This is a genomic window from Flavobacterium cupreum (assembly GCF_003996965.1).
GTDB classification, from domain to species: domain Bacteria; phylum Bacteroidota; class Bacteroidia; order Flavobacteriales; family Flavobacteriaceae; genus Flavobacterium; species Flavobacterium cupreum.
In genome coordinates this window covers 57,672-139,547 of the sequence record NZ_QWDM01000016.1, presented here as the reverse complement: position 1 = coordinate 139,547, position 81,876 = coordinate 57,672, and the positions used below count along the sequence as shown (strand labels likewise).

Annotated in this window: 63 protein-coding genes and 1 tRNA gene (1 of these 64 cut by a window edge); 33 read left to right on the top strand and 31 right to left on the bottom strand. The window is 34.9% G+C overall.

What is annotated here, in order from left to right:
• Positions 1 to 52 precede the first annotated feature (52 nt).
• From D0817_RS26540 to D0817_RS20630, 4 genes are read left to right on the top strand one after another with little or no spacing between them, the layout of a single operon-like run.
• Positions 53 to 337, top strand: a complete 285-nt coding sequence (locus D0817_RS26540) for a TnsA endonuclease C-terminal domain-containing protein (protein ID WP_127340251.1) — start codon at positions 53 to 55, stop codon at positions 335 to 337.
• Positions 325 to 2,172: a TnsB C-terminal domain-containing protein gene (locus D0817_RS20640; RefSeq protein WP_127340250.1), complete on the top strand. Its 1,848-nt coding sequence runs from the start codon at positions 325 to 327 to the stop codon at positions 2,170 to 2,172. The genes D0817_RS26540 and D0817_RS20640 overlap by 13 nt, the downstream gene beginning before the upstream one ends.
• The gene (locus D0817_RS20635) at positions 2,165 to 3,043 is read left to right on the top strand and encodes a TniB family NTP-binding protein (protein ID WP_127340249.1); all 879 of its coding nucleotides are present in this window, start codon (positions 2,165 to 2,167) and stop codon (positions 3,041 to 3,043) included. Before D0817_RS20640 ends, D0817_RS20635 begins: the two co-directional genes overlap by 8 nt.
• Positions 3,040 to 4,005: a TniQ family protein gene (locus D0817_RS20630; protein ID WP_127340248.1), complete on the top strand. Its 966-nt coding sequence runs from the start codon at positions 3,040 to 3,042 to the stop codon at positions 4,003 to 4,005. Before D0817_RS20635 ends, D0817_RS20630 begins: the two co-directional genes overlap by 4 nt.
• On the opposite strand, the gene D0817_RS20625 is transcribed toward D0817_RS20630, so the two are convergent.
• Positions 4,002 to 5,663: a hypothetical protein gene (locus D0817_RS20625; RefSeq protein WP_127340247.1), complete on the bottom strand. Its 1,662-nt coding sequence runs from the start codon at positions 5,661 to 5,663 to the stop codon at positions 4,002 to 4,004. The genes D0817_RS20630 and D0817_RS20625 overlap by 4 nt on opposite strands.
• A gap of 551 nt (positions 5,664 to 6,214) precedes the next feature.
• On the opposite strand from D0817_RS20625, the gene D0817_RS20620 reads away from it, so the two are divergent.
• The 4 genes from D0817_RS20620 to D0817_RS20605 all read left to right on the top strand — a co-directional run bounded on the left by D0817_RS20620 (position 6,215) and on the right by D0817_RS20605 (position 8,353).
• Positions 6,215 to 6,556 carry a helix-turn-helix domain-containing protein gene (locus D0817_RS20620; RefSeq protein WP_127340246.1) on the top strand — a complete coding sequence of 114 codons (342 nt, stop codon included), beginning with the start codon at positions 6,215 to 6,217 and terminating at the stop codon, positions 6,554 to 6,556.
• Positions 6,540 to 7,289, top strand: coding sequence for an ImmA/IrrE family metallo-endopeptidase (locus D0817_RS20615; protein ID WP_127340245.1), 750 nt, complete (start codon positions 6,540 to 6,542; stop codon positions 7,287 to 7,289). The genes D0817_RS20620 and D0817_RS20615 overlap by 17 nt, the downstream gene beginning before the upstream one ends.
• Entirely contained in the window at positions 7,273 to 7,809 is a 537-nt protein-coding gene (locus D0817_RS20610) for a PIN domain-containing protein (protein ID WP_127340244.1), read from the top strand. Before D0817_RS20615 ends, D0817_RS20610 begins: the two co-directional genes overlap by 17 nt.
• A 325-nt stretch (positions 7,810 to 8,134) precedes the next feature.
• The gene (locus tag D0817_RS20605) at positions 8,135 to 8,353 is read left to right on the top strand and encodes a hypothetical protein (protein ID WP_127340243.1); all 219 of its coding nucleotides are present in this window, start codon (positions 8,135 to 8,137) and stop codon (positions 8,351 to 8,353) included.
• 1,282 nt (positions 8,354 to 9,635) lie between these two features.
• Here D0817_RS20605 and D0817_RS20595 read toward each other — a convergent pair.
• From D0817_RS20595 to D0817_RS20575, 5 genes are all read right to left on the bottom strand, one after another.
• Complete coding sequence (locus D0817_RS20595) at positions 9,636 to 9,980, bottom strand: hypothetical protein (RefSeq protein ID WP_127340242.1); 345 nt, start codon at positions 9,978 to 9,980, stop codon at positions 9,636 to 9,638.
• Positions 9,981 to 10,407: 427 nt separating this feature from the next.
• Positions 10,408 to 11,499: a reverse transcriptase family protein gene (locus D0817_RS20590; RefSeq protein ID WP_127340241.1), complete on the bottom strand. Its 1,092-nt coding sequence runs from the start codon at positions 11,497 to 11,499 to the stop codon at positions 10,408 to 10,410.
• 95 nt (positions 11,500 to 11,594) lie between these two features.
• Entirely contained in the window at positions 11,595 to 12,323 is a 729-nt protein-coding gene (locus tag D0817_RS20585) for a DUF3800 domain-containing protein (protein WP_127340240.1), read from the bottom strand.
• 13 nt (positions 12,324 to 12,336) lie between these two features.
• Positions 12,337 to 13,002, bottom strand: a complete 666-nt coding sequence (locus D0817_RS20580) for a recombinase family protein (protein ID WP_127340239.1) — start codon at positions 13,000 to 13,002, stop codon at positions 12,337 to 12,339.
• A 14-nt stretch (positions 13,003 to 13,016) separates the two neighbouring features.
• The gene (locus D0817_RS20575; protein WP_127340238.1) at positions 13,017 to 13,277 is read right to left on the bottom strand and encodes a histidine kinase; all 261 of its coding nucleotides are present in this window, start codon (positions 13,275 to 13,277) and stop codon (positions 13,017 to 13,019) included.
• Positions 13,278 to 13,935: 658 nt separating this feature from the next.
• Between D0817_RS20575 and D0817_RS26625 the strand changes: the two genes are divergently transcribed.
• The gene (locus D0817_RS26625; protein ID WP_438590678.1) at positions 13,936 to 14,097 is read left to right on the top strand and encodes a hypothetical protein; all 162 of its coding nucleotides are present in this window, start codon (positions 13,936 to 13,938) and stop codon (positions 14,095 to 14,097) included.
• Between the two features lie 81 nt (positions 14,098 to 14,178).
• Here D0817_RS26625 and D0817_RS20565 read toward each other — a convergent pair whose 3' ends face one another.
• Together D0817_RS20565 and D0817_RS20560 are read right to left on the bottom strand one after the other, a co-directional pair.
• Positions 14,179 to 14,463 (bottom strand): HigA family addiction module antitoxin, encoded by a 285-nt coding sequence (locus D0817_RS20565; RefSeq protein ID WP_262708234.1) that lies wholly within the window; start codon positions 14,461 to 14,463, stop codon positions 14,179 to 14,181.
• Positions 14,464 to 15,017: 554 nt separating this feature from the next.
• Positions 15,018 to 15,992, bottom strand: a complete 975-nt coding sequence (locus D0817_RS20560) for a Gfo/Idh/MocA family protein (RefSeq protein WP_127340236.1) — start codon at positions 15,990 to 15,992, stop codon at positions 15,018 to 15,020.
• Positions 15,993 to 16,482: 490 nt separating this feature from the next.
• Here D0817_RS20560 and D0817_RS20555 point away from each other — a divergent pair, with 490 nt between their 5' ends.
• The 3 genes from D0817_RS20555 (at position 16,483) to D0817_RS20545 (ending at position 22,123) form a co-directional block, all read left to right on the top strand.
• Positions 16,483 to 19,116 (top strand): amidohydrolase family protein, encoded by a 2,634-nt coding sequence (locus D0817_RS20555; RefSeq protein ID WP_238160918.1) that lies wholly within the window; start codon positions 16,483 to 16,485, stop codon positions 19,114 to 19,116.
• 43 nt (positions 19,117 to 19,159) lie between these two features.
• Positions 19,160 to 20,467, top strand: a complete 1,308-nt coding sequence (locus tag D0817_RS20550; protein WP_127340234.1) for an amidohydrolase family protein — start codon at positions 19,160 to 19,162, stop codon at positions 20,465 to 20,467.
• A 339-nt stretch (positions 20,468 to 20,806) separates the two neighbouring features.
• A complete protein-coding gene (locus D0817_RS20545) occupies positions 20,807 to 22,123 on the top strand; it encodes an ammonium transporter (RefSeq protein ID WP_127340233.1) in 1,317 nt (438 codons plus the stop codon).
• A 269-nt stretch (positions 22,124 to 22,392) separates the two neighbouring features.
• On the opposite strand, the gene D0817_RS20535 is transcribed toward D0817_RS20545, so the two are convergent.
• The 3 genes from D0817_RS20535 to D0817_RS20525 all read right to left on the bottom strand — a co-directional run bounded on the left by D0817_RS20535 (position 22,393) and on the right by D0817_RS20525 (position 27,297).
• Positions 22,393 to 24,486: a protein-disulfide reductase DsbD family protein gene (locus D0817_RS20535; protein WP_127340232.1), complete on the bottom strand. Its 2,094-nt coding sequence runs from the start codon at positions 24,484 to 24,486 to the stop codon at positions 22,393 to 22,395.
• On the bottom strand, positions 24,486 to 25,796 hold the full coding sequence (gene tilS, locus D0817_RS20530) for a tRNA lysidine(34) synthetase TilS (RefSeq protein WP_127340231.1): 1,311 nt from the start codon (positions 25,794 to 25,796) through the stop codon (positions 24,486 to 24,488). The genes D0817_RS20535 and tilS overlap by 1 nt, the downstream gene beginning before the upstream one ends.
• Before the next feature lie 214 nt (positions 25,797 to 26,010).
• Positions 26,011 to 27,297 (bottom strand): anthranilate synthase component I family protein, encoded by a 1,287-nt coding sequence (locus tag D0817_RS20525; RefSeq protein WP_127340230.1) that lies wholly within the window; start codon positions 27,295 to 27,297, stop codon positions 26,011 to 26,013.
• Positions 27,298 to 27,502: 205 nt separating this feature from the next.
• Here D0817_RS20525 and D0817_RS20520 point away from each other — a divergent pair, with 205 nt between their 5' ends.
• Together D0817_RS20520 and D0817_RS20515 are read left to right on the top strand one after the other, a co-directional pair.
• Complete coding sequence (locus D0817_RS20520; protein ID WP_127340229.1) at positions 27,503 to 28,411, top strand: DUF4349 domain-containing protein; 909 nt, start codon at positions 27,503 to 27,505, stop codon at positions 28,409 to 28,411.
• A 207-nt stretch (positions 28,412 to 28,618) separates the two neighbouring features.
• The gene (locus tag D0817_RS20515; protein ID WP_127340228.1) at positions 28,619 to 28,996 is read left to right on the top strand and encodes a DoxX family membrane protein; all 378 of its coding nucleotides are present in this window, start codon (positions 28,619 to 28,621) and stop codon (positions 28,994 to 28,996) included.
• Between the two features lie 54 nt (positions 28,997 to 29,050).
• Here the strand turns inward: D0817_RS20515 and D0817_RS20510 are convergent, their stop codons facing one another.
• From D0817_RS20510 to D0817_RS20500, 3 genes are all read right to left on the bottom strand, one after another.
• Positions 29,051 to 29,593: a lipocalin family protein gene (locus tag D0817_RS20510; RefSeq protein ID WP_127340227.1), complete on the bottom strand. Its 543-nt coding sequence runs from the start codon at positions 29,591 to 29,593 to the stop codon at positions 29,051 to 29,053.
• 166 nt (positions 29,594 to 29,759) lie between these two features.
• Positions 29,760 to 31,163: a dihydrolipoyl dehydrogenase gene (lpdA, locus tag D0817_RS20505; protein WP_127340226.1), complete on the bottom strand. Its 1,404-nt coding sequence runs from the start codon at positions 31,161 to 31,163 to the stop codon at positions 29,760 to 29,762.
• 1,182 nt (positions 31,164 to 32,345) lie between these two features.
• The gene (locus D0817_RS20500; protein ID WP_127340225.1) at positions 32,346 to 32,801 is read right to left on the bottom strand and encodes an Lrp/AsnC family transcriptional regulator; all 456 of its coding nucleotides are present in this window, start codon (positions 32,799 to 32,801) and stop codon (positions 32,346 to 32,348) included.
• A 393-nt stretch (positions 32,802 to 33,194) separates the two neighbouring features.
• Here D0817_RS20500 and D0817_RS20495 point away from each other — a divergent pair, with 393 nt between their 5' ends.
• Positions 33,195 to 34,397: an aminotransferase class I/II-fold pyridoxal phosphate-dependent enzyme gene (locus tag D0817_RS20495; protein WP_127340224.1), complete on the top strand. Its 1,203-nt coding sequence runs from the start codon at positions 33,195 to 33,197 to the stop codon at positions 34,395 to 34,397.
• Between the two features lie 147 nt (positions 34,398 to 34,544).
• Here the strand turns inward: D0817_RS20495 and D0817_RS20490 are convergent, their stop codons facing one another.
• The 14 genes from D0817_RS20490 to D0817_RS20425 all read right to left on the bottom strand — a co-directional run bounded on the left by D0817_RS20490 (position 34,545) and on the right by D0817_RS20425 (position 55,603).
• Positions 34,545 to 35,639, bottom strand: coding sequence for a DUF695 domain-containing protein (locus D0817_RS20490; protein ID WP_127340223.1), 1,095 nt, complete (start codon positions 35,637 to 35,639; stop codon positions 34,545 to 34,547).
• Between the two features lie 134 nt (positions 35,640 to 35,773).
• On the bottom strand, positions 35,774 to 37,717 hold the full coding sequence (locus D0817_RS20485) for an amino acid permease (RefSeq protein ID WP_127340222.1): 1,944 nt from the start codon (positions 37,715 to 37,717) through the stop codon (positions 35,774 to 35,776).
• 419 nt (positions 37,718 to 38,136) lie between these two features.
• Complete coding sequence (locus tag D0817_RS20480) at positions 38,137 to 41,043, bottom strand: FAD-binding and (Fe-S)-binding domain-containing protein (RefSeq protein WP_127340221.1); 2,907 nt, start codon at positions 41,041 to 41,043, stop codon at positions 38,137 to 38,139.
• 290 nt (positions 41,044 to 41,333) lie between these two features.
• Positions 41,334 to 41,687 (bottom strand): immunity protein Imm33 domain-containing protein, encoded by a 354-nt coding sequence (locus tag D0817_RS20475; RefSeq protein ID WP_127340220.1) that lies wholly within the window; start codon positions 41,685 to 41,687, stop codon positions 41,334 to 41,336.
• A 791-nt stretch (positions 41,688 to 42,478) separates the two neighbouring features.
• The gene (locus D0817_RS20470) at positions 42,479 to 42,907 is read right to left on the bottom strand and encodes a hypothetical protein (RefSeq protein ID WP_127340219.1); all 429 of its coding nucleotides are present in this window, start codon (positions 42,905 to 42,907) and stop codon (positions 42,479 to 42,481) included.
• A 156-nt stretch (positions 42,908 to 43,063) separates the two neighbouring features.
• Positions 43,064 to 43,492: a hypothetical protein gene (locus tag D0817_RS20465; protein ID WP_127340218.1), complete on the bottom strand. Its 429-nt coding sequence runs from the start codon at positions 43,490 to 43,492 to the stop codon at positions 43,064 to 43,066.
• A gap of 5 nt (positions 43,493 to 43,497) precedes the next feature.
• Positions 43,498 to 50,172 carry an RHS repeat-associated core domain-containing protein gene (locus tag D0817_RS20460; RefSeq protein ID WP_161568451.1) on the bottom strand — a complete coding sequence of 2,225 codons (6,675 nt, stop codon included), beginning with the start codon at positions 50,170 to 50,172 and terminating at the stop codon, positions 43,498 to 43,500.
• Positions 50,173 to 50,176: 4 nt separating this feature from the next.
• Positions 50,177 to 50,632 (bottom strand): T9SS type A sorting domain-containing protein, encoded by a 456-nt coding sequence (locus tag D0817_RS20455; RefSeq protein ID WP_127340216.1) that lies wholly within the window; start codon positions 50,630 to 50,632, stop codon positions 50,177 to 50,179.
• A gap of 515 nt (positions 50,633 to 51,147) precedes the next feature.
• Positions 51,148 to 51,426 (bottom strand): hypothetical protein, encoded by a 279-nt coding sequence (locus D0817_RS20450; protein ID WP_127340215.1) that lies wholly within the window; start codon positions 51,424 to 51,426, stop codon positions 51,148 to 51,150.
• Positions 51,427 to 51,827: 401 nt separating this feature from the next.
• Entirely contained in the window at positions 51,828 to 52,202 is a 375-nt protein-coding gene (locus tag D0817_RS20445; RefSeq protein ID WP_127340214.1) for a hypothetical protein, read from the bottom strand.
• A gap of 280 nt (positions 52,203 to 52,482) precedes the next feature.
• Positions 52,483 to 53,496 carry a hypothetical protein gene (locus D0817_RS20440; protein ID WP_127340213.1) on the bottom strand — a complete coding sequence of 338 codons (1,014 nt, stop codon included), beginning with the start codon at positions 53,494 to 53,496 and terminating at the stop codon, positions 52,483 to 52,485.
• 44 nt (positions 53,497 to 53,540) lie between these two features.
• Positions 53,541 to 54,032 carry a hypothetical protein gene (locus D0817_RS20435; RefSeq protein WP_127340212.1) on the bottom strand — a complete coding sequence of 164 codons (492 nt, stop codon included), beginning with the start codon at positions 54,030 to 54,032 and terminating at the stop codon, positions 53,541 to 53,543.
• Positions 54,029 to 54,940, bottom strand: a complete 912-nt coding sequence (locus D0817_RS20430; RefSeq protein WP_127340211.1) for a hypothetical protein — start codon at positions 54,938 to 54,940, stop codon at positions 54,029 to 54,031. Before D0817_RS20430 ends, D0817_RS20435 begins: the two co-directional genes overlap by 4 nt.
• Before the next feature lie 294 nt (positions 54,941 to 55,234).
• Positions 55,235 to 55,603 carry a hypothetical protein gene (locus D0817_RS20425; protein ID WP_127340210.1) on the bottom strand — a complete coding sequence of 123 codons (369 nt, stop codon included), beginning with the start codon at positions 55,601 to 55,603 and terminating at the stop codon, positions 55,235 to 55,237.
• 273 nt (positions 55,604 to 55,876) lie between these two features.
• Between D0817_RS20425 and D0817_RS20420 the strand changes: the two genes are divergently transcribed.
• The 18 genes from D0817_RS20420 (at position 55,877) to D0817_RS20335 (ending at position 73,680) form a co-directional block, all read left to right on the top strand.
• Positions 55,877 to 57,085, top strand: a complete 1,209-nt coding sequence (locus tag D0817_RS20420; RefSeq protein ID WP_127340209.1) for an anhydro-N-acetylmuramic acid kinase — start codon at positions 55,877 to 55,879, stop codon at positions 57,083 to 57,085.
• 272 nt (positions 57,086 to 57,357) lie between these two features.
• Positions 57,358 to 58,929 (top strand): glycoside hydrolase family 10-like protein, encoded by a 1,572-nt coding sequence (locus D0817_RS20415; RefSeq protein ID WP_127340208.1) that lies wholly within the window; start codon positions 57,358 to 57,360, stop codon positions 58,927 to 58,929.
• Positions 58,916 to 60,238, top strand: a complete 1,323-nt coding sequence (locus D0817_RS20410; RefSeq protein ID WP_127340207.1) for an MFS transporter — start codon at positions 58,916 to 58,918, stop codon at positions 60,236 to 60,238. The genes D0817_RS20415 and D0817_RS20410 overlap by 14 nt, the downstream gene beginning before the upstream one ends.
• A 22-nt stretch (positions 60,239 to 60,260) precedes the next feature.
• The gene (locus D0817_RS20405) at positions 60,261 to 60,611 is read left to right on the top strand and encodes a hypothetical protein (protein ID WP_127340206.1); all 351 of its coding nucleotides are present in this window, start codon (positions 60,261 to 60,263) and stop codon (positions 60,609 to 60,611) included.
• Positions 60,580 to 61,083: a GNAT family N-acetyltransferase gene (locus D0817_RS20400; RefSeq protein ID WP_438590677.1), complete on the top strand. Its 504-nt coding sequence runs from the start codon at positions 60,580 to 60,582 to the stop codon at positions 61,081 to 61,083. Before D0817_RS20405 ends, D0817_RS20400 begins: the two co-directional genes overlap by 32 nt.
• Positions 61,084 to 61,085: 2 nt before the next feature.
• Entirely contained in the window at positions 61,086 to 62,699 is a 1,614-nt protein-coding gene (locus tag D0817_RS20395; protein WP_127340204.1) for a glycoside hydrolase family 3 protein, read from the top strand.
• Between the two features lie 134 nt (positions 62,700 to 62,833).
• Positions 62,834 to 63,472 carry a peroxiredoxin gene (locus D0817_RS20390; RefSeq protein WP_127340203.1) on the top strand — a complete coding sequence of 213 codons (639 nt, stop codon included), beginning with the start codon at positions 62,834 to 62,836 and terminating at the stop codon, positions 63,470 to 63,472.
• 158 nt (positions 63,473 to 63,630) lie between these two features.
• The gene (locus D0817_RS20385) at positions 63,631 to 63,939 is read left to right on the top strand and encodes a thioredoxin family protein (RefSeq protein WP_072964537.1); all 309 of its coding nucleotides are present in this window, start codon (positions 63,631 to 63,633) and stop codon (positions 63,937 to 63,939) included.
• A gap of 126 nt (positions 63,940 to 64,065) precedes the next feature.
• Positions 64,066 to 64,323 (top strand): DUF6952 family protein, encoded by a 258-nt coding sequence (locus tag D0817_RS20380; protein WP_017495510.1) that lies wholly within the window; start codon positions 64,066 to 64,068, stop codon positions 64,321 to 64,323.
• 582 nt (positions 64,324 to 64,905) lie between these two features.
• The gene (gene tpx, locus D0817_RS20375; protein ID WP_127340202.1) at positions 64,906 to 65,403 is read left to right on the top strand and encodes a thiol peroxidase; all 498 of its coding nucleotides are present in this window, start codon (positions 64,906 to 64,908) and stop codon (positions 65,401 to 65,403) included.
• Positions 65,404 to 65,414: 11 nt separating this feature from the next.
• The gene (locus D0817_RS20370; protein WP_127340201.1) at positions 65,415 to 65,789 is read left to right on the top strand and encodes a diacylglycerol kinase; all 375 of its coding nucleotides are present in this window, start codon (positions 65,415 to 65,417) and stop codon (positions 65,787 to 65,789) included.
• A gap of 18 nt (positions 65,790 to 65,807) precedes the next feature.
• On the top strand, positions 65,808 to 68,252 hold the full coding sequence (locus D0817_RS20365) for a DNA translocase FtsK (protein WP_127340200.1): 2,445 nt from the start codon (positions 65,808 to 65,810) through the stop codon (positions 68,250 to 68,252).
• A gap of 52 nt (positions 68,253 to 68,304) precedes the next feature.
• The gene (lolA1, locus tag D0817_RS20360) at positions 68,305 to 68,952 is read left to right on the top strand and encodes an outer membrane lipoprotein periplasmic chaperone LolA1 (protein WP_497756097.1); all 648 of its coding nucleotides are present in this window, start codon (positions 68,305 to 68,307) and stop codon (positions 68,950 to 68,952) included.
• Positions 68,953 to 68,960: 8 nt separating this feature from the next.
• Positions 68,961 to 70,418: an LptF/LptG family permease gene (locus tag D0817_RS20355; RefSeq protein ID WP_127340198.1), complete on the top strand. Its 1,458-nt coding sequence runs from the start codon at positions 68,961 to 68,963 to the stop codon at positions 70,416 to 70,418.
• A gap of 2 nt (positions 70,419 to 70,420) precedes the next feature.
• Positions 70,421 to 71,554 (top strand): 3,4-dihydroxy-2-butanone-4-phosphate synthase, encoded by a 1,134-nt coding sequence (gene ribB / locus D0817_RS20350; RefSeq protein ID WP_167470960.1) that lies wholly within the window; start codon positions 70,421 to 70,423, stop codon positions 71,552 to 71,554.
• Between the two features lie 3 nt (positions 71,555 to 71,557).
• Positions 71,558 to 71,947, top strand: a complete 390-nt coding sequence (locus tag D0817_RS20345) for an acyl-CoA thioesterase (RefSeq protein ID WP_127340196.1) — start codon at positions 71,558 to 71,560, stop codon at positions 71,945 to 71,947.
• Between the two features lie 160 nt (positions 71,948 to 72,107).
• Positions 72,108 to 72,195 (top strand) — tRNA-Ser (locus tag D0817_RS20340).
• Positions 72,196 to 72,456: 261 nt separating this feature from the next.
• Positions 72,457 to 73,680: a site-specific integrase gene (locus D0817_RS20335; protein WP_127340195.1), complete on the top strand. Its 1,224-nt coding sequence runs from the start codon at positions 72,457 to 72,459 to the stop codon at positions 73,678 to 73,680.
• A 167-nt stretch (positions 73,681 to 73,847) separates the two neighbouring features.
• Here the strand turns inward: D0817_RS20335 and D0817_RS20330 are convergent, their stop codons facing one another.
• From D0817_RS20330 to D0817_RS20320, 3 genes are all read right to left on the bottom strand, one after another.
• A complete protein-coding gene (locus D0817_RS20330; RefSeq protein WP_127340194.1) occupies positions 73,848 to 75,899 on the bottom strand; it encodes a DUF4365 domain-containing protein in 2,052 nt (683 codons plus the stop codon).
• A 79-nt stretch (positions 75,900 to 75,978) separates the two neighbouring features.
• Positions 75,979 to 81,108, bottom strand: a complete 5,130-nt coding sequence (locus D0817_RS20325; protein WP_127340193.1) for an ATP-binding protein — start codon at positions 81,106 to 81,108, stop codon at positions 75,979 to 75,981.
• Positions 81,105 to 81,876, bottom strand: partial view of a ComEC/Rec2 family competence protein gene (locus D0817_RS20320; protein ID WP_127340255.1) — the 3' portion only. The gene runs 272 nt beyond the window's last position; 772 of the gene's 1,044 nt are visible here — the last part of the coding sequence; its start codon lies off the right edge, out of view — the gene reads right to left on this strand; the stop codon is at positions 81,105 to 81,107. Before D0817_RS20320 ends, D0817_RS20325 begins: the two co-directional genes overlap by 4 nt.

The window sequence follows — 81,876 nt, the reverse complement described above, 5'->3', positions numbered from 1 at the left end:
AAAAATATAGTTTTTAATCAAAACGGAGGTGCTCACTTTGCACCGGAATTAGGTGGTCATTTTGAACTGGAATCAGGTGCTCACTTTAAAACGGAATGGGGTGATCAATATAACCGGAATTTGCAATAAAGTGGACGATCTGATAATATTCTCTTTACTAAATAAATTAAATTTTCTTAAGGAATGCAATATCAAACACTTAATTGATTCATTATCAGAAGATGAATATAAAAAAGCAGAACTGATTTACTGTGTTTGGTATTTAATTGCAAACAGATATATAAAGTGTGATTTAAATAAAGATCTAAACTTAAATACTGTGATATGGGCAACTTAAAACTTGACATAGGAGAAAAGGTAGAATACAATGGTAAAAATTGCATAATAGCTAAAACAGTAGATCTCAATGAGATATGCATTGAAGAAGTAGACAGAAATATATTCCGTACGGTAAATATTTCTGCTTTAAACCCTCCAACTGATTATGAACCTGAAAGGCAGCTGCAATCTCTAAATGATAAAGAATGGATTGTTGCAACCAAGAGATTCGAAATAATTAAATCAGTAATAAATACCAAGACAAATCGCCAGCTTATTGACAGTATAGCAAAAAAAAATAATGTAAGTCGAAGTTCTATATATAGATGGTTAAAAAAATATAACAGCTATCAAACCGTATCTTCTTTAGCCCCCACTAAGAAAAATCACAGTAAAAGTAGATTGAATCCGGAAGTTGATAAAATTATTTATGATTCTATTCAAAATGTATATCTTAATAAATCTAAACATTCAATAAATCAGCTATGTCGCGCTACAGAAGAAACTTGCAATAAAAATAATTTTATTTCACCACACAAAAGTACAATTATTAGGAGGTTAAAATCTTTATCGGAAGAGGAAGTTTTACGATCCAGATATGGAAAAAAGAAGGCAGATGAGAAGTTTTTACCAATTATTGGTCATTTCCCCGGTGCCAACTATCCCCTATCTATTGTCCAAGTAGATCACACAATTGTTGATGTAATTCTTGTTGATGAAATTAATCGTATGCCATCACAGAGACCTAATTTAACAATAGCTATTGATGTTTTTAGTAGAATGATCGTTGGATTTTATCTATCTTTTGATCCTCCAGGTGAATTAGGAACAGGGATTTGTATTGTAAATTCAATCATGAGAAAAGAGGACTGGTTAATGAAATTTGGTGTAGAAGGCACATGGCCTTGCTGGGGAATTATGAATACAATTCATGTTGATAATGCAAAAGAATTTAGAGGCAAAATGCTTAGAAAAGCCACTCAAAATTATGGAATGAAATTAGAGTTCAGACCAGTAAAAAATCCAAAATATGGAGGGCATGTTGAAAGGGTAATTGGCACAATTGCTAAAGAAGTCCATGATCTTCCAGGAACTACATTTTCTAATATTTTTGAAAGAGGAGACTATAATTCAATGAAAGAAGCTACTATGACTTTAAATGAATTTGAAAAGTGGCTTCTAGAATTTATCATTAATATTTATCATGTTCGAGAACATAAATCAATCGAAATGTCTCCTCTTCAAAAATATAAAGAGGGGATTATGGGATCCGATATAAACAAACCACTAACAGGTCTCCCCCCAGTAGTAATAAATGAAAAAAGGTTGCGATATGATTTCATGCCATATGTCGAAAGAACTATTCAAGAATATGGGGTGCTAATAAATAGAGTTCTATATTATAATAATGTATTAAAAAAATATATTCATGCACGAGCAGATACATCTAAAAATAAGAAAAAACAACTTTTTATTTTTAGAACTGATCCACGTGATATTAGTAAAATTTATTTTTATGATCCAGTAATTGAAGATTATTTTGAAATACCTTATCGAGATTCTTCGTACCCACCAATTTCAAAATGGGAATTTAACAAAGTAGTTAGATATCTAAAAAAAATTCAAGAAAAAAATATTGATTCAAACAAGATTTTTAGTACTTATCAAAAAATGAAAGACATTGAGAATCAATCAAAAAAAAGTACCAAAAAAAGAAGACTAGAGATAATCCGTAATAATAGCGTTAGCAATATAAAATCAAAATCAACAGAATCAAGTTGCATTATAGAAGATATAAGTGAGGATACATTTAATCCTAATGCGGAACCTTTTAAAAATATAGATTATGAGTGACTTTGCCGAAAAATTAAGTGTACTCTCGGATCAAGAAAGGATTGCCTCTTCATCAAAGTTTAGGTGGATTGGATATACACAATCGGATGAGATATTAAAAAAAATGGAATTTTTAAAAAATTACCCTACGTCGCTTAGAATGCCAAACATTTTGCTAGTTAGTGATTCAAATAATGGTAAAACTCGCATTTTAGATAGATTTGAAAAATTGAATAAATCTTATATAAACGATATAAATGGAGAATTACATATCCCAACATTATACGTAGAAGCTCCAGTAGAACCAGATGAAAGGCGATTGTATAACTTAATTCTAGAAGCTCTATTTGCTCCAATAAATGCTTCAGAAAGAATAGAAATTAGACAGTCACGTGTTATTCACTTATTAAAAAAGACAAATGTAAAGCTGTTAATGATTGATGAGATCCATCATGTATTAGCAGGAACAATGAACAAACAAAGAACTTTTTTAAATATAATAAAATCTTTATCAAATAATACAAAAATTTCAATTGTATGTGCAGGCACAAAGGCAGCATTTAACGCCATAAACACTGACACACAATTAATTAATAGATTTGAACCTTATATATTAGATAATTGGGTGTATAATAACGAATATTCGAAACTTCTTAAAAGCTTCGAGCAAATTTTACCACTTAAAAAGAAATCTGATCTCACAGAAAGTAATATATCCAAACAAATACTTTTTAAAAGTGAGGGTTTAATAGGTGAAATTTCGAAAATTTTAGAATTATCTTCAATATTAGCAATTAATTCTGGACATGAAAAAATTGATTTGGAAATATTAAATGGAATTAGATTTACAGTTCCTTCTAAGAGAAATAGAGAAGATTCTATTTTACGATGAACTTAGATAAACAAATTTGGCCGGGTTATATTCCTCCTGAGAATGATGAATTATTTTCTAGTTGGTTTATCCGATTATGCAATGAGCATAAAATAAAATCTCACAGCTTTTCGAAAATTTATTTTAATAACGCCCCCATATGGAATAGAGATGTGGATTTATACTGTCCAGAACTTATAAAAGAAAAGATTAAAGCTTATACATTTCTATCTAATACTCAAATTGAAAGTTTATTTTTAGATTCCTATCAAGACTTATTATTTAATGAAAACAAAGACAAGCTTTTTACAGTTAATTCTCTTGGAATTTTGCATCGCAAGCGAAAATTAAATGGATTACGATATTGCCCAGGTTGTATTGATGGCGAAAAAATTTATTTTAGAAAAAATTGGAGACTATCAACTTCTTTAGTTTGCAATACATGCAATCTAATGCTTTTAGATAATTGCCCCACTTGTAAAAGTCCTATTTGTTTTCATAGACTAGAGACCGGTTATAAAAGCTCTTTATTAGAATATCCACTGAATATTTGTTGGGTATGCAAAAACAATCTATATATTGATCCTTCAAAAGTTCCTGCTACCGATTTACTCAAACAATATCAAACATATATAGATAATACTCTAATTAATGGTTATAATGATAAAACTCAATATTCTTTTCAATATTTTTACATACTGATTTCATTACAAAAAAAAATAATTTCAAAAAGCAGTGGCTGGTCCAGAATAAAAAATGCCTCTAGAATTGAATACGAATCTATTCTTTGTCAGGTAGACTTTAACAGTAAAGATTTATCCTTACTAAGAAATTCACTCCTTGTATCTTATTTAATTTTACAAAAGTCTCCTAAAAATTTTAAAACTTTTTGCTCTAATTATAACTTAAGATATTCTGATTTTACTAAAGACTTACATAAGGTCCCATTTTGGTTTATTAATTTTTTTAGGGATTCTTTCTAAGCTGCTTTTTTTCGAAATTTCTCAAGTAATTGTTTTATATCTGCAACTTTTTTATTCACCTTATTATCATTACAATAAATATCTCTGGCATCATAACTTAAATAGTCTAAAACATCTATACCGAAATTTTCGATAAAAAAAGATTTATTCTCTTTTAGTGCATACCAAAGAAAAAAATTAGGAAGACGAAAATATTCATATATAACCTTATGAAGAAATATTTTTAAAGTCAAGGGAGTAATTTTTGAATTCTGTTTTTCACTTGATATTAATCCAAGATAATCTCTTAAAAAATCTATTAAGTAAAAATAATTATTTTGATAACTAATTTCAACAATCAAGACATTAAATTTTAAATCATTAACAACAATAATAGTTTCCTTTCTATTAAAAAAAAGTTGATCAATTGCAATAAAATTGACATATTGGGATTTTAGATTTTTGATTAATTCTTCACAAATTAAAAATAGATAATCAGATTTAAAAACATTTGATTTATTGCTGTTTGAGTATAATTTTTGGTGAATGGTTTTTAATTCATCATCACTCATTTGCGTTATAATACTAAGATCAAAAAAAAGAGGGATTTTTTTTAAGAAATAATCTATCGGGAAATAGGTTCCATTATAGTTAGCATCTTCTCGCATATTACTATAACCTTCATGTAATTTACGGTTTCGCCTTTTTTGTACTTCACATACACATTTTATTTTATCTTCTAAATATTGAATTTCAGAAAATCTAGGAACTAGTATCACTTTATCGACGGTAAACAAATTTTCTTTTAAAATTATATTTTCTACTGCATATGTAAAAAAGTAATTCTGATTTTTATGATTAATTATTTTTCCTTTTAATTTGAAATTAGCACCATTAGAAAATGGAATTATTGTACTCAAATAAATACTATCATTTATTTTTCTTAATCTGTTTTGAATTAAATTCATGGTCAAACGATTACCAATTAAATTTATTGATTTTAGTCCTAATGAATTTTTAAGGAAAAAAAATTGAGAGATAGATTTAATTTCACTATTTAATACTTTAGAATTATCATATTCGAAATAACCAGTTTTAGTATTGCCTCTTTCAACTTCACGAAACGAAAACACACTCACCCATTCATTTGATATAATATATTCTGTAAGATTCACCGACTTAAAATAGAGGTAGCTACACATTGCTAGCACCGGGATTATTATTTTAGTAGTAGAACCACTAACATCAATATTTGTTGTAAAATATTCTAATTCATTAGTTAACTTATAAGAAGGGAATGGGTAAACTAAATTTTCGTTTAGGCACTGAATTTTTCCTTTTATAAGTCGTAAATCATAATCTTGATTTATTTCAATAATATCGCAATCATAATTAATCCCTTCTGGAAAATATAATAATCTTCCATATTCATCAAAAATACAACCAATTGAAAAATAACTAGTAAAACTAAATTTCAACTGTACAGTCACTTGGCATTTTTTTTGAAATTCATTAAACTTATCATCTGGTGTATCTTTATTTATAAAATAAAAATCAGCATACTTTATATCGTCTACAATATATACTCCACCAATCCAATTCAGAAACCAATACGAATTCTTTTTAAAGTTTTCTTTTAATTGAAATATATTTGGAATTTCATCATCATTAATTTCCATAAACTTTTTAATTTAAGTAAATAATATAACAATTATACTTATAAACCATTACAATAAAGAAAATTCAGTAAATTATCTTATTTTTTATAATATTTAGATAAAGAATTTACTCGAACCTAATGAGTACTTATTACTTATTTTGTATTTTAATATTAAGAATTTAAAAAAGAATTTAATAAAAACACAAGAATGAATAGTCCTTTAAAGAAATAAATAAGGAAAAGTGATTGGACAATTGTATTTATTAAAACATTGTTTTTGAGTCATTTATTTTTTAAACTATGCCCTAAATTAAGGCAAATGATAAAATTAATCTTATAGCTAGTTAAAATCCAATTCGATTCAGAGCAAATTGACCAGCTAATTCAGGTCCAACTATTTTCTATTTTTAATTGATAGTAACTAATACGAAATCGTAGTTTAATTACAATCGATTTTTTATTTTTTCTGTACAATATATTGTAATTTATAAAAATTGAGTACATTTGTAACAAATCAATAACCTACCTAAATAACAAAAGTTACATAACCTTTTTAAAAAAAATGTACTAATGGAAACAAATACTGGATTAATAATAAAAGGATTAAGAGATAAATATGGATACACACAAGATAAAGTAGCGGAATTTCTAGATATAAAAAGAGAAATGGTTAGTTTTTATGAAAATGATGAAAGAGAAGTTCCTTTAGAAATATTAGAAAAACTATCAGATTTATTTGGTGTCGATCTTGATGTTTTTTTTGTAGATAATGTAGATGAAGCACTTGCTGAAGTTGTTTTTGCATTTAGAAAAAATGATTTAGAAAACAATGATATGGATGCTATGGCAGATTTTGGAAGAATTGTAAAAAACTATTTAAAGATTAATAATTTGCATGGTAACGGTAAATGATAAAATACTTGAGGCAAGAGCCAATAAATTCAGACGTATATGTGGAATCGGAAACGAGAATGCAATAGACTTTGAAAAACTACTACGGTCTTTGGACGTATTAACATACTTCCGACCGTTAGATGGTGAATTTTCAGGTATGGCATTAAAAACAAAGAATAGTAAGTTCATGTTAATTAACACCAAAAATTCACTTGGCAGACAACATTTTACTATTGGTCACGAATTGTATCACCTTTGTATTCAAGAAGGCTTCAGCTTCCAAATGTGCAATGCTGGTAAATTTGACAAAAAAAACCGTGAGGAATATAACGCTGATATATTCAGTTCTTATTTTTTAATGCCCGAAGCAGGCATTATTAAGCAAATACCTGAGGAAGAATTAGCTTGGGGAGGAGAAATTTCACTAGCAACAATAATTAGGTTAGAGCAATATTTTGGAGTATCAAGAACAGCAATGCTTATTCGTCTTGACAAGATAGGTCTTTTACGCGGTGATTATCAGCAATATAAGATTGACATTAAAAAGAGTGCTATTGAACATGGATATTCAACTATACTCTATGACATTCCAGAAGACACAAAACCATATGTAATTGGAAATTATGGTAGCAAAGCAAAAGAATTATTTGACAGAGATAAAATTTCTGAAAGTCATTATCACTCATTGATGTTTGATATTGGAATAGATGTAGATGCTCCAAATATCGACGACGATGGCAAAGAAATCTAATGAAACAAAGATATTGTTGGATTGTGATGTCATTATCCATTTCATCAAAGCAGGCAAACAACTGCTACTCCCGAAAATATTTCCGGAGCAGTTTGTTATACTCGACAAAGTTAAAGCAGAATTAGACAAACACAAGAGCAGCAGAACATCGATTGATAATTTTTTAACATGGTCTAAGATTCCGATTATTCAAATGCCCCGAAGTGTGGAAATTATAAGAGAATATAGTTTTCTGAAAAAGAGTTTAGGTGACGGCGAGGCTGCTTGTTTGGCAGTAGCAAGGCATACTAATGATTATATTGCCAGCAGTAATCTAAAAGATATAAAGCATTACTGTGATTTACATGGCATTATTTACATGACAACAATGGATATTCTATTAAAAGCCTATACTTCCGGCGTTATGGATGAAGTAGAATGTGATGGCTTTATAAAGGAAGTAAAAGATAAAAAAAGCAAACTTATTTACGACATTGATAGCATTACAGATTATGAAAAACTTAAAATGACAGCAAAATAAAAAATTTAGCTCATAAAAAAAGAGGCCTTGCAAGCCCCTATTTTTGAAAAGCAAATTACGTTTTTAGGATAAAATACGAAATTGCATTCTCGCTTTGGTCGGCACAAATGTAACAAAGGATTTGAAATAACACTCAACAAATCCAATATTTTTCCTCAATATACTCCTAAAGACAATATTATTAATTAAATCTATTATCGCAATTAAATATTGAGAATGAAATTTTATATGCAAATTTCACATTCAAAGAAACTAGAAACCAATTGTCCAGAGGGTTCTCTACGTGCATATATGGGACATAGTATACAGTTTAAATTCAAGATAAATGTTTGATTTAGGAAAACAACAAATAAACGTTTCCTGCGATTGTGGAAGACGACATAGTGTTACTTTACAAGATGTAACCAATAGAAAAAATATTAGATGTGGGTGTGGAACTACAATACAATTAACTGATAATGCAGATTCTGTTAGAAAAAGCGTTTCTAGTGTTAATAAAAGTATGAATGACCTAGAAAAGATGTTTAAGCGATTAGGTAAATAAAAAAACGAAGCTAATGGAATTAGACTTCGGATTAGTTAAAAAATTGTTCAAGCAAAATTTATTCTGCAAGTGTAATAGATTTTTATTGCATTAATCAATAGAAGTCAGGGTCACAATCCAAAAACTGAACAGTGGGTAAAAATAAATAATACCACAGGAAGATTTATGGATTTAAAGCAAGATGACAATTCCTTTAAAGGAGTTACCAAAAGTATTCCGAAAATTTTCGGAGCAGAGTCAACCAGTTCTCAAAGACTGGTTGATTTTTTCTGTTAATTTATTTTTTGAAAAAAACATTATATATTTACAAAACGTAACAACTAATAATATCTAAATCTTTCATAAATATACCTCTAAGTGTTTTTACGCGTTTTTGAATTTTATACTCTTAAGTAAAATATTCTAAATTTTATAATATATTATTTTGACAAATTAATTAAACACTAATCTTATAATACAGCTTTACACTGATTTTCAAACATTTGCGAAGCAAAAATATGTTAACTATTTTTGTAATAGAAATTTAAAAGATAAATTTTAATTAAAATTATTTAGAATCGTTCTAAATAACAAATATTTTTATATCTTTACTCTTATATGAACAAAGGGAAGATTGTTTCAAATTATATTAAAAATAATTAAGCAATTTTGTAGTCCCAAATATATAGTTTAAATTTGTTACTGATTAGATAGGGTCATAAAAAAACGAAGCCTTGGAACTTCGTTTCTTTAAAGACTGATTTATTAACCCGTCTAAATTTATAGAATTATGGAGAACATATCCTACGTTATTTTGATTATTGGAGTAGTTGGTAAAGCTCTACGTGAACTACGAAAGTATCACGAAAATAAAACCAAGTAATAATTTTTAATTTACTAACCACTAGATACTTTGACAGGTGCTGGTGGTTTTTTTGTTTGTAACAAAAATTTATAATGCAAATGTAAGTAAGATATGTTACGTACGCAAGCTAAATATGTAAATTTAATGTGTAAAATTAACGAAAACAAACAAAAACGAACATTTGATTTTTTTATTTCCCTCTTAAAAACCATTTTTGAACGAAAACATACATATCAATTCATAATTACTTTCATTTTAAAATTTGTAAGAATTTGAATTTCAATATAAAGGTTATAATGATAGAAAAAATTGGCATTAGCTCCTATGATAAGTCATTACCATCGCTAATATTTTTTCAATATAGCTTTTAAGGTTGTTTTTTGTTTATTTTTTCCTGGCCAATGCTTGAGCATTATCATTACTATTTACTCTAAGAGATTAATCTTTATTTTTTTCTTTCCAAAGATTTAAAAGCTCATGTTTCATTGCTTGAACATTATCTTTTAAAATTAACCAATTTGTTCGATATTGTTTATTTTCTTTTTTTAGATCATGTTTTAAATGTCCTGAAAGATCAACTTGAAGAAGTTTAATTTTTCTTTCAAGTGAATAAAGTTCTTCTGCCGTATCCGGTTCCAATTGTTCCCATTGTTTGATTAGTTCTAATAATTTTGATGCGTAACCTTCCAAAATATAATATGATGGTGTTATTTTCATACTTTCTTTATAATCATCATCTAAATGCAAATTGAATTCTGAAACTAAATCGAAACGTTTATTCATTATATTAATTTTAGTTCAACATTCTTTTAACTTGCAAAAAAGAGGAAATAGTTACACCTATTTATATTAGTTTGGCTGTACTTTTTTTATGCTATTCGTTATTAATCTAATATAAGCTTAATTTTTTTCTAGATCAAAATTAAACTATGCTTCATTGTTGATATAAAAACTATAGTTTACAAAACGATTAACAAAGCTAAAGGCTAGATCAAAAATACCTATCCTAAATTTGACCAATAAAGTTTATGATAACACACTGAATAAGAGATCCATCATATCACAAAATATATAACTCCAAATAGTTATAAAATTTCTTCTTGATAAGCAAAAAAACTAATGCTACAGTTTAATTTATAGCATTAACAATTAAAATTATGATTCAAGCACTTCATGTTACCATAATTTAAATTCATGTAGTCGGGTGCTGCTACTTCGATTTAAATCTACGTATTTGAGGATCTCTTTTTAACAGCTTGATTACTTCAGCATATTCAATACTTTGAATTTCATTAAAAATATCAAAATATTTTTCTGCTAATAAAGGTTCGATTGAATGTATGTACGATATCCAGCCTTTTAATTTATTTTCGATTTCTCTAACATATTGTTTTGTTATGGATAAATCAGTTTCTTTATCTAGACCTTTTATTTTACAAATATGAGAATGATAACCGTATTTTCTTATGTAATAAAGTTGCTGACGGATTCGCTTCTTTATGGCTTTTGGAATTCTGGGGTAAGCAGAATCAGAAATTGACAACCCTGTTACATACTGATTCTGTCCTCTTAGAAACCTTTTCGTTTTAATGGCATTTAGTTCAAAATTAAAAGATTTTAGAATCAACTCAATTTCTTCAACAGGAGGCATATCAAAATTAGATGAAATACTTAGGTCGTCAGCATATCTACTATAAGTGGCACCATACACCCAACATAAATTTTGAATTTCTTCATCCATTTTGGTACATACAATATTCGCAATAATTGGACTTGTTGGAAAACCCTGGACAAGCTTATCTTCTAAAGTACAAATAACTGAAAGGTCAGATGCTATACTCTTATTAAATCCAAGCGAGATAAATGCTGCACTCACAGATTTTTTATCAATAGATTCAAAGAAGTTCTTAATATCAAGACTTAATAAATGTTTTTTTTCAAGATGAACTAAAGCATTCGATCTAATGTTTTTTCCTGGTATAAAACCATGAACACAAGTGTGTGGAGTATAAATGTTGGTGAGATTAAACTTAAGAGTTTTATGGATGTCTTTTACAAATTGCTTATGTGCCTTATAAACAACCCTATAACCTAGTTTCTTGTTTTTTTTTGGAATGTAAAACTTTCTGAAAACAGTTACATTCTCACGGATAATAATTTCTGGAGGGTTAACTAATAAAGATTCACTTTTAAAGTCGAAGATAAGACGTTGTCCATGCGCCAATTTAGACAATTGATCGGGTGTGGTTCTTAAATAAGAACTTAACATTTCAAAATTTTCTATTGCTGAAGGACTGTACATGATATAAAGAGTTGCTCTGTTAAGTAAGGTATAGCTTGTAATCTAATTTTAGTCGAATACGACTCGTATTCAAATATTTACTAATTTCGAGCAACTCAATATTTTTTAATGTCAATCCTATTATTTTTGTCATAAAATAAATCTCTATCCATTTTATAGATTAGTGCTATTTTCGGCTCTATTATAATGAAATTTTCCTGCATCCTTGGTTCAGTTCTCCCATTCTCATAAAATTGAGCAAATATAAAATTAATATAATCAATGACCGATAAGTTAACATCTGATTTATCATGCACTTCAACGCTATATGAAACATCTATGTCAAATCTATTGTTAATATTGTTGATAGTTTCGCCGATTACACTTTTTACATTTTCAAGCCAGTTATTACGTTTGCTGCCGAATTGTTCGAAGATTATTACATTATGCTCATTTCTTGTCTTAGTTAATCTGTCGGACATTAATTTACTAATACAAATATTGTATATCTCCTCCGAGGTAAATTCCGGCTTTAATTTTTCTTGAAAAAAAACAGAGTCTTTTTTTAAAAGCAGAATATAGCTCCTCACATTTAGCATCGAAATCAGATTGAAAAACCTGGCTCTAATATCAAAATGATTTTCACAGGCATGAAACCCGTTTTTTAAAAATTTATCTCTTTGAAAGGCAAAATATGGTGCATTTAGAATTTCTTTTTTTAACTCTTCTATTGAAAGACGAAGCTCTTCAGGAGAATCTGTTTTATAGCATCCCAATATAAAATATTTTGAGTTACTTTCAATTCCTCCTGATTCATCGATATAATAATAAACAGTATCTTTCATTAACACATTAAATTCACAATATTTTTTTCTTTTTGCCGATTTCTTCTATTTGATCTAACAAATTTACTTGATTTTTTAAGGCCGGATCAGCCGTCTTTTTCTCTGATTCAAGCACTCTGTAAAAAGCATCTACTCTATAAAATGTGGTTTTACTAATTCCTGCATTTTCACAGGCAGTATCAATCGGAATATTTTTGTTTTTATAAAAATGTAATGCAGTTTCATATTTAATTTTTTTCGCTGGTTTAATCCCTTTTGGCCTGCCAAGTGTTTGGTTTCGTCTCCGGGCATTTGCTAACCCTTCTTTCGTTCGATCACTGATCAGATCTCGTTCAAACTCAGCAAAAATAGCAAACATGTTTAATATAAATCTACCATTGGCGGAACTAGTATCAAAGTGAGACTGGCTAATGCTACTAAAAAAAACACCATTATTATTGAAAAATTCAACAAGTTTGATCATTTCTTTAAAGGATCTAAAGATACGGTCAATTTTATACACAATAACTATATCATCTTTACGAAGCATGCCTAGCATTTCTTGAAGCCCTGGCCTTTTATCATTCACACCCGTAGCTTGATCTTGAAAGATCCTTTCACAACCTGCTTGTTCAAGTAAATGAATCTGAGAAGAAATATTTTGATCTCCTGTAGAAACCCTAGCGTAGCCTATTTTCATTTACTTACTTCTTATTATTTGTGTTGGTCCGCAATTTCTTGCAGCACATTTGTAATAGTTGTATCTAACTGATTGTTTTTAAATCCCAGCGCTATACTAATGCCTTCAAGTGCGGATGGATATTTGTCTTCAAAACTTACTGCTAGTCCATTTTCCAAAATCTGATTTCGTTCAATTTGAACTGCTAGTGATAAAATCTCAAATTCTGATAACTTTGGATACTCTTTTTTTAAATTTTTCGCTATTTCATAATAGCTTTCGATTCTATTTTTCATGTTGTTTTTTAAAAGTTGAGTGTTCTTTTAAAGGATCGTTTTAAAGAACAAATCAAATGTATGAACTTATCTTAAACGCAAATGCTTTTTTTAGTTCTTTTTACCGTTCTTTATAATAGTTTCACATTTATACCATTTATAAAACTATTTTATATAAAGTATATGTTCTATTTGTAGCGTTGCGCTGAATTACGCCATTTACGATTTTTAATTCTGTTGATTTTACTATTTGTCTATCACTATTATAGTATTGAAACAATCTAAAATTATTGTGGTAAATCGCTTGTATATTTCCCTCGCCATACTCAATATGTTCGAAGTGTTCCTGAATAGTCCTTTCGTCTTTCATTACATTTAATAAAGTGATTCTTAAACAAACATAAAAAATAATTATTTAAGTTAAGAAACCGACAATTCAAATGATATACTAAAATTATAAAATTTCACGGTTTCTTAGTAGGAAATTATCATTTACTATCGTTAATGTTATTATTTATAACATACTTGATCTTTAAAAATATTACATACTGTGCTAATTCTGTCTTGTAAACAAAATTTAAAATTCCATGTACCTCAATTGCCACTCATTTCATTCACTTCGATACGGTACAATTGCAATGAAATTATTGATCAAGCTTTTGAGTATGGCATTAAATCAATGGCATTAACTGATATTAACACAGTAACCGGTATCTATGATTTTATAAAAGGGTGTATTGCATTTGGAATCAAACCATTAGTTGGAATAGAGTTTCGTTGCAATCTGGAAATACAGATTATTTCGAAAAATAATCCTTCAATTATTACAGACTTAATATAAAATATAGATAAATGTTTTCTGTACAAAGATATTTTTTACTTCAAACTTATAATAAATTTAAAATAATTTTTATTCCCCGTATTAAAGTGAATCATAGTGTTTTATTTTCGGTGGATTTTTATTAAAATCTTTTTCTGCCTCTAAAAGATCATAATTGCTTTGAAGATTTAAAAAATGTCTTGCCGTTCCTCCAAAAACTTTTTCTAACCGTAATGCCATATTTGGTGAAATAGAAGAATGTCCATTTAAAATATTTGACATTTTTGCACGTGTTGTGCCTAATAATTCCGCAACTTTAATAATAGTTAACTTTTTACTATCTACTAGTTCCATTTTTAAAATTTCCCCAGGATGCACGTTTCTCATTTTCCTTTCCATAAATCAACTAGATTAAATCTAAATTCAATATTTTCTTTGTTATAAACTTACAAAAAAAATAAAGTCTATTTAGCTGAAGCCTACAATTAATCACTTTATAAACTCTGAATTATTTTATATTACAAATAAACTATTGGACAATAAATTTATTGTCAGTTTTAGATATCAATTACTTTCCTATTTCTACTTCTCATTGTATTATGATCAATAAGATAATTAACCAAAAGGGAATAAAAATATGCTTTTACAAGTAGCTTAAATGAAGTATAATACTTTAGAATAGCCAGTATTTGGCGTATTTTTGTATAGACAGAAACTAAGTATATTTTCAAATTGAATGAAATATTCTCAAGTTAAATGGTATATTCTCAAGTTGAGTGATATTTGACATCAATATTTACCTCAATGGTAATCGTTGTCGCTTCTACTCCAAAAACAGCGCTTCCGTAAACTTTAATCAACATAGTATTCTTTATTAAATATTTTTAAAACTAATTAAAAATATTTAATTTATAGCTTTTTTAATACAAAATATTAATTATTTAAAAACTTAACCCAATCTGATTTTTCACTTCTTCCACCATTGTACTCAAATCCAGACTGTTCTGATGCGACCACAACTTACTTTCGATTTGATGGTTTTTAATACAAATATGACATTCGATAGCTTCATGTGCATAGCCTTTTCCTAAATTGGGCAAACTGAAATTTTCTTCTTTTCCGTTTTTAAAAACAGCATAACCATCCGCCATAAACCACGGGGTATTAAGTTCTATTCGGCCCTGATTTCCGCTGATAGTAGCTTTCACATCAGCATCATAAAGTATAGAAGCCTGCAAAACGGACTGCGCATTTTCGTATTGCAAAAGCATAGCGGTCTGCAGATCAATTCCGTTTTTATGAAGAAGAGATTTGGCTGTAATTTCTTTGGGAACCCCTAACAGAACATACGACAGAAACAGCGGGTAAACGCCAATATCAAATAAGGCCCCTCCGCCAAGATTCTTATCAAAAAGCCTTCCTCCTGCTGCTTCATCGGCATAAAAAGCAAAATCGGCCTGTATGCTTTTGAGGTCGCCAATTACGCCCTGATTTACCTTTTCCAAGACTTCCTGAACAGATGGAATAAAACGGGTCCAGAAGGCTTCCATAAAAAACCTGTTGTGCTTCTTCGAAGCTTCAGTCATACGAACGGCATCCTGATACGAGAGGGCCATTGGCTTTTCACACAAAACGTGTTTACCGCTTTCTAACGCTTTTATAGTTAATTCCGCATGGGAATCATGTGGCGTGGCGATGTAAACAATCTCCACCTGATCGTCTGCAAAAAGCGCTTCATACGAATCATAGGCCTTTGTACAGTTGTATTTTTCGGCAAATTCAGTTTCTTTAGCCATATTTCGGGAAGCCACTGCTGTCAACTCGGCATCGTCCAGCAATAGCAAATCAGTCGCAAACTGACTGGCAATATTTCCGAGTCCAATAATTCCCCATTTTATTCTGTTCTTATTTGTCATAAAATTCTTTAAAGCCCTAAATCAAAGGATTACCTAATTATGTGTAAAATAAAGATAAAACATTTTAAAAAAACAAAAGCTGTATAACATATATTTCATATTTTTAGCACCAAATCATCAAATAACCTATGAAAAAAGCCTTACTCTTACTCTTTTTCTCTGTTTTTTTAACAAAAATACAGGCACAAAATTATTCCCCGTTAATGAGAGCGTACAGAACAAAACTAAAAATTACACTGTTTTTACGAACGCTACCATCTATGTTTCGCCAACCCAAAAAATCGAAAAGGGAACTTTACTGATTCAGGACGGTAAAGTAGTAGCGGTCGGAAATACCGTTTCGATCCCAAAAAACAGTATAACCATAGATCTCGAAGGAAAAACAATTTACCCTTCTTTTATTGATATTTATACCAGTTTCGGAATTGAAAAACCCAAAAGAAACCTAAATCCTGACGGCGATCGTAATCCTTTGTACGATACCAAAAGAGTGGGTTACTATTGGAATGAAAGTATTCGTCCTGAATTAAACGGGTATGAAACTTTTAAATATGACAGCGCAAAAGCCGAAGAATTATTAAAAGCCGGTTTTGGAGTTGTCGGTACTCATATTCCTGATGGAGTGGCGCAGGGAACCGGGGTATTAGTCGCCCTGAATAATACAGAAAACAGCAAACAAATTATAGCAGACAAAATTACCAATCATTTCGCTTTTACCAGAAGTTCCGTAACCAATCAGGCGTATCCGAGTTCCTTAATGGGGATGATGGCCCTGCTGCGTCAGATGTATCTGGATCTGGACTGGTATAAAAAAGGAAATTCCGAAACCAGGGATTTATCGCTGGAAGCGCTGGCAGCCAACGAAAAACTGGTTCAGATATTTGCTGCCGAGGATAAACTGAACAGCCTAAGGGCTGCTAAAATTGCCAAAGAATTTGGTTTAAACTATGTTTTAAAAGGCAGTGGAAATGAATTCGAAAGAATCGAAGAAATCAAAAATACGAAAGCCCAATTCATTATTCCGATTAGTTTTCCTGAAGCATATGATGTTTCCAATCCTTATTTATCCAATCAGATCGAACTGGCTGATATGCGTTTTTGGAATCAGGCGCCTGCTAACCTTAAAGTGCTCTCCGACAACGGAATTGTTTTTGCTTTAACGACCGATAAATTAAAGAAAACGGAAGACTTTAAAACTAATTTATTAAAAGCCATAAAATATGGTTTTGACAAAACGAAAGCTTTGGAATCGTTAACCACAATTCCGGCTGCGATTTTAGGAAAAAGCAATGAAATCGGAAGTTTAAAGACCGGCAGTTATGCCAATTTTGTAATCACATCCGGTGAAATTTTCGACGAAAAAACCGTTCTATACGAGAACTGGGTTCAGGGAACTAAATATGTAGTCAATGATATCACGGTGAAAGATATTCGCGGCAACTATGATCTGACCATCGGAAATGATAGTTATAAATGGAAAATTGACGGAACGCAAATAGCTCCGAAATCTGAAATAACCACTGTAGCCGCCGCAAAAGTAAACAGTACTTTTAACTTCTCTAAAAACTGGATTTCTCTGGTATTAAAACCGGGCGACACGATTAAATCTAATTTCACACGTTTAACCGGATTGGTAGAAAAACCGGAAATCCTATCCGGAAAAGCAGTGCTTTCAGACGGAAGCGAACTGATCTGGAATGCGAAAAGAACAAGTCTTTTTACGGAAGTAAAAGATACAATTAAAGCAGAAAAACCAAATCCAATCCTTCCGACTACGTACCCTAATGTCGCTTTCGGGGATTCGAAAAAACTAACGGCGCAAACCCTGCTTTTCAAAAATGCCACTGTCTGGACCAATGAAAAAGAAGGTATTTTAACGGAAACCGATGTTTTAATCAAAAATGGAAAAATTGCCGCAGTGGGCAAAAACCTTTCCGATCCTTCAGCTGTTGTAATTGATGCCAAAGGAAAACATATTACAAGCGGTATCATTGACGAGCACTCGCATATTGCCATTTCCAGAGGTGTAAACGAAAGTGGTCACAACTCTACAGCAGAAGTTACGATTCAGGATGTAGTTAATTCTGAAGACATTAACATTTACAGAGATCTGGCCGGAGGCGTAACCATTTCGCAATTGTTACACGGATCTGCGAATCCAATTGGCGGACGTTCGGCGATTGTAAAATGGAAATGGGGTGCTGCTCCTGAGGAGCTGTTATATAAAAACCAGCCTAAGTTTATCAAATTTGCTTTAGGGGAAAATGTAAAGCAAGCCAATTGGGGCATTCAGAATCCAACCCGTTTTCCACAAACAAGAATGGGAGTTGAACAGGTTTTTACAGATTATTTTCAACGTGCAAAAGAATATGACGAAAGCTGGAAAACGTTCAATTCGGGTTCCAAAAAAGGAAAAGCGCCAAGAGTAGATCTGGAACTGCAGACTTTAGCCGAAATCATCAATAAGGAAAGATTCATTACCTGTCATTCCTATATTGAATCCGAGATTTTGATGTTGATGAATGTTGCGGAAAAATTCAATTTCAGGGTAAACACGTTTACTCATATTCTGGAAGGATACAAAGTCGCTGATAAAATGAAAGAACATGGCGTTGGAGCGTCTACGTTTTCAGACTGGTGGGCTTATAAGTTTGAAGTGAATGATGCGATTCCGTTTAACGGACCGATCATGCACAATGCCGGGTTAGTGGTTGCTTACAATTCTGATGATGCTGAAATGTCCCGAAGATTAAATCAGGAAGCGGCAAAAGCGTTAAAATACGGAAATATCTCTGAGGAAGAAGCCTGGAAGTTTGTCACGCTCAATCCTGCCAAGCTTTTACATATTGACGATAAAACAGGAAGTCTTAAAACAGGCAAAGATGCTGATGTAGTCTTGTGGAGCGACAATCCTTTGTCTATTTATGCCAAAGCCGAAAAAACAATTATCGAAGGTGTTGTTTATTTTGATATTGAAAAAGATGCTGAAAAACAGCTGTCTATTGCCAAAGAAAGAAGTCTTCTGATTGGTCTGATGCTACAGGAAAAAAACAAAGGCGCTAGCACACAGAAACCTGCCAAAAAAGAAAAAAAGGAGTATCACTGCGATACTTTAGAACAATAATAAGGGCACCGTCAGCTAATTTGCAACGTTAAAAACAGATAAAATGAAAAACGAACACCTCTATATATTGCTGCTGTCTTTTTGCACATCGCTTACCGTAAATGCGCAACAAATACCGGCTCAGAAACAAACGAAATCAATTTTGATTTTAAATGCCACGGCACACTTAGGCAACGGAACCGTAATTGAAAACAGTGCCATTGGATTTAAAGACGGCAAAATCACTCTGGTTGCGGATGCCACTACGATCAGGCTTGCCGCAGATGCCTATGATACCACGATTGATGGTGCCGGCAAACATATCTATCCGGGATTTATCGCACCAAACTCTACACTTGGTTTAGTAGAAATTGACGCCGTAAAATCATCGGATGATCAGGAAGAGATTGGCAGTTTTAATCCGAATGTAAGAAGTATCATTGCTTATAATTCAGAATCAAAGGTCGTTGAAACCGTGCGCCCTAATGGAATTTTAATCGCGCAGATCGCCCCGCGTGGCGGCAGAATATCAGGTACTTCTTCTGTAGTGCAATTGGATGCCTGGAGCTGGAAAGATGCTGTCTTAAAAGAAAATGATGGCATTCATCTTAATTTCCCGTCTACTTTCAGAAGATCCGGATCGTGGTTTGAACCCGGAATTGTGGAACCCAATAAAGATTATCCGAAACAGGTGGAAGAGATAAATGCTTTTCTGGCCAATGCCAAAGCCTACAACCAAACTGCTGCAAAAGAAAAAAACATAATCCTGGATGCTACAAAATCCCTTTTTGACGGATCACAAACGCTTTATATCCATGCAGATGAAGAGAAACAAATTACAGACGGAATACAGTTGGCCATTAACAATCAGATTAAAAAGATTGTTATCATTGGCGGCTTTGAAGCCTATAAATCTGCCGACCTCCTGCAAAAATATAATGTTGGAGTATTGTTAAGACGCGTTCATGACATGCCGACAAGCGATGACCAGGATGTCAACCTGCCGTATAAAATGGCTAAAATGCTAACGGACAAAGGCATTCTTGTTGGTCTTGAAAATAGTGGAGACCATGAGCGTATGAGCACAAGAAATTTGCCATTCCTTGCCGGAACCTGTGCTGCTTTTGGTTTAGACAAAGAGAAAGCTTTACAGTTAATAACCTCAAATACGGCAAAATTACTGGGAATTGATTCGAGCTGCGGTACCCTGGAAACAGGCAAAGATGCTACCTTATTTATTTCTGAAGGAGATGCTTTAGATATGAGAACAAATAAACTGACGTCAGCCTTTATTCAGGGAAGAACGATTAATCTGGAAACTTTTCAAACCAAATTAAACGACAAATTTAAAGCAAAGTACAATCAGCAATAATTAAGTTGAATATATAAGTAAGGCGCCAATTGAGAAATCATTTGGCGCTTTTTTATTTGAAAAAAATCTACATTTTAAATGAGATCACTAAAGATACCGATGTTATTACTCTTAAATTAAGAATTATTATACCGACTTTATGTTAACACAGCATATAAAAACCCATTTTTGATGATTTGAAGATTACTAAATTGTAAATTTTATATCTATTTTAACAAATACACGCAAAACAATGGGGGTTAAAATGAAAAATTAACAAAAATTAAACATTAGACTCTATTTTTTATAGGGGTGTCGAATGATTTTATATTTTTATCAAAAATTTAAAACTAAATAACTATGCGAAAAATTATTTTAAGTGTGATTCTTATCACTATTTTGGTACTAACCTTTGTCTCGAACTTCATCTTAACAGATAACCCGATACCTGCAGAAGCTGTAAAGTTTGATACAGGAGATACAGCCTGGATGATCGTAGCAACTGCCTTTGTATTGCTTATGACTCCCGGACTTGGATTTTTCTACGGAGGTATGGTTGGTAAGAAAAACGTTATCAGTACCATGCTGCAAAGTTTTATGGCCATGGTAATTGTTACTATTTTATGGGTAGTAGTTGCTTTCGGATTGGCATTTGGACCTACGATTGGAGGAATTATTGGTGATCCTACTTCTAATTTATTCTTTCAGGGTGTTGGCACTAATACTGCATGGAGTCTTGCCCCTACAATTCCTTTCATGTTATTCGCATTATTTCAGGCTAAATTCGCCATCATTACACCTGCTTTAATTACTGGTGCTTTTGCAGAACGTGTTCGTTTCTGGGCGTATTTATTATTCATGGTTTTATTCATATTAATTATATATGCTCCATTAGCGCACATGACGTGGCATCCTGATGGAATTTTCTTTAAAATGGGAGTATTAGACTTCGCCGGAGGAACAGTAGTACACATGAGTGCTGGCTGGGCTGCATTGGCCGGAGCGATCTTCTTAGGAAAAAGAAAAATTCAAAAAGTTAATCCTGCAAGAATTACCTATGTATTATTAGGAACAGGTTTATTATGGTTCGGCTGGTTTGGTTTTAATGCGGGTTCTGCATTAGGTTCAAACGGATTGGCGGTACAAGCCTTAGGAACTACCACTGTTGCTGCTGCGGCTGCTGCAATGGCATGGGTTTTCCTTGACAAAATAATCGGTCACAAATTATCAGCGCTTGGAGCTTGTATCGGGGCTGTTGTAGGTCTTGTTGCTATTACACCTGCCGCCGGTTTCGTAAGTATTCCTCACGCTATTTTCATCGGAGCTTTTGCTGCTATCGTAAGTAACCTTGTAGTAAGCAAATTCCCTAAAGGAAAAATTGATGATGCCCTGGATGTTTTTGCCTGTCACGGTGTTGGCGGAATGGTAGGAATGTTATTAACAGGTGTTTTTGCTTCAAAAGCGGTCAACCCTGTAGTGGGTGACAACCAAGGTTTGATTTTCGGAACTCCAACTTTGTTTATCAACCAATTAATTGCTTTGGTAGCCGTTTCTATCTTCGCTTTCGTAGGTTCTTACATCTTATTCTTTGTAGTAAATAAAATCACTCCTCTAAGAGTTACTGAAGAAAAAGAAGAACTAGGTTTAGATATCTCTCAACACGGAGAATACCTGTAAGAAATCTAATTTTCAAACATAACAAAAACAAAAAACAAAACAGCCCTCTGATTAAAACCAGAGGGCTGTTTATTTGAATTAAATTCAACCTATATAAAGGAACTCGTTATCCAAAAATATATTCTCTATATTCTTTACTCTATTCTCTTTACTCTTTACTTTATACTCTATTCTCTATTCTCTTTATTCTATTCTCTTTATTCTATTCTCTTTACTCTATTCTCTTTACTCTATTCTCTTTACTCTATTCTCTTTACTCTATCCTCTCTTTACTCTTTAAAATTCCCAATCCCCTCTTTCAGCCATTGCAAATATTCGTCAACGCCAACATAACTGATCGTAGGTTTCGAAGTATTTAAATTTTTCCCTTCCAGATCCGTTATCACATATAAAGGCTGTGTATTCGTTTTATATTTTGAGATCATAAAATCGGTCCATTTATCGCCAACCGTAATAATTTCATCCCCTGAAGCGGTTTTAGTTTGTTCATTTTTTGGCAATTCTCTTTTATCATCAACGTAAAGGGAAATCAATACGACATCATTTTTTAAGATCGCTAAAATTCTTTCGTCCGACCAGACATTATTTTCCATTTTACGACAGTTCACACACGCATAACCTGTAAAATCCAGCATAATCGGTTTGTTTATGGATTTTGCAAAGGCCAATCCGTCTTCGTAATCATGAAAAACCATTATGCCATGCGGCCCTAATTCCGCTCCTTCCGGCAAACCTTTTTCTGAACCTGCAGTTGACACCCCTGAACCTCCTACGCCAAACGGACTTTCGCTATATTGCGGCGGCGGTGGGAAAGCACTAATTAATTTCAATGGAGCTCCCCATAGTCCGGGAATTAAATAAACAGTAAAAACCAGCGTTAGCAATCCAAGATACAATCTTCCCACAGAAATATGCTGCAGCGGACTATCGTGTGGCAAGGTGATTTTTCCGAATAAATACAAGGTCAGGGCTGCAAATATTGCAATCCAGATTGCTATAAAAACTTCTCTTTCGAGAAAATGCAATTGCAAAACCAAATCAGCATTGGACAAAAATTTGAAAGCCAAAGCCAATTCTAAAAATCCTAAAACCACTTTTACGGTATTCAGCCAGCCACCTGATTTTGGCAAAGAATTCAGCCAGCCCGGGAACATCGCAAACAACATAAAAGGCAATGCCAAAGCCAATGAAAAGCCTAACATTCCGATTACCGGGGCAATTCCGCCGTTTGAAGCTGCTTCAACCAGTAAAGTTCCGACAATTGGACCTGTACAGGAAAAGGAGACAATCGCCAACGCTAAAGCCATAAATAATATTCCTATTATTCCGCCTCTGTCTGCCTGCTGATCTACTTTGTTTCCCCATGAATTTGGAAGCATAATTTCAAAAGCTCCCAAAAACGAAGTAGCAAAAATAATTAATATCACAAAGAATATCAGATTAAACCAGACGTCTGTAGACAACGCATTTAAGGCGTCAGCTCCAAATATTTTAGTTACGATCAGGCCTAATATTACATAAATAGCAATAATTGAAAAACCGTAAATAATGGCATTTCTAATTCCCTTTGCCCTGCTTTTGCTTTGCTTGGTAAAGAAACTTACTGTCATCGGGATCATCGGAAATACACAAGGTGTCAACAATGCTGCAAAACCGGATAAAAAGGCAATAAAAAAGATCGACCATAAGCTTCTTTGCGGAGCCTTAACCGGAACCTCTTCTTTATCGGGAGTTTGTGCAACCGCCGCTTTTGCTTTTTCAGATGCAGGAGCAACTGCTTTATCTATAGTATCCACAACCAAACCCGGTCGTATTGTCTCATCCAGTTTGGCTTCTGAAACTGTAGCTACGGCTTCCATTTTGAAAGTGGACGGAATTACAATGGAGAATTTTTTATTGGAATTGATACAAACTTCTTTACAAACCTGAAAGTCAAAATCTACATCAACTGTTTTCAGGTTCGGATTTGTAATTATAATTTCCTGTTCGATATGCGCTTTCCCTTCAAAAAAAGTTTCATTAACACCAAAAACATCATTAAAGGCCGTTTTAGTTTTTCCTTCTTTGGCTTTGCCCACTAAATTATAATTCCCTTTTTGGTTTTTAAACACAATTTCCAAAGGCAGCGGACCTCCGTCCGGTGTAAATTGGGAATACATATGCCATTCTTTTTCTATCGTTCCATCAAAAATCAGAACAGCATTGCTTCCTGATTTCTTTTCGATTTTGGCAGTCCACTTTACCGGTTCAAGAATTTGGGCATTACCTTTTGCAAAAGCAAAAATGAAAAACAACAAAAATACAACGGTTTTGTTCCAACCATTTTTTGATGTAATCGTTTGACGGGATTGATTAAAGTTCATTATTGTAATTCTATTTTAAGTATTCTGTTTGTAGTTTTTTCTATTTTAAAACGTTCATCCTGGCGAATTCCTATAACCCAGACAATCTGGTTATCAGAACACAGAATCCATGTTTTTTCCTTTTCTATCAGGGATAATTTTTCATCTTTAAAAAGTTTGCTGACTTTTTTAGACTTCCCCTGCATGCCAAAAGGATGAAAGGCATCCCCTTCATTCCATTTACGTAAAACCAAAGGAAACCGGATTTTTTCTGCGTCCACAAAGATAGCCTTATTTGAATCTATTGTAATGTCATCTACCTGACAAAGCTTCAATTTTAAGGGAAAATTAACTTCTGAATCCTTTTCAGTAATTTGATATTCTTCACTTTCATTAGCGCCTGAAAACGGGCTTAAAATCAATGTCTCTCTGTTTTTTAACAACCTGAATTCTTCAGCAAATATCTGCTTTCCGGACTGCCCTTCCACCAAATCATAAATATCATTCCAAGCCAGAAATCCAAATTCATTCAGCCACTGATACAGGTATGATTTATAATTCGGCAGCTTTTTAAGCTGATTCAGGTCAAAATGAATATCCTCACCTTCTTCTTTCGCGACCTGCTGATAGATCATAATCGATGCGTCTTCGACCATTTCCTGTGATTCCTGCAAAAATGATTGTGTTTTTTGAAAGGCGTTCAGAAAATTAGGATTGATCTCTTTTAAAACCGGAATCAAATCATGGCGGATTTTATTTCGAAGGTACTTATTGGAGGCATTACTGCTGTCTTCCCTCCATTCTATATTATTTTCCTCTGCATATTGCAGAATTTCGTCTCTGGAAAAAGGCAACAGCGGACGAATAATTTTATCATTCTGTTCCGGAATTCCCGTTAATCCGTCAAGTCCTGTGCCTCGCGTTAAATTTATGATGAAAGTTTCGAGATTATCATCGGCATGATGTGCTGTAAGAATGTAATCGAACTTTTCGGTTTCCAGAAGTTCATAAAACCAACTGTAGCGCAATTCACGGGCGGCAACCTGAGTCGAAAGTTTATAATCTTTCGCAAAAGCTTCCGTGTCAAACTGGGTTATAAAAACCTTAATGTTATTTTCATCGCAATACTGTTGCACAAAGTCCCGGTCATCAAAACTTTCTAATCCGCGAAGTTGAAAATTGCAATGCAAAACAGCTATTTCATAGGGCAATTGCTGTACTAAATGCAACAAAACCATACTGTCCAAGCCTCCGCTTACAGCCAGAAATAGTTTTTTTTCTACCAAAAAAGGAAATCCTGAAACGAGATGATTTTGAAATTTTGAAAACATTCGATAAATGTAAAAAATTAAATTTGATCTATTTTTAAATGAAATGTTAAGCGTTGTATTTTTTTTTTGCCACGAGTTGCACGAATTAGCGCTAATTATTTATTCACGCAGATTCTGCAGATTGGGCAGATTTTTTTAAATCATTTTAATCCTGTAATCCGTGGCAAAAAAAAAAATTCGTGCCAATTCGTGAAATTCGTGGCTAACTTAAAAACTACTGCAAAACCTCATGCATTGCCTTAGCTTTCAGCAGACATTCTTCGTATTCTTTTTCGGGAACAGACTGGGATGTAATAGCACTTCCTACCGAAAAAGAAACATATTGATTTTCCTGGTTGTATAAAATACTCCTGATCACCACATTAAAATCAAAATTGCCGTCCGGTGTAAAATAGCCGACAGCACCACTATATAAGCCCCGCTTGGTTTCTTCGAGGTTCTCAATGATTTTCATTACCGAAATTTTCGGTGCTCCTGTCATGCTTCCCATCGGAAAAGTTGTTTTTAAAACATCAACAGGAGCATATTGCGGATCTAATTTTGATGTTACGGTCGAAATCATCTGATGTACCTGCAAAAACGAATAGATTTTGCAGAGTTCCTTCACTTCAACAGAACCTTTTTGGGCGGTATGCGATAAATCATTTCGGACCAAATCGGTAATCATGATGTTTTCGGCGCGTTCTTTGGCATCGTTTTCCAGATCCTGTTTCGATTTTTCATCGGCAGCGGGATCAGAAAAACGTCTTGATGTTCCTTTGATTGGTTGGGAAATTAAAGTGTCGCCCGATTTTTTTATGTAACGTTCCGGTGATGCCGAAAGTAAAAACTGCGTGTTGTTTTTAAAGAAAACCGAAAATGGCGCCTGCGAAATAGCATTCAGTTTTCGAAATTTCTCCAGCGGATTTATAATCGCATCTTCAGCGAAAAATTCCATACAAAAATTGGCTTCATACATATCACCAACGTGAATGTGCTCCAGCATCTTTGTGATTTTTTCGATATAAAATTCTTTTGAAATCCTTTGCTGTATCAGGATTTTATGCAACGTTTCAAAAGCATCAACGCTGCTTTCATTAATTTCTTCAAAATCCTCTTCTACCTCATCATCGCAAACAAACAAATATTGCATTTCGAGCTGGTCTCCTTTCAATACAAATATTTTTTTAGGCTGAAAGAAAAATAAATCCGGAAAATTCAACCCGTCAAAATTAGCGGATTTTAAATGCTCAACATTGTTTTTCAAATCATAGGCCAGATAACCAAAAAGCCAGTCTTTTGTATTGGACTGGTATTGTTTTAAATCGTCGAAAGCGTTATGATAATCGGTTTTTAAAGAAGTAAAGGCATCCACGGCAAGCAGACAATCGAAACTTGAATATTCTTGCGGATAGGAATTGCTATCCAAAAAGACAATCTCCCGAAATTGTTGCGACCAGATTAAAAGCTGTTGTTTAAACTGCTCCGGATCTGCAATATGTTTATGGATGGTAACTCTCAAATGTGGTATATTTTTAAGCCCCAAAATTACGATAAAAAAAATCCTTCAATAAAATAATCCTTAAAAATTATTGGCACGCTTTTTAGTACACGAGATTAACAACCTTATAAACTTTTTTCGCCATTTGATACATAATTATGCTACAATAAAAAAAGTATTTACAACGTGTAAATCACTTCCTTATTAATCAACCCTTTAACCTTTTATGAAAACAATTACAAAATTAAGCCTGGCCTCATTGGTCCTAATCGCATTACTATTTTCCTGCAAAAAAGCAGATGATTCTACCGGTGAACAGACTGCAGATTATGCTGCCGGGACAGCAGACAGTACAGCAGTTTCATCGTCTGCAGCAGTTGAAAATGTTGAAAATAAAGACAGCAAACAAAAATTCATCCGAACCGCCGATCTGAAATTTAAAGTCCGAAATGTTGCAAAATCAACATATGCGATTGAAAATGCTGTTCAGAAATTTGGCGGCTATGTGACTTATACCAACCTGCAAAGTACGATTCAGGAGCAAATTAAAACCAAAATCAGTCAGGACAGCACTTTGGAAACTACAAAATATACCGTAGAAAATAATGTGACCATCCGCGTTCCCAATACGCAACTGGACACCGTAATCAAGACCATCGCCAGACAAATTGATTTTCTGGACTTCAGGGTAATTAAAGCCGATGATGTTTCCCTCAAACTTTTATCTAATCAGCTTACCCAGAAAAGAAGTGCTGCTACCGAAAAAAGAGTTGCAAAAGCCATTGATACCAAAGGCAAAAAAATAAATGATATTATGGAAGCTGAAAATGCGCTTGCCAGTCAAAAAGAAGCACAAGATAATGCCGTAATTGATCATTTATCAATGCAGGATCAGGTTAACTTTAGTACGATCACCCTTCAGTTGTATCAGAAGGAAACTATTAAACAGGAAATACTAGCAAGCGAAAAAGACAGTAGCGAATACAAACCTAACTTAGGGATCCAAATTATCGATTCTTTAAAAAGCGGCTGGTATATTCTGGAAGCCATTTTTGTATTTCTTCTTAATCTGTGGCCCTTTATTTTAATAGGTACTGGTGGTTTTTTCTTATACAGAAAATATAGAAAGCAATAATAAATGTGTCAGTAAAGCATCAATTTAATAAGAAAAAATTCATTATATTTGATATAAGCTTAGATTAATCCCAAAATAGGATTGTATTGATTATTGAATTCTTAATAAATGAATTAAAAAATAATTTTTCTTTCATTTCCGAATTCACCTTGTAATGTTTATCAGCAAATAATTTATATATTTTTAACCTATTTAAATCCTAGTATTATGAAAATTGCTACCATTATTGTCCGAGTTTTGATTGGCCTCTTATTACTTTTTGCTTCTATTAGTTACTTTTTCAACTTAATGCCCGCAGAGCCAATGACTAATGATAATTTCAAAGCTTTCAATGTTGGCCTGGTTGCCTCAACTTACTTAATGCCTTTAGCTAAATCAATTGAATTAATATGTGGATTAGCTTTTGTATCAGGCCGCTACGTAACATTAGCCAACATTCTGATCTTACCGATCACCATCAACATCCTGTTTATCAATTATTTTATGTCACCGGAACATTTGCCTATTGCAGGATTACTGCTTCTGGCTAATATCTTCCTGATTTACAGATATTGGCATAATTATAAAAGTGTTTTTACTGTATAAATCTTTCAGCTAAAAAATAAAAACCCGGCAGATGTAAAATCTGCCGGGTTTCTTTTATTTACTTTTATCGTGTTTTACCCAAATAAGATTTGAAGTTTGATAACCGATTTCAGCTGCTTTTTTAAGATACTCTGCTTTAACATTTTCGGGAACTGTCGTTTCCCTTGAAAGGATCCACAGGTATTTCAGACTTTCTCCTGCAACAAGTGCATACTTATAATCCTTATCAACTGCAATGACGTTATAACCTGAATAAAAAGGACCAAAAAATGAGACCTTAAGCATACCAACGTTGTCCTTTTTGACAAACCTGGCTTTCCCGATACTTTGTTCCCACTTGTCTTTTTTGACATCATAGCCCCTGTTATCTACTTTTATAGTTCCATTATCATTCAAAGAGTATTCGGCTGTAACATTGTTCAGGCCTTTCTCATATTTAAAATCTAATCTGGCAATTTCATACCATTTGCCAAGATATTTTGTTTTGTCAAAATTAGTGACGGCCACTGCTTTGTCCGGAATAGTAGAACCGCAGGAATAAAGTAAGAAAGCAATTCCCGCTCCTAACAAAACGGGAGCTATATATTTATTTTTCATAGTGTTCTCTTTATATCTTGTATAAAATTAACACCATAATCCATAAATCATTTTATAGAATTATTTTTGATTTTTACATATTATAAAGTTACGAATCAATACGTTACGAAACAAAAAAAACCGCCAGAATGTAAATCCTGACGGTCAGCTAAATTATATGCATCAATTATACGTGCAATGCTCTGTTATCTGTAGCGGCTAATGCTGCTTCTTTTACTGCTTCAGCAAAAGTTGGATGTGCATGACTCATTCTTGAAATGTCTTCTGCAGAGGCTTTAAATTCCATTGCAGTAACTGCTTCTGCGATTAAATCTGCTGTACGCGCTCCGATCATGTGAACTCCTAAAACCTCATCAGTTTTAGCATCAGCAATAATTTTCACGAATCCGTCTAAATCTCCACTTGCTCTTGCACGTCCCAAAGCTTTAAAAGGAAAACTTCCCACTTTATATTCTGTTCCTGAAGCCTTTACCTGCTCTTCTGTTTGTCCAACAGCAGCCACTTCCGGCCAGGTGTAAACAACACCTGGGATTAAGTTATAATCGATATGCGGTTTCTGTCCTGCTAATATCTCAGCAACCATAGTTCCTTCTTCTTCCGCTTTGTGGGCTAACATGGCTCCACGAACAACGTCTCCAATAGCGTAAATATTTGGAACGTTAGTTTGTAAATGATCGTTTACTTCTACTTGTCCTCTGTCTGAAATTTTTACTCCGGCTTTGTCAGCGTTTAATCCGTCTGTGTATGGACGACGACCCACAGAAACTAAAGAATAATCTCCTTCAAGTGTAATGGTTTCTCCTTTTGCATTTTCAGCCTGAACTACAACCGCATCGCCGTTTCTTTCTACTGATTTTACTTTGTGGGAAACGTAGAATTTCATTCCTTGTTTCTTCAGTACTTTAGTCAGTTCTTTAGACAAAGAAGCATCCATTCCAGGAATGATTCGGTCCATAAATTCTACTACGGAAACCTGTGCTCCTAAACGTAGGTAAACCTGCCCTAATTCAATACCGATAACACCTCCGCCAATAATTACTAAATGTTTCGGAACTTCTTTTAAAGCCAACGCCTCTGTCGAAGTAATGATTCTTTCTTTATCGATTTTAATGAATGGCAAAGAAGATGGTTTCGAACCTGTTGCAATAACTGTATATTTTGCTTCAATAGTTTCTGAAGTTCCGTCGGCTTTAGCCACTGCAATGTGAGTTGCGTCTACGAATGAACCTAAACCATTAAAAACAGTAATTTTATTTTTATCCATCAGGTAGTTGATTCCACCTACGGTTTGATCGACAACTGCTTGTTTGCGGGCAATCATTTTCTCCAAATTGATTTTTACATCTCCGGAAACTTCGATACCATGATCCGCGAAATGTGCAATTTCTGCATAATGGTGAGAAGAAGACAATAATGCTTTTGATGGAATACAGCCTACATTAAGGCAGGTTCCTCCTAAAGAAGTGTACTTTTCTACTATTGCTGTTTTGAAACCTAATTGTGCGCAACGAATTGCTGATACATATCCGCCCGGGCCTGAACCTATAATGACTACGTCAAATGAACTCATAGTTTGTCTGTTTTATTTTTAGCGATACAAAATTAAGGAATAAAGTTTTGTTTAAAGTTTAAATTTGAATGTTTTTTGCGTGAATTTTGAGTTGTAGGTTTTACCGCAAAGAGCGTTAAGAAGTTTACGCAAGGTTCGGTAAGTTTTTCTTTTTTAATCTCGCAGATTTAGCAGATTTAGCAGATTTTTTTATTTGTAAAGTATAGTTTAAGTGTCTTCTTTTACATCTTACGATTGATAAAAAACCTTTGAGCCCTTACCCTCTCTCTACCTTTGTACCTAAAAATTCAATATCTCAGTTTTTTCAAGTAAAGACGCAAAGTTTATAACCTGAAACTAAAAAAACTTAGGGTTTCAGCTTCTCAGAACCCCAATTTGCTTTTATATTGAAATTTTGATTGCAAAAAAACACGAAGACGTAAAGTTTTTTGAACCGCTAAGATTCAATAGCGTCCAGCTTTAGCTGGATGGGAATATTGTCCATTTAAAAGGGCTTTTGCCGAATCTACATCATTTGGCTAAAGCCTTTTTCTGCCTACATATTGTACCTCCGGCTAAAGCTGGAGGCTATTCAAAAAACTTTACCTATTTGAAACTAAAAACCTTTGCACCTTTTTATCTCTGCACCTTTTTATCTCTGCACCTAAAAACTCAGCATTTCAGTCTTTTCACGCAAAGTCGCAAAAACGCAAAGTTTATATACCTGAAACTAAAAAAACTTAGGGCCTCAGTTTCTCAGAAACTCAGTTTGCTTTTGGATTGAAGTTTTGCTTGAAAAACGCAAAGGCGTAAAGTTTTTCGAAAAGTTAAGATTCAATAGCGTCCAGCTTTAGCTGGATGGGGAATATTGTCCATTTAAAAGGGCTTTTGCCGAATCTACATCATTTGGCTAAAGCCTTTTTTGCCTACATATTGTACCTCCAGCTAAAGCTGAAGGCTATTCAAAAAACTTTACCTCTTTGAAACTAAAAAAAAACCTTGAACTTTTGCCCTCTCTCTACCTTTGCACCTAAAAACTCAGTATTCTGTCTTTTCAAGCAAAGTCGAAAAGACGTAAAGTTCTAAACCTGAAAATAAAAAAACTTAGCATCTTAGCAACTCAGAACCTCTGCACCTTAAAAAAACCTTTGAACCTTTGCACCTCTGTAACTCTGCACCTAAAAACTTAGCACCTTAAAAACCTTAAAAAATAACCGTTGAATTCTTCACTTCACTAATCATGAACATACTTTGCGTGCTGCCGATGTGTTGCAGACTTGTCAGTTTCGTTACGAGGAATTCGCGGTAGGCCTCCATGTCTTTTACCAGCACTTTAAGAATATAGTCGTAGTCACCGCTTACATGGTGACATTCCAACACTTCATTAAGCTGAATCACTTCGCTCTCGAATTTGGTCAGGAATTCTTTGGTATGCTGAATCAATTTGAGATGACAGAAAACCACAAAGCCTCTGTCAATTTTGGTTTTATCGACTAATGCCACGTAGTTTTTGATTATTCCTTCACGCTCCAATTTTTTGATTCGTTCGTAAACCGCCGTTACCGAAAGATTAAGTTTTAGGGACAATTCCTTGGTTGTCTTTTTGCTGTCGGTTTGTAGTAAAACCAATAGTTTTTTATCGGTGGCGTCTAAAGTCATTTTTGTTGGTTTTAGGAGATGAAAGAAAATCTAGTAATTTGGACTTCACTAATCAAATTTAGATAAATAATCATTACTAAGAGACATTTATAGTTTTAAAATCTAATTACAACTCACATGATTGATTAATATTCTGATAAACTGTTATTTTGAACAGGATTTATTTTGAAAACGAGTTTCATAGCCCAGATTGAAGTGGAAAGCCCGGAATAAAAAAGGCAAAAGTTTCTTGTTGTAAAAAAGCGACCAACGGAAGCTCTTTTTACAACATTCGAAACTTGCCTTTTTCATGAGGACTTGAAACGGAAAGCTGGAAATAGCTCCCTATTCTTCGACTAAGCTCAGGATGACAATGCAATTCAACAACAAACAACAAACCATAAACAAAAACTAATGAAAGACTTTAACCCAGCCGACAAAATTCAGGATTTACAATATTTTGGTGAATTTGGCGGTGTGAATCCGTCGATTTCAGATTCATCGACTTATACTTTTCTTTCGGCAAAAACCATGTTTGACACTTTTGAGGGCAATATGGAAGGCTGTTACCTGTATTCACGCCATTCCTCGCCCAGTAACTTATACCTGGACCAGGCTTTGGCTGCTATGGAAGGTACAGAGACTGCGAATGTTTCGGCTTCGGGAATGGGTGCCATTACCCCTACTCTCCTGCAATTGTGCGGTGCAGGCGATCATATTGTTTCGAGCAGGACTATTTATGGGGGAACGTATGCTTTCCTTAAAAATTTCACACCTCGTTTTGGTATCGAAACCAGTTTTGTAGACATTACCAAATTAGATGTTGTAGAAGCCGCTATTACGCCAAATACAAAAGCGCTGTATTGCGAAACCGTAAGTAACCCTTTATTGGAAGTGGCGGATATTGCCGGCTTAGCTAAAATTGCAAAAAAATACAACCTCAAATTAGTGGTAGACAATACGTTTTCGCCTTTATCGGTTTCTCCGGCAAAACTGGGCGCTGATATCGTGATTCACAGTCTGACCAAATATATAAACGGGAGCAGCGATACGGTGGGCGGTGTGACCTGTGCTTCTAAGGAGTTTATCAATTCCTTAAAAAATGTAAACAGCGGTGCAAGCATGCTCTTAGGCCCTACTATGGACAGTCTGCGTTCTGCGAGTGTGATGAAAAATCTTCGTACCCTTCATATCCGTGTGAAACAACACAGCCATAATGCGCATTTTCTGGCCGATCAATTTGAAGCTGACGGGTTAAAAACGATTTATCCGGGATTAAAAAGCCACCCGAGCCATGAATTGTACAAAACGATGATTAATCCGGAATATGGTTTTGGCGGTATGATGACGATTGATGTGGGCACTCTTGACAAAGCCAACGAATTGATGGAATTAATGCAGGCTCGAAATCTGGGCTACCTGGCAGTAAGTTTAGGTTTTTACAAAACGTTGTTTAGCGCACCGGGAACTTCAACGTCCAGTGAGATTCCGCTGGAAGAACAACAAGCAATGGGACTTACCGATGGTTTAATTCGTTTTTCTATTGGATTGGACAATGATATCCAGCGTACTTACGAGATGATGAAGGCTTGTATGGTAGAGCTTGGGATTTTGTAATTGGAATGATTATTCTTTTGCCACTAATTACACGAATTGCACGAATTAATCTGCATGCAAAAAATAGTTCGTGCAATTCGTATAATTATTGCCAAAAAAAACACTAAAAAGCCGTTCAGGAATAATTCCGGAACGGCTTTCTGTTATTTAGTTTTGCTCGTAATGCCTAAACGATTGCCAGTATTTATCTTTATAAATTTCATAGCTAATTTCAAAAGTGTGGTTGTACTTTTTGATGATCGCGTCTAAAACTTTTGGTGGTTTTCTAAACTCTTTACAGGCAAAGAAGATCTCTCTTTTTCCATTAGCTGTTTCTCTTCCAATATTTAAATAACCCTCTAAGTCTTTAAGATCAGCACTTATTTCATCTTCAATTTCATCCAATATTTTATAAGTTTCTTCATCAGGCATTCCGTTAGTATTACTTCCATCAAACGGAATAGTAATAATAACTACCCATGGATGTGATGCCTTTTTATCCCAGGTTAAAAGAGATGTATTCACAACAGCCAAGAGAACACCTTCTTCTTTTGTATTTCCCTCAAAGCCTGAATAATTATCATCTTCAGTATTGTGCCTGATTCCTTCATATTTCTCCACAAATTCTTTTTCTCTCCAGATTAAATAATCCTTTAATTTTTCTATTGGAATCAATTCTTCAGAAATTCCATCATTTCCGGACATTTTCATATTATCTATTAAGGTCACGGACTGCAATTCACCTAAATAATTATCCAGGAAAATATAAACTCCGTTAGTTATTAACTGCTTCTTATCTTCTGTAAAATGATCATAAACGATCGTCAGATCAATTTCATCCGGATAGTCTTTATTTATCGTAGGATAAAATTTTAAATTATCAGCATTGAGTTTGAAATTTTCAAACTCAATTACAACATTTTTAATATCTACCGGAGGCTTAAGAGCAGTAAATTTCCAACCTTCAATTCTTGGTGCAGCATTTACTAACTCTTCTATTATATAAATATTCTTAATCACTCCGTCGGGCGTTAAAACTAATTCAGCTATTTGATCGTCAATCATTCCTGCCAAAAAATAAATCTCAGGGTGAATTTCTGCCAATTTTGGCCCCAATTTATCAAAGAAACCCTTTGGGATGTTTTCTCCCCTTTGAACAACATTAAAAAACTCTTTTTCATTTTTCAGAAACCAATTCCAAAAATCGCTATACGACCCTACTGAAGGTTGTTTTTTGCCCAGTATATTATCAAAAAAACTCATGTATTAAAAAATTAAATTAAAATTCTATACGACAAAAATAAGAAAAAACCTTCAATTACTACATAGGTATTTTATAAAAAACAAAAAAGCCGTTCTGATCTCTCAAAACGGCTTTCCTGTATAACTTTTAACTTTTAACTCCCAGCTTCCTCCGTAAAATTCAGTTTACTGTTTTTTCTGCTGAAGCCAAAGTAAATACAAAGGCCGATTAGCAGCCATACTGTAAAATAAATCCAGTTCCAGACACTTAATTCCGCCATCATATACAAACAGCAGATTAAGCCCAAAAGCGGAATTAATGATAATTTTTGTCTGAAAGCCCAAACGGTTAATCCGGCCAGCACAAATAAGAAAATCCACATTGGAATTTTGTGTTTGAATAAGCTGAATCCGCTTTCGTATTTTAATGAATCATCGATTGGCAACCCCTTTACTACTTCAGCGTATTTCGCATCATCAGACTGATATTGCCCTAACAAATGCTCCAAATCTGATGTTTCGGCAGTTTTATTCTGAACATCAATACTTTTTAAATAACTGAAAACTTTTTCAGAATCGTTTTTATCGAGTGAAGTAATGATGTCTGCCGAACTGTTGATTTGAGTTTCGTTTGTAATAAAACTCATGGTCGCTTTTTTGTTGTATCCGAAAGCAAATACCAGTCCGATAATAAGTAAAACCGGCATGATGTATTGTGAATTGACATAAGGTGTCTTGAATTTCCCTCTTGGTATTTCCGGTTTATTCTGTAACACCAAAACCCCTGCACATACTAAAACGAAGGCAAACAAAGTTCCTATACTGCATAAATCGGTTACCATAGTAAGATTTAAAAACAAAGCCGGAACCGCAACCACAAAACCGGTTACGATAGTCGCATAAGACGGCGTTTTAAATTTCGGATGTACTTTAGAGAAACGTTTTGGCAATAATCCGTCGCGGCTCATACTCATCCAGATACGCGGTTGTCCCATCTGGAAAACCAGTAAAACACTTGCCATGGCAATTACAGCACTTACGGCAATAATTCCGGACATCCATTTCAGATCTAATTTTTCGAATACGAAGGCTAACGGGTCACCAACATTTAATTGGTTATAACTTACCATTCCGGTCAGCACCAAAGCAATGGCAATATATAAAATAGTACATATGATAATAGCCCACATCATTCCGCGTGGTAAATCACGCTGTGGATTTTTACATTCTTCTGCCGTAGTAGAAATGGCATCAAAACCGATATAAGCAAAAAATACGGCTGAAACTCCTTTCAATACACCACTTACCCCGTTTGGTGCAAACGGATCCCAATTGGCCGTATCTACATAAAATACACCCACTGCAATTACCAGCAGTACAATACAAAGTTTCACGACCACCATTACATTACTGGCGTTACGGGATTCTTTCATTCCGCGGTAAATCAATGCTGTAATTAAGATAATGATTAGTAAAGCCGGAAGATCGGCTACAAAGTGAAACCTGCCAAATAATACCGGTGAAGTCGTCCAGGCGGTGTAAGCCGATTGTAAAGCGGGTTCTAAATTTGCGAATGCTTTTCCGCTGTGCATTAAAGCCGTTGCGTTATCAAATCCGTTTGAGGCGGTTAAGTAATCCATCTGAACCCATTGCGGGAGCTGAATACCTCCGCTGGCGAGGAGTCCTGTAAAATAATCACTCCACGATATGGCAACGGTTATATTTCCGACCGAATATTCCATAATCAGCGCCCAGCCAATCACCCAGGCTATTATTTCTCCAAAAGCCACATACGAATAGGTATAAGCACTTCCTGAAACTGGCACCATCGATGCAAATTCTGCATAGGCAAATGCCGCAAAACTACAGGCAACGGCTGTAAAAAGGAACAAAAAGATTACTGCTGGTCCTCCGTCGGCACTGGCTTTACCGATTGTACTAAAGATTCCTGCCCCCACAATTGCAGCAATACCAAAAGCAGTTAAATCACGTGCTGTTAAGTGTTTTCCTAACGCATTATGACCGTCTGCCTCGTTTTTTGCAACTTGCTTCAGGATATCCTGTACGGTTTTTTTTCGAAATAAACTTGAAAATGCCATATATGGTTTTACGATTAAAAATTAATATAATTCTAACTTTATGCTTTTATTTTGCAAATAATGCAAATTTTATCCTGAAATCAAATATATAAAACGATTTTGTTTTAGCACGATTTTTTTCAACACAAATTGTTTTAATTTCCGGAACCTGTTTTTTTTATGGCACGCGGGTTTTACGGATTAAACAGGTTTACGCTGATTGTTTTTTTGCCACGGACTGCACGAATTTGCACAATTTTTTTTTTGCCACTGATTAAAAAGATTTACTTCCATTTTAATCTTTTTAATCCTGCAATCTGTGGCTGAACTTTTTTGCACATCCTGATAATTATCGGAATTAACCGCCCGCAGATTTTGCAGATTCCGCGGATAAAAATCTGTGTCAATCAATTTGATCCGTGTCATCCGTGGTTCGTGCGCTACTTTAGACAGCTTTTCAAAATACTTACCGGGTGCTGGGCTTCCCTGTTGGTGCCATCAAAAATCTGATGACGGCAGCTGGTTCCGGCCGCGGCGATTTTTACATTTTCGGCAGTCGCACGCACTTTAGGAAATAAAGTGTCCTCTCCCATTTGCATGCTGACCTGATAATGTTCTTTTTCATATCCAAAAGAACCCGCCATTCCGCAACATCCTGAATTATAAATCGTAACCAGATTGTTCTTCGGTAAATTCAGCATGGCAAAAGTCGCTTCTACAGAACTCAGTGATTTCTGATGACAGTGTCCGTGGATTTTAATTTCTCTCCTTTCCTCCGAAAATGACTCCGGTGTAATCTTACCGTCAAGAATTTCTCTTTTAAAGAATTCCTCTATGGTCAAAGCACTGTGAGACAACTTCTCTGCTGCTTCTTTATCATCTGCCAGGCGCAGGTATTCGTCCCTAAAAGTCAGAATTGCCGATGGTTCGATTCCGATCAAAGGTGCTTTTGCGGAAACCAAATCCTTAAAAATACCCACATTGGTATTGGCAATCTTTTTGGCTTCTTCCAGAAATCCTTTCGACAGATAGGTTCTGCCGCTTTCTTCGTGATCGACAACCAGAACTTCGTAGCCTAATTTTGTCAACAGTTCGAAAGCGTCGATACCGATATTGACGTCATAGTAATTGGTAAATTCATCATTAAACAAATACACCTGCCCGTTCGGGAAATCGTGATTTTGCTTTTTCTGATTGTTGTACCATTTTCTAAAAGTCTTTTTCGCCAGCAACGGAACCTGTCTTTCCGGCGCAATACCCATACTTTTCTTCACCAGCGACTGATTCGAAATAAAATTAGTGATCGATGGAAAAATGCTTCCCATTTTATTCAGTTTGGCATTGTGCGCAAAAATTTTGTTTCGGGTTGAAAATCCGTTTGCTTTTTGGTATTGGTATAAAAATTCGGCTTTTAAAGTGGCAACGTCTACATTACTCGGACATTCGCTGGCACAGGCTTTACAGCTTACACACAACTCAAAAACTTCGTAGAGTTCTTTCTGGTCAAATTTGTTTTCTTTTTCCGAATACGTCAGGTATTCACGCAATGCATTGGCTCTCGCACGCGTAGTTTCTTTTTCGTTTTTTGTGGCACGATAACTCGGACACATCGCTCCTCCTGCCGATGGCAATTTTCGGCAATCGCCCGAACCATTGCATTTTTCGGCCGCACGTAAAATCCCCAGACTGTCTGAAAAATCCTGAAAGGTTTTAATATCCGGCTCTGTCCTTCCTGATACCACACGATGGTTTTCGTCCATTTTTAAGGCGTTGACAATCTTTCCGATATTCAAAACCGAATTCGGGTCAAACGCTAATTTGATTCGTTTCAGCAGTTCATAATTCGTTTCGCCAATCATAAACGGAATAAATTCACCACGCACAATTCCGTCACCGTGTTCCCCACTTAGCGATCCCCTGTATTTTTTGACCAAAATCGCCACATCGGTCGCAATGGTTCTGAACAATTTTAAGTCCGAAGTTTTCTTCAGGTTCAAAACCGGACGCAGGTGCAATTCTCCTGCACCCGCATGCGCATAATAAATCGCTTCCTGACCGTGGCGCAGCATCATTGCCGAAAACTCCGCGATATATTCCGGCAGGTCGTTTACTTCAACTGCTGTGTCTTCAATAGAATCGGCTGCTTTATTATCGCCCACAATACTTCCCAAAAGCCCTAATCCGGCTTTTCTGAGTTCGTTTACTTTATCGATATCGGCTCCGTAAATTTTTACAAGTGCGTAACCAAAATTATTTTTTTCCAAATCGGCCGCCAGGGCATTCGCTTGATTTTCGGCATCTTCCGGATCGTTTGATGCTACTTCAAACATCATAATCGCTTTGGGTTCGCCCACCAAAAAGAACCTGTTTTTAATGTGTTCACGATTCGTTTTCGTACAATCCAAAATAGTATCGTCGATCATTTCGCAGGTATACAAATGGTGTTTCATAGCCACCACAACCGACTCCAGCGATTCGTGAATGCTGTGGTAATGGGCTACCACCATTATATTATGCACTGGTGGTAAATCGTCTACTTTAAGGGTTACTTCGGTTGTAAAGGCAAGTGTCCCTTCGCTGCCGCAAAGCAGTTTCCCCAGGTTTATGGTAGGTTCCGTTCCGCCAAACAAATCTGACTTCAGTAAAATATCAACGGCATAACCGGTATTTCTGCGGTGAATTTCCGGTTTCGGAAACTCCTTTACAATTTCGTCCTGCGTTGCTTTTACCGATAATTCGTCGTAAACGCTTTTGTATATTTTATTTTCTAAAGTATCGCCTTTGGTTTTTTCAATAAACTGAGCCGAAGTCAGTTCCTTAAAAACAACTTCAGAACCATCGCTCAGAATCGCTTTAATCTCTACAATTTTATCGCGCGTTACGCCGTATCGAATCGAAGTTGTTCCCGAAGAATTATTCCCGACCATTCCGCCAATCATGCAGCGGTTGGAAGTCGAAGTATTAGGACCGAAAAATACGCCATGCGGTTTCAGGAACAAATTCAGTTCGTCGCGAATCACACCGGGCTGAACCGTAACGGTTTTTTGAATGGGATCGAAATTCAGGATTTTGGTAAAGTTCTTCGAAACATCGACCACAATCCCGTCGCCCACCGTTTGTCCGGCCAGAGATGTTCCGGCTGTTCTGGGCGTAATCGAAACCTGGTGTCGTGCCGCAAAGCGAATCAGTTTTGTAATATCTTCATTGGTTTTAGGCAATGCAACCGCTTTGGGTTTGATCCGGTACACCGATGCATCGGTTGAATAAAGTGTTTTATGAAGATCATCGTATAAAAGTGTTCCTTCTAATGATGCTGATAATTGTTCTAACTCCTTAATTATTGACATTATAGCTGTTTTTTGGGCCTAAAAGTGTTTTACAAAAATAGTTATTTTTTAGGTTTATTTAATAGGTTCAGAGAGGCAAAGGAACAAAGGTTCAAAGGTTTTTCTTAGATTGTGTTTTTTTGTAATTTAACAAGTTGTCACCCTAATCGAAGCCGAAGGGTTGAAATTTGGAATTTATTTATTGGGATTTCATTTTTAATAAGGAGCTATTTCCTGCTGTCCTTCCAAATCTTTTGTGGCGAACCCCGCCACAAAAGGATTTTCCCTCCCATCAGGGCTAGGGCAGTTGGTTAATCACTTAAGATCGACAAATCTTCCCATATATCTACATAATTTCCGTCTTCTGCAATCAAAAATCTGGTTCCGGAAGGTAATCCTAAATAAGGAAGCACTATAGGAAAAAATTCTTCTAAATGTATTGCATGCATGGGTTTAAAAAAGTCATCGTCTTCAGAATATTCTCCGGCCCATATGTACCAACCTGTGGTACCTCCTTCTGCCCGATGCCTTAAAGCATGTATTGGCATTGTTTTACTTTTCTCTTTTATATCCAAAGAAATCACAACTTTTAAATACAAATCACAAGCTTCAAATTCAAATCCATATTTCTTACAAATTCTTTGTTGCTTTTTTATCAAATCCATTTCTATTTTTTTTTATAGTTAATTACAGTCATGCTTGGGTCAGCAAAGAAATTACATCAATATTCAACACTATAGTGTAAAACATAAACTTATCGCTGAACAAAAAATCAAGTCCTCAAAAAATGTCTCTTAAATTTTGTTTCTTTATTAAAATGCTGATCATTTGGAGGTAATGGGAGATATTAATCAGCGTGCGTTATACAATTTTAACGATACTTACTCCAATCTACTTGACCCATTAAGTAGAATGCATAAATCAAATTACTAATTATGAGCAAAATTATCCCAAATACGATCCAGCCTCCAATTATATTTTTTCTTTTAGAGTAATTGGCAAATTCGAAATTATATTTTTTCCAATTATGTTTATAGTCTAATGTGAAATAATTAAACGCAAAAATTATTATAGCAGGTACATAAATAATAGGCATTGAAAACGAAAGTTGAATACTTGTCTTTGTATAAATTCTATAATATGCTACGAATGAAAATAATCCCCATATTTGTAACGCGAGCATAACAAGACCGGCTTTAGATGATATAAGAGTTTCTCCTCCAAACGATTTTGAAGTATATTCTATAGAACGGTAAATCTTACAGAAAAAATAATAGTAACTTTTCTTTATAAATTTCATGATATTTTTAGTTTCATTGCACCCTGAAAGGCTTAGTAATTCCGATTTATAGCTTTGTTTTTCTCTATATAATCTTTCCTAATCGATTCCTAATCCCGCCCAGACTGCCGGATATCGTTTTGGATATCCGGCAGTCTGGGCGGGGTTTATACAATTTTAACGATATTGGCTCCAATCTACCTGACTCACTAAATAAAATGAAAAAATCAAATTAAATATTATGATTAAAATTATCCCAAATACGATCCAGCCTCCAATTCTATTTTTTCTCTTAGAATAATTGGCAAATTCACCATTATATTTTTTCCAATTATCTTTATAGTCTAATGTGAAATAATTAAACCCGACAATAATTAATAACGGTATATATATAATCGGCATTGAAAAGGTAATTTCCACAAACGTTTTTGAACAAATAGTATAATAATTACCAAATGAAAAAAATATCCATATTTCTAAAGCAATCATAACAACACCCGCCTTAAAAAATGTTAGGAACTTCCCTCCTGATAATTCTGAAGTAAATTCTATAGAACGGTAAATCCTGTAGAAAAAATAATAGTAACTTTTCTTTATAAATTTCATGATATTTTTAATTTCATTGCACCCGGAAAGGCTTAGTAATTCCGATTTATAGCTTTGTTTTTCTCTATATAATCTTTCCTAATCTATTCCTAATCCCACCCAGACTGCCGGATATCGTTTTGGATATCCGGGCGATCGGGTCTGGTTTATACAATTTTAACGATATTGGCTCCAATCTATCTGACTCATTAAATACAATGCATAAATCAAATTACTGATTATAAGCAAAATTATTCCAAACACGATCCAGCCTGCAATACGATTTTTTTTCTTAGAGTAATTGGCAAATTCAGTATTATATTGTTTCCATTTACCTTTGTAATCTAATGTAAAATAATTAAAAACAAAAAGTAGTATTAATGGTATATAGACAATAGGCATTGAAATCGAAAGCTGCATACTTGTTTTTGTATAAATTCTATAATATGCTACGAATGAAAATAATACCCACGCTTCTAAAGCGAGCATAACAAGACCGGCTTTAGATGATATAAGAGTTTCTCCTCCAAACGATTTTGAAGTATATTCTATAGAACGGTAAATTTTATAGAAAAAATAATAGTAACTTTTCTTAATGAATTTCATAATACTTAAAATTTCATGGCGCCCGGAAAGGCTTGGTAATTTGGGTTTATAGCTTTATTCTCCCGATATAATCTTTCCTGATCTATTGCTAATCCCCCCCAGCCTTTCGGATAAAAAGCGTCAATACCAAAATAAAGTGTAGAAGGAACAGTCATCAAAGCACTTCCATAAGTTCCCATAGCCCCCATAATTGTGTTTAACCCTGCTTTTGCCGGATGAACAGCATTAGGAGAATTGGGATCATCTAAATAATTCAGTATGCCAAAACCATCCATAGCAAGCCCAAAATAAAAAGAGCCTTTACCTATTATTCCTGCCCATTGTCCCACTTTAGATATTGGAATTGTTGCTTTTGTCATTGGAGAATCTCTAAACAAACTAAGGTTTCTCCCTGTTAATGGGTAATTTCCTAAAAGTCCTCTTCTAATACCATCTGCATACATACGTTCTGAGTTTAGTGTTCCTTTTATAGTTCCAATACCAGAAGCAGTCGCAAATCCCCAATTTACTTTACCAACTGGTCCGTACCAGTCTACTACATTTGAGTTATTATCACTTACTGGTGCTCCTACACTACTATTACTACCTACAAAAGAATGAATATCATTCCCCGACCCTACAGCACTAAATCCCAACACAGGAGGTTTATTATAATTATCCAGATAATTATTGGTCAAATTTGTCGCCACTGCTGAGGCTCCTGCTGATGCCCCTGCTGCGCCAATACTAATAAAAGCCGAAGAATTCCATTTGGCAGGGTTTAATTCGCCTCCGCTGGCATAGGCACCTATTATATATCCTGATAAAAGGTAACCCAAAAATACGTTTATAAATTCACCGCTTGGGTCTGTATATTTAAGAGGATTGTTTAAAACATATCCGTAACGATTGTAATTCTGCGTATTAAACGGATCCTGAATATTGTTGTCCGGCTGTAAAAAACAATGCAGATTAGGATCGTAAATACGACCGTTCATGTTGATGAGACCCACACTTTGTATATGCTCATGTCCGGTGTATCCCCTGTCTAAAATGGTTAGTCCCGATAGCGGCATACCGGCTCCGTTCTGTACCTTTTGTATACTACCCCATGCATCAAACAATCGCTTTTCAACCACTGATCCTGACTGATTGGTAATGGCCACTATCGAACCCTGATAATCCCGGTGTAAATATAAATAATTTTGATTGCTTCCGCCGTCGCTCCTGAATACTACAGGTGCTGTATACCCATCACCGCCGATATATGTGGTAAATTCAACTGCTCCTGTTGTTTTATTTTCCTTAATTTCCATGGTACCGTCAGCGGAATAGTGTTTTCGGTTAGGTCGCAAGAGTTTATCCTGCACTCCGCCGTAAAACATCGTACTTCGTTCATTATGATCATTGTAATTAAAACTTACTTTCTCAAGACCCGTTTCTTCTATTTGCTCGGGACTATTAAAAGCAGTATACGTAATGATCTGAGCTGGTTTGGCCTGATAATAAGGCAAGGCTTTTGCCGTAAGATCAACTGACGAGTGCTGATATACTTTTCCGCTGGTCGAATACGTGTAAACGCCCTGCTCATTTGACGTAATTCTGCCTTTGTCATCATATCCCTGGGCAATCGTGCTTTTTTGCAGCCCAATCACATTGTCAATCTGAATGACGTTGTAGGCAGGAGAACTCGTTTTCTCGATTAGTAACGTTAAATCACTGTATTTTGTAACGGTGTGATTTATAGTGATGGTTTTCGATGACGTTAGTGTCGCTTTAAAAATTTTAACTTTTTCCAGCGTTACCGGATCTTGTTCCTGGATATACGCAATAAAAAGGTCTGAACCCACAAATTTTCTTAAATCAAATGTCAGCGTTATTTGATCCCCTATAGCTTTACCTGTAAGTAATGTTTTTTTCACTGCAACACCACTATCCGAAATCTCCGCAACAAGACTGCCTCCGGACACACTTAATTTTCCTTTTTCGGTTTGATATCCTTCTGTACTGTGGGTACTAAAGGTACTGTTTAGAAACTGTCCGGTTGTGGTAGTAGCCGTAAGCCGGTCTAACGAATCATAGTTAAAGTCCTCAGCAAAATTAAAAAGACTGTTTTTTCTATTTTTCAAATTTCCGGTTTGAGGATCAAAAGAGGTTTCCAGTTTTAGTATACTTGTTGTTCCTAAACTAAAATCTTTACTGTTGATATAGCCGGCATCATTATATGAATTCGTTACTTTTATGCCATTGCCATAGGTACCGGAAAGCAGCGATCCGTTTGGACTGATATTGTCCGTTTGCCATAAGACGGTTGCATTATCCCTGATTTGGTAGGGGCTGCCGTTTTTATAGGTTTTTGTAATCGTTTTGCTACTTGTCTTACCGGTAGTTGTTGCCGCAGTATAGGTTTCCGTACTTACCCTTCCAAAAGCATCGTAGCCGAAAATTTTAGTGAAGGTGGCATAGGGAGTCGTTTCAATCACCTTGTGGACTCTTTGCCAATTGTCGTATACATACGAGTTACTTATAGTTGTACTTCCGTTTTTAAAGTCCGTAAAGGTACTGCCCGTTAATAGTTTTGTGGCCGGATTATAGACATACGTCGTTTTGGAATTCGTTTTTGGCCCTGTAATTGTTTTCTCTTCCGGCTTTCCGAAGGCATTTAATTTATAATTGGTAATTCCGTTGCTGTTTTCCTCTTTAATAAGTTCATCAAAGTCATTGTAAGTATATTTAATGATTCCTGCAGAAGGATCCACAAGTCGTGTTTTCCTGCCCCATTTATCCTGAAGTATGCTTGTTTTTATCCCGTCATAATCGGTTTCTTTCAGATTACCGTTTGCATAATAACTATAATTTATTGTACCGCCCGGAGTATCGGTTACCCCAACCACATTTCCGATGGCATCCTTAACTGTCGTTTTTGACTTTGTGCCATCATTTACCGTGGTACGCAAACCGGAATAAGTAATTTTGGTGGTTTTTCCGGTGAACGAAATGTTTTCGGTAACCCTGCCGTAACTATCATATTTCGTTTCGTTCCATTGGCGTGGAACGTTTCCGAAATACGGTTCGCTTACTTTATACTTTCGATCGTAAATGTCATACATAGCGTATACGAAAGAGAAATTCCCCGTGCTGTTTTTACTGCCTTCTCTTACTTTTCTGCCCCAACCGTCAAAGGTTTCCATTGTGGCACTGCCATCTTCTGCGGTTGCCGTAATGGTATTGCCCAGAAAATTTGAATAAGCATAGGTAATGGTTTTACCCAGATAGTTTGTTGCTTTTGTTTTTCGGAACCAGGCATCATACTCATATGTTGCCGTTTGTCCGTACGGATTGGTCTCTATGTGCAGCGTGCCATTTGGATAGTATATAAAAGTAGTTCGTAAAGACTCAATATCTGTTTTTGCTGTCAGAAACCTGCCCGAAGTGTCATAGGCCCAGCTTGCCGTCCTCGAATTTGGTCCCGCCGTAATTTTTTTCGAAATGATATTTCCAAATAAATCATAGCTGTTATCTTCTATGATGTAGCTGGTGGTGGCATCAGCCCTTTTCTTAACCTGAGAGAGTAATTGCTGCGGATTATAGCTATAAACTTCCTCACTAGTTGCCACATCGCCGTTGTAAAAAATTGTTTGCTTTTTACTTTTGGGCCTGCCCACAAGGTAAGGACCTGCAGCAGAATCCTGATACTCCACATCGGTTTCTGTTTTTTGTACTACAGCCAATGCTGCATCTTTTACTACACTTGTTATTTTAGTCGGATTATTCGTGGCATTATATGCTGTTGTGGTTTCCGTTCGGATCCCGGCCAGGCCATCAAAGTCAGCTGTTGCTATATTTACAAGTTTAAAAACTTTATTTGGCTGTAAGGCTTCTTCGGGTCTGTTATACCTAAGTTTCGATTGTGATATAAAAGATGCCGGCGTTTCAGCAGAAGGCAATACCATGCCTTCCACGCTGTAATTTTCAACATTTGCCCCTCTTAAAAGAAAATTATTTTTGGAAACAGTTGAAATTATTGCAGTGTCAAAATGATCATATCTATTGGTTCTCATGGTGGCCTGAAAACCTAAAAAACCCAAACCTTCCACATTTAACATGGCGCCATAATACCTAAATATCTTTTTTGACGGCCCGTTATTGGGATAATCAATTTGCGACACCACCTTAAATTCCGGGCTGTATTGAATACTCAGGTTCGGATAAAGCTGTGGGCTGCCCGCTTCATAAACACCATTTCCGTTTTTTAAGGCACTATAGGTCAGATTTTCCTTTACTCCATTGCCCAAAGTAATACTACTTAGTAAATGCTGATCGGAAACATAATTCGTACAGGAAAAAATCGAAATTCTGGCACTTCCCGTATTCTCAGCGGCGCCAATCAGAGCCAGTTCTGTATTTAAAATATTTTTTTTCTTTATCGTAGCCAATTGTACATAATTAAATGCATTATCATTCGATGGATCGGTATCATTCTTATAGGTTTGCAGCATCTTATCAAAACCAAAAGAATTCCAGGAAGCCGCGTTAACTCCGGGTCTGTAATAGGAGTCGATTTTAATTCCATAATCGTAATTGTACCTGTAGGTTTGTACATTACGCACATACCATTTACCTCCTGATTGATACATTTCCTGAACGGTATATTTTTCTTTATATTCCGTTCTTTTGGGTTCTAGCCGAACGATATCCGACCTGCCGTCGTTATTGGAATCCACAGACATGAAACTTACCGTATACGGATAGACCAGCGCAGGAAAAGATGCGGGCAAAAATTCTTCTGTAAAATATATTCCTGCTGTAGCAATTAGTACTTTCTTAAGCGCCACCAATAAAATATCACTTTTGCCATCCCCATTATAATCCCCGATTACAATAGGAAAACGTTGAACTCCCGTCCCTGCAATGGTCGTATTGATACCGGCTGTGTGTTGCTGAAAGAAAGTGCTGCCAAGATCTCCCGGCAAGTCCTGTTTCCAGCTAATGATTTCTGTTAATTTACCCGCTGTCAGCGTATAGCCTTTAATATCATTGTATGGAGAACCCCTGAAAAGAATCAGATCCATTTTTCCATCGCCATTAATATCCCCTTTTTGAAGTATGGAGGAACCGGTAATGACGGCCAATCCGTTTGAAACATTGGGAACCAGATTAAACGTTTTAACTCCGGTAGGCAGAGATCCAATGCTGGTTACAAAATTTGACGTGACCCTTCTGTCGAAATTAAAAAATTCAACCTGACTAACACCGTTCACTTCATGATGCACGCGAATCACGTCCGTTAAATTATCTCCATCAAAATCACCCGTAAATAACCCGCCGGTATTTTGATTCTCTCCTCTCAGGGCTACTGTTGTACCGGAATGAAATGTTCTTTCATAATCCAATACCACTTTTTTTGAATCAGGGTTATAATTAAAAATCTTATACCTGTAATCTGCTTCACTGTTACTTACATTAAGGGAATAAAACCTTTGATTTTTGGGGATTTTTAAGTCCTTGTCCAACACATTGATAATGCCGCCCGGAAACTCTCCCGCCGGAAGACCTAATGACAATAAACCGGTGCTCGAAACCTCCTGAACGGAGTAATCATCTGCGATTTCACCCACAGTAATGCCGTTTTTTCTAAGCAATAACTCATTTTCACCGTCGCCGTCAAAATCACCCGACAGGGTTTGTGCAATACCTTCTGTGGTAAATTTATTGACACTGGTATGGGTCAGTTCCATTGACGGTACATAAGCCGTTTGATTTTCGGCATAGGTGAAAACGGTTGGGTTGAGGCTTTTTGAATTATCTCCTGTTTTTTCCGTAAGGGCAGTTAATCTTTCATAGCCAAGCGAGGAATGATCGTAGCTCAGCGTATAATTGCGAAAACCAGCTCCTGAACTTTTCGTCGCGATACCAGTTAACAGCAAATCATCGCGTACCTGCTGTCCGGCAATTAACTGAATGTCCTGTTTGAATTTATTGGTATAGGTAAAAATTATTTCATTTGGAGCCGTGCCGTCATTTTTCGCACCATATTTAACAGAGGCCACATTCAGGGTATTGTTATTGTGCGGAAAATACGAATAACTGATCCTCAGCCCCTGGGCATTTTCCCAATAGGTAATTGCATAATGAATGGCACCGCGGGAATTAGAATTGTTTCCTCTTTCGTATCCATAATACGCTTTGGAACCGTCCGGGTACTCCGCCATAAAAAATTCCGGACCAATATCACGGTTAGTCGATATGGCGCCATAGGAGGTAACTTTTACATTAGAATAATTTTCGGTTTCATATACGGTGCCGTTTCGGCCGTAAAGTGATTGCTGTCCGTTTTTTACCAGTAAACGCTGACCGTCCAGGGCATAATTATCAGAACTAGAATAAGTAATGGTACCTGCATTGCCATTGTGAAATCGGGTTGACGGAATGCGGGTAATGGTTGAAATACCACCTATATTCCAGCCGTATCCTGCCGCTCCGTTTCCGGACTGGCTATTGTACACTAAATTTATTTGGGGTACCACTCCGTTAATTCCGGGTGGTACCTTAATCGGAATTTTGTAATTAGCCGCACCGCTGAGCGAAACAGACAATTCTCCTTCCGTCACACCCACTTCTGTTGAAGAACCGGTGGGCGTTGTCTGGGCATTGACGAATAAACCCAATAAAAAAAAAAGGACAAAGTAAAAACTTTTCATATCGTTATTGTTTGATAATTTTAATAGATTTTTGAGAACCATTGCTGTAGTAAAGCGCTACGATATAGATTCCTCCGGAGTAATTTTGAAAAGGGATGTTCAGCTCATGGACACCTGAGCCGACGGAATAGGTTCCCAAAACCTGACCTAAAAAAGAAAAAACCTGAACAGAGGTCACCTCATTATGGTCCTGCTGTTGCCATGTCAGGTACAATGTTTCTTTAACGGGATTCGGATAATAAGAAATAAGCTCTTCCGACGAAAGCGGTACTATCTTTTCCTCTACCAAAGCCCCGGCTTCTTTTGTCTGATCGCTTTTGCCCGTTGCTGAGGAACATTTTAAACACAAATACCTTTTTGTCTGATTGCCGGCAGCATCATATTCGAATACAATTTTAGGGGTTTGTGCATGAGAGAGTAAGCAAACGAGGAATGCCAAAAGCAGTAATTCTTTTTTCATATGTAAGATTTATTTTTAAAAAAAGTATTTAACTGTACGAAATAAGCTTAAAAATAAAAATGACGCAATACCCACTTGCCGTGATTTTTTCATGCTACCGGAAACTGGGTATTTTTGAACAAACAGGTTAGTAAAAGTTGATAGAAGTCAATAAAAGCAATGTTTTGCTTTTATTTTTTGAAGAGATTCCGGCTATGGGTGTCATTTCGACAGAGGAGAATCGAGCGATAGCGAACAGACGAAGGAAACGCATTCGGGTATTCGCCAACAGTGCGTGATCAGTATGCGTGTGAAATCAAAATAAAAATCCATTTTCACACAACTTCTGTGGGAAACTGAAAAATAAAACCAACTTTCACACAACTTCTGTGTGAAAACCAAAATAAAAATCCACTTTCACACACTTTCTGTGAGAAACTGAAAAATAAAACCAACTTTCCCACAGCAATAAAATGCAAGCCAAAAAAAAGCCCCGTACGTACGGGGCTTGTGTGGTATTTTTGAAAATTGGATTTCTACTCCTTTACTGCTACAGCCAGGAAGGCTTCCTGAATTTGCTCGTCTGTAAACGGAGACAACGTCTCTGCCAGATTTCTGCTGGTTCTGATACAGCTTAGCATTTTTTGTCGGAGCTCCTGATCATTGCCGAATTCGGTTTCGAGCATTAACTCGAAAATTTCCTGCAGGTACAAAGGCTGTTCTTTAAAATCTCCCTCAAACCAAAGGTCGGAAAGGAAATGGACTACGGACGGCACCACCTCCTGGTGTGATGCTTTTTGATTTTCTTTTTGCATAATAGAAAATATTAGATACACAAATACCTCACTTTAGGTGTGCAAAACATTCATAGGAATGATTTAGGACAGTTTCCCGTTCCTTCACCGTGGCGAGGTATTCGCTTATGTTAACTTTAAAAAAGTTCAGGATTTCTCCTATGATTGTTTTGCGAAGTAAAGATATACTTTTTTTAATTAAAAATAGGTATTTACTTACAAATAAATTATTCAATATTCAAGAAGAGGACAAAAGTATAAAAATGATAATAGAATGAGAAAATTATTAATGATTATTAGTACTTCCACATCATTGAGTAGGGAATTTTTCACGCCAGAATGCTGTGATTTCTGTTTATAATGATCAATTTCAAATCATTGAAATTAAAATTTATCTACAAAATACTGTATTTTTTTTACTTTTAAATTAAATCTTCCATTGAAATATTAGATAAATTTTCTTCAGATTTTAAAAGTAATTTATCAATATTGTCATCAATAAAAGTAAAATCTTTTTGATCAACTAATTTTTCTATCCATTTTGGTCTTGAAACTGAGAAACCATCGTTGTAAATAGCCATATTTATAAAATTCCAAATATTTGAATTAACACCATTTGATTCAAAATTCGGCTGAATTATAATAGCTTTCATTATTTCATTTTCAACCCAATCAATTCTTCGTTCTTCAAATGTTCTTAATGATTCTGGATAATTAGGTCTATCCTTAGTCAACCTTGCATTAAGTTTATTTGCTAAATCAACCAACTTTGAATCTATATTTTTGAATCTACTCATTTTTACGCGTTTTATATAAAGAGGTTTTATCGACTATTTTACTTGTGCTCTGCGAAGTCTTTAACTTCGTAGCGACAATTATAATCAACAAATATAAACGAAATGTCAATAATTGGAACGGGTACGAAGTCGGGAGACTTCTCACTGCACAGGTAAAATATATCTAATAAGAATTAACCGGAAAGAATTTTTCTTTAGAAAAATAAATATCCAAATTGTGCTGCCTTAAAAGAATTTTGTTGAGAGGAAGAATTGAAGACAACGACTTAGAAGAGCTGCTTTATTTCTTCATTAAAAGTTTCTCTACTAAACTTGCTATTAATTGATTATCATTTTTGTCTACCTTAAATTTTTCAATTTCAACCGTACTTTCATCTTTTTTTAAGATAAAATTCCTTTCAGTTTTTATAAGTTCTGATAAACAAAGTCTAATCATTTTAAGATCTTCTTGAAACAAAGCTGTTTTTAGCGTAATAAGCTTAAAATCTATGTTAGTTTTTTCATTATTAAAATATTTAATTTCGAGTAGATTTGATTTGTAAAGTTTTAAGAAGAAAAAAGCAAAAATTTCAATAAAAATTACTAACGATATTCGAGGAATATAGTGTGACAATAAATTTACAGTTTCTGTAAAATTAACTTCTGAAAAGAAAACTTCATATGTTAATGAAAAAATAGCAATTGTAGTAGATAACGAACCTATTACCAAGTTAATATTTGCGCTCTTTCTTAACCTAATTAGTTCATCATTTATACGATATGAAGTCTTTTCAAATTCATTAAACAAATTATCAAGTCTTGAACTTTTTACTGCATTTTCAGTAAAAGATTTTTCGATTTTATTTTGGATATAATCTTTATTAAAAATTTTATTTATAATATTATTTATCGAATTGTCAATACTCTTATCATCATCCAAAACTCCTGTCTTTTTTTTGAATTTCTGCAATTCTAACTTTAATTCTTCAAGCTGAATCAGTAAATAATTATTTATCTCTGAATAACTTCCTCTTGTAGATGTATAATCATTCTGAAGATAATTTAATAAAACAATAGCAATTCCTGTAATTATTGAAAAAAGTCCGAGAATAGTAGAATATATATTTTCAATATTAGTTAATAATCTAATGGATATATATGCTATTATCCCCAAAGTCATTAAAGTTAAGCCAACTATCTTTCTCCTCTGCTTAATTTTATAATTTCTATATATTATTTTTTCGTCAATATATCTTTGTTCATCAAGTTTAGATTGCCTAATCTCATCCATATAATCAAAATATTCATCTCTCATAAATTTAATTCTTATTTATATTGTTTTGCTTCTGACAAATTTAATTAGTCATTTATATGTATAATTCTAAATAACACTGCTAAACTCCTTATTACACTTAGAAACATCAGCAATGACATACTAACAATTGTTCTAAACAGAAAGTCATTCTTTAAATTTTCTTTACATATCCAAACAATATAAGCAACTATGAAAACAAAAACTAATTCTTTAATTGACCCAACAAACACCTTGACAATACTTTTATAATTCCCATTTGAAAAAAAAAGTTCTAAAGGATTTTTAGCTGCTTCTGGAGCTTTATTTGTAATATTTGATCTCATTGCAGCAATAATGGTTAATGCTGCTAAAATAAATCCAGCTAGAGAGATTGAAGCAGATATAATATCAGATATAATTGATATGTTATCCTCCTTTGAATTAATAATAAAACTAATCAGACTAAAATTACTATTACAAATCCAAACTATACAAACTAATAAAGCATCTAAAAAAAGAGCTCCATTCACATAATAATCTAAAAACTTATCTTTCATTTAAAATTTAATTTACCAAGTTCTAGCAACATCTTTTGAAACATATCTTCTGAAATTATTGTTTTTTGCTTTTTCTTTTTCTGAACTTTAATTGGACTATAAATTTTGTCTAAAAGCAAGTCAAAAGTTTCGAGAACATTATTCTTCTCCTTATCTTCCGCCCTTACTTTTAAATAATTAAATATATGTCGTTTTGAAGGTTCTTTTTGTAAATATGACATTATATTAAAAACTGATTGTTTAATTAAAGGAGTATCACTAAAAACTCTATAATCTATTTTCAAATCAATATTTGCATACTCATTTTCAAAATGATTAGTGGCTGCCGAAGCAGATTGAAAGATCTGTCCATCCATCTTTTTTAATTCCTCAATATTGTCTTTATGTACTTTCATGCTAAATTCAGATATACGATTTATCCTTTCTTTCAAAGCTTCTAAATCAGTATTAACAATAGCTGAAAAACCTACTTTATCTAAAATTCCTTGATTTACGCCTATTCTCTGTAAATAAGCTATTAAGTCAGCTATTTTTGAGCCATTATGATTATATTCTATAGCTAAAATAGTTTTTGATTTTCTAAAGTCAATTATAATATGTGTTGTTTCAACAATACCTTCAAATTCTTCGCTTTCAATTTCCTTAACAAGATCAGTGTTCATATTAATTATTTCAGGAAATAAATCTAATCTAATACATCTAACCTTTGCGTTAATGACTCCATTCTCATTGCTTATTCCTTGTATGAAAATATATTTATCTCCAAACCTTTGGTATCTTATTTTTGCTCTTGTTTTTGTTAATGTAGTAACAGAATCAAAAAAAGTATTTAAGTTATTTTTTTCTAAGAAAGAAAAACTCAATTCATAATAGTTAACATCTCTTTTAATATATGTAATATCACTCATAATTAGTTAAAATTTAATATTATATGTTTTTTTTGTAATAATCTAAAAATCAAATATCTATTTTAAGTTCTAAATTATTTTACGGAAAACCTTTTTTTTCAATAATTTAAATATTTTCATCAAAAGTATCCATTAACCATTCTAAACAACCAAGTACATATACCTGTTTATTCAACAGAAAAAATTGTTTATAGAGATATTAAAAAAAATCCAAAAATCTATGAAGATTTTCCAATCAGTATTATTTATAGGTCAAAAAAAAAAAATCTTTACGAACTTTATACCTTTGTGCACTTACATCGGAATTCTAGAATCAAACTCATCATCAGGACCAGCAGCCTCCAATGTAGATTTTTTAGAACTTCCCGAATTTAAAATATCATGAGTAGTTTTAGAATAGTTATCGGAGATTTTATCTAAAGATTTTAGAATTCTTCTCACGGCTAATAGTAAGATTACCGCACCAATAAAGATGGCCGATACACCAACATTCTCAGAAAAAAACTTTTGTCCGAATAATTCGAATTCGGTTTTGCCGGAGCTTTTTAAGGTTATCAGCCAGATGCCAAGTCCGGCAATGAGTAAGGCGAAAAAACAAACTATTATTCCGAAAATCAGGGTCGATTTGTGAAACGAATTATGCGCTTCTGTATTTATTTGCATAGCTTTAAGGTGTTTAAAATTAAATTAATAAACAATTTGTTAATCAGTATTTTACAACTTTTTATAGCGTGATCTTCAAAACGAGTAACAGCAGATTTCACGGTAAGCAAACCAACAGGGCAATAACACAAAATTATCAATAAAGGCATTCCAATACGCCCGTATTTATACCCTTTTTAGTAAAGGATAAAAACCTTTTTTTCTTAGCTTTATTTGCAAAACATTCCGATTTTAGCGTTATCAAATAAACTGCTTTTCTAAAACTTCATTTTAATGAATAAAAATATAAGTGCGCTGCACGAAATCGCCCAAAAAGAAACCCGAAAAATAATCGGTCTCATGTCCGGCACTTCACTCGACGGACTGGATATTGCGCTTTGCGAAATTTCCGGCGCGGGCGAAAACACAGCGGTAAAGATTCTCGAATTTGAAACGATCCCTTATACCGAAGACATTAAAACCGAAATCCGTAAAGTGTTTGCGAAGAAAACAGTCGATTTTCAGCACTTCGCTTTACTCAACGAATGGATCGGTCTTTTGCACGCCGGCATGGTCAACGATTGCCTCCAAAAATGGAATATCCCCGCCACCGAAGTCGACCTGATCGCTTCGCACGGGCAAACGGTTTTGCACGCCCCGAAGTTTTTGCATCAGCAGGAAAAATTCCCCAATGCAACTTTACAGATTGGCGATGGCGATCATATTGCGGTCAAAACGGGCATTATTACCCTGTCTGATTTCAGGCAAAAACATGTGGCTGCGGGTGGCGAAGGGGCACCTTTGGCGGTTTATGGCGATTATTTGTTGTTCAGCAAAAAAGGCGAAAACCGTATTATGCTCAACATGGGCGGCATTGCCAATTTCACGTATCTGCCCGCTTCCCTCGATGCCGAAGCGGTTTTTGTAACCGATACGGGCACCGCCAATACCTTGATTGATATTTACACCAAACATTATTTCCCCGAAAAAAGTTACGATAAAGATGCCGAAATTGCCTCGGGCGGAACTGTAAACGAAGAACTTTTAGCCGAATTGAAAAGCAATCCTTTCTTCCAAAAAAGCTTCCCGAAAACCATCGGTCAGGAGTTGTTTAATTTCGAATTTGTACAAAACGCGCTTACTAAAACCAATCTCACCGCTATTTCGGCACCGGATTTGCTGGCTACCTTAACACGCCTGAGTGCCGAAACGATTGCCGAAGCGATTCTGTTTGTCGTCGAAAACAGTCCGTATGCGCTGGAAGATTTCAAAATTTATATGTCGGGCGGCGGTATTCACAACCCGTTACTGGTGAAATGGCTGGCGGAATTATTGCCCAGCGAATTTCAAAAAAGCGATGATCTCGGTATCCTGAGCGACGCCAAGGAAGCGGTTTTGTTTGCCATTTTAGCCAATGAAACCGTGGCCGGAGGGGATTATAATTTCGGAAACAGCAAAGGGATTCCGTCGGTGACGATGGGTAAAATTTCGTTTCCTGATTAAAAACGAAAAGGTTTGCCACTAATTACACGAATTTGCACGAATTAAAATTGTGTATTAATTGGTGTGCAAAAAAGTTTAGCCACAGATTACAGGATTAAAAAGATTAAAAATCTGTGCGAATCATTTAATCTGTGGCAAAAAAATAATTCGCGGAAATTCGTGAAATTCGTTGCAACAAAAAACACAACTATACCGTTAAAATTATTATTTCTTAATTATTTACGATACTCATCTAAAAAAACTATTTTTGGTTTTTGTTAAAACAGATTACAATGCATAAAAAGACGCCACTACTATTCTCTATATTATTATTACTGTTTTTTGGAATGAATGTTCATTCGCAGGAAAAAGTAACACATCCTAAAACTGAATTTAGAGGGGTGTGGATCGCAACCGTAGTAAACATTGACTGGCCCAAAACAAGCACAGATAATGTCGAGAAAGAAAAAGCGGATTTTATCGATATTTTAGAGACTTACAAAAAACTACATTTCAATGCCGTAATTGTTCAGATCAGAAGTGTGGGTGATGCTTTTTACCCTTCAGAACTGGCACCGTGGTCGCGTTTCCTGACAGGAAAGGAAGGACAGACCCCTGCCCCGTCTTACGATGCGCTGGCATGGATGATTGATCAGGCGCATATGAGAGGTTTTGAATTTCATGCCTGGATGAACCCGTACCGTGCGACTTTCGATTTAAACAAAAACCTTTTGAGCCCGAATCACGACATCTTCAAACATCCGGAATGGATGATCGAATACGGCGGAAAATTATATTACGATCCTGCCTTGCCTGAAGTTCAGGAACATCTGACCAAAGTAGTCAAGGAAGTGGTGGACAAATACGATATCGATGCGATTCATTTTGATGATTACTTCTATCCGTACGCCGTACCCGGAAAAGTTTTTAATGATACGGCTTCTTTCAAAAAATACGGCTCAGGGTTAAGCCTTGCCGACTGGAGACGTGCGAATGTGAGCAATTTTGTGCACAGCATTTCGACTACCATTAAAGCGAGCAAACCGTGGGTACAATTCGGAATCAGTCCGTTTGGGGTTTGGCGCAACAAATCGGTGGATCCGAAAGGTTCCGACACGCAATCGACTGCCAACTACGACGATCTATATGCCGATCCTGTGTTATGGATGGACCAAAAATGGATCGATTATATTATGCCGCAATTGTATTGGAGCATGAATAATCCGAGGGCTTCTTATTCGAAACTCGTAAAATGGTGGGCCGAAAACTCTAACAATACCGCAGTTTATATTGGACACGCTTCGTACAAAATACGAGGTGACGGTGATAAAAGCTGGAATTTTTCGTCTGAAATCCCCACTCAGGTCGATTATGCGAGAAGTTTCAAGAAAGTAGGCGGAAGTGCTTATTTCAGTGCGAAATGGTTTATGAATAAAAATTTTGACATTGTTCGTCTGCTCGAAGAAAATCAATACAAATATCCGGCATTGCCACCGGCAGTTCCGAATTTAAAGCGCATTGTGATCGATATTCCGACCGTAACCGAATTTGCCAAAGACAGTTCCTTTTACATCTTTACGATCAAAGTACCGCTGAATACAAAAGTGCGTTATATGGTCGTGTACGGAGCCGATCATATTTCGAAAATCAATACCAACGATGCAACGCAAATAATTGACAAAATAAGAGTTAACGAAATGAATGACGCTATTACATTTTCGATCCTAACCCAAAAAATGAATGCTTATAAAGCTTGCGCTGTAACATTTATTGATTATTTTGCAAACGAAAGTACCCCAACTACGATCGACTTAAAAAAGACATTTAAAATATATTCACCTGCTCAGCCTAATGAAAACAGATAATAAACCCTGGTTTTGGATTCCGCTTTTAAATTTTGCATCCGGCTTGCCTTACGCCGTCATTATTTCCGTTTCTGTTATTATGTACAAAAACCTGGGAATTTCAAATGAAGATATCGGAGTTTATACCAGTTTATTATACCTTCCCTGGGTCATAAAACCTTTGTGGAGTCCCTTCATTGAATTGAACGGAACCAAAAGAAAATGGTTTCTTGCCATGCAATTCATTATTTCCCTTGCGTTTTTACTGGTAGGATTTAGTATTCCTTTAAATCATTTTTTTCTGCTGAGTTTAGCCATTTTTTGGGTCGCGGCCTTTGCTTCGGCTTCAAATGATGTGGCGAGTGACGGCTTTTATTTATTGGTTTTACCCAAAGAACAGCAATCTTTTTTTCTGGGAATCAGAAGTACTTTTTACCGAATGTCATTATTGGCCGGAAACGGATTGATTGTATTATTTGCAGGTTACCTGGAACATAAATACGGAGACAACACCAAAGCCTGGTCGTATACCATGATCGCTGTAGGTTTATTAATGGCTGTAATCACCGCTTATAATTTTATTTTCACTCCAAAAAGCGAAATAAATACAGTACAAACCGATAAAGAAGCACATGATAAAAGCTTCGGTTCTGTGTTTGCAAGCTTCTTTAAGAAAAAACAAATTGGACTTGTGCTGGCTTTTATTCTGGTCTTTAGACTGGGAGAATCACAATTACTAAAAATGTTAAGTCCCTTTCTGCTCGATAAAAAAGAATTTGGCGGTATGGCTCTGGATACCGAATCCGTTGGAATTATTTACGGAACTTTAGGAATTACAGCATTGACCATCGGCGGAATTTTTGGCGGAATTGCCATTTCTAAACATGGCCTTACCAAATGGATGCTCCCTATGTTTCTGGCGATGCACCTGCCTATTCTCGGATTTATCGCATTGGCTCATTTTCAACCCGAAGCACTTTTTCACCTTCATATAAACTTATACTTTTTCGAAATCAATTCGCCGCTTAATCTCTATACCTGCATTACGGTTATACTGGAGCAATTTGGATATGGCTTCGGATTTACCGGTTTTATGATGTATTTAATTTATGTTGCCGAAGGAGAATCCAAGACATCACATTACGCACTTGCAACCGGTTTTATGGCATTAGGAATGATGCTTCCGGGAATGATCAGCGGTTATATACAACAATATTTAGGCTATCAGAACTTTTTTATATGGGTTTTCATAGCCACTATTCCAGGTCTTATTTTATCACGTTTTTTAATTTTCCCGAAAGATTTTGGGAAAAAATCTGAAGAAGTTTAACCCCAAATCAAACATCTTACCTATGGAAATCAATGAGAATTTGCAGGCCGAACGAAATCTGAAAGGAGCTGAGTTCGAGAAAACAGGAAATCTTGAAAAAGCAGTTGAATTGTATGAAGAAAATGTCGCGGAAAGCTTTAAAGGAAACCATCCTTACGATAGATTGGCTACAATCTACAAAAACCAAAACGATATCGAAAACGAAATCCGGGTTTTAGAAAAAGCAATTATTGTTTTTGAAGAAATCACTCTTGAAGACCGACTCGAAGGATTGCCAAAACTCTTCCGTTTTAAAAACCGACTGGAAAAAGCGGTTCACACCCAAACCCAGCTTGCCAAACTTGCCAGACAAAAGAAAAGCAAACTCAAATAATAAAACTTTACAGCATTCGATCATGACCAGCCTGAAACGCACCAATTCTGATGATCCTGACTTTATAAATCTGGTCGCTTTATTAGACCAGTACTTAAAAATCAGGGATGGGGAAGAACATACCTTTTACAATCAGTTTAATAAAATTGACAAAATAAAACATGTTATTGTATGTTATGAAAATGACATCGCTGTAGGCTGTGGCGCTTTTAGGGAAAAACAAAGTGATACGGCTGAAATCAAACGCATGTATGTGCATCCGGAACATCGCAAAAAAGGAATTGCTTCTCAGGTTCTGGAAGCTTTGGAACTTTGGGCAGCCGAAATCAACTATACTTACACGGTTTTGGAAACCATAAAAAAACAGCCGGAAGCCATTGCACTATATCAGAAATCCGGTTATACCGTGATCCCGAATTATCCGCCTTATGAAAAAGTTGAAAACAGTGTTTGCATGAAAAAGAATTTATAATAATGAAAATGACAGCCGAAGCACTAAAACAAAAAGTAGGACAATTCTTTTTTCCCGCCGTTTTTATCAACGATACCGAAGAAAACATTCAGGAAACCGAACGCTTAATACAGGAACACCATATTGGCGGACTGACCTTTTTTCACAGCCGCGCGAGTGCCGCGACGAATTACGAAAGCAAGAAAAAAGTGGTTTTTAATGATGACAGCTACGAGAAAATCAAAGCCTTAATCATCCGTTATCAAAAATCTGCTGCTACCCCGCTTTTAATTAGCATTGATGCAGAATGGGGCCTCGCGATGCGTATCGAAAAAACACCGCAATACCCCTACGCCATCACCCTTGGTGCCTTACCTGAAAACAAATCGGATTTAGTGTATGAAGTTGGAAAACAAATTGGTTCCGACTTAAAAGCGGCCGGAATTCATTATAACCTGTCGCCTCTGGCAGATATCAACAACAATCCGAATAACCCCGTGATTGGCTATCGCTCTTTTGGTGAAAACAAAGAAAAAGTAGCCGATTTTGCCGTGGCGTATTTAAAAGGATTGTCTGATTCTGGAATTTTAGGCTGCCTGAAACACTTTCCCGGACACGGAAACACTAATGTAGATTCGCATTTGGGATTGCCGGTTTTAAACGAAAGTTTAGAAGAACTGTTAGACAACGAATTGTATCCTTTTATTAAAGGAATCGAAAATAAGGTCGACTCGATTATGATCGGGCATCTGGCTGTTCCGAGCTTAAATAACGGAAAAGATACTTCGGCAACGTTGTCAAAACCTATTATCGAAACCCTTTTACGCGAACAATTAGGCTACGACGGACTGGTTATTTCTGATGCACTCAACATGCACAGTGTTTCGAAATTGTATGCAACAAATGGCGAACTCGAATGGGAAGCCTTCAACGCCGGAAACGATGTCTTGTGTTTTGCCGAAAATGTTCCCGAAGGAATTGAAGCAATCCTGAAAAATGCTTCTCCCGAACGTATCGAAGCCAGTTACAACAGGATCATGAAATGCAAGGAAAAAGTGGGTATCCTGTCCGGTAAGGAATTTACATCAGGAGAACTGGATTTTAAAAAGACTGCTGCCTTAAACTTGGAAATTGCCCAAAATACACTTACTGAAATTATTGACAACTCCAATACAGCAGTAGCTTTCGAAGCACAGCAAAACAAGCAATTAGCCAAACTGAGTTTATACAAAGGTGTTGCCAATACATTCTTCAAAACCTTAAATTCTAAACTAAATTCTCCGGAAATTGCTTTTGAAAACTTAGAAGACTCCAGTATTCCGGACATTAAAAAAGCGCTGGAAAACTTCGAAACCATTATCATTTCGTTATTTGTTCCGAAGGCGAAACCCATGAACAATTTCGAAATACATACTGAAGTTTTGGATTTACTTTCACAGCTGCTGCAAACCAAAAAATGTATCGTTTATGTTTTCGGAAATCCGTACGTTTTACCTGTGATCCCGAATCTTAAAAAGGCTTCAGGACTCGTACAGGCCTATCAGGATTTTGAAGAATTTCAAAAAGTGGCAGGAATTCAATTTCTTAAAAATGGGAATTACAACGGAACTCTTCCTGTAAATATTGACATTCAGTAACTTACAAAAAACTCAATTCTAAGTATAACAAAAAGTTATTACTAAATAAATATTAATAATTACATCTTATTGTAAACAGCCTTACTTATATCCTACTTTTGCACCAAATAAATTTTTAACTTAAAACGAAAAATATGTCTTTAGTAGGAAAAAAATTCCCAAGTATTGCAGTAGATGCTATCTCAGAAATGGGTGACAACTTAAAAATCAATATTTTTGAAGAAGCAGTAAACAACAACAAAAAAGTACTTTTATTTTGGTACCCAAAAGATTTTACTTTTGTATGTCCAACTGAATTACACGCCTTCCAAGCTGCATTGCCAGAATTTGAAAAAAGAAATACGATCGTAATCGGAGCTTCATGTGATACTAACGAAGTGCATTTTGCATGGTTAAACACTCCAAAAAACAACGGTGGAATCGAAGGTGTTACTTACCCAATCCTTGCTGATACTAACCGTAACTTATCTAACATTTTAGGAATTTTAGATATCGAATCTACAGAATACAGCGAAGAAACTGATTCAGTAATTGTTGAAGGTTCAAACGTAACTTTCAGAGCTACTTACCTAATTGACGAAACTGGAAAAATCTTCCACGAAAGCGTTAACGATATGCCATTAGGACGTAACGTAAACGAATATTTACGTATGGTTGATGCGTATACGCACATCCAGGAAAAAGGAGAAGTTTGTCCTGCAAACTGGGAAGCCGGTAAAGAAGCGATGAGCGCAGACAGAATCAGTACTGCTGAGTATTTGAGCGCTAATTAAGAAAAATAAATTCCAAATTTTTAAAAATTCCAAATTCCAATTTTGGGATTTGGAATTCTTTCTCAAAATCAATAATATTTCAAAATTTAAATTTTTAAATTCTATATCGGAAGATTTGGAATTTGGAATTTAAAATATTGGAATTTAAATTAAAAGATATGTTAATCGACTTAAACGAAGATACGTTAGCAGATTTAGTTGCTAAAAACGAAAAAGTAGTAGTACAATATTCAGCTTCATGGTGTGGAAATTGCCGTATTATGAAACCAAAATTCAAAAAATTAGCGACAGAAAATGAAGCTATCACTTTTGTTTTGGTTGACGCTGAAAATGCTCCGGAATCCAGAAAATTAGCCAATGTAAGCAACCTGCCTACTTTTGCTACTTTCGTAAACGGAAAATTGGTTGGCGAAACGCAAACCAACAAACAAGAAGTTTTAATTGATTTAGTTAACGCAATTGCTTAATCTTAGATTGTTAGACTTGCTTAGATTTTCAGACTACTTAGATTCTCTGAATCTTAGTTTCAAAATCTAGTGAAGTCCAAAAATCTAAGCAAGTCTAAGAAGTCTAAAAATCTAAGAAATCTAATTATGAAATTACCCGTAATAAAGCAATTAACGCAGTTTATCGAAGAAAACGATCAGGATTATATCATCGAAACTATTGAAGTTTTGGAGGCTATGACTGAGATTCCTTCTCTAAAAGATGAAGAATTAGATGTGATCGGTGAATTAATTTCAAATATGTATGGTGCACTTGAAGTACATAAAATGGTCGTTCAGGGCACTGACAAAAAAGAAGCCTTAAATGCGTTTATGAAACGTGTTTTGGGTTCTATCGATAAATAATCGGCCGCTCTCCTGAGAAAAAACAAAAAACATGACTAAAGAAACGCTTTCATTCCAAGGGAGCGTTTTTTTTTTTGTTTTAGTCGCGGTCGCAGTCGCAGTTTTCAGTCTCTCCCGATAGCTATGGGGATCAGTCCCGGTCTCAGTTGCAGCAGTTTTCAGTCTCGATCTCACTTATCATGACAATCTTGTCCCCCTGGCGAAGTCGAAGGGCGCACAGTAGCTCTGCAAAGATTGAAGAATTATTGGAACGGAATTTCTTATGTTCCCTCGACTTCGCTCAGGAGGACAAAAAAAAAGCTATTTGCTTTCCTTTGACTTCGCTCAGGAAGGCACAACAGATGAAATCTAAAAACAGCAACCAAAGCCTACATCGCAAAGACCAATAAACCAGGCAAAGGAAACTGTCAATCCGCTTAATCCGTGTCATCCGCGTAGCATAAAACACCAAATTACTATAAGATTCTCCCATTTTGTATAAAGAAAAATGCAACTCTTAATCTATACTTAAACCCACAACAAATACTTTTAGATTAAAATATTAATCCTTACTTTTGAGCCTCATTAAATTAAACAAAAAACATGGCTTCAATAACATTAGGCGGAAATCCGGTTCACACATCAGGCGAGTTACCAGCAGTTGGATCACAATTAGCTGATTTCAAATTAGTACAAAATGATTTATCTGTGGCTTCACTAAGCAATTTCGCAGGTAAAAAATTAGTTTTAAATATTTTTCCAAGTGTAGATACGGGAACTTGTGCTGCTTCTGTTAGAAAATTCAACGAAAGTGCCGGTAACTTAGAAAACACAACTGTTTTGTGTATTTCAAGAGATTTGCCATTTGCCCAAAAACGTTTTTGCGGCGCTGAAGGATTAGAAAATGTAGTGAACCTATCTGACTTTCAGGAAGGAAGTTTCGGTAAGGCAAACGGATTGGAAATCGTTGACGGACCTCTTGCAGGATTACATTCAAGAGCCATCATTGTGGTTGATGCTAACGGAAAAATTACGCATACCGAACAAGTTGCTGAAATTGCAAACGAACCAAATTACGAAGCAGCTTTAGCAGCACTATAATTACCCATTAAATGGCATTTCAAAAAGATAATACTTTTGTAACAGGTCGGTTAAAAAGCATGACATATGCTTTTAATGGAGCTGTTAAACTTATAAAAACAGAGCATAGCATTATGGTTCAATTTTCATTGGGAATCATAATGACTATTGCCGGGTTTTACTTTCATATTTCACAAACCGAATGGCTTTGTCAAACATTGGCAATCGGTTTAGTTTTAAGCGTTGAAGGATTGAATACAGCGGTTGAAAAAATTGCTGATTTTATTCATCCTGATTACAGCAAACGAATCGGATTTATTAAAGATATTGCTGCAGGAGCGGTATTTTTTGCCGCTATGACCGCAATCGCAATAGGTTTGATCATTTATATTCCAAAATTTGTATAGGCAATACTAAACGCAAGAATGGCAAAAACAACCAAAAAAGAAACTTTAGACAAAAAAAATACGGCAAAGACCGGGACCTCAAGATCCTGGAGACCAAACAAACAACAACGCTTTGTTTTAGGCTGTCTTTTGGTATTATTTTCTATTGCACTATTAGTGGCATTCATTTCCTTTTATGTCAACGGACAAACTGACCAGAGTGCCGTCAGCCAACTGGGCGACCGCACGGAAGTAGTACAAAACTGGCTCGGAAAATTCGGGGCTTTTTTATCAGATCTGATCGTTTACAAAGGTTTTGGACTGGCCGCTTTTATATTTGTGCGGCTATTTTTCCTTACCGGAATGTTTTTGGCATTGGAACTATCCCTGAAAAAACTGAAAAACATTTGGTTCTGGGACCTGTTTGCCATCATTATTGTTTCTGTTTTATTTGGATTCTTTGCGACTTCTGCACCTGAACTGGGCGGAACAATTGGGTATGAACTGAATTTATTTTCACAGGACTATATCGGAAAAACCGGGACTTTATTAGCCTTGCTTTTCGGATTAATCGTGTACCTGATCTTCAAAATAAAATTATCTCCTGAAAAGATCCAGTCTTATTTTGATTCGACCAAAAACGACATCAAGTCTGAATTAAGCACTCTTAAAACACCGGCACAAACGGAAAGCGCTTATAACTTAGAAGAATTTGCTGTTGAAGAACCAGATGAAGAACCGGATAACATCCACTTAAAAACAGAGGATACACAATTCGAAATCAACAAAGAAGCATTAAAACCTACCATTTCAAATTCATCAGAAATTGATTTAAATCCGATTTTAAAACCACTTCAGATGAATATAAACCCGGTCACAACAACGCCGGTACATACCGAAGAATTTGTTGTTGAAAAACCGGAGGAAGAAGATATTATCGAAGAAAACCTGGCATCACGCCTCGTGGCAGATTTCGGTCTCTTTGACCCTACCCTGGATTTATCAAACTATAAATTCCCAACGATTGATTTATTAAAAGAATATTCAACAGGCGGAATTACAATCAATCAGGAAGAACTTGAAGAAAATAAAAACAAAATTGTAGATACCCTGCGCAACTACAAAATTGAAATTGCACAAATCAAAGCAACCGTTGGTCCATCGGTAACTTTATACGAAATCGTACCGGAAGCCGGAATCAGGATTTCAAAAATCAAAAGTTTAGAGGACGATATTGCGTTATCACTTTCTGCATTGGGAATCCGTATTATTGCGCCAATCCCAGGAAAAGGAACTATCGGTATTGAGGTTCCGAACAAAAACCCAACCATGGTTTCGATGAAAAGCGTCATTGGTTCAGCTAAATTTCAGGAAGCCGAAATGGAGTTGCCAATTGCTTTGGGAAAAACCATTTCTAACGAAACTTTTGTTGTCGATTTAGCCAAAATGCCTCACTTACTGATGGCCGGAGCTACAGGACAAGGAAAGTCTGTTGGACTGAACGCAGTACTGACTTCCCTTTTATATAAAAAACACCCTGCAGAAGTAAAATTCGTTTTGGTGGATCCGAAAAAAGTAGAACTTACCCTGTTCAACAAAATAGAAAGACATTATTTAGCGAAACTTCCCGATACCGAAGATGCTATTATTACCGACAATGCCAAAGTAGTCAATACACTGAATTCCCTTTGTGTTGAAATGGATAATCGTTATTCGCTACTAAAAGATGCAATGGTTCGTAATATCAAGGAATACAACGAAAAATTCAAATCCAGAAAATTAAATCCGGAGGCAGGACACCGTTTTTTACCTTACATTGTGTTGGTAGTCGATGAGTTTGCCGATTTGATTATGACTGCCGGAAAAGAAGTCGAAATTCCGATTGCCCGTCTGGCTCAGCTGGCGCGTGCTATTGGTATTCATTTAATTATTGCGACACAAAGACCATCTGTAAACGTTATTACAGGTTTAATCAAAGCCAACTTCCCGGCCAGGATTGCTTTTAGGGTAACTTCAAAAATTGACTCCAGAACGATCCTTGACACCCAGGGAGCCGATCAGTTGATTGGACGCGGGGATTTATTGTACACCAACGGAAATGATGTAGTCCGTGTGCAGTGTGCTTTTATCGATACGCCTGAGGTAGAAAAAATTACCGATTTTATCGGAGGACAGAAAGCATATGCCACCGCTTATTTGCTTCCGGAGTTCGTTGGAGAAGAAACTGGCATCAATCTTGATATGGATATTTCCGAAAGAGATACTTTATTTAGAGAAGCTGCCGAGATTATTGTCAACGCGCAACAAGGTTCAGCTTCATTATTACAAAGAAAATTAAAATTAGGGTACAACAGGGCAGGTCGTCTGATCGATCAGCTGGAGGCAGCCGGAATTGTCGGCCCCTTTGAAGGCAGTAAAGCCCGAAGTGTAAACATCTTAGATTTAAGTGCTCTTGATCAATTTTTTAATAATGAACAAAATTAACCCCATCATGAAAGCAAAAATTCAGGAAATCAACAACAATTCTATCACTAACATGACTAAAAAGTTTTTTCAAATAGCAGTTTTATTGCTTTTGAGCTTTACTTCTATTCAGGCTCAGGATAAAAAAGCCAAGGATTTATTGAATCAGGTAACGGCTAAAATAAAAAGTTACGACAACATTGCAATCGATTTTAAATATTCCCTGAACAATATCAAAGAGAACATTAATCAGGACAGTAAAGGAAATGTAATCATGAAAGGCAATCAGTATGTATTGAATTTCATGGGTGTTACTAAAATATTTGACGGACAAAAAACCTATACTATAGTCCCTGAAGACGAAGAGGTTACCATTTCGAAAGTAAACGAAAAAGATGATGCTGCCATTACGCCTTCAAAAATGCTTACTTTCTTTAATTCCGGCTACAAATACAATATGGATATTGTTCAGAATGTAAAAGGAAGAAAAATTCAGTATATTAAATTAGCTCCTACCAATACGAAAGATCAAAGAAAAGAGATCCTTTTAGGTATTGATGTACAAACAAAACACATCTACAATTTAATTGAAACCGGAAAAAATGGAACAAAAACCACTTTAACCGTTAATTCTTTTAAAACCAACCAGCCTTTATCAAAAAATCAATTTACATTTGTAGCGAGCAAATATCCAAAATACTACATCAATAAATTAGACTAATTACAAGGTTGAAAATTTTAGACAAATACTTACTAAAAACTTTTCTGATTACATTTACTACGGTATTTGTAATCCTTTTTTTTATATTCATTCTTCAGACCGTCTGGCTTTTTATCTCAGAACTTGCAGGTAAAGACCTTGATCTGATACTGGTTGTAAAATTCCTCCTATTCTCGATGCCCCGAATCATCCCTTTGGTTTTACCGCTTTCGGTGTTACTGGCCTCTATTATGACTTTTGGTAATCTTGCCGAAAATTACGAATTCGCCGCTATGAAATCGTCGGGAATATCACTGCAAAGGGCTATGCGGGTTTTAATCATTTTTATATGCGTCCTGAGTATCGTTGCCTTCTGGTTTGCCAATAATGTAATTCCTTACGCCGAATATAAGTTTGTTAATTTCCGAAAAAACATCGCCCAGGCTAAACCTGCCATGGCAATTGCCGAAGGTCAGTTTAACGATGTCGGGACTTATAATATCAAAGTAAATAAAAAGTCCGGTGAAAACGGTAATATCCTGACGGGAGTAACCATTCATGAAAAAGCAAATAGTTTCGGAGAGAACAAAACCGTAATCAAAGCAAAAAACGGAGAATTAATCAGTAATGAAAAGTCAAGTATTTTAAAACTGGTTCTCAATGACGGCTATTACTACCAGGATGTAACGCCAAAAAAATACGAAGACCGCGCTAAATTGCCTTTTATAAAAGGAAAGTTTAAAAAACAGATCATCAATATAGATTTATCCGAGTTAAACAAAACAGATGATGAAAGTCCGGAAAGTGTCGGCAGTACCAATGGTATGCTAAACGTTAACGAATTACGCTATACTTTAGATTCCCTGAATAAAAACCTGAATAATGAAATCATTTCTTTTTCGGAAAATATCAATCAACGGGTAGGAATTAAAACTGCTCCTAAAGTGATAAAGACCGAAAAGAAGAAAAAAGCGATTCCTGACAATATTTTATCTTTATATACCAACAAACAAAAGTCGGATATTATAAAAATGGCCAGCAGTACTATTACCAGTAATATCTACTCTATTGACACCACCCAGAAAGAATTAAAAGACAAACAGAGAGAAATTAATAAGCACCTTACTGCCTTATACGAGAAATTTGTTATTGCTTTTGCCTGTTTCCTGATGTTTTTTATTGGCGCTCCGCTTGGTGCGATTATACGAAAAGGCGGACTTGGTTTACCAATTGTATTTGCCGTATTGATTTTTATTACTTTTCACTTCATCAATACTTTTGGAAAAAGACTATCACAAGAAGGCGGAATGAGTCCTTTTATGGGATCGTGGATGTCTTCGTTTATCTTATTGCCATTGGCGGTATTACTTACGTATCGTGCGACAAACGATAACGGATTGATCAATTTTGATGCAATAACAACCCCAATATCCCAATTATTTCAAAAAATTTCCGAACGGTTCTTTCCTGTTCAAAACAAACAATAATTATGTCAACAACAAAAATACAATTGAATACCATTGAAGAAGCTATAGAAGATATTCGTCAAGGTAAAGTAATCATTGTAGTCGATGATGAAGATCGTGAAAATGAAGGTGATTTTTTGGCTGCAGCCGAAAAAGTAACCCCGGAAATGATCAATTTTATGGCAACACACGGGCGCGGATTAATTTGCACCCCACTTACCGAAAGCCGTTGTAAAGAACTTGATTTACGTGCCATGGTAAGCAATAATACAGACCATATGGAAACTGCTTTTACCGTTTCTGTAGATTTGAAAGGACAAGGCGTTACCACGGGAATCTCTGCTGCCGACAGATCCAAAACAGTTCAGGCTTTAGTTGATGCCAATACAAAACCACATGACTTAGCGCGTCCCGGACATATTTTTCCCCTGGTTGCAAAACAGGGTGGTGTTTTAAGAAGAACCGGACATACGGAAGCTGCAATTGACTTTGCAAGATTAGCCGGTTTTAAATCTGCCGGTGTGATCTGCGAAATCCTGAATGAGGACGGAACAATGGCCCGTTTGCCTCAGTTAATAGAAGTGGCTAAAAAATTCGATTTGAAATTAGTTTCAATTGAAGATTTAGTAGCATACAGAATGCAGCACGACAGCCTGATCGTTAAAAAAGAAGATTTTGATATCGAAACCCGTTTTGGAACTTTCAGACTAAGAGCTTACGAACAAACTACAAACAAACAAGTACATATTGCCTTAACGAAAGGAACCTGGAATCTTGGAGAACCAATCTTAACGAGAATCAATTCTTCGCAGGTAAATAATGATTTATTAGGCACTTTAACCAATAATGCAGAGCAGCAATTAGACGATATGTTTAAAGCGATCAATGAAAACGGAAAAGGAGCTGTTATATTCATCAATCAGGACATGCAGGCCATTAATCTGTTAAACAGAATTGCCGAGCTTAAAACGTTACAGGCTGAAGGGACAATGAAAGCACCAAAAGTAATCATTGACAGCAAAGATTACGGAATTGGAGCTCAGATCCTTCATGATATTGATATTTCTAAAATCAGATTAATATCGAATACGGAGCAGACCAAACGTGTCGGAATGATTGGTTACGGACTTGAAATTATTGAATATGTAAGTTATTAATACATGGGGACATTAGAAGAAAGAATTATAAAATCGGAAACTCATATTTTTAAAGCTGTTTTTCCCAGTACTACAAATCATTACGACACTTTATTTGGAGGCACCGCACTCCATCTGATGGACGAAGTGGCCTTTATTTGCGCTACCCGATTCAGCCGAAAAAAAGTAGTAACCATTTCGACCGGCCAGATTGATTTTAAAAAAGCAATTCCGGCCGGGACTTTAATTGAATTAGTCGCAAAAGTAATCAGCGTTGGAAGAACAAGCTGTAAAATTCACGTTGATATTTTCATGGAACAAATGTATTCCGAGCTTCGTGAAACGGTAGTTTCAGGAACTTTTTCGTTTGCTGCTGTTGATGAAAGCAAGAAACCGGTGCCCATTTTAGATTAAACACTTTATTTAACCTAAAAATGTTTTTAAAATAATTACTGATTATGAAGGACTTAAAAATTAATTTAAAATAATCAGTAAAAAAGCTTAAAAAAAGTTTTTACAATCGAAAAAACACACTATATTTGCACTCGCAATCAGCAAATGATCGCAACATACTGGAGAAATGGCAGAGCGGTCGAATGCGGCAGTCTTGAAAACTGTTGACTGTAACAGGTCCGGGGGTTCGAATCCCTCTTTCTCCGCCAGATGAAGTTTTCAAAAGAAACTTTAAGAGTCAAAAGCCTTTAAATACTAGTATTTAAAGGCTTTTTTGTTTTTTGTTACTTCTCAAAGAACACTTATATTATCAAAGTACGGTGACCCTATGAGTGACCCAATTTTTTTTTCGAAAAAAAAGTCGAAAAAAGGGTCACTAAAAAAAGTAAATTCCCCAGGAATTGCCTAAAAACACTACAAACTTTCAGCGATTTTAAATCAATTTGATTATTAATTTAAAATTGTGAGTTATGTTAAAAGTAATTTTTTATCTCAAAGCAGGTAAATTCAACAAAAGTGGAGAATCTCCAATTTATGCCCGAATTTCATTCAAAAAGCAATCAATAACGATGGCAGCGGGTAAATCAATCTTAAAAGAGAGATGGCAGTTTACCGACAACTTAAGAAGTGTTCTCAAACTTGAAAAGGAAAAAGTAATCAAGAGTGCTTTGGATCTCTTTCTTCTTGGCATGGAAAAGAAGTTTAATGAACTGTATAAAATCGATCAGGATTTTTCTCTGCAGTTACTCAAAGACGAGTTTAAAGGCGAAACGACAGTCGTAAAAGAAGATTGTGTCAGCATAATTGAGATTATGAACAGACACAATGATTTTTTTAAAAAGAAGGTCGATGCTGCAGAACGATCAAAAGCTTCTTACCAGAAATATGAGCGCGCGAAAGATCTACTTATCATATTTATGGAAAAGCGGTATGGAATACAAGATATTTCTCTACAGGAAGTAAACAGTGCCTATGTTTACAATCTTGAGTCCTTTCTTAAATATGACAGTCGTTTTAAAGGTAAAACAGGCATTAAAAATAATTCTGTAGTAAAATATATGCGGATGTATAAGACAGCATGTAAATACAGCATTAGAATGGGCATCATAGACAAAGATCCTTTTAATCTCTATGATGGAAAACTCCATGTCACCGATGCCTTATTCCTTACCCAGGAAGAATTAAACTTAATTGAAAACAAAAAATTTTCAATTCAACGCCTCGAAAAGGTCAAAGATGTCTTTCTCTTTAGTTGTTACACTGGATATGCCCCTGTAGATGCGGCTAATCTTACATCAAATAATATCTCTACGGATGCAATGGACAATCTTTGGATTATGACCAATAGAGCAAAAACAACAATTAGAGCAAATGTCCCTATACTTCCTCCAACCTTGGCCATTATAAATAAATATAAAAATATGCAGATTGGACTGATTCCAAAGTTGTCCAATCAAAAAATGAACGCCTATCTTAAGGAAATTGCTGATTTGTGCGGTATTGAAAAGCACCTCACTTGGTATGTCGCGAGACATACATTTGCAACGACGGTTACTTTAGGAAATGGAGTAAGAATAGAGAATGTTTCTGCAATGATGGGACATACTAACATTAAACAGACACAGCATTACGCTAAGGTATTAGATATAAATATTATGGAGGATATGTCAAAATTAAAACAAAAGTATTCCTGAACAAGGAGCCTAATTTAAATATTAGCAAATCCTTAATTAAAAAGTCAGAAGAATTCGTTATTGAATCCTTCTGACCTACTAAAATCAGCAGGTACTTTTAACACTGTCTTCTTAAAAGAATTTTATTAATCAAAAAAACAAGGCAATAATTAAACTTATTCCCTCTATTAAAATGAATGAGATCTGTAAAATTTATTTTCGTAAAAATGCTTTCTAATCCTATAAATATTCTGCCAGCTTATAATTCCCTGATCATCTGCCTTACCATTGGCATAACCTTCACATTCAACTGACTCATTTAAAATATTTATTACAGGAATTATCATTCCAAATAATTGTCTGAACTTATCTTTTACATCTTCTTTGACATTGAGTACCTCTAAAACATTTTCAAGTTCTGCTTTTGGAAATTTAAAAATACCTATTGGGAATAAGTGAATATTTAGCAAACCTTTACGAGCAATATCTGCTTCTATTCTTTCATCTTCGTCCATTTTTTTCATTTCTTCACCAAATTTATTCATAAGCTCATGGTTTCTTTTTCCTCTTTCAGAAGTCTCCGCCATGAAATCAATAAAACTTTCATGCTGGGTTCCTCTGCTCTTTAGAAGATACAGTTTAGTTCTAAGTTCTTTACTTTCGTAAATATCAATAATTCGTTCTAATTCATTTAATGAAATTTCTGCCTGATTAAAATTATTAATAAAATGAAGAATTTCATACTGCAGCGAAAGTGATACTGCTTGATTTTCAACATGACCAACTTCTGTAAAATATTCCACAGCTCTATTAATCTTTTCAAGTAAAGTTTCAATTTGATCTTTCATTTCTGAAGTCATTTTACTAATCGACTTCTCCTGTGTGTCAAAAAGAATTTTTAAATTGCTCAAAAATTGATATTTAATTTTAACCTCAACTAAGATAGAATTATAATACGAAAAGAAATCTTTTTTATTGAGAGCATCGGTATGAAGCTCTCTAACCTTATCTGTCCAATCTATATGAATTTGGATTATTTCTTTTACGAATTCATTTCTGATTGATTTGTCAAAAGAAATATTTTCCATTGCAAAAACTATACAGCACTGCCTAACAAATTCCATATTGTTATTTACCCCTTCATACAGCAGTTTCTCCCTTTTAGCATTAATTATAATATGTTCATCAGCATTAGGACTTTGTATGATTTCATCTATCGCCTTTGTAAAAATAACAAATGCATCATCACTAGTCTTATCTAAATAATCTTTCTTCGCTTTTTCGAGTTTAACATAAAGTCCAATGTTCTGTTCAGATTCCAATTTAACCATTATTCTCTCGAACTCTACTTCTGAAATCATTCCGAAAAAATATCTTACAGCTGCATAAAAGTACAGTAAATGATTTTTCATATCAGATGATAGGTCCCTTTTTTGTCTTTCAGCATCTCTAAGAAACTTAAGTGCTTCATACATATTACCATCATAGTAATGAGCTAATCCAATTACAAGATTGTATAGAGAAGTTATAGCTACATTTCCTGATGCTTTTTTATGATAAGCAATAACACTCTTCCATTTCGCATTGTTTACTAAATTTAAACCAACCAATTCAATAGCATTTCTAATATCGGCGTCATCCGTAATATTTAAATTCGAATCAAATGAAATTTTATCTTCTGAGTACGCAGAAATTGGGCGCAATGTAATTTTTTCATTAATGAGCCTTTGAAATTTCCCTTTTTTGTAAACCTCTTGGTAAATCTGGTTTATAGCTTCTTGATCCAACAGCTTTTCAAAACGAAGAGAATAACTCTGCTGAGTTTTGAAAGGATTCTCTTTACTTTGAATATCTACTAAAAAATTATTAACATTTTCATAATAAAAAGTCTTAGACGGGATGTGATAGAAAACATAGTAGGCAGGCATGCCTGTATTTAATAGGTAATTAACATTTGATAATTCTATCTGTTTACTAAAACTGCCGTCAGTATTTTTTATGATATTCTCGGTAGCCTTAAGCTGTATTGCAAATCGAAAATTTGTATGCACTGATTTACCATCAGATCGTTGTAACTTTAGTTCTATATGAAAATCAATTCCTTTGTCTTTCTCAATTTCCGCCCTAATCTCAAACTTCTTTATATCAAAAAGAGGTTTAAAAGCATTATTAGAAATTGTCTCTAGTTCTTCATTCGAATTAGCGAAAGGAAGTTGCATTTCATTAAAAAAATCGTCCATATTAGTTTTACTTTTTAAAATAAGTTTTATACATGGCTACAAAGCCTGCAATCAATTAAATTTAACAGTTTGCTGATATTTATTCTATTAAACCTTTTGAAGATATGAAATCATCTCGAATTATATAAGCGGTTGAAGAAGCACTCTCATCAATCAATTTATCCAATAGCGAAATAAAAGCATTTCTTAGAGTAGCAGATAATGTTACTTCTTTTCTTCTGATACCGTCATAATACGTTTTTATAACGATTTTTTCAATATAAAAGTTCCAATCTTCATTGTCCGGCCATTCATTTTTAATTCGCTCCGCTAGCCAGATGATACCATCAGGCATTAATTCCTTATAGCCAATTCCCGCAATTAATCTGCCAGATGAATTTAGGTCACCGCCTTCTAAAATGACAGTTTCAAAAAAATCTTTTTTGCTCTCTAAAGGCGCCCATTCTTTTTGTGATAGCGAAAGTATCCGATGATCAAGAAGTAACGTTTTATCAAAAATGAAAGTCTTAGTTGTTAAAATTTTATGGCTTAAATAATTCCATAAAATCCAAAAATTATAGCTTTTAGATTCATCGTTGGTAAGTTGATTTATAAGTTCTTCCAGACATTTTTCAACAAAATCATATTTTTTGTTTCCATATGTACGTCTTGATCCCTCTCTATAGGCCCAGTCAATTAACATTTTAAAGTGTTCAATTGCAATATTTTCAGGTTGATTAAGTAAAAATTGGGCAAATTTTTGATGAAAGAGTTGCTGCAAAGAATAATGCAGTCGATCATCAAATGACTCGGAATCTCTTGTAAGATTTTCAAAAATGAAATTCAATACTTCTTTATGATAATCATGCAGGATTTTTAGATTTGTGTCAGGTGGCACAAGTTTTAAAGCTTCAAATAGCCAGTCACTTCCATTTTTTTCGTAATCAGGAAATTCGATTTGTAAAGGAGCTTCTCCGGCAGCAACTTTATCCATTATTTTATTAATTGCACTATTATATTCAAGTAGTATTTTGTCATAATTCTTATCGTTGGAGTAATGACCTGGTCCTGTATAACTGGAATTAATCATCAGCTTTATTTTGTAATAAATTTCTCTTAAAAATAAAAAAAGAGATTTTTTAGAAGAGGTTTCATCCCTTCTAAAATATTGAAGATTCCTTTTCAGAAATGAGATTTTTGAATATTCAATAATCGAACTAATACAGAGTAAAACGAAGTCAGGATCAGATTGCCAAAGATTATGCCTTATTGATTCTATCAGTGAACGGTATTCTGATTTATCAGTAAGATTTATTAAAGCGAATACAATATATTGTCGCAGTTCTTTTTTTTCCGAATTCTCAGCGTTAGACAATATTAGAGGGATAACTGAAAAAGCTGCTTCTGTTTCAAAAACTGTATATTTAGAATCTTGATAATCTAACTGTTGTCTATTTTCAAAAAGCTCATACTTAAAAAGTTCAATAACTTTAGCTGTAGACCATTCTTTTTCTGCAGCTGTCATGCAAGAATAAAAATCTCTGATGCCAATTGCAGCAAGTAATGCTGGTTGTTTGTATCTGGACGCAATATTTTCATTATTTTCAGCAGCTTGTGAAATCATGTAAAATTCAGACCACTTCCCGTAATTATCATCTTCAACCGTTTCATTCCTTAATTTATTCATGGACCATAATGCAGCATGCGATACAGGATGCGAAATTGCCTGTGTCTCCTTATTCTGCTCAACAACTTGTTTTAGGTCTTCTTCTAATTCTGTTTGCATTAAAATGCCATTCTCAACTTCTCCAACAATTTTATACTTTCTTTTATCTATTCTGGTAAGCGCAAAACGCCACGCTTGATCTCTAGGATTCTCAGAATTAAACTTATCAATTATCTGAAAGATATCAGCTTCATACTGTCCTAAACTGAGATTCATTACTAAATCCTCAATACTTTTGCTTCTATGCTTCAGGTTTTGAAAATTCTGTAACTGCAGATGACGTAGTCGGCTGTGCTTTTTGTAACTAATTGGACTAAAAGCTTGTGCTTCATTTATGCATCTGTTAAAATCCAATTTATATATTTCTTTGATTTTTAATAAAGGAAAAATTTTATTGCCAACAAGTGCCATGTGTTCATTTGCAACACTTATTAGTATGGCATCTGCCATAACATTATTGCTTTCTCTGATTAGAATATCAAAACTATAATCCCAAACTAACTGTAAAAACTTAGCGTATTCTCCTTCCGGGTTCTCTTTGATATCTTTGCCGATGTAAAGCAAATAACATTCTAGAGCCATTAGACTAGCTTGTAAAAGGTCAGGAACACTTACATATGTGCCTCTGAACATCATCCATAATGTCGGGCTTGCATGTTGCTTAATCTTAATGCCGTCAGGCATAATAATGGTTATTTCTGACCGTACATCGGCAGGGAACAAAAATTGATTTTTTTTTCCAAAATCAGAATTAACATAGGCGCTTGCAGCATGATTAAACAACTTTATTAGAAAATTTAAGGTTTTAAAGGGCGAAACCAATAAAAGATTCAATAGCGGTGTTTCATAAGGACTTGCTGGTGAATAATCCCTTGAGGTGCTTTCCTGTATCCCGAAATCATTTTCACTGTGAATCCCTGATCGAAAATGCGCTCCAAAAAGTGACTTTTTTGACATTTCGGCAATTTCCTCAGGAGTTGGAGGATAATAAAACCATCTTTTTTCTGCAATTTCTAAAACTAGATCCGGATAATTTTTACAAATTTCCTTACTCTCATATCCATCCAGAACATAAGATATTATTTTATCGTATAAATTGCCAATGGCATAATCAGGTGCACTTTTTTTATTTCGAAATGCATTTTCTATGATTGCTTTCAAATCCTCTTTGACAACGTCAGCAAGACTGAAGAGCAATAAAATACCATTATTTAAATCATCGGTTTTTGACCTTTTCAGATCGGGTGTAACCGTTGAAGTAAATAAATTATAGTACCATACTAAAATTTTCCCCACATACACTGCTTCGGCTGGAAACGGATGTTCTTTTTTAAAACCCTTTTCCCATTGCAACAGCGTAAGTAATATTAATCTCATTTCAGTCTGCAGAACATTCAAATTTAAAAAGATGAATTCAATGAGATTATGCCAGCCTTCTCCAAACGGAATAAGGTTGATATTATGATATAATTCAATTCTTTTTTCCTGCTCTACATCACTGAGAAGTGTAAAATCAGGTTTTTGGCATGCAACCTGCACTAAAAAGTTTATTCTTTTGAAATACTCAAAATTATTTAAAAATAAAAAGTCTTTATTCTCTTTTAAAAAATCCCCGCTGTAGGGAGACTGCATAATTGCAATGAGTATTTCATCTTTCCAGTATTTTTGTATTTTTTGCTCTTTTAGTGTCGCTTTTAAAAAGTGATTGATCTGTTCATTAATAGTTTGTATTTTTTCTGATATCCAAATTCTAAAGGCTCTTCTGATGGCTGGAGTACATCCAAGATCTTTATAAAAATTATTATAATTTCCTTGATCAGTTATATGTTTTCCGAAATTAGAATCAATATGTCGCGTTAATGCCCAGTCTTCGTAAATGTCGTGTGCGGGAGCAAAACTATTTTTATGAACAGGTTCAGGATCAATGATGTTGTCGGCAATTAGAGAATATAATATTTTCTGTGGAGCATCATCAACAGTAGCATACGCACTCATGGCAGCAGTTCTTTGCAAAGCAATTTTCATAAAAATGTCTCCACGTAATTTTCTCAAATCTGCGTCAGTTATTTTGTCAAGGCCTTCAATGACATATTCCCACATAATTTGTTTGAACTTTGCTTCAGAATCAACATCAATATTTATTGACTTTTCCGGTAATGTAACCGCCTTATCAAGATTGAACGGTATTTGAAGAACTTTTGAAAGAGAAATATTTTCCAGCAAAGATACTAAGGCAGGATAGGAATCGGCTACAGTGTTAAGCTCAGTCTTATCAAGTAATGGTACTTCAAAGTTGGGAAAGGGAGGAAAGTGTCTTAAGAAACGTATTTTCAACTGTTCAACGGCATAGCTCCTACAGGTAAGTATTAAAGTTATGTCATCTCTCATAGATAGTAATTCAAAGAAATCCAGTATAGTATCAGCATTACTGGTTTCCAGCACTTTCTCTATACTGTCTATTAAAAGTATTTTCCTTTTACCGTATGTAGGCGAATTAAGTACATCGGCAAATTTGGTTTTAAAACTAAACGGAGGTTCGGAAAATAGCTGCTCAATATTTTCTCTGTCTAATTGCTCACCCTGCAAAGCCAGCACTTCGTATTTACCCTTCAGATTCTCAAAAACATTCTTGATCAGAGCAGATTTACCAGCCCCCGGTTTTCCTGTAAAAATAGCCAGTCTGTTATTTTGTATGACTTCCGCTGCTTCTGCTGATATTTTGGTGCGCGGAAGCTTAACATTTCCAACACTGCTTCTTACCCTTGAGAGCACCCGCATGGAATTCTCATTAAGCTTTTCAATCGCATCAAGAATAGCCTCATCGGTTTCTATTTCCAGCAGTGACAGTGTTTTTAGTGATTTGGAAAGGAGAAGTTCATTAATCAGATTAAGATTGATTGCTAGAATTCGTTTGTTTTTTTTTTCATAGCCCAGAAATAATCCGCAGCAGAACAAAGTGTTTTTTACTTTTATAAATATTGGACTTCCTGAATAGCCTTCAACAAGATTCTCATCATTATATTCACCAGTTAACGGATCAGATACTTCAATCTGTATTTGGTTGTTATAATCCTTATCATTAAGTGTTTTTAATTGATAAAGCGTTCTTTTTAATTCGTTTTGAACTACTTTAGGATATCCTGTTATCTCAAGATGATGATCTTTTTCCGGAACTATGCACAGAGATGGACATATGCTATAATCAAGAATTACAGGCAGTGATGATTTTTTGATCCCTAAAACCCCGATGTCTTCGTGTTCATTATTTTTCCCAAATAGTATAATGTCGTCGGTTTGTAAATTATATTTTGACCATTTATTTTCGATAAGAAATTCGATCGAAAGTTCCTGAGAAGTCCATGGAACTTCATCTGCACTAACTAGAGAATGTCTTGCGGCAAGAACATATAACAGTTCTGAATCCTGACCTGGAGAATAAACGAATCCGCCACTGTATCCTGCAGGATTTTCAATACGTACTATAAAATCTTTTACTGTTGTCATCCTATTGTGAAATGAAGGTGTTTTTGTCCTTTTTCAGGGAACTTTAAATTGATTTGTGAATCTTTATCCACTTTGAAAATATTTCGGGTAAGCTCGTTTTCCTGGGTTATATGAAAGTTTATGGTTTTGCCCGGGTTGGCATGGAGCACTTTTACTAAAGATTCCTTATTTGGTAAATTTGACCGGTTGAATCCATCTGCCGAAATGATATAATCATTACAATCTATCATTTCCAGCAAAGTATTACTGATATTATATCTGCTCCCATGATGTGGAATCTGCATATATTTGACGCTTAGCTTCTTTCCTTTAGATACTTTACTAATGGAGGAGGCAAGAATATCTGAATGGCTGTCAGCGGAGAACAATATAGATTCACCTTTAAACTGCAATATAAAGCTGATACTTGATCCATTTTCTACAGAAGTATCTTTAACTTCTTTGTTAGCATCGAAATCCTCAATTTTTATATTGTAGTCGTTTCTTCTATTGATTTTCAAAGATGATATTTCTGAATCTCTTATTTTAATTTCTTCATTTTTCCATACTTTCAAAATTGCATTATATTTTTTTTTGTCGGGTGACAAAATTGTAGCTTTTGCTCCCCATAAATCAATAATGTCATCGTTTGTGACATTTTCTCTTACAGTGGAGTTTTCAATAAGATAATTTCTCAGTGTGATGCCCTGCTGGACGTTTTTTAGATTATTTGTACGCATACCGCTGTCATAATCCCAATTGGAATAATTGAACCAGAACGTTGTTTGC

Excerpts from the sequence above, each read along its gene's own strand:
- D0817_RS20640 (WP_127340250.1), top strand. The coding sequence starts at position 325 with ATGGGCAACTTAAAACTTGACATAGGAGAAAAGGTAGAATACAATGGT.
- D0817_RS20635 (WP_127340249.1), top strand. The coding sequence starts at position 2,165 with ATGAGTGACTTTGCCGAAAAATTAAGTGTACTCTCGGATCAAGAAAGG.
- D0817_RS20630 (WP_127340248.1), top strand. The coding sequence starts at position 3,040 with ATGAACTTAGATAAACAAATTTGGCCGGGTTATATTCCTCCTGAGAAT.
- D0817_RS20625 (WP_127340247.1), bottom strand. The coding sequence starts at position 5,663 with ATGGAAATTAATGATGATGAAATTCCAAATATATTTCAATTAAAAGAA.
- D0817_RS20620 (WP_127340246.1), top strand. The coding sequence starts at position 6,215 with ATGGAAACAAATACTGGATTAATAATAAAAGGATTAAGAGATAAATAT.
- D0817_RS20615 (WP_127340245.1), top strand. The coding sequence starts at position 6,540 with ATGGTAACGGTAAATGATAAAATACTTGAGGCAAGAGCCAATAAATTC.
- D0817_RS20610 (WP_127340244.1), top strand. The coding sequence starts at position 7,273 with ATGGCAAAGAAATCTAATGAAACAAAGATATTGTTGGATTGTGATGTC.
- D0817_RS20605 (WP_127340243.1), top strand. The coding sequence starts at position 8,135 with ATGTTTGATTTAGGAAAACAACAAATAAACGTTTCCTGCGATTGTGGA.
- D0817_RS20595 (WP_127340242.1), bottom strand. The coding sequence starts at position 9,980 with ATGAATAAACGTTTCGATTTAGTTTCAGAATTCAATTTGCATTTAGAT.
- D0817_RS20590 (WP_127340241.1), bottom strand. The coding sequence starts at position 11,499 with ATGTACAGTCCTTCAGCAATAGAAAATTTTGAAATGTTAAGTTCTTAT.
- D0817_RS20585 (WP_127340240.1), bottom strand. The coding sequence starts at position 12,323 with ATGAAAGATACTGTTTATTATTATATCGATGAATCAGGAGGAATTGAA.
- D0817_RS20580 (WP_127340239.1), bottom strand. The coding sequence starts at position 13,002 with ATGAAAATAGGCTACGCTAGGGTTTCTACAGGAGATCAAAATATTTCT.
- D0817_RS20575 (WP_127340238.1), bottom strand. The coding sequence starts at position 13,277 with ATGAAAAATAGAATCGAAAGCTATTATGAAATAGCGAAAAATTTAAAA.
- D0817_RS26625 (WP_438590678.1), top strand. The coding sequence starts at position 13,936 with ATGGCATTAACTGATATTAACACAGTAACCGGTATCTATGATTTTATA.
- D0817_RS20565 (WP_262708234.1), bottom strand. The coding sequence starts at position 14,463 with ATGAGAAACGTGCATCCTGGGGAAATTTTAAAAATGGAACTAGTAGAT.
- D0817_RS20560 (WP_127340236.1), bottom strand. The coding sequence starts at position 15,992 with ATGACAAATAAGAACAGAATAAAATGGGGAATTATTGGACTCGGAAAT.
- D0817_RS20550 (WP_127340234.1), top strand. The coding sequence starts at position 19,160 with ATGAAAAACGAACACCTCTATATATTGCTGCTGTCTTTTTGCACATCG.
- D0817_RS20545 (WP_127340233.1), top strand. The coding sequence starts at position 20,807 with ATGCGAAAAATTATTTTAAGTGTGATTCTTATCACTATTTTGGTACTA.
- D0817_RS20535 (WP_127340232.1), bottom strand. The coding sequence starts at position 24,486 with ATGAACTTTAATCAATCCCGTCAAACGATTACATCAAAAAATGGTTGG.
- tilS (WP_127340231.1), bottom strand. The coding sequence starts at position 25,796 with ATGTTTTCAAAATTTCAAAATCATCTCGTTTCAGGATTTCCTTTTTTG.
- D0817_RS20520 (WP_127340229.1), top strand. The coding sequence starts at position 27,503 with ATGAAAACAATTACAAAATTAAGCCTGGCCTCATTGGTCCTAATCGCA.
- D0817_RS20515 (WP_127340228.1), top strand. The coding sequence starts at position 28,619 with ATGAAAATTGCTACCATTATTGTCCGAGTTTTGATTGGCCTCTTATTA.
- D0817_RS20510 (WP_127340227.1), bottom strand. The coding sequence starts at position 29,593 with ATGAAAAATAAATATATAGCTCCCGTTTTGTTAGGAGCGGGAATTGCT.
- lpdA (WP_127340226.1), bottom strand. The coding sequence starts at position 31,163 with ATGAGTTCATTTGACGTAGTCATTATAGGTTCAGGCCCGGGCGGATAT.
- D0817_RS20500 (WP_127340225.1), bottom strand. The coding sequence starts at position 32,801 with ATGACTTTAGACGCCACCGATAAAAAACTATTGGTTTTACTACAAACC.
- D0817_RS20495 (WP_127340224.1), top strand. The coding sequence starts at position 33,195 with ATGAAAGACTTTAACCCAGCCGACAAAATTCAGGATTTACAATATTTT.
- D0817_RS20490 (WP_127340223.1), bottom strand. The coding sequence starts at position 35,639 with ATGAGTTTTTTTGATAATATACTGGGCAAAAAACAACCTTCAGTAGGG.
- D0817_RS20485 (WP_127340222.1), bottom strand. The coding sequence starts at position 37,717 with ATGGCATTTTCAAGTTTATTTCGAAAAAAAACCGTACAGGATATCCTG.
- D0817_RS20480 (WP_127340221.1), bottom strand. The coding sequence starts at position 41,043 with ATGTCAATAATTAAGGAGTTAGAACAATTATCAGCATCATTAGAAGGA.
- D0817_RS20475 (WP_127340220.1), bottom strand. The coding sequence starts at position 41,687 with ATGGATTTGATAAAAAAGCAACAAAGAATTTGTAAGAAATATGGATTT.
- D0817_RS20470 (WP_127340219.1), bottom strand. The coding sequence starts at position 42,907 with ATGAAATTTATAAAGAAAAGTTACTATTATTTTTTCTACAGGATTTAC.
- D0817_RS20465 (WP_127340218.1), bottom strand. The coding sequence starts at position 43,492 with ATGAAATTCATTAAGAAAAGTTACTATTATTTTTTCTATAAAATTTAC.
- D0817_RS20460 (WP_161568451.1), bottom strand. The coding sequence starts at position 50,172 with ATGAAAAGTTTTTACTTTGTCCTTTTTTTTTTATTGGGTTTATTCGTC.
- D0817_RS20455 (WP_127340216.1), bottom strand. The coding sequence starts at position 50,632 with ATGAAAAAAGAATTACTGCTTTTGGCATTCCTCGTTTGCTTACTCTCT.
- D0817_RS20450 (WP_127340215.1), bottom strand. The coding sequence starts at position 51,426 with ATGCAAAAAGAAAATCAAAAAGCATCACACCAGGAGGTGGTGCCGTCC.
- D0817_RS20445 (WP_127340214.1), bottom strand. The coding sequence starts at position 52,202 with ATGAGTAGATTCAAAAATATAGATTCAAAGTTGGTTGATTTAGCAAAT.
- D0817_RS20440 (WP_127340213.1), bottom strand. The coding sequence starts at position 53,496 with ATGAGAGATGAATATTTTGATTATATGGATGAGATTAGGCAATCTAAA.
- D0817_RS20435 (WP_127340212.1), bottom strand. The coding sequence starts at position 54,032 with ATGAAAGATAAGTTTTTAGATTATTATGTGAATGGAGCTCTTTTTTTA.
- D0817_RS20430 (WP_127340211.1), bottom strand. The coding sequence starts at position 54,940 with ATGAGTGATATTACATATATTAAAAGAGATGTTAACTATTATGAATTG.
- D0817_RS20425 (WP_127340210.1), bottom strand. The coding sequence starts at position 55,603 with ATGCAAATAAATACAGAAGCGCATAATTCGTTTCACAAATCGACCCTG.
- D0817_RS20420 (WP_127340209.1), top strand. The coding sequence starts at position 55,877 with ATGAATAAAAATATAAGTGCGCTGCACGAAATCGCCCAAAAAGAAACC.
- D0817_RS20415 (WP_127340208.1), top strand. The coding sequence starts at position 57,358 with ATGCATAAAAAGACGCCACTACTATTCTCTATATTATTATTACTGTTT.
- D0817_RS20410 (WP_127340207.1), top strand. The coding sequence starts at position 58,916 with ATGAAAACAGATAATAAACCCTGGTTTTGGATTCCGCTTTTAAATTTT.
- D0817_RS20405 (WP_127340206.1), top strand. The coding sequence starts at position 60,261 with ATGGAAATCAATGAGAATTTGCAGGCCGAACGAAATCTGAAAGGAGCT.
- D0817_RS20395 (WP_127340204.1), top strand. The coding sequence starts at position 61,086 with ATGAAAATGACAGCCGAAGCACTAAAACAAAAAGTAGGACAATTCTTT.
- D0817_RS20390 (WP_127340203.1), top strand. The coding sequence starts at position 62,834 with ATGTCTTTAGTAGGAAAAAAATTCCCAAGTATTGCAGTAGATGCTATC.
- D0817_RS20385 (WP_072964537.1), top strand. The coding sequence starts at position 63,631 with ATGTTAATCGACTTAAACGAAGATACGTTAGCAGATTTAGTTGCTAAA.
- D0817_RS20380 (WP_017495510.1), top strand. The coding sequence starts at position 64,066 with ATGAAATTACCCGTAATAAAGCAATTAACGCAGTTTATCGAAGAAAAC.
- tpx (WP_127340202.1), top strand. The coding sequence starts at position 64,906 with ATGGCTTCAATAACATTAGGCGGAAATCCGGTTCACACATCAGGCGAG.
- D0817_RS20370 (WP_127340201.1), top strand. The coding sequence starts at position 65,415 with ATGGCATTTCAAAAAGATAATACTTTTGTAACAGGTCGGTTAAAAAGC.
- D0817_RS20365 (WP_127340200.1), top strand. The coding sequence starts at position 65,808 with ATGGCAAAAACAACCAAAAAAGAAACTTTAGACAAAAAAAATACGGCA.
- lolA1 (WP_497756097.1), top strand. The coding sequence starts at position 68,305 with ATGACTAAAAAGTTTTTTCAAATAGCAGTTTTATTGCTTTTGAGCTTT.
- ribB (WP_167470960.1), top strand. The coding sequence starts at position 70,421 with ATGTCAACAACAAAAATACAATTGAATACCATTGAAGAAGCTATAGAA.
- D0817_RS20345 (WP_127340196.1), top strand. The coding sequence starts at position 71,558 with ATGGGGACATTAGAAGAAAGAATTATAAAATCGGAAACTCATATTTTT.
- D0817_RS20335 (WP_127340195.1), top strand. The coding sequence starts at position 72,457 with ATGTTAAAAGTAATTTTTTATCTCAAAGCAGGTAAATTCAACAAAAGT.
- D0817_RS20330 (WP_127340194.1), bottom strand. The coding sequence starts at position 75,899 with ATGGACGATTTTTTTAATGAAATGCAACTTCCTTTCGCTAATTCGAAT.
- D0817_RS20325 (WP_127340193.1), bottom strand. The coding sequence starts at position 81,108 with ATGACAACAGTAAAAGATTTTATAGTACGTATTGAAAATCCTGCAGGA.